108 protein-coding genes and 1 riboswitch (1 of these 109 only partly in view) are annotated in these 115,343 nt (G+C 33.9%); of the genes, 96 read left to right on the top strand and 12 right to left on the bottom strand.

The features are described from left to right. Both T335_RS0108665 and T335_RS0108660 read left to right on the top strand, forming a co-directional pair. Positions 1 to 293, top strand: partial view of an FAD-dependent oxidoreductase gene (locus T335_RS0108665; RefSeq protein WP_026477201.1) — the 3' end only. Its footprint begins 1,165 nt before the window's first position; 293 of the gene's 1,458 nt are visible here — the last part of the coding sequence; its start codon lies beyond the left edge, outside the window; its stop codon occupies positions 291 to 293. A 309-nt stretch (positions 294 to 602) separates the two neighbouring features. Continuing rightward, positions 603 to 1,433, top strand: a complete 831-nt coding sequence (locus tag T335_RS0108660; protein ID WP_026477200.1) for an ion transporter — start codon at positions 603 to 605, stop codon at positions 1,431 to 1,433. Positions 1,434 to 1,592: 159 nt separating this feature from the next. Here T335_RS0108660 and T335_RS0108655 read toward each other — a convergent pair whose 3' ends face one another. After that, complete coding sequence (locus T335_RS0108655; protein ID WP_026477199.1) at positions 1,593 to 2,258, bottom strand: P-II family nitrogen regulator; 666 nt, start codon at positions 2,256 to 2,258, stop codon at positions 1,593 to 1,595. Further along, on the bottom strand, positions 2,248 to 3,741 hold the full coding sequence (locus tag T335_RS0108650) for a DUF1538 domain-containing protein (protein ID WP_026477198.1): 1,494 nt from the start codon (positions 3,739 to 3,741) through the stop codon (positions 2,248 to 2,250). Before T335_RS0108650 ends, T335_RS0108655 begins: the two co-directional genes overlap by 11 nt. Before the next feature lie 694 nt (positions 3,742 to 4,435). Here T335_RS0108650 and T335_RS0108645 point away from each other — a divergent pair. From T335_RS0108645 to T335_RS0108615, 7 genes are all read left to right on the top strand, one after another. Further along, positions 4,436 to 5,776 (top strand): sigma-54 interaction domain-containing protein, encoded by a 1,341-nt coding sequence (locus tag T335_RS0108645; protein ID WP_026477197.1) that lies wholly within the window; start codon positions 4,436 to 4,438, stop codon positions 5,774 to 5,776. 443 nt (positions 5,777 to 6,219) lie between these two features. Next, a complete protein-coding gene (locus T335_RS0108640) occupies positions 6,220 to 7,515 on the top strand; it encodes a CitMHS family transporter (protein ID WP_026477196.1) in 1,296 nt (431 codons plus the stop codon). 44 nt (positions 7,516 to 7,559) lie between these two features. After that, the gene (locus tag T335_RS0108635; RefSeq protein WP_026477195.1) at positions 7,560 to 8,915 is read left to right on the top strand and encodes an acyclic terpene utilization AtuA family protein; all 1,356 of its coding nucleotides are present in this window, start codon (positions 7,560 to 7,562) and stop codon (positions 8,913 to 8,915) included. A gap of 4 nt (positions 8,916 to 8,919) precedes the next feature. Beyond that, positions 8,920 to 9,219, top strand: coding sequence for an AtuA-related protein (locus tag T335_RS0108630; RefSeq protein WP_026477194.1), 300 nt, complete (start codon positions 8,920 to 8,922; stop codon positions 9,217 to 9,219). Between the two features lie 74 nt (positions 9,220 to 9,293). Beyond that, the gene (gene atoD, locus T335_RS0108625; RefSeq protein WP_026477193.1) at positions 9,294 to 9,947 is read left to right on the top strand and encodes an acetate CoA-transferase subunit alpha; all 654 of its coding nucleotides are present in this window, start codon (positions 9,294 to 9,296) and stop codon (positions 9,945 to 9,947) included. Between the two features lies 1 nt (position 9,948). Then, positions 9,949 to 10,608, top strand: coding sequence for a 3-oxoacid CoA-transferase subunit B (locus tag T335_RS0108620; protein WP_026477192.1), 660 nt, complete (start codon positions 9,949 to 9,951; stop codon positions 10,606 to 10,608). 61 nt (positions 10,609 to 10,669) lie between these two features. Continuing rightward, positions 10,670 to 11,851, top strand: coding sequence for an acetyl-CoA C-acetyltransferase (locus T335_RS0108615; RefSeq protein ID WP_026477191.1), 1,182 nt, complete (start codon positions 10,670 to 10,672; stop codon positions 11,849 to 11,851). A gap of 131 nt (positions 11,852 to 11,982) precedes the next feature. On the opposite strand, the gene T335_RS0108610 is transcribed toward T335_RS0108615, so the two are convergent. Together T335_RS0108610 and T335_RS0108605 are read right to left on the bottom strand one after the other, a co-directional pair. Beyond that, positions 11,983 to 12,807: an ABC transporter permease gene (locus T335_RS0108610; RefSeq protein WP_026477190.1), complete on the bottom strand. Its 825-nt coding sequence runs from the start codon at positions 12,805 to 12,807 to the stop codon at positions 11,983 to 11,985. Next, positions 12,797 to 13,582, bottom strand: a complete 786-nt coding sequence (locus tag T335_RS0108605; RefSeq protein WP_026477189.1) for an ABC transporter ATP-binding protein — start codon at positions 13,580 to 13,582, stop codon at positions 12,797 to 12,799. Before T335_RS0108605 ends, T335_RS0108610 begins: the two co-directional genes overlap by 11 nt. 464 nt (positions 13,583 to 14,046) lie before the next feature. Here T335_RS0108605 and T335_RS0108600 point away from each other — a divergent pair, with 464 nt between their 5' ends. The 14 genes from T335_RS0108600 to grxC all read left to right on the top strand — a co-directional run bounded on the left by T335_RS0108600 (position 14,047) and on the right by grxC (position 30,719). Continuing rightward, entirely contained in the window at positions 14,047 to 14,442 is a 396-nt protein-coding gene (locus T335_RS0108600) for a ribosomal maturation YjgA family protein (RefSeq protein WP_026477188.1), read from the top strand. 65 nt (positions 14,443 to 14,507) lie between these two features. After that, entirely contained in the window at positions 14,508 to 14,996 is a 489-nt protein-coding gene (locus T335_RS0108595; protein ID WP_026477187.1) for a hypothetical protein, read from the top strand. A gap of 337 nt (positions 14,997 to 15,333) precedes the next feature. Beyond that, positions 15,334 to 16,101, top strand: a complete 768-nt coding sequence (locus T335_RS0108590) for an ABC transporter ATP-binding protein (protein ID WP_026477186.1) — start codon at positions 15,334 to 15,336, stop codon at positions 16,099 to 16,101. Next, on the top strand, positions 16,101 to 18,617 hold the full coding sequence (locus T335_RS0108585; RefSeq protein ID WP_026477185.1) for an FtsX-like permease family protein: 2,517 nt from the start codon (positions 16,101 to 16,103) through the stop codon (positions 18,615 to 18,617). Before T335_RS0108590 ends, T335_RS0108585 begins: the two co-directional genes overlap by 1 nt. 249 nt (positions 18,618 to 18,866) lie before the next feature. Then, positions 18,867 to 21,269 carry an ABC transporter permease subunit gene (locus T335_RS0108580; protein WP_026477184.1) on the top strand — a complete coding sequence of 801 codons (2,403 nt, stop codon included), beginning with the start codon at positions 18,867 to 18,869 and terminating at the stop codon, positions 21,267 to 21,269. A 19-nt stretch (positions 21,270 to 21,288) separates the two neighbouring features. Further along, on the top strand, positions 21,289 to 22,263 hold the full coding sequence (locus T335_RS0108575) for an ABC transporter permease subunit (protein ID WP_026477183.1): 975 nt from the start codon (positions 21,289 to 21,291) through the stop codon (positions 22,261 to 22,263). A 21-nt stretch (positions 22,264 to 22,284) separates the two neighbouring features. Beyond that, positions 22,285 to 23,256 carry an ABC transporter ATP-binding protein gene (locus T335_RS0108570; RefSeq protein ID WP_026477182.1) on the top strand — a complete coding sequence of 324 codons (972 nt, stop codon included), beginning with the start codon at positions 22,285 to 22,287 and terminating at the stop codon, positions 23,254 to 23,256. 1 nt (position 23,257) lies between these two features. Beyond that, positions 23,258 to 24,238: an ABC transporter ATP-binding protein gene (locus T335_RS0108565; RefSeq protein WP_026477181.1), complete on the top strand. Its 981-nt coding sequence runs from the start codon at positions 23,258 to 23,260 to the stop codon at positions 24,236 to 24,238. Positions 24,239 to 24,326: 88 nt separating this feature from the next. After that, complete coding sequence (locus T335_RS0108560; protein WP_207640656.1) at positions 24,327 to 25,277, top strand: AAA family ATPase; 951 nt, start codon at positions 24,327 to 24,329, stop codon at positions 25,275 to 25,277. 11 nt (positions 25,278 to 25,288) lie between these two features. After that, a complete protein-coding gene (locus T335_RS0108555) occupies positions 25,289 to 26,461 on the top strand; it encodes a DUF58 domain-containing protein (RefSeq protein WP_026477179.1) in 1,173 nt (390 codons plus the stop codon). Then, entirely contained in the window at positions 26,433 to 27,818 is a 1,386-nt protein-coding gene (locus T335_RS0108550; RefSeq protein ID WP_026477178.1) for a hypothetical protein, read from the top strand. Before T335_RS0108555 ends, T335_RS0108550 begins: the two co-directional genes overlap by 29 nt. Before the next feature lie 101 nt (positions 27,819 to 27,919). Next, positions 27,920 to 28,471 carry a hypothetical protein gene (locus tag T335_RS0108545; protein ID WP_026477177.1) on the top strand — a complete coding sequence of 184 codons (552 nt, stop codon included), beginning with the start codon at positions 27,920 to 27,922 and terminating at the stop codon, positions 28,469 to 28,471. A 328-nt stretch (positions 28,472 to 28,799) separates the two neighbouring features. Then, the gene (locus tag T335_RS20225) at positions 28,800 to 30,275 is read left to right on the top strand and encodes a PAS domain-containing sensor histidine kinase (protein WP_051569212.1); all 1,476 of its coding nucleotides are present in this window, start codon (positions 28,800 to 28,802) and stop codon (positions 30,273 to 30,275) included. 189 nt (positions 30,276 to 30,464) lie between these two features. Beyond that, entirely contained in the window at positions 30,465 to 30,719 is a 255-nt protein-coding gene (grxC, locus tag T335_RS0108535; RefSeq protein WP_026477176.1) for a glutaredoxin 3, read from the top strand. A gap of 117 nt (positions 30,720 to 30,836) precedes the next feature. Here grxC and T335_RS0108530 read toward each other — a convergent pair whose 3' ends face one another. Further along, positions 30,837 to 31,661: a potassium channel family protein gene (locus T335_RS0108530; protein WP_026477175.1), complete on the bottom strand. Its 825-nt coding sequence runs from the start codon at positions 31,659 to 31,661 to the stop codon at positions 30,837 to 30,839. A gap of 210 nt (positions 31,662 to 31,871) precedes the next feature. Here T335_RS0108530 and T335_RS21595 point away from each other — a divergent pair, with 210 nt between their 5' ends. From T335_RS21595 to T335_RS0108495, 7 genes are all read left to right on the top strand, one after another. Beyond that, positions 31,872 to 32,813: a copper amine oxidase N-terminal domain-containing protein gene (locus tag T335_RS21595; RefSeq protein WP_051569211.1), complete on the top strand. Its 942-nt coding sequence runs from the start codon at positions 31,872 to 31,874 to the stop codon at positions 32,811 to 32,813. Between the two features lie 77 nt (positions 32,814 to 32,890). Further along, positions 32,891 to 33,082: a hypothetical protein gene (locus tag T335_RS0108520; RefSeq protein ID WP_026477174.1), complete on the top strand. Its 192-nt coding sequence runs from the start codon at positions 32,891 to 32,893 to the stop codon at positions 33,080 to 33,082. Positions 33,083 to 33,317: 235 nt separating this feature from the next. Continuing rightward, positions 33,318 to 33,518: a cold-shock protein gene (locus T335_RS0108515; RefSeq protein WP_026477173.1), complete on the top strand. Its 201-nt coding sequence runs from the start codon at positions 33,318 to 33,320 to the stop codon at positions 33,516 to 33,518. Between the two features lie 358 nt (positions 33,519 to 33,876). Beyond that, complete coding sequence (locus T335_RS20215) at positions 33,877 to 34,824, top strand: L,D-transpeptidase family protein (RefSeq protein WP_051569210.1); 948 nt, start codon at positions 33,877 to 33,879, stop codon at positions 34,822 to 34,824. Positions 34,825 to 34,837: 13 nt separating this feature from the next. Beyond that, the gene (locus T335_RS0108505; RefSeq protein ID WP_026477172.1) at positions 34,838 to 35,791 is read left to right on the top strand and encodes a TPR end-of-group domain-containing protein; all 954 of its coding nucleotides are present in this window, start codon (positions 34,838 to 34,840) and stop codon (positions 35,789 to 35,791) included. 136 nt (positions 35,792 to 35,927) lie between these two features. Next, on the top strand, positions 35,928 to 37,523 hold the full coding sequence (locus tag T335_RS0108500) for a DEAD/DEAH box helicase (protein WP_026477171.1): 1,596 nt from the start codon (positions 35,928 to 35,930) through the stop codon (positions 37,521 to 37,523). A 110-nt stretch (positions 37,524 to 37,633) separates the two neighbouring features. Continuing rightward, the gene (locus tag T335_RS0108495; RefSeq protein ID WP_026477170.1) at positions 37,634 to 38,443 is read left to right on the top strand and encodes a DUF2935 domain-containing protein; all 810 of its coding nucleotides are present in this window, start codon (positions 37,634 to 37,636) and stop codon (positions 38,441 to 38,443) included. Between the two features lie 201 nt (positions 38,444 to 38,644). On the opposite strand, the gene T335_RS0108490 is transcribed toward T335_RS0108495, so the two are convergent. Then, positions 38,645 to 39,154 carry a ferritin gene (locus tag T335_RS0108490; protein WP_026477169.1) on the bottom strand — a complete coding sequence of 170 codons (510 nt, stop codon included), beginning with the start codon at positions 39,152 to 39,154 and terminating at the stop codon, positions 38,645 to 38,647. Between the two features lie 285 nt (positions 39,155 to 39,439). Here T335_RS0108490 and T335_RS0108485 point away from each other — a divergent pair, with 285 nt between their 5' ends. After that, complete coding sequence (locus T335_RS0108485; RefSeq protein ID WP_026477168.1) at positions 39,440 to 40,327, top strand: Cof-type HAD-IIB family hydrolase; 888 nt, start codon at positions 39,440 to 39,442, stop codon at positions 40,325 to 40,327. Positions 40,328 to 40,405: 78 nt separating this feature from the next. Continuing rightward, positions 40,406 to 41,047, top strand: coding sequence for a pyroglutamyl-peptidase I (gene pcp, locus T335_RS0108480; RefSeq protein ID WP_026477167.1), 642 nt, complete (start codon positions 40,406 to 40,408; stop codon positions 41,045 to 41,047). 105 nt (positions 41,048 to 41,152) lie between these two features. On the opposite strand, the gene T335_RS21590 is transcribed toward pcp, so the two are convergent. Beyond that, positions 41,153 to 41,932 carry an FMN-binding protein gene (locus T335_RS21590; protein ID WP_051569209.1) on the bottom strand — a complete coding sequence of 260 codons (780 nt, stop codon included), beginning with the start codon at positions 41,930 to 41,932 and terminating at the stop codon, positions 41,153 to 41,155. Between the two features lie 293 nt (positions 41,933 to 42,225). On the opposite strand from T335_RS21590, the gene T335_RS0108465 reads away from it, so the two are divergent. From T335_RS0108465 to kamE, 15 genes are all read left to right on the top strand, one after another. Beyond that, a complete protein-coding gene (locus tag T335_RS0108465; protein WP_026477166.1) occupies positions 42,226 to 42,594 on the top strand; it encodes a hypothetical protein in 369 nt (122 codons plus the stop codon). Between the two features lie 27 nt (positions 42,595 to 42,621). Next, positions 42,622 to 43,482 carry a hypothetical protein gene (locus T335_RS0108460; protein ID WP_026477165.1) on the top strand — a complete coding sequence of 287 codons (861 nt, stop codon included), beginning with the start codon at positions 42,622 to 42,624 and terminating at the stop codon, positions 43,480 to 43,482. 418 nt (positions 43,483 to 43,900) lie between these two features. Continuing rightward, positions 43,901 to 45,178, top strand: coding sequence for a CapA family protein (locus tag T335_RS0108455; protein WP_026477164.1), 1,278 nt, complete (start codon positions 43,901 to 43,903; stop codon positions 45,176 to 45,178). A 58-nt stretch (positions 45,179 to 45,236) separates the two neighbouring features. Continuing rightward, positions 45,237 to 46,628, top strand: coding sequence for a TldD/PmbA family protein (locus tag T335_RS0108450; protein ID WP_026477163.1), 1,392 nt, complete (start codon positions 45,237 to 45,239; stop codon positions 46,626 to 46,628). After that, positions 46,628 to 47,980, top strand: coding sequence for a TldD/PmbA family protein (locus T335_RS0108445; RefSeq protein ID WP_026477162.1), 1,353 nt, complete (start codon positions 46,628 to 46,630; stop codon positions 47,978 to 47,980). The genes T335_RS0108450 and T335_RS0108445 overlap by 1 nt, the downstream gene beginning before the upstream one ends. Positions 47,981 to 48,069: 89 nt before the next feature. Further along, a riboswitch (Lysine riboswitch) is annotated at positions 48,070 to 48,248 on the top strand. Between the two features lie 134 nt (positions 48,249 to 48,382). After that, positions 48,383 to 49,639, top strand: a complete 1,257-nt coding sequence (locus T335_RS0108440) for an aspartate aminotransferase family protein (RefSeq protein WP_026477161.1) — start codon at positions 48,383 to 48,385, stop codon at positions 49,637 to 49,639. 10 nt (positions 49,640 to 49,649) lie between these two features. Next, positions 49,650 to 50,480, top strand: a complete 831-nt coding sequence (gene kce, locus T335_RS0108435) for a 3-keto-5-aminohexanoate cleavage enzyme (protein ID WP_026477160.1) — start codon at positions 49,650 to 49,652, stop codon at positions 50,478 to 50,480. Then, positions 50,473 to 51,126, top strand: coding sequence for a 3-oxoacid CoA-transferase subunit A (locus T335_RS0108430; protein ID WP_026477159.1), 654 nt, complete (start codon positions 50,473 to 50,475; stop codon positions 51,124 to 51,126). Before kce ends, T335_RS0108430 begins: the two co-directional genes overlap by 8 nt. Then, positions 51,127 to 51,792: a 3-oxoacid CoA-transferase subunit B gene (locus tag T335_RS0108425; RefSeq protein ID WP_026477158.1), complete on the top strand. Its 666-nt coding sequence runs from the start codon at positions 51,127 to 51,129 to the stop codon at positions 51,790 to 51,792. Positions 51,793 to 51,818: 26 nt separating this feature from the next. Next, positions 51,819 to 52,856 carry an L-erythro-3,5-diaminohexanoate dehydrogenase gene (gene kdd / locus T335_RS0108420; protein WP_026477157.1) on the top strand — a complete coding sequence of 346 codons (1,038 nt, stop codon included), beginning with the start codon at positions 51,819 to 51,821 and terminating at the stop codon, positions 52,854 to 52,856. 66 nt (positions 52,857 to 52,922) lie between these two features. Further along, the gene (gene kamA, locus T335_RS0108415; RefSeq protein ID WP_026477156.1) at positions 52,923 to 54,167 is read left to right on the top strand and encodes a lysine 2,3-aminomutase; all 1,245 of its coding nucleotides are present in this window, start codon (positions 52,923 to 52,925) and stop codon (positions 54,165 to 54,167) included. A gap of 53 nt (positions 54,168 to 54,220) precedes the next feature. Then, positions 54,221 to 55,261 (top strand): lysine 5,6-aminomutase reactivase subunit KamB, encoded by a 1,041-nt coding sequence (gene kamB, locus T335_RS0108410; protein ID WP_026477155.1) that lies wholly within the window; start codon positions 54,221 to 54,223, stop codon positions 55,259 to 55,261. Then, positions 55,258 to 56,754: a lysine 5,6-aminomutase reactivase ATPase KamC gene (gene kamC / locus T335_RS0108405; protein ID WP_026477154.1), complete on the top strand. Its 1,497-nt coding sequence runs from the start codon at positions 55,258 to 55,260 to the stop codon at positions 56,752 to 56,754. Before kamB ends, kamC begins: the two co-directional genes overlap by 4 nt. Beyond that, positions 56,735 to 58,297 (top strand): lysine 5,6-aminomutase subunit alpha, encoded by a 1,563-nt coding sequence (gene kamD / locus T335_RS0108400; RefSeq protein WP_026477153.1) that lies wholly within the window; start codon positions 56,735 to 56,737, stop codon positions 58,295 to 58,297. Before kamC ends, kamD begins: the two co-directional genes overlap by 20 nt. A 39-nt stretch (positions 58,298 to 58,336) precedes the next feature. After that, positions 58,337 to 59,128: a lysine 5,6-aminomutase subunit beta gene (kamE, locus tag T335_RS0108395; RefSeq protein WP_026477152.1), complete on the top strand. Its 792-nt coding sequence runs from the start codon at positions 58,337 to 58,339 to the stop codon at positions 59,126 to 59,128. A 52-nt stretch (positions 59,129 to 59,180) separates the two neighbouring features. Here kamE and T335_RS0108390 read toward each other — a convergent pair whose 3' ends face one another. Continuing rightward, positions 59,181 to 59,753 (bottom strand): hemerythrin domain-containing protein, encoded by a 573-nt coding sequence (locus tag T335_RS0108390; RefSeq protein ID WP_034328051.1) that lies wholly within the window; start codon positions 59,751 to 59,753, stop codon positions 59,181 to 59,183. Between the two features lie 321 nt (positions 59,754 to 60,074). On the opposite strand from T335_RS0108390, the gene T335_RS0108385 reads away from it, so the two are divergent. The 3 genes from T335_RS0108385 to T335_RS20205 all read left to right on the top strand — a co-directional run bounded on the left by T335_RS0108385 (position 60,075) and on the right by T335_RS20205 (position 62,509). Further along, complete coding sequence (locus T335_RS0108385) at positions 60,075 to 60,839, top strand: DUF1385 domain-containing protein (RefSeq protein ID WP_026477150.1); 765 nt, start codon at positions 60,075 to 60,077, stop codon at positions 60,837 to 60,839. A gap of 366 nt (positions 60,840 to 61,205) precedes the next feature. Beyond that, positions 61,206 to 61,910: a cytochrome c biogenesis CcdA family protein gene (locus T335_RS0108380; RefSeq protein ID WP_026477149.1), complete on the top strand. Its 705-nt coding sequence runs from the start codon at positions 61,206 to 61,208 to the stop codon at positions 61,908 to 61,910. Positions 61,911 to 61,927: 17 nt separating this feature from the next. Next, positions 61,928 to 62,509, top strand: coding sequence for a TlpA disulfide reductase family protein (locus T335_RS20205; protein WP_051569208.1), 582 nt, complete (start codon positions 61,928 to 61,930; stop codon positions 62,507 to 62,509). Between the two features lie 57 nt (positions 62,510 to 62,566). On the opposite strand, the gene T335_RS0108370 is transcribed toward T335_RS20205, so the two are convergent. After that, positions 62,567 to 63,223 carry a hypothetical protein gene (locus T335_RS0108370; protein ID WP_026477147.1) on the bottom strand — a complete coding sequence of 219 codons (657 nt, stop codon included), beginning with the start codon at positions 63,221 to 63,223 and terminating at the stop codon, positions 62,567 to 62,569. A 180-nt stretch (positions 63,224 to 63,403) separates the two neighbouring features. Between T335_RS0108370 and T335_RS0108365 the strand changes: the two genes are divergently transcribed. From T335_RS0108365 to T335_RS0108325, 8 genes are all read left to right on the top strand, one after another. Next, the gene (locus T335_RS0108365; protein ID WP_026477146.1) at positions 63,404 to 63,661 is read left to right on the top strand and encodes a hypothetical protein; all 258 of its coding nucleotides are present in this window, start codon (positions 63,404 to 63,406) and stop codon (positions 63,659 to 63,661) included. A 473-nt stretch (positions 63,662 to 64,134) separates the two neighbouring features. Continuing rightward, a complete protein-coding gene (locus T335_RS0108360; RefSeq protein ID WP_051569207.1) occupies positions 64,135 to 64,386 on the top strand; it encodes an alpha/beta-type small acid-soluble spore protein in 252 nt (83 codons plus the stop codon). 235 nt (positions 64,387 to 64,621) lie between these two features. Further along, the gene (rodA, locus tag T335_RS0108355) at positions 64,622 to 65,734 is read left to right on the top strand and encodes a rod shape-determining protein RodA (protein ID WP_026477144.1); all 1,113 of its coding nucleotides are present in this window, start codon (positions 64,622 to 64,624) and stop codon (positions 65,732 to 65,734) included. A 187-nt stretch (positions 65,735 to 65,921) separates the two neighbouring features. Then, complete coding sequence (gene mgtE, locus T335_RS0108345) at positions 65,922 to 67,253, top strand: magnesium transporter (RefSeq protein WP_026477143.1); 1,332 nt, start codon at positions 65,922 to 65,924, stop codon at positions 67,251 to 67,253. A gap of 121 nt (positions 67,254 to 67,374) precedes the next feature. Next, positions 67,375 to 68,055 (top strand): spore cortex-lytic enzyme, encoded by a 681-nt coding sequence (gene sleB, locus T335_RS0108340; RefSeq protein WP_026477142.1) that lies wholly within the window; start codon positions 67,375 to 67,377, stop codon positions 68,053 to 68,055. Between the two features lie 10 nt (positions 68,056 to 68,065). Beyond that, the gene (ypeB, locus tag T335_RS0108335) at positions 68,066 to 69,415 is read left to right on the top strand and encodes a germination protein YpeB (protein ID WP_026477141.1); all 1,350 of its coding nucleotides are present in this window, start codon (positions 68,066 to 68,068) and stop codon (positions 69,413 to 69,415) included. A 238-nt stretch (positions 69,416 to 69,653) separates the two neighbouring features. Further along, positions 69,654 to 70,019: a zinc ribbon domain-containing protein gene (locus T335_RS0108330; RefSeq protein ID WP_026477140.1), complete on the top strand. Its 366-nt coding sequence runs from the start codon at positions 69,654 to 69,656 to the stop codon at positions 70,017 to 70,019. 199 nt (positions 70,020 to 70,218) lie between these two features. Further along, positions 70,219 to 71,040, top strand: a complete 822-nt coding sequence (locus tag T335_RS0108325; protein WP_026477139.1) for an ATP-binding protein — start codon at positions 70,219 to 70,221, stop codon at positions 71,038 to 71,040. Positions 71,041 to 71,271: 231 nt separating this feature from the next. Here T335_RS0108325 and T335_RS20200 read toward each other — a convergent pair whose 3' ends face one another. Next, positions 71,272 to 71,859 (bottom strand): hypothetical protein, encoded by a 588-nt coding sequence (locus T335_RS20200; protein WP_034328045.1) that lies wholly within the window; start codon positions 71,857 to 71,859, stop codon positions 71,272 to 71,274. Positions 71,860 to 72,162: 303 nt separating this feature from the next. Between T335_RS20200 and T335_RS0108315 the strand changes: the two genes are divergently transcribed. The 7 genes from T335_RS0108315 (at position 72,163) to T335_RS0108285 (ending at position 80,124) form a co-directional block, all read left to right on the top strand. Next, positions 72,163 to 73,509, top strand: coding sequence for a glucose-6-phosphate isomerase (locus T335_RS0108315; RefSeq protein ID WP_026477138.1), 1,347 nt, complete (start codon positions 72,163 to 72,165; stop codon positions 73,507 to 73,509). Between the two features lie 138 nt (positions 73,510 to 73,647). Continuing rightward, positions 73,648 to 74,514: a glutamate racemase gene (gene murI / locus T335_RS20195; protein WP_051569206.1), complete on the top strand. Its 867-nt coding sequence runs from the start codon at positions 73,648 to 73,650 to the stop codon at positions 74,512 to 74,514. 20 nt (positions 74,515 to 74,534) lie between these two features. After that, entirely contained in the window at positions 74,535 to 75,473 is a 939-nt protein-coding gene (locus T335_RS0108305) for a DMT family transporter (RefSeq protein WP_242837268.1), read from the top strand. Between the two features lie 219 nt (positions 75,474 to 75,692). Next, positions 75,693 to 77,381: a sensor histidine kinase gene (locus T335_RS0108300; RefSeq protein ID WP_242837267.1), complete on the top strand. Its 1,689-nt coding sequence runs from the start codon at positions 75,693 to 75,695 to the stop codon at positions 77,379 to 77,381. 13 nt (positions 77,382 to 77,394) lie between these two features. Next, positions 77,395 to 78,168 carry a LytR/AlgR family response regulator transcription factor gene (locus tag T335_RS0108295; RefSeq protein ID WP_026477135.1) on the top strand — a complete coding sequence of 258 codons (774 nt, stop codon included), beginning with the start codon at positions 77,395 to 77,397 and terminating at the stop codon, positions 78,166 to 78,168. Positions 78,169 to 78,325: 157 nt separating this feature from the next. After that, positions 78,326 to 79,756: a carbon starvation CstA family protein gene (locus T335_RS0108290; RefSeq protein WP_026477134.1), complete on the top strand. Its 1,431-nt coding sequence runs from the start codon at positions 78,326 to 78,328 to the stop codon at positions 79,754 to 79,756. Between the two features lie 125 nt (positions 79,757 to 79,881). Continuing rightward, positions 79,882 to 80,124 (top strand): YkoF family thiamine/hydroxymethylpyrimidine-binding protein, encoded by a 243-nt coding sequence (locus T335_RS0108285; protein WP_034328043.1) that lies wholly within the window; start codon positions 79,882 to 79,884, stop codon positions 80,122 to 80,124. A 160-nt stretch (positions 80,125 to 80,284) separates the two neighbouring features. On the opposite strand, the gene T335_RS0108280 is transcribed toward T335_RS0108285, so the two are convergent. Then, on the bottom strand, positions 80,285 to 81,628 hold the full coding sequence (locus T335_RS0108280) for a M20 family metallopeptidase (protein ID WP_051569205.1): 1,344 nt from the start codon (positions 81,626 to 81,628) through the stop codon (positions 80,285 to 80,287). 185 nt (positions 81,629 to 81,813) lie between these two features. Between T335_RS0108280 and T335_RS0108275 the strand changes: the two genes are divergently transcribed. The 27 genes from T335_RS0108275 (at position 81,814) to T335_RS0108140 (ending at position 112,193) form a co-directional block, all read left to right on the top strand. After that, on the top strand, positions 81,814 to 83,352 hold the full coding sequence (locus T335_RS0108275; protein WP_026477131.1) for a putative polysaccharide biosynthesis protein: 1,539 nt from the start codon (positions 81,814 to 81,816) through the stop codon (positions 83,350 to 83,352). Positions 83,353 to 83,458: 106 nt separating this feature from the next. Beyond that, positions 83,459 to 83,941 carry an FMN-binding protein gene (locus T335_RS20190; protein WP_051569204.1) on the top strand — a complete coding sequence of 161 codons (483 nt, stop codon included), beginning with the start codon at positions 83,459 to 83,461 and terminating at the stop codon, positions 83,939 to 83,941. 13 nt (positions 83,942 to 83,954) lie between these two features. Continuing rightward, a complete protein-coding gene (locus T335_RS0108265; RefSeq protein ID WP_026477130.1) occupies positions 83,955 to 84,137 on the top strand; it encodes a hypothetical protein in 183 nt (60 codons plus the stop codon). Between the two features lie 345 nt (positions 84,138 to 84,482). Further along, positions 84,483 to 85,088 (top strand): TetR/AcrR family transcriptional regulator, encoded by a 606-nt coding sequence (locus T335_RS0108260; protein WP_026477129.1) that lies wholly within the window; start codon positions 84,483 to 84,485, stop codon positions 85,086 to 85,088. Beyond that, positions 85,081 to 85,932 (top strand): ABC transporter ATP-binding protein, encoded by an 852-nt coding sequence (locus tag T335_RS0108255; protein ID WP_026477128.1) that lies wholly within the window; start codon positions 85,081 to 85,083, stop codon positions 85,930 to 85,932. Before T335_RS0108260 ends, T335_RS0108255 begins: the two co-directional genes overlap by 8 nt. Further along, positions 85,925 to 86,650, top strand: coding sequence for a fluoroquinolone export ABC transporter permease subunit (locus T335_RS0108250; protein ID WP_026477127.1), 726 nt, complete (start codon positions 85,925 to 85,927; stop codon positions 86,648 to 86,650). Before T335_RS0108255 ends, T335_RS0108250 begins: the two co-directional genes overlap by 8 nt. A gap of 3 nt (positions 86,651 to 86,653) precedes the next feature. After that, entirely contained in the window at positions 86,654 to 87,379 is a 726-nt protein-coding gene (locus T335_RS0108245; protein WP_026477126.1) for a hypothetical protein, read from the top strand. A gap of 12 nt (positions 87,380 to 87,391) precedes the next feature. Next, positions 87,392 to 87,586, top strand: coding sequence for a hypothetical protein (locus T335_RS0108240; protein WP_026477125.1), 195 nt, complete (start codon positions 87,392 to 87,394; stop codon positions 87,584 to 87,586). A gap of 213 nt (positions 87,587 to 87,799) precedes the next feature. Beyond that, the gene (locus T335_RS0108235; protein ID WP_026477124.1) at positions 87,800 to 89,935 is read left to right on the top strand and encodes a ribonucleoside triphosphate reductase; all 2,136 of its coding nucleotides are present in this window, start codon (positions 87,800 to 87,802) and stop codon (positions 89,933 to 89,935) included. An 18-nt stretch (positions 89,936 to 89,953) separates the two neighbouring features. Beyond that, positions 89,954 to 90,637: an anaerobic ribonucleoside-triphosphate reductase activating protein gene (locus tag T335_RS0108230; protein WP_026477123.1), complete on the top strand. Its 684-nt coding sequence runs from the start codon at positions 89,954 to 89,956 to the stop codon at positions 90,635 to 90,637. 191 nt (positions 90,638 to 90,828) lie between these two features. Next, the gene (locus T335_RS0108225) at positions 90,829 to 92,535 is read left to right on the top strand and encodes a glutamine--tRNA ligase/YqeY domain fusion protein (RefSeq protein ID WP_051569202.1); all 1,707 of its coding nucleotides are present in this window, start codon (positions 90,829 to 90,831) and stop codon (positions 92,533 to 92,535) included. 233 nt (positions 92,536 to 92,768) lie between these two features. Continuing rightward, on the top strand, positions 92,769 to 93,317 hold the full coding sequence (locus T335_RS20185) for a PadR family transcriptional regulator (RefSeq protein WP_051569201.1): 549 nt from the start codon (positions 92,769 to 92,771) through the stop codon (positions 93,315 to 93,317). Continuing rightward, positions 93,298 to 93,873 carry a flavodoxin family protein gene (locus T335_RS0108215; RefSeq protein WP_026477121.1) on the top strand — a complete coding sequence of 192 codons (576 nt, stop codon included), beginning with the start codon at positions 93,298 to 93,300 and terminating at the stop codon, positions 93,871 to 93,873. The genes T335_RS20185 and T335_RS0108215 overlap by 20 nt, the downstream gene beginning before the upstream one ends. Beyond that, positions 93,863 to 94,528 carry an NAD(P)H-dependent oxidoreductase gene (locus T335_RS0108210; RefSeq protein ID WP_169735934.1) on the top strand — a complete coding sequence of 222 codons (666 nt, stop codon included), beginning with the start codon at positions 93,863 to 93,865 and terminating at the stop codon, positions 94,526 to 94,528. The genes T335_RS0108215 and T335_RS0108210 overlap by 11 nt, the downstream gene beginning before the upstream one ends. 522 nt (positions 94,529 to 95,050) lie before the next feature. Continuing rightward, entirely contained in the window at positions 95,051 to 96,742 is a 1,692-nt protein-coding gene (locus T335_RS0108205) for a methyl-accepting chemotaxis protein (protein ID WP_026477119.1), read from the top strand. A gap of 213 nt (positions 96,743 to 96,955) precedes the next feature. Further along, positions 96,956 to 98,740, top strand: coding sequence for a beta-N-acetylhexosaminidase (nagZ, locus tag T335_RS0108200; RefSeq protein ID WP_026477118.1), 1,785 nt, complete (start codon positions 96,956 to 96,958; stop codon positions 98,738 to 98,740). A gap of 258 nt (positions 98,741 to 98,998) precedes the next feature. After that, the gene (locus T335_RS0108195; RefSeq protein WP_026477117.1) at positions 98,999 to 99,694 is read left to right on the top strand and encodes a response regulator transcription factor; all 696 of its coding nucleotides are present in this window, start codon (positions 98,999 to 99,001) and stop codon (positions 99,692 to 99,694) included. Beyond that, complete coding sequence (locus T335_RS0108190) at positions 99,687 to 100,985, top strand: sensor histidine kinase (protein ID WP_026477116.1); 1,299 nt, start codon at positions 99,687 to 99,689, stop codon at positions 100,983 to 100,985. Before T335_RS0108195 ends, T335_RS0108190 begins: the two co-directional genes overlap by 8 nt. 194 nt (positions 100,986 to 101,179) lie before the next feature. Next, the gene (locus tag T335_RS0108185) at positions 101,180 to 102,616 is read left to right on the top strand and encodes an ABC transporter permease (RefSeq protein ID WP_026477115.1); all 1,437 of its coding nucleotides are present in this window, start codon (positions 101,180 to 101,182) and stop codon (positions 102,614 to 102,616) included. Positions 102,617 to 102,629: 13 nt separating this feature from the next. After that, positions 102,630 to 103,292 carry an ABC transporter ATP-binding protein gene (locus tag T335_RS0108180; protein ID WP_026477114.1) on the top strand — a complete coding sequence of 221 codons (663 nt, stop codon included), beginning with the start codon at positions 102,630 to 102,632 and terminating at the stop codon, positions 103,290 to 103,292. Positions 103,293 to 103,355: 63 nt separating this feature from the next. Continuing rightward, positions 103,356 to 103,718, top strand: a complete 363-nt coding sequence (locus tag T335_RS0108175) for a hypothetical protein (protein ID WP_026477113.1) — start codon at positions 103,356 to 103,358, stop codon at positions 103,716 to 103,718. 295 nt (positions 103,719 to 104,013) lie between these two features. Next, entirely contained in the window at positions 104,014 to 104,838 is an 825-nt protein-coding gene (locus T335_RS0108170) for a GNAT family N-acetyltransferase (RefSeq protein WP_026477112.1), read from the top strand. A 397-nt stretch (positions 104,839 to 105,235) separates the two neighbouring features. Beyond that, on the top strand, positions 105,236 to 106,711 hold the full coding sequence (locus T335_RS0108165) for a protein adenylyltransferase SelO (RefSeq protein ID WP_026477111.1): 1,476 nt from the start codon (positions 105,236 to 105,238) through the stop codon (positions 106,709 to 106,711). Between the two features lie 178 nt (positions 106,712 to 106,889). Further along, positions 106,890 to 107,798, top strand: coding sequence for a GNAT family N-acetyltransferase (locus tag T335_RS0108160; protein ID WP_026477110.1), 909 nt, complete (start codon positions 106,890 to 106,892; stop codon positions 107,796 to 107,798). An 859-nt stretch (positions 107,799 to 108,657) separates the two neighbouring features. Beyond that, positions 108,658 to 109,857, top strand: a complete 1,200-nt coding sequence (gene chrA / locus T335_RS0108150) for a chromate efflux transporter (RefSeq protein ID WP_026477108.1) — start codon at positions 108,658 to 108,660, stop codon at positions 109,855 to 109,857. Positions 109,858 to 110,004: 147 nt separating this feature from the next. Then, positions 110,005 to 110,508, top strand: a complete 504-nt coding sequence (locus tag T335_RS0108145; protein WP_026477107.1) for a nitroreductase family protein — start codon at positions 110,005 to 110,007, stop codon at positions 110,506 to 110,508. A 221-nt stretch (positions 110,509 to 110,729) separates the two neighbouring features. Then, the gene (locus tag T335_RS0108140; protein WP_026477106.1) at positions 110,730 to 112,193 is read left to right on the top strand and encodes a spore germination protein; all 1,464 of its coding nucleotides are present in this window, start codon (positions 110,730 to 110,732) and stop codon (positions 112,191 to 112,193) included. An 82-nt stretch (positions 112,194 to 112,275) separates the two neighbouring features. Here T335_RS0108140 and T335_RS0108135 read toward each other — a convergent pair whose 3' ends face one another. Continuing rightward, a complete protein-coding gene (locus T335_RS0108135; protein WP_026477105.1) occupies positions 112,276 to 112,683 on the bottom strand; it encodes a hypothetical protein in 408 nt (135 codons plus the stop codon). Positions 112,684 to 112,863: 180 nt separating this feature from the next. Here T335_RS0108135 and T335_RS0108130 point away from each other — a divergent pair, with 180 nt between their 5' ends. The 4 genes from T335_RS0108130 to T335_RS0108115 all read left to right on the top strand — a co-directional run bounded on the left by T335_RS0108130 (position 112,864) and on the right by T335_RS0108115 (position 115,205). Further along, positions 112,864 to 113,352: a prolyl-tRNA synthetase associated domain-containing protein gene (locus T335_RS0108130; protein ID WP_026477104.1), complete on the top strand. Its 489-nt coding sequence runs from the start codon at positions 112,864 to 112,866 to the stop codon at positions 113,350 to 113,352. A 69-nt stretch (positions 113,353 to 113,421) separates the two neighbouring features. After that, entirely contained in the window at positions 113,422 to 113,952 is a 531-nt protein-coding gene (locus tag T335_RS0108125) for a hypothetical protein (protein ID WP_026477103.1), read from the top strand. Between the two features lie 14 nt (positions 113,953 to 113,966). Next, complete coding sequence (locus T335_RS0108120; protein WP_026477102.1) at positions 113,967 to 114,533, top strand: hypothetical protein; 567 nt, start codon at positions 113,967 to 113,969, stop codon at positions 114,531 to 114,533. Between the two features lie 108 nt (positions 114,534 to 114,641). After that, entirely contained in the window at positions 114,642 to 115,205 is a 564-nt protein-coding gene (locus T335_RS0108115; protein ID WP_026477101.1) for a nitroreductase family protein, read from the top strand. The last annotated feature ends 138 nt before the right edge of the window (positions 115,206 to 115,343 follow it).

The raw sequence follows: 115,343 nt of genomic DNA, 5'->3' as shown, positions 1-115,343 counted from the left end.
GAGAAGATAAAGACTTTGGTAAAGCTGGAGGATTAAATGCAATTGAAGAAGGTCCCTTCTACGCAGTAAAGGTGACACCAGCTATGATTGGTTCTTTTGGGGGACCAAGAGTTACTTTAGAAGGTAGAGTTTTAAATACAGAAGGAAATGTTATTAAAGGCTTATTTGCAGCAGGTGAGGTGGCTAATGGTCAGCTTTACTATCAAGTTTACCCTGCAAGTGGTACTTCAATAACCATGTCCTTCACTTTAGGTAGATTAGCAGGAAGAGAAGCGGCTAGAGAAGTAAAATAAGAAAAAATAAAACAAGAAATTAAAACAAGAAAATAAAACAAGAAAAAATATAAAAAATAATCCCCTTGTCCAAACTGATAAGGGGATTATTTTTATAACCAATAGAAAAGACCTAAAATGATTATTTTAATAAAAGCAAACTTTACGTAATCAGTTTCAACATAAGTAGATAATCAATTTAATTGGATTAAATTGTGATAAAATAATTGACACGAAGGATATGCTAATATTATGGAGAATAATAGTAAAAGGAATGACTTTTTTAATCCTTATGAAGGAGAATTACATAGAAGAAGGTAGGTTAGTTCATTGTCAATTATTAATCAGAAAACAAAAGAAAAACTCTATAGCATCATTTTTGAAGCCGATACACCAGAGGGAAAAGCCTTCGACGTTATCTTGATTTTAATTATTCTGTCTAACAGCATTTTAATCATTGCTGAAAGTGTTGATACGATAAGATATACCTATGGTACATTAATTGATATATTAGGCTGGTTTTTTCTTGTAATTTTTACATTTGAATATTTAGTAAGGGTTTATATCATTAAAAATAAGATGAGCTATCTTATTAGCTTTTTTGGTATCATAGATTTATTGGCTATTTTACCAGCATTTTTAGGTTTTTTTATGCCACAAGTTAGATTTTTAGTAGTAATTAGAATTTTGAGGCTTCTAAGACTATTTAGTATTTTAAAAATGGGAAGGTATATTGATGAGTCAAGTCATTTATTACGGGCTTTAAAAGCCAGTAGAGCCAAAATAACTGTTTTTCTCTCTACAATAGTATTCATCATCGTAATAGTAGGGTCATTAATGTATATTATAGAAGGGCCTGCCAATGGATTTGTTAGTATTCCTACATCAATGTATTGGGCTATCGTTACAGTTTCTACTGTTGGGTATGGCGATATTTCTCCCCAGACATCCATGGGTAAGCTTATTTCCAGCCTGTTGATGATTGTTGGATACGGTATACTGGCAGTACCAACGGGTATCATCTCCCATGAATTAGCCCATACGGCAAAAGATAATCAAAGGACTAAAACTAAAATTTGTCAAAATTGTAATGGGGAGGCCTATAGATCAGATGATAAATATTGTTCTAAATGTGGCGCTTCTTTTGATCAAGTTAACTGATAGAGATAACGCTGACGAAGTCCTATAAAGGTATTCATCAGCGTTAATTGTTTATAATACATAGGAAATTATGTCTTTTAAAGCTTACAATCGTCTTAATTTCTAAAATATATTGTAATATAAGCCTAGCAATAAATCTTTCGTAGGAGGTCTTTGTTCTTAGTATAGGCCATAGGCTTTGTTGATCTCTTGAATAAATATAATTCCGTTGCCGGGATCGTCTATTTTAAGCTCTTTTCGAATCGAAGAGGCTATTTCTTCAGTAGATTCATTTTGAGATATAATTAGAACAATTTCTTTTTCAGGTTCTACTTCCATGGCAAATAGCTTGCTGGTTTCGTGAATACCAGAACCCCTACCATTAATAATTGTTGCTCCTCTAGAACCAGCCTTGTTGGCGGCTTCCACTACAAGCGCTCCTTTACCTCTATCAACGATTACCAATATAAGATTATGCATTTGCTTTATTCCACCTCTACTTTCTTGATTCTCTTTTTTGAATCGGTTATTAGTACCCAAGATATTTGTAACAGAAGTACTAAATGCAATCCCATGATGGGGTTTATCGAAACGTAGCTTCTCATTAAGGGCATCTAGGACAAAATAGGCTGTATTCTTCTCAGCAACCATTAAAACAATCTCTTTTCTAACCTCAGCTAATTCCAAAAATTCTAAAATACGATTTCTAACGGTTCCCTTTCCCAATAGGATGGTCCCCCCAGATATTCCCTGTTGCTTTGCGTATTTTAAGACTTTACTTGCAGAGCCAAAATTAATAATCACACAAATTAATTCAAATTCCATATTGCTAGAGTTAAGTTTCATCTACAGTAAGGCCTCCTTTTTTTGATTTAATACTAAATATAAAACCTAAAATTTGTAGGGTTATTATAGGGGTTAAAGCCACCATGGCGATCATGCCAAAACCATCAATTAAGACATTGGCTCCTTCTATGGCTTCTGCAGCCCCTTGGGTAAAGGCTAATATAAAGGTGGCAGTCATAGGGCCTGTAGCAACCCCTCCTGCATCAAAGGCAATACCAACAAATAATTTAGGTACAAAATATGTCATAATGATAGAAAGCAAATATCCAGGTAAAAGATAATGCCATAATTGAATTCCGGGAACAATTACCCGTAACATAGACAATGCTACTGCAAGGCCAACGCCAATAGAAAGGGCAAATAAGACAGCCTTTCGCTTCACATAGCCACTGGTTACGTCTTCTATTTGATGGGTTAAAACATAAACAGCAGGTTCGGCTAGAATTGTTACAATTCCTAATATGAAGCCGACTCCTACAAGATAAAAACTATGATCTAGTGTTGCAAGCTGATAACCTACAATGCTACCTAAGTCCATAAAGCCAGCATTTACACCAACTAGAAAGATTAAGAGGCCCAGAAATGAGTAGATAAAGCCCTTTAAAATTCTTATAAAAGCCCTTTTACTTAAATTGAAAGCAACCTTTTGCAGTATGATTAAGATGACTAAAAGGGGTAGCAGGCTAAAGAGACTTTCTTTGAATACTTGAGGAATAATCCTAATAAAGGGGCTTAGGATAGAAGTAGATTCATATAGTGATAATTCCAATGCAGGTGCAAATTCATTGGTTTTTGTAAAAATACTTAGTATGATAACTGATAGTATAGCCCCTACCGACGCAATAGATACCAAACCAAAGGAATCTTTTTCAGATGACTTACTATCCTTTTTTAATGATGAAACCCCTAAAGATAGGGCTAATATGAAGGGTACCGCCAGTATACCAGTTGTGGAGCCCGATGCATCAAAGGAGATGGCCAAAAATTCAGATGAAGTGAAGATTGCTAAAATAAATGTAATGAAATACAGAGCTGTAAGAATTTTATATAGAGGCAAGTTATAGACAATTCTTACTAATCCCAAGGCAACCATCACTGCTAAACCAATTGATACGACTATAAGAATAGTTAGACTAGTAATTTGACCAGATGTTATCAGATCTACTTGATTGGCAAGGACTAATAACCCTGGCTCAGCTATCGAAATGAAAAAACCAAGAATTAAACCTGCCACGATTACAATCCAGAGCTTATTTGTTTTTGCTAAAGTAGAGCCAACTAAACTACCAAGGGGAGTGATACCAATATCAACACCAATTAAAAAGAAGGATAATCCTAAAATAACCCATATAGCTCCAATGATAAACCTGATGATTAGCGGTAAGTCTAAAGGCGTAAGGGTAAAGTTTAATATTAGTACGATAATTGTAATAGGAAGGACTGCAAAAAAGACCTCCTTGATTTTGTCAACAAATATATTCATTAAATTTCACTTCCTTTCTTAAATTGCTTATTTAATGTTGGAGGAAGAGTAGTTTTAACGAGATAATGATAAACGTTGGAGTCTTATATATAGTTTTAGTTTTAAGGGTTTTAGAGGGTTTAGGCAGATAAACTTATGTACCAAATCATAGCTAATAAGTAAGCATAACATAAAAAAAACAAGTACCCTAAATAATCTTAGATTGACCCTAGGGCGGAATGTTTCTAAATGAATTATAGGATAAAAATGTGAAGATAAGAAGATCGGTTGATCTAGTATATTTAGAGGATCTGTCTCATGATAGGTATAATCAACAGCAAAAAAATTCAGCAAAAATAGCAGCATAAAGAAATAAATAATTAATTTAAGATTTTTATTATTTATAGTACCTTCCATTAGAATCTCTCCGTATCATATAAAAAATTTAATCCATAGATAAATCATACCATATGCCCACGCTAATTACTAGTTTGTTGGAGGCTATGCTGGTCCAACAGAAAATTGTTAAAGAAATATTAACAATTTGTAAAATATACCATTAAAAGAATAGAAGCAAATTTGAACTTATGCAGAGCAAAATTATAGAAGGTATTGATCTATTAGCTTTTATTTAAGAAGCAGTATGTTTTAAATCTTGAATATTTAGTATAATGATAGGAGGATAAAGCTAATAAGAAAAAAAGGGGGATATTAGATGAAAATAAATAATTTAGATAAAAAAATATTTGATGCCCTGTATGATGGCGTTCTAATTGCAGATCATACTGGAGTTGTTAGGTACATTAATCCCTCCTATACGAGAATTACGAAGGTAGAAAAAGAAGCCATAGTAGGCAGGTCCCTTTATGAAGTGAGACCTGGTGCACAGCTCCCCTCTGTCATAACCAGTGGTAAAAAACTATTGAGAATTCAAAGAAAAGTTGGAAACGTCGAATATATTGTTAATATGGCACCAATTATAGAAGGTAATGAAATTATTGGAGGTATCTCTATATTAAACGAGATTAATGATATTTATAAGTTGACAGAAGAGTTAAATCAGTCAAATTTAATGATCAAAAGACTTGAAAAGGCAATGAAAAGCATGGGAAAGGCAAAGTATACCTTTGAAGATATCATAAGTAACGACTTAAATTCATTAGAGACAAAAAATTTAGCCAAAAGAATTGCTAGAAAAGATTCTAATGTACTAATAACGGGAGAAAGTGGAACTGGAAAAGAACTATATGCTAATGCAATACATAATGCTAGTGACAGGCAAAATAATCCATTTATTCCAGTGAATTGTGCTACTTTTGATAACAACCTTTTGGAAAGTGAACTTTTTGGCTATGAAGAAGGGGCCTTCACCGGTGCAAAGAAGGGTGGAAAAATAGGCTTATTTGAAGTAGCTAATGGTGGAACTCTTTTCTTAGATGAAGTATCAGAGTTGAATTATGGATTACAAGCAAAACTACTTAGAACCCTACAAGAGGGTACAATTCGTAGAATTGGAGGCGTAAAAGAGATTCCCGTAGATGTAAGGGTGATTGCCGCAACAAATAAAAGTCTCGAAAAAATGATAGAGGTAAATAGCTTTAGAATAGATTTATATTACAGAATTGCAGTTTTTCCAATAAATATCTATCCTCTTAGAGAAAGAAGAGAAGATATTAGAGCCCTAGTAGAAATTTTCTTAGATCAAATGAATAAAAAAATGAATAGAGATCTAAAAATCCAAGGAGATCTAATCAATCTATTATGTAATTACAATTGGCCTGGTAATATAAGGGAACTAAAAAACACCATTGAGTTTGCCATTAATATGACAGATGATGATCTGATTAAACTCGAGCATCTCCCTAAAATTATACAATCAGAAGGGATTAGAACTAATCTCTTAAAACTTAAGTTATTAGAAGAAATTATAAGGGAGACTGAGATGGTAGAGATAAAAAAAGCAATTGATATTTTTGGTGATACGGTAGAAGGGAAGAAAAGGGCGGCAGAAGCCCTAGGAATATCATTAGCCACCCTTTATAATAAGCTTAAGTAATTAAAAAGGGTTTCTAAAATATTAGAAAGTAGCTTTAGGGTTTCTAAAATATTAGAAAATTTATAACGATATAATATATCTAATAGGGAGTGTACTACAAACCTATGTAAAATAGCCATTGATTCGTTAAAATATAGACATTAAATAAAAAGAACAGGAAAACGTTTTTCCTGTTCTTTTTATTGACACAAAACTAATAGGTGGATATTTCTAAAATTTTAGAAATTTACGATTAGGCTATTAGATATTTTGATTAAAATTTTGATAATTTAATCTAGCCTTAACGAAATCATAAGGAATGAGGTTTAATAGGATAGGGCCTTTTAGTGGAATGTAAGGCTTATCGATTAATAAATAGACAACAAATTGTCATTACATCAATAAATGGCATGGGACTTGCTATTACATAAATATGAAAATATATATTAAAGGGAGGATTATTTATGTTGGCATTATTAGGTTTTATAACGATCATTGTTTTACTGGCATTGGTTATGTCTAAAAAAGCATCACCAGTAGTAGTACTAATTGTTGTACCGATAATCACTGGACTTATTGGTGGATTTGGCAAAGAAGTAGGAACTTTTATTACAAATGGAATCAGATCCATAGCACCTACTGGTACCATGTTTATATTTGCAATTTTATTTTTCGGAATATTAACAGACGCGGGTACATTTCAGCCAATCGTTAATAAAATCCTTACAGTGGTGGGGAAAGATCCTGTAAAAATAGCAATCGGTACGGTAATTTTATCAACACTTGTTCATTTGGATGGTTCAGGAGCGACCTCTTTTTTAATAGCTATTCCAGCCTTATTACCCCTGTATGATGCCCTTGGAATGAGACGTCAGACCTTAGCAACAATCGTTGCCCTATCTGTAGGGGTTATGAACATAGTCCCTTGGGGAGGACCAACACTAAGAGCAGCTTCAGCCCTTGACGTATCAGCTACTGAATTATTTAACCCGATATTTATACCCTTTATAGCTGGTATGCTATTTGTTATTTTCATTGCCTATCGCTTAGGAAAAAAAGAACAGAAATTAATTGCTCATTTAAATATTGACAGCATAGCCATTACTAAGGAAGAAAATGCAGAACAATTAAAATTAGCTAGACCACATTTATTCTACTTAAATATTGCAATAATAATAGCCACCTTATTTATTCTAATTAGAGAGATTCTTGCACCCCATGTTATATTTATGTTAGCCTTTGCAGTTGCAATAACCATTAACTATCCTAATGTAAAAGAACAAAGGGAAAGAATAGATTCCCACGCAAAAGCAGCTTTAATGATGGCAAGTATATTATTTGCTGCTGGAGCATTTATTGGAATTATGACAGGGTCTGGAATGATTGGAGAAATGGCGAACTTTACTGTTAGCATCATACCCCAGTCTTTAGGTAAATTTATTCCCGTATTAACTGGTGTAATTGCTATGCCTGCCAGTTTATTATTTGATCCAGATTCATTCTATTTTGGTGTTCTACCTGTACTTGCCCAGTCTGCCAGTGAATTTGGTATTGAAGCAGTAAATGTTGGAAGGGCAGCGATATTAGGACAGATGACAACAGGTTTCCCTGTTAGTCCTCTAACTGGAGCCACCTTCTTATTATTAGGCCTTACAGGTGTTGATTTAGGAGAACATCAAAAGAAAACGATTCCCTATGCATTTGCAACAACCATTGTTATGTTAATTGTTGCCCTACTTGTAGGGGGCATTAAACTATAAGTTTTGATCAATTATATACGTAAAATATTAGGAGGTAACATTAGATGAAGACAATACGTATTGGCTCTGGAGCAGGATATGCAGGAGATCGATTAGAACCTGCATTAGAAGTGATAGAGAAAGGAAATGTTGACTATATTATTTTTGAATGCTTGGCAGAAAGAACAATTGCCATTGCACAACAAGAAAAGATGAAGGACCCAGCTAAAGGTTATAATAGCCTTTTGGAATACCGTATGGATAAGGTACTGCCCCTGTGTGCAGAAAAGAAAGTAAAAGTAATCACTAATATGGGGGCAGCGAACCCCCTGGCTGCTGCAGAGGTTATAAAAAGTATAGCAGAAAAAAATGGAATTAAAGGTCTTAAAATCGCAGCAGTACTAGGAGACAACATTGTTGAAAATATCAATAATTATATGAACTATGATGTTTTAGAACTAGAAACAAAACTTGATTCAATAAAAGATCAAATTATCTCTGCAAATGCTTACACTGGTGCAGAAGGGATAATAGAAGCTCTAAAAAATAATGCTGATATCATTGTGACAGGACGTGTTGCAGACCCTTCCCTTGTTCTCGGACCTATCGTCTATGAGTTTGGATGGGATAGTGAAGATTATTGCAAAATTGGAAAAGGCATCATGATAGGTCATTTGTTAGAATGTGCAGGTCAAATCACTGGAGGCTACTTTGCAGATCCTGGTTTTAAGGATGTAGAAGAATTGTGGAATCTAGGTTTCCCCATTGCTGAGATAAATGAAGATGGAACTGTAGTCATTACAAAGGTAGAAGGTACAGGGGGGAAAGTTACCCCTGCAACCTGCAAAGAACAACTAATTTATGAGATCCATAATCCTAAAAGCTATATTACCCCCGATGGTGTAGCTGATTATACAGGGGTAACTATGGAGGAAATAGGAAAAGATCGAGTTCTTATAAAAGGTGCCAGTGGCCGACAAAAGACAGAAACCTTAAAGGTTAGTATAGGCTATAAAGATGGTTATGTAGGTGAAGGGGAAATGAGCTATGGGGGTAGTGGCGCTTTTGAAAGAGCAAAACTAGCAGGAGAGATCGTAAAGAAAAGGTTAGAAGTTACTAATGTGAAGATTGAAGAACTTAGAATTGACTATATTGGGGTCAACTCCCTATATCAAGACGAAATAGCTGATGTAATGTTTAATGATAAAGCCCAATGTAGGGAGGTTAGATTAAGGGTTGCCGGTAGAACCATCAATAAAGAGGATGCTGTAAAGATAGGTAATGAGGTTGAAGCTTTATATACCAATGGACCAGCAGGTGGCGGCGGAGCAACCCTAGGGGTAAAGGAAATTGTTTCGATAGCCTCCATATTTATACCCAGAAATGAAATAAAAACAGAAATACATTATAAGGAGGTTTAAGGATATGAAATTAAAAGAAATTGCCCATTCTAGAACCGGTGATAAAGGGAATATCTCTAACATTTCTTTAATTGTATTTAATCAAGCTGATTACAAGCTTATTGAAGAGAAGGTTACAGCAGAGTCTGTAAAAAGTTGGTTTAAAGATATTGTAGAAGGAGAAGTAACAAGGTATGAACTTCCTGAATTAGGCGCTTTAAACTTTGTTATGGATAAAGCTCTGGGTGGTGGAGTTACAAGATCATTGGCACAAGATAAACATGGTAAAAGTCTCAGTTCTGCCCTACTTGAAATGGAAATATAGTAGTTTAAATAAAATAATTAAATATACCAGATGCATTTACTGATGCATCTGGTAACATTACAGAGGTGATTAATATGACAAAGATAAAAACACTAGAGGAAGTTTTAACCCATATTCAAGATGATATGTCTATTATGATTGGTGGTTTTTTAGGAACGGGAACTCCAGAATATATTATTGATGGATTGGTAGATAAAGGTGTTAAAAATCTTACCATCATTGGGAATGATTCAGGTTTTGAAAATAGCGGAATAGGTAAGTTAATTACGAATAAATTAGTTAAAAAGTTAATCACCTCCCATATAGGCACTAATCCTGAAACAGGGAGACAAATGAATCAAGGGGAGATGGAAGTAGACCTGGTACCCCAAGGGACATTAGCAGAAAGAATTAGAAGTGCTGGAGCTGGTTTAGGAGGATTTCTTACTCCTACAGGAATCGGAACCCTTGTAGAAGAAGGCAAAGAAAAGATAACAATAGGAGATAAAGAGTACCTATTAGAATTACCACTTAAAGCCGATGTTGCTCTGTTAAAGGGGACTAAGGTGGATGTAAAGGGAAATATTTACTATGATAAGGCAGCTAGAAATTTTAACCCATTAATGGCAATGGCCGCTGAGCTTGTAATTGTCGAAGCAGAAGAAATTGTTGAAGCTGGAGAAATCGATCCTGATCATGTTATGACACCGGGTATTTTTGTAGACATCATTGTAAAGGAGGTAAAATAGCATGGATAACAATCAAATAAAAAATATTATTGCCAAAAGAGTAGCAAAAGAATTTCAAAACGGTTTCGTTGTAAATCTTGGTATTGGCCTTCCTACACTAGTTGCTAATTACGTGCCAGAAGAAGTAGAAGTAATCCTTCAATCGGAAAATGGATTTGTGGGAATGGGACCTTTGGCTGAAGCAGGAAAAGAGATAAAAGATCTTGTCAATGCAGGGGCAATGCCTGTCACCCTGGTACCAGGGGCTGCTTTTTTCGATAGCGCTACATCTTTTGCCATCATCCGTGGTGGTCATGTAGATGTAACAGTACTGGGGGCCCTGCAAGTGGATGAAAAGGGAAATTTAGCAAATTGGATGGTTCCCGGTAGCATGGTTCCTGGAATGGGTGGTGCTATGGACTTAGTGGTAGGGGCAAAAAAAGTGATCGTAGCTATGACCCATACTGCAAAAGGGGCTAAAAAAATTCTTAAACAATGTGACCTACCCCTAACTGCAAAGGAACAAGTTAACTTAATTATTACTGAAATGGGTGTAATAGAGGTAGTGAATCGAAGATTAATTTTAAGAGAGATTAACCCCCATTTTACCCTAGAAGAAGTTCAGGCTTTGACTGATGCAGAATTAATTATTTGTGAAGATTTAAAAGCAATGGAAGTATAAATTTTACTAAATCATACTAAATCATATAGTTAGAATGTTATAAATAAATGGAGGTTAAGAAATGAAAAAGGAAGTTGTAATAGCAAGTGCTGTAAGAACAGCAATAGGTAGCTTTAATGGCAGCTTAGCAAGTGTTGCCCCTGCAGAAATGGGAGCCATCGTTATTAAAGAGGCCTTAAAGAGAGCTAATCTACAGTCTACAGATGTTGATGAGGTGTTTATGGGATGCGTGTTACAAGCAGGGCACGGACAAGGTGTTGCTAGACAGGCATCAATAAAAGCTGGTATTCCAGTAGAAGTTCCAGCAACCACTATTAATATGATATGTGGTTCTGGTCTAAAGGCGGTGTCTTTGGCAACCCAGACAATCTTAGCAGATGATAATGAAGTTGTAGTTGTAGGGGGCACAGAGAATATGAGTCAAGCAGCCTATATCGTTGATCATGCTAGATGGGGACAGCGGATGGGCCATGGTAAGATCATTGATACTATGATTAAAGATGCATTAACAGATGCTTTTAATGATTATCATATGGGGATTACTGCCGAGAATATAGTTGAGAAGTGGAAGATTACAAGGGAAGAACAAGATAAATTTGCTCTCTCTAGTCAAAATAAAGCAGAAATAGCCAAAAATGAAGGTCGTTTTAAGGAAGAGATTGTGCCTGTAGAGATTTCAACAAGAAAAGGGACAGTTGTTTTTGAAGAAGATGAATACATTAAAGAGGGATTAAAGATAGAAGCCTTGCAAAAACTTAAACCAGCTTTTAAAAAGGATGGTAGTGTTACAGCAGGTAATGCATCTGGTATAAATGATGGTGCTGCAGCATTGGTTATTATGAGTAAGAAAAAGGCTGATGAATTAGGAATTACCCCCCTTGCTACAATCGTAGCCTATGCATCAGCAGGGATAGAGCCAGAAATTATGGGAGAAGGACCTATCCCTTCATCAAAGAAAGCTTTAGAAAAAGCACAGCTTCAAATAACAGATATTGATTTAATAGAAGCTAATGAAGCTTTTGCGGCCCAAGCGTTGGCAGTATCTAGAGGTCTAGAATTAGATATGGCTAAAGTTAATGTTAATGGTGGAGCTATAGCACTAGGCCACCCTGTAGGTGCTAGTGGAGCCAGAATCTTGGTAAGTCTATTACACGAAATCAAGAGAAGAGATGAAAAATACGGACTGGCAACCCTTTGTGTAGGTGGAGGTATGGGAGAAACTGTGATTATTAAAAGAAGCTAAAAACTGTTGTTAATCCCCTAGCTTAAATTTTATTTTCCAGTTGTTCTTTAATTTTATCTTTGAAATATTATTTTTAAGTCAGAAAAAGTCCTATTTATGATGATCTTATCATAGATAGGACTTAAATCATATTAACGCCACTTCACAAATCGTTTTTCCAAACTAGCCACAACCTGATACATTAAAGCCGTAGCTATGGCTAGAATAATTACTCCTGCCATAACGATATCTAACCTAAAGACCTGCCCACCATAAACAATCAAATAACCAAGTCCAGCTTTAGATACTAAAAATTCTCCAACGATTACTCCAATCCAAGACATGCCGATATTAATCTTCATGGTATTAATCATATTGGGTATACTGGCGGGAAAAACCACCTTCTGTAGAATTTGAAATTTAGTTGCGCCAAAGGTCTTAAGCATCTTAATTTTTTCAGAATCCACTTCTCTAAAACCATTATAAGTAGCCATTATTGTAACAATAATCGAAATTGTTAAGGCTGTTACAATGATGCCTTGCATGCCAGCACCAGCCCAAATAATAATGATGGGGCCAAGGGCGATTTTGGGGAGGGCATTTAATACCACTAAATATGGGTCGAAAACTTTAGCAAAGAACTCAGACCACCATAAGATAATTGCAATGCCAGTACCAAGAATTGTACCAATGACAAAGCCCACCACCGTTTCAAAAACAGAAATACCTGTATGTTTAAAGATTGACCCATCCTTTGCCAGGTTAATAATTAGCTTAACGATAGATGAAGGTTTGCTAAAAAAGAAGGGGTCAATCCATCTTAAAGTTGCAGCCAGTTCCCAGAGGAGAATAAACCCAACCAACAAACCAACTTGAGATAGTTTTATCTGTAAACGATATCGATGCTGGGATTTGAGAAAGGCTATATGACTGGGGGAGTGATTAGTATTTTCAGAGGGCTTTTTATTACCGAACATGGATATCCAGCTCCTTCCAGATTTTGTTGAAATAATGTCTAAACTCAGGGGCTTCACGGCATTTAATGGGGGATGCTTCTTCTCCTTCGTTACAGGTAAGCTCTATGTTATAGATACTTTTCACATTGGCAGGGCGATTAGATAAAACAATGACCCTATCGGCCATTGATATTGCCTCAGCTATGTCATGGGTAACCATAATAGCTGTTTTTTCCTCTTGGTTAATAATCTTTGCAATATCATCACTTACCGCCAATCTACTTTGATAGTCTAAGGCTGAGAAGGGCTCATCCAATAATAAAAGGTCAGGTTCTGTAGCAAGGGTTCTGATAAGGGCAACCCGTTGTCTCATTCCACCCGAGAGTTGGTGGGGGTAGTGGGTTTGAAAGTCTCCAAGCCCATAGGTTTCTAAAAGTTTCGTAACTCGATTAATACTTTTTTCATTAACCTTATTTTGAATTTCAAGGCCTATTAAAACATTCGCCAAGATGCTTCTCCATTGAAACAGATGATCACTTTGAAACATATAGCCTACCTTTTTATTTGTCCCCTCAACCTTTTGACCATTGATTGTAACCATGCCAGAAGTTGGTTTTAGTAAACCTGCAATAATTGATAGAATTGTTGACTTACCACAACCACTAGGGCCAACTATTGCAACGATTTCTCCTTTTTTTACTTCAAAAGAAAGCTGGTCAAGGGCTTTCGTTTCACCATTAATCGTATGATAAATCATGGATATATTTTTAATATCAACAAACTTTTCATCCTTCACAAGTAGCCTCCTCCTTTCTTTGACAAAAAGTGTTTTAATCTATAGGGTATATTATGAAACAGAAGGGAGATGGGTTACTTTATATAACTAAAAGACTGACTAATAGGAGCTTGCTATTGGATAAAAGATAGAAGAAAAATGTGAGCATTAAGAAGAAGAGTTAGAATTTGGTATGATATAAAAAAGGAATACCCTATTTTAATATAGAAATGAGCATGGTACATATTAACAGGTGGAACAATTGTTAAATTTTTAGTAATACTTTTAAGTGGATTACTAGCATTGGAGACTTTACAATTACTTTTAGGAAGAGTAAGCTTTAATTTTGTGACTTCATTTTAAATACTGCTGAATTATTATTTAGTATTGGTATGTATATAGTAATTAACGAGTTATATAGTCATAAAAATTAAAAGAGGTCAAATGAGGCTAAGTATTTTCAACATAAAGGGAGGTCGACAAATTTGAATATTAAAAGAAACAGAACAATCTATCTTATATTAATTATAATTGTAGTTCTTCTGGGACTAGTCTCGAGAACAGATCATTTCCCCAGATGGGTCCATCTTTATGTAGGAGATATTCTTTGGGCACTAATGATATTTTTCATAATTGGACTAATCTTTAAGGAGAAAAGCACCCTTTGGATTATGATTTCAGCGATAAGCTTTACTTTCTTTATTGAATTTAGCCAACTCTATCAGGCAACATGGATTAATAATATAAGACATACTACTTTAGGTGGGCTAGTTTTGGGGTTTGGATTTTTATGGAGTGATTTGTTTTCCTACAGTATAGGGATATTAATTGGTTCTTTAATAGAGGCGATTATTCTACATAAAAGAAGTTTTATTAAATGAAAAACAAGGATATTTTTACCAAACATAGAATAACATAGATATAGTAAATTGATTGGAGGTATCCTATGAATCAAAAATTAAAATTTATCCTACCAGCTTTAGTCGTATTAGCAATTATGGCCCTTGCAATTTTCAATTTCCCAGCTCCTTTTGACAATAGCAAACAACGGGCTATATACGATGATAATAGTAAAATAGTTGAAGCTTTTGATAGTTATTCTTTTCAAAGGCGATTGGGTGGAAATACAGAAGAAGAAACCAATATTACCTTTAATTTTTCTGGGATGGAAACCCTATGGGATATTACTGCATCACAAGAAAGTACAATCCAGATTCTCTTTGACGCAAAGATATCGAAGGGAAGATTCAAGGTTGTTCTTATTTCTCCAGATATGGAGGTAATCAATATTTTAGAAAACACACAAAATGGAGCTATGGAGCTTAAATTAAGTGAAGGTGCCAGTAGAATAAAAATCGTAGGGGACAACACCCGTGGTGACCTACATTTATCTTTTGCCAATTATGAGGATGTAATAATAGAATCTAGAAAATAATTAAGTTATAAGAAAAAAGCTCTCATGGATAGGGAATATTCCATGGGGGCTTTTTCTCACTTCTAGAGATCTTGGTTTTAATATTAGAATAATAGATAATTATCTTAAAATATACGATAAACTTTCACTGAGGAATTGATAATTTTGAGTTGACATACTTCAAAAGTAAAGTATTGTACCTAAAAAACCACATTGAAAATTTTGGATACAAATGGTATTATTACAAAGTACAGGAAATTCAAAGTGCAGGAAAATTACAAGATACATCTTTGATTAAAGTCAAGATATTTATGAAAGTTGTCTTATAGTTAAATTAAGTTAAGGTAGGTGATTTTCAATGAGTATACCAATTTTAAAAGTACAAGGTATTTCTAAAGAATATACAGTTGGAAAAAGTAAAGTTAAAGCCCTCAAAAATATAGATTTTCAATTAAATAAAGGAGAATTCATCGTTATAATGGGGAGAAGTGGATCAGGTAAGACAACCCTTTTAAATATTTTAGGAGGATTAGATTCACCATCAGATGGAAGGGTTTATATTAACGGAGAATTAATAAAGAATTATCATGAAGAACCCTATATAACCCAGTATCGAAGAGATAAGATCGGCTTTGTATTCCAAGCATTTAACCTTCTAAACGCTTTAACTGTAGAGGAAAATGTAGCTCTACCACTCATTTTAAAGAATGAAAAGGCAGTTGTTGTAAAAGAACGTACCGAAGAGGTCCTTAGTTTTGTGGGACTCTATAATAGACGTAACCATCGGCCTGTAGAACTTTCTGGTGGGCAGCAACAAAGAGTAGCTATAGCTAGGGCTATAATAAATTCTCCAGCTATTCTATTGGCAGATGAGCCTACGGGTAATCTAGACTCTAAAACAGCTAAAAATGTTTTAGAATTAATTATAAATAGTAAAGAAAAATTTAATCAGTCGATTGTGCTTGTTACCCATGATCCCAAGGTGGCAGCTTATGGAGACCGTATCTTATTTTTTCAAGATGGAGCTATCGTTGAAGAATTTGATAATTTGGAGAGAAAAAGTATAGAAGAGAATACCTGTTATATTTTAGCTAAGCTTCAAGATTTGATGGAGGTTGCAGAATAATGAACCGTACTTTTCTGGGAATTTGCAAAAAACTTATTTTTGCAAATAAATCTAAAACTATATTATCTATATTAGCTGTTACGCTTGCAGTTGCCTTAATTGTAAGTATGTTATCATTGACTAATCAGATGGAAAAAGCCTTTCAGCTAGAACTTAGAGAGATCTATGGTGATGCTGATATTTTTGTTGGATATGACACGGGTACAAAGCTTATTACTAGCCAGCAGGAAGCAAGAGTAAGGGAACTAGACGGGATAGAAAATGTGTCTGGTATTGTGATCGCATCTAACCATGTAACTCTTCAAGATATTAGTGGGGGAAAAATCTATAAAAACAACGTATATGCAGTGGGAGCAGATAATAGTCAGCTAGCCAAGAGTAGATATAAGTTTACTCAAGATCTAGGTGAAAATGAAGTGATAATAAATTATAGCTTAGCTGAAGCATTAGGCGCAACTATTCTTGATGAAGTATATATATTGTTATCAGGTCAAGAATTAATAAAAAATAAGATTGTTGAAATAATACCAGACCCTAAGGGAGCTATTATACCAGATATAGCTATTTTTAATCTTCATACCTTACAACGTTGGGTGAATATAGAAGGTGAATCAACCTATCTGTTGGTAGAAACTTCAAGTAATGTTAATGAATTCAATATTGCCAATGGTTTAAGAGGTATAGATGATGAATTTCGCATAGAAATTATTCAGTTGTCGGAAGGTGTTGTGAGAAATACTCAACATATTCAAAATATAGGCTATGGTCTTGGTATTTTGGCTATAATGATTAGTTCTTTACTTATTATAAGCAATCTTAGAATCTTTGTATATGAATTACAAAAAGAATTGGCAATGTTTCGAGCTATAGGAGGAAGCATATCTCAAACTTATCAATTAATACTATTACAGGCTGGTTACATATTAGCTATTGGAGGGATTTTGGGATTAGTACTAGGTATAATCTCTACTACATTATTAACTACAAGTTTTGGGAAGTTTTTTGGCGTTAATATGAATCAAATGCCAATTAGCTTAGTTTATCCAATAGGTATTTCAATTGGTACTATATTAATTATTGTTTTAACTATCCTATTTCCAATTTATCGGTCAGCTAAAATTCCACCTATTAAAGTAATGCAAGAAAACGAGGGAATAGAATTTAAACATAGCAGTATTCGAAAGAGAATTAGTGTGGGCTTCATAATAGTAGGGGGTGGACTGATCCTCTTAAGTGGACTGACTATAATAGGTGGTTCTGGTGATGGATTTTTTGGTGGTATTTTTATTGTAATAGGTCTGTTCTTAGGTTTAAGTAATTATATTAAAATTATTCTAACCTTACTATTACCACCAGCTAAATTTATTCTTGGGTCGGAAGTGTATGTATCTATCAAAAATATGATCCCCCAAGTTAAACAGAATTCACTTATAGTACTGGCTCTAGCTGGTTCGGTTATGATAGCTGTAACTGGTACTAGCATTATGGAATCTATAAAGGAAACATCATTGAAAAATATACAACAAGAATATGCTACTGATTTTGTGTTATCAAGTAGATTAAATATAGAAAGCAAGTTACAATTAGATTTTAGCAAAAAAATAGAAGAAATTGGAGGGGTCAAAAGAGCAATCCCCTTTGCAAGAGATACAAGTGGATCTATCACATTAGTTAAGAATGGGCTAGAATATCCCTTAAATGAACAACTTCGCTATATTGTAACGGATTTAGAAGCACTTACAATCAGTGGGTTAGTATCGCCGGTAGGAGAAAACTTTTCGGAAATGGTTATTATTAATAAAGCCTATGTCAAACACTTAAACTTAAATATAGGAGATAAGATAAGCGTAGTAAATGTAAACAGTAAGAATGAAGGGTCCATTCTGACTGTGGGGGCTATAGTAGATTATTTGCCAGGATATTGGTACAATGCTGCTCTCGTTGATATTAAAAATACTACAATTCATGACAGGGATATAATATTAGGTAAGGTTCTAATAGATGTAGAAGATGGGTTGGAGGATGAAGTGGTAATGGGCTTAAATGAATTAAAAGGCTATTATCCAGAAATTAGATGGAGTGCTTTAAATGATGCCATTGAAGAAACAACCTCACTGGTTAAACAAAGGTTTATGGTGATAAATATTGTTGTAATCACTAGTAGTATTATTGGACTATTAGGAATGCTCATTACCCTAAGGTCTCAAATAGAAGGAAAGCGTAAAGAATATGCTTTATTAAGGACATTAAGTCTAACTCCTAAACAACTATTGAAAGTGATTTTAATCCAAAGTTTTATTTATTCGGTAATAGGAATTGTCTTAGGAAGCATATCGGGCCTTATTATAGCATGGGGTTTTTTGTGGGGAGATGGGGGGACTATTATTTTCCCATGGAAGGTAATACTTTTTCTATCTGCTATAATGGTAGTGTTTGGAACTGTTTTTACAATACCAATAGCAAAGAGAATATCAAGGAAGTCAATAATTGAAGAGTTAATGGATTCAACGTACTAAGCGTATTTAACTAAACCTACAATATCTCCATTATTATTGGAGAGTGTAGGTTTTTTTTGCTTGGAGGAACTAACCTTTAGAGGAAGTGTTTAAGAAAGATAATTTGTAAAAAAATGCTATACTTGAAGGGTTTTGGATATTTATTAAGAATATTAAATATAAGCTAACATAAACAATAAGAAGTTGGTTATAAAAAATTCATTATTCAGCTAAAGAAAACCATAAACAATTAAACAAGAGGTGACAAATATGTATAAGATTATACGAAAAATTAACTTTCCCTTATGGATTGGGGTTTTGCTATTAACTTTGCTATTATTTATGTCATTATTTCCTCAGAAATTTACCCAGCAGGACCCTACTTTTAGAAACCCAATTCGGTTCGAAAAGGTAATAGAAAATGGTGAAGCTGTTCATAAAATAGTGGCTCCTCCATGGGGGCCCACTAAGGAAAATATAATGGGAACAGATGAATTTGGTCGAGATATCTATGCTCGACTTGTACATGGTACTAAAATAACCTTGAGAACCGCCATATTAGTAGTTATATTTAGGTTATTAATAGCCTTACCCCTTGGAATCATAGCTGGAATAGGAAGCAAAACAATTTCATCCTTAATTAAATTTTGGAATACGGTTTTTACTGCAATACCTGCACTTTTTGCAGCTTTTATCATCTTTAATATTCAATATTTATCAGGATTACAAGTAGAAAGCTCAATAAAAGCCTTTGCAGTTGTCCTTACTATTTTAGGGTGGGGGAAATTAGCTAAGCAAGTAGAAGAAACATCCCATAAAATTATGATGGAAGAATTTATAGAAGGGGAAGTAGCCGTTGGAAAAAACAAATTCCAGATAGCCCTTCAGAATATGATTCCCCACTTAATTCCTTCTTTAATTAGTATAGCCTTTATAGAGGTAGGAATGGTCATCTTTTTCTTAGCTCAATTGAGTATTTTGGATGTATATGTTGGGCCAAGAAGCTTTATACAAAGAATTGATGATTCTTATTTAGCAGTGGCCATCAATCCTGAATGGGCCTCGATGTTGTCTAGAACAGTTCTTCAAAATCGTTTAGGAAACTACTGGGTTAGCCTTTACCCTGCTTTAGCTTTTACAGTTGGTATATTAGCTTTTAACCTAACGGGTGAAGGCTTAAGGGTAGAATTTGAAAAAAGAACTTCAAGGGTTACCTCAATGATTAGAAGGTTTGGATTTATTTTCTCACCTAAAATATATTTTCAACAAATTTTAAGGTTTAAAGAATATTATAGACCTGTAATAATGAAGACCTTATGTATCCTCATCGTTGTGACATATCTAGCTATACCAGCTCCCAAAAGTCTGTATGAATTTGATGTAACAATGGCTATGGAACATATTGAAGAATTAATGAGTCCAGAATATGAAGGGCGACTAGCTGGCTTTGAAGGTGGATATTTGGCGGGCGAATATATTGTTAGCAAATTAATGGAATATGGATTGGAACCCTACGAAGATGAAAATTATTATCAGGTTTTTGATTTATATAGAGCGACCCCACCAGGAAGAAATATACAATATGGAGTTGTGGAGGATGGTTTTATTAATTTAATATCAGAAGATGGTGAGACAATTACCTATTACTTAAATAAGGATTTTATAATAGCTGCTTTTAATGGAAGGGAAATGATGGATGGAGATTTGAAAAATAATTACCTTAGCTTTACTGGATTTTCATCTACTGATGAAAAAAGTCAACAAATTATGAAAGAAAAGGATATTGACGACTATATTCGAGTTGAAGTAAGTGATGGGACTAATTTATATCCAAATTTAATCTATCCTCAAATTAATAATAGGCTACAATTTATTATATTAGATGAGGATAGAATTCCTGTGATTCCAACGTTTTTATCTACACAATATACCATTTTACCTTGGGGAGAATTAGCAGAGAGATTGCAGGAAGATCATTACGAAGTTGAAGTTAACATGAAAATGCCTAAAATGCCAGATAAAGGTCGCAATATCTTTGCCGTCCTTCCTGGAGAAGATTGGGATAAGCCTAATGATAGTAATAATAAAAAGGAATTAATTATAATTGGATCATCCTATGATGGTTTAGGAATGATTGAAAATAGAACCAGTGCAGCAAGTGCCTCAAAACCTGCAATTAATTTAGAAATTGCAAGAATACTATCTTCAATTGATGAACCCTTTAATAAAACAATTATATTTGCATTTTGGGATGGAAATACGACTTGGAACCCTGGTACTTATTTTTACAACATGTTCGGTAGATTATATACACAACAGTATTATAAAATTTATTACTTTGATGTAGGTCAGGCAACCAAAGATAATGCAATTAGTATAGAAATTCAAAGTCCTGTAACAGCTCAGGGGGCACAAGTAGAAACCTATGAACTAATCAAGGGAATAGAAAATAGACTTAAAAAGACGGGGGTAGATTTCGTCTTCAGGGGATCCAACAGTTCAACCTTTCATGAGATTGGTCTAAACATGTCTTTAAAAATATCAGTTGATACACCTAATTACGGTTTAATCAATTCTGTAGAAGATACGATAGAGAACTTAAATGAAAACCAAATGAAAAATATAGGTCAATTTTATATTGATTTAATCACAATGGACGACAATTTTAAGTAGTATTTGAAGGAGGTAAACCATGAATAAGATGGCCATAAGGAAAATTTCTATTAAGGTAACTACAAATCTACTAATGCTTTTTTTGATTGGACTTATTGTTGTGCTTTTAACGAACGTGCCTTTAGACTTAAATTTCTTTCACATAGATGGAAAACTAGTCAGTAATATGGATTATAGTTTATATCAAGAAAATGTTTTAAGCTCAATTAAGAATCTTGTTTCAGGTAGCTATTTACAAATACCGGTGACAGGTAGGGGGCAGACGGTTGGAGCAATTTTATTAATCGCTTTAAAAAGAAGTATGACTTTATTTTTTATAGCTTTAGTTGTATCGCTTTTAATTGGTATACCTAAAGGTATATTTGACAGTCGAAGGCAAAAGAAACAGTCAACCTTTAAGTTTCTACAAACGATAATTCCTTTATCAGTACCCGATGTACTATTAATTAGCTTGATACAACTTTTGGGGCTGTATTTATATAGAAGAAATATTACACTTTTGGGAATTGGCCCAGTACTCCATTTAGGATATGCCCATTGGTCACAGGCGATCTACCCTACTATAGCATTATCTTTGGTACCTGCCGCTTATATTGCTAGAATTACCGCCACTTCTATAGAGGCTGTATATGATAAAGATTATATATTAGCAGCTAGAGGTAAGGGGTGTTCAGAAACTAGGATCATTTTAAATCATGCAATGAGAAATGTGTGGGTCGATTTAATTGCTTCTTTTCCAACAATCACTTCCATGATGTTTTCTAGCTTATTTATTGTTGAGAGAATTTTTTACTATCCAGGCATTGCCTTTGAAATGATCGAATTATATGGTAGACCAACAGACGTATATCTAATGGGTGGGAGGGTAGCAGATACCAGTATTACAACCGCCTTTTTAGCCTTTGCAGTTACCTTAGCATTAATCTATTTTATTTTATATACGATATTGGATATTGTAAGACAAGTTTTAGTACCTAAGTTAAAAAATCAATAATTCTAGAAAGGGGGACAAAACATGAGCTTATTGGAAGTTAAAGGCTTAAAAACCTACTTTACAATAGAAAATGAAGTGATTCCTGCTGTTGATGGTGTCAGTTTTAGTATAGATGAAGGTGAAATTGTGGCTTTGGTAGGTGAGTCAGGCAGTGGTAAAAGTATTACTGCAATGTCTATTATGGGGTTAGTGCCAAAACCAGGTAAGGTGATGGAAGGCGAGATTATATTTAATAATGAAAACTTACTTCATAAAAAAGAAAAAGAAATGTGTAAAATTAGAGGCAATGAGGTTAGTATGGTTTACCAAAATCCAATGTCATCCTTAAATCCCATGATTCCCATTGGTAATCAAGTTGCAGAGGCCCTAATAATTCATCAAAAGATATCGAAGTATGAGGCTAAAAAGGAAGCGATTAAAATGATGGAGTTAGTGGGAATACCAGATGCCTCCAGTCGTTATAAAGACTATCCATCACAATTTAGCGGAGGGATGAGGCAAAGGATCATGATTGCCATGGCTATTGTTTGTCAGCCTAAGATACTAATTGCAGACGAACCTACCACTGCTTTAGATGTGACTATTCAAGCAGAAATTTTAGAACTTTTAAAAAGTCTTATAAAAGAATACAAGCTATCAATTTTACTAATTACCCATGACTTGGGGGTCGTGGCAGAAATGGCAGATCGTGTTTGTGTAATGTACTGTGGAAAAATTATGGAGGATACTACGAAAGCAAACTTATTTAGAAATCCATTAAACCCCTATACTAGAAGGTTGATTAAATGTATTCCAAGGGCCGACGATAAGGCAGACATCTTATACACAATTGGTGGTAATGTGCCTCATCCATCAGATTTTCCTAAAGGATGCCGTTTTTCCACAAGATGTGAAGAAGTAATAGAACGTTGTAAAGGGGAAACGCCACCTTTAATAGCAGTAGGGGAAAAACATCAGGTAAGATGTTGGCTTTATCACGGGGAGGAAGAATAAGATGAAGATCATTGAAGTGATAGATTTAAAGAAGAACTTTTCGATAACAACGCCTGTACTGGAAATAGAAAAGGCTGTGGTAAAGGCAGTCAATGGAGTTAGCTTTCATATTAACCAAGGCGAGACATTAGGACTAGTTGGAGAATCCGGTAGTGGAAAAACCACTACAGGTAAATTATTATTAAGACTATTAGAACCTACTAGCGGGAAAGTACTACTAGAAGGTAGAGATATAAGTAAAATTAAAGATCGTGAATTTAGAAAGATTAGAAAGGACCTACAGGTTGTTTTTCAAAATCCTTATTCGGCCTTAGATCCAAAGATGACCATAGAAGATATTATGACCCAACCCCTAACCATCCATAAGATTGTCCCACCCCTAGAGTTTAAAAAAGAAGTTGTAAGGTTATTAAATTTAGTGGGATTATCGGCAAAAGACGCAAAAAAGTTTCCCCACGAGTTTAGTGGAGGACAACGACAACGGATTGGAATTGCAAGAGCAATAGCAACTAAACCAAAGTTTATAGTCTGCGATGAACCAGTATCAGCTTTAGATGTATCAATTCAATCACAGATTTTAAATCTATTAATGGAGCTTCAGCGAGAGTTCAAATTATCCTATCTATTTATCGCCCACGGTTTAAATGTTATTAAACACGTAAGTAACCGAGTTGCAGTGATGTATCTTGGGAAAATTGTTGAAATGGGCGATGCAGAAACCATCTTTAATGAACCTAAACATCCCTATACTCAAGCATTAATGTCAGCATCAACAGTTCCAGACCCAAATATAAAGCGAGAAAGAATCCGATTGAGGGATGAAATACCCAGTCCTATTAATCTGCCAAAGGGATGTGCCTTCCATACCCGATGTCAATATTGTATGGATGTTTGTAAAATAGAAGAACCACCCCTTATAACAGTCGAAGACTATTGTGTCTCATGTCATTTAGTGAAAGAATCAATAGCCACTTCAACATAATGTAAATTTAAAAATATTAAATAGAGGAAATAAGCTTTTGTGACGAAATATTATAGAAAAGAAAAATAATATGGAAGGAGTTATTTATATGATTGAAATAAAAGAAGTCTGCGATAGAATAAAGGATAATGTATCCAAAGTGATTGTTGGCAAGGAGGATGTTATTGATTTACTTTTAGTATCTTTAATTACATCAGGACATGTACTTTTAGAGGATGTACCAGGCTTAGGAAAAACTCAACTTGCCAAATCCTTTGCAAAATCAATAGACTGTAGCTTTAATCGTATTCAATTTACCCCAGACCTCCTTCCTTCAGATGTAACTGGTATAAACTTTTACAATCAAACTAAAGGAGAATTTGAATTTCGTAAAGGGCCAGTATTCTATAATATTATACTGGCGGATGAAATTAACCGTGCAACTCCAAGAACTCAGTCAAGTCTACTAGAGGCCATGGAAGAAACTCAAGTCTCGATAGATGGTGTCACTTATATTTTAGAAAAACCCTTTATGGTAATTGCAACACAAAATCCAGTAGAACAACAGGGAACCTTTCCATTACCAGAGGCCCAATTAGACCGATTCTTAATGAAAATTTCCATAGGATATCCCAGTAAAGAAGAAGAAAAGGAGATCCTTAACCGATATCGCTACCAAAATCCCCTTGCTACCCTGCAAGCTGTAGCGACTCAAGAGGATATACTAAATATTCAAAAGAACTATACGGATGTTTATCTAAGCGAAGAACTAATGGAATATATTATTGATTTAGTCCATAAAACAAGGGATTACCCATCTATTTCATTAGGGGTTAGTCCAAGGGGATCATTGGCTTTAATGAGGGCTAGTCAAGCCTATGCGATTATTCAAGGACGAGATTATGTTCTGCCAGATGATATTCAAAAGATGGCAATACCAATTTTAAGTCACCGTATACTATGTGATAATTATTCCCACTTAAAGGGATCTAAACCTGATGAAATCATACAAGATCTTATCAATGAGATAAAGACTCCTCTAGAACAAGGTGTTAATTAGGTGATCTTATGATGGTAAAAATATTAGTTATCATTTTGACCTTTGCAATGATTAATTATGCTTTGAAAAAGTGGGAAGCGATTGCTTATTATCAATTAAAGGTTAAACGAAGGCTAGAGAATAATAAAGCATTTCCCAATGAACAGTTAGAAATGATTACAGAGATAACCAATAAAAAGATATTACCTTTGACATGGGTAGAGATTGAAACGACAATACCAGAGGAACTTACAATTAGAGGAGAGCATATTACGATAGAGAAGGAAGGGGCAGCCACCTTTTATAAGCATTTTACAATATTCTCATTGTTGATGTATCAAAGAATAAAAAGAAAACATACAATCTCATTTTCAAAGCGAGGTAAATATATGTTCACTGATTTTAAGGTCAAAACCAGCGACTATTTTGGCTTTAAAAACTATGAAAGGGATTTTAAATGTCCAGTAGAAGTTCTTGTTTATCCCAAATTGTATCCAGTTGAAGGATTATTGCTAGATAGTAAAAGCTATTTAGGAGATACCACTATAAAACGGTGGATAATAGAAGACCCAACTTATTTTAACGGTACACGTCCCTATACCTATCGAGAACCTTTGAAAAAAATCCATTGGAAGGCGACTTCTAGAACAGGAGAAATTCAAGTTAAAGAACAGCAATACACATCTGATCTATCAGTTATATTTGTTGTTAATATTCCTTTTAATAAGTATTTGGTTTGTCTTGAAAATGAAGAAGCTATAGAAGAATTGATCGAAGTAACTGCAACCTATATAGATTTAGCCCAGAAAAAAGGAATCTCTTTTGGTCTTGCCACCAATAGCTTAATGGAAGGGGAGGGTGTAAATGGAGCGATTATTCCTCCAGGGGTTGACATCAAGCAATTGAATAGAACCTTTGACTTATTAGCAAAGATAAAGTTAGCTAGCTTTATACCCGTGGAGAGAATTATTGATGAAATAACAAGTAGATACTTAAATACATGTGTTATATCCATATTAACAACAGAGTTTAATGAAGAACTTTTAGCGGCCATTTCGAGGGGTAGAAGTAAAGGTTTTTCCTTTGAGGTGACTTCTTATGCAGAAACCATAGTTGACTTTAATGAAATTTATAAATTTGCAAAGGTTAATTTAATAGAAGGAGGGGGGAAAGGGGATGCTAAAAAAAGTATACAAGGTACTTAATCCAGTAATTTACTCAATTTGTGATACCATTTATTTAATGCCCTTTTATTTTGTACTATTAGCCAATATGCCCATTAATATGAACCCGTCCCACTTTATTATTTATGCTTTTGTTTTACATCTACTTGTCTCAACTTTTGTTAGTTGGTGTGATGCTAAGAAATATCCTTTAAGAAAAAGACAGTTGTTAATTATGGCCGTAGCTATCACTTTAGTGGTGGTATGTAGTCTTTTGATGGATTCTAGCAATCTGCCCATCATCTTTTTAAATTTCTTATTTTTATCTCTAAACCTTTCATTTTTAATAAGATATTTAGATTTACCCTCTACTTTTGCATTTCAGTTTAAAAAGAAGGTTATAAGACGATTGGTTATTTATCTAATCTTTGCTTTTAATAGTAAGTTTTTTATACCTGAATTTATAGGCTTTTTAGATATAGCCTTGGGTTATTTTATGATCTATGTAGGGGTGTCTTTAATTTTAATCGGACAATATAAGATTTCTCAAGTATTTATAGATCAAGTAGAAGATAGGAAGAAAGAAGAAAACCCTTTATTTGAAAAGTATCGAGTTAAAAAGAATTTAATTATTAATCCTGAGAAAAGTATTCTCCTTAACTTTATTCTTCAATTAACGATATCACTTGGGCTCATTGGAACAGTGGTATTTGGCATGAATATTTTTTATAGTCCTTTTCATTTTGTTTTCTCTAAAACGACCAATTTTGTGTTGGATGTATTAACCAAATTATTATATTATCCTCTTACATTGGCCTATAGAGCAGTTGAAGGTGTTATTTTTTGGGCCATAAGAAAAGCTCCTAAAAATCCAACAACTGAAGGTGAAACGGCTTTTTATGAAGGGTTAATTGATTCTATATTTGAAGTGGAAAAGGGAGAACCTGGCAAAATAGCTCAATTCATATTCTCTATTCTTCATGGGTTAGTCTATATTGCATTAGTTTTTGGGGTGCTCTATTTAGTCTATCGAGGTATTAAAAAGGTACGGAAAGAGGAAGAAGACATTTATCAAGAAAAAGAATTTATTTATTCTAGTAAAGATATATTTGAAGGACTAAGCAACGCTGTTAAGCAAGTTTTTAATAAATTTAGAAATCAAGAGGATATAAAAAATCTGCATCCAATTAGAAGAGCTTATAGAGATACAATTATTTTAATGAAAAATAATGGTATGAAAATTAATTACGGCGATACGCCAAATAAAATATATCAAAAAAGTAAATTAAATAAATACAAAGATTTAGAACATAATTTATCAACGGATTCTTCATTAGCAACACTAACACAAGAATATAATAAAGTGCGCTATGGGAAGAACGAAGAAGAACGAAGGTGATTAGAAGGAAGTTCCTTTTGGCTCAATGTATATTTATTACCCTTCAGTTTAAAAATAGTATGGCGGTTAATTATAGAACAAATAACAGGAGGAATTATGCAATGAGCACATTAAAAGAGGAAATGTTAAAAAGAGCAGATGAAGAATTAGCTGAAGAACTAAGTAGCTTGAGAAACCAATTAAATAGCATGAGACAGACAATAAGCCACTTACAGCAAAGCCAATATAGTCAAGGACAGGGACAAGGACAACAATCTCAGAACCAAAACATGCAAGCTGTAGGCCAACTATTTCAACAAATTCAACAGTTTAGAAATGAAGCTCAACAACAACAGCAACAAACAGTTCAACAATTACAACAGTCTATTCAACAAACGATGCAAGTATTAAATCAAGCAAATGAATATGTTCAAGCTAACCAAGTACTAACTCAAATGAATCAATTAATTGATCAAGCACAACACCAACTAATGCAAATGAATCAACAAAGTCAAGGAAACCAACAAAATCAAGGAAACCAACAAATGTATGGCAGTCAAATGAATAGTCAACAACAGAATCAACAAATGGGAAATCAAATGAATCAAATGAGTAACCAACAACAAAACAGTAGAAATCAACAAATGGGAAACCAGCAAAATCAGCAGCAATAAAAAAGTCTTATATAGCTGTAGGGGAAAACAAAATTAGTTGCTGGCAATGTAGAGCTTATAATAAAATAACAAGGTAAATTTTAAAAGACTCCTGCACTAATCTTTAATTAGTAAGGAGTCTTTTTATTACCCTGAAATAGGGAAGTTTTACTTTGAAATCATATATAAAAGATTTCGATACAGTAGATATAAATATTATTAATTTTCAAATTAAATCACTTAGTTGAATTAAATATGTTATAATTTTATAGTTAGAGGTGAGAAATACATAAATTCCTACCAATTTTGCATCAAAGAATAATTTACATTGAAAATTAGGAGGATGTATATGGGTTATGTCAATTCTAAATCCTTAGAAAAGGTATTACAATTTAAAAATAACAAGATTCAGAAGAAAGTAATAATCTATATTTTAATACTGCTAATCACAAATATCGCTATGATCTTAACATTTAATAATAAAGAGCGAATTTTTCCTTTGATTATTACTAAAATTACTTTTTTTATCTTGTTTTTGATAGGTTTCAATCGTTACTTAATAAAAATTAATAATCTTAAAAACAAGTTAGATACCTATGAAGAAAAATATAAATTTGTGATCAATAACACAACTGAAGGTCTCTGGGATTGGAACTTGCAAACCGGTATAGTAATGTTGCCTAAAAAGTGGAAGGAAACTTTAGGCTATAAAGATGATGAAATTCCCAACAGCGTTGTTGCATGGGAGAATTTAATTCATCCTGAGGATTTTCAGTGGGTAGCTAAAAAGTTAGAAGATTATCTCGATAGAACAATACCAGAATATAATGTTGAGTATCGAATGCTCAATAAAAATAATGAAGTTGTATGGATTCATGATAAAGGACAGGCCATCTGGGACCATGATGGAATTCCAATTCGAATAGTAGGGACCCATACAGACATAACCTATAGAAAAAAAGCTGAAAGCACAATGTTAAAAATGATAGAAGAAAATCAGAAGTTATTGGCTCAGACCCTTCAGCAAGAAAGACGACAAGCAGAGTTTTTTTCAAATATTTCCCACGAGTTTAAGACTCCTTTAAATGTAATCCTAGGTTCAATTCAGCTATTAGAGTTGATGAAGAACTCTGGTGATGGACTAGATGTTAAAAAGTTGGATAAAACCGTATACATAATGAGACAAAACTGCTATAGATTATTGCGATTAATAAATAATTTATTAGACTCAACTAAACTGGATTATAATGCCTTTAATATCAAATACAAAAACTTTAACATAATTTATATTTTAGAAGAAATAACCCAATCAACAATTGTGTTAGCTCAAAATAAAGGCGTTACCATAACCTTCGATACAGATGTAGAAGAGAGATACATAGCTTGTGATATTAATATTATCGAAAGGATTATGCTCAATTTATTATCTAATGCCATTAAGAGTACAAAATGGGGAGATGAAATTCAAGTAACAGTTAATAATACTACTGATTATATCTTAGTAACAGTGAAGGATACTGGGATAGGAATTCCTAAGAATAAAATAAATAAAATTTTTGATCGATATATTCAAGCCGATGAATCTTTTGAAAGAACAGTAGAGGGCTGTGGTATTGGTTTATCTTTAGTGAAGAGTTTTGTAGAAAAACTAGAAGGTGAGCTGTGGGTGGAGAGTGAAGAAGGGGTTGGTAGTCAGTTCTTTATTAAACTGCCTGTTAAGGTTTTGGAAGAAGAAAATTCACAATTTAGTTATGAAAACTATACTAATATGATTTCAGAACAAATTAATGTAGAATTTTCTGATATATATCAAAAGTATCCTTAAAATAGGTTATATAATTCCTCTTAGACTTATAATTCTAAATGAAGCTAAGGTTAATTATGGTATTTCTACAGGGATGAAAAGTTCTTATATAATCTTAAGTATTGTTTAAATATGGCAACTAAGGGTATAATATGAGGGCCATAAGAATAGATTTAACATAAAAAAGATGGGAAGGAAGGGAGTATTAATATGAAAAAAGTAGTATTATATACCAAAGGATATTGTCCCTATTGTAGAAAAGCTGTTGCCCTTTTAACTGAAAAAGGTGTGGACTTTACAAATTATGATGTTACCAATGACGACGAAACCTTTAGTGTAGTAAAGGCTCAAACAGGTTGGGATACAGTACCACAAATTTTTATTGATGATGAGTTCATTGGGGGATGTGATGATTTACACTTATTAGACCAAAAGGGAGAATTAGATAAAAAACTAGGAATATAGCTTTAAAACCTCTCCATATATGATATGCTCCCCTTGTGGAAGACAGTTTAATTAATAAAAACTGTCTATCATAAGAAGGGGCATTTTTTATGGGAAGTTTTAATTATTTCTGTACTCTTAATCATTAATAAATAATTCAATTTTCTCTTTTTCTAGTTCCTTAATATCATTAAATTTTTTCCATTGTATTTTTGTTTTTTGATGATTCTTCCATCTAAATAGTTCATGATAGCCTCGTATGAATAACAGATGACTATTCTTATAGGTTCTACTTGTAAATACCAGTTCGCCCGCATCGGCATCAGTTCCTAAAACTGATATTCTAATAAAAAGTAGTTTTTTATCTAAGATAGCAGAACGCAAATGGTTAGTTAAATCTTGATTCTGATTGTCTGCTAAATCAAGTTCCCAATAGAGGATATTCTCAAAGTAATGATACTCTTGAGAGAATTGAAACTTCCTTGTCCGAATATTACCCTCATAAACAAAGAGCTCAATAATTCGATTGACATTTACTAAAGGGCGTCCTTTATTCCCTATTCTAATCGACAAGAAAAACTTTCTCTGTTCGTCATTATATCTGATATAAATTCGATTAGTCAAAATCATGTTTTTGGGCCTTCTAACCAAATAGTAAAGAAATAAGCCAGTAAAGATGGAATTAATTAGCACCCCTGAAAATCCCTGTAAAACAGCTAGGAATTGTCCTATACCGTTAGCTGTTTTGAAGTCACCATACCCTATTGTTAAATAGGTAATTCCACTGAAGTATAAAATATCCCTTTTAGAAACACTGTTTACTTGGAGGTCCCCCTTCGTAGAAGCATTTGGGTCGACAATAGAACCATGTAGGCTGTATAAGTATGCAAATAAAACAATGTTTAGGCAGACAATGAGTATATAGATGATCATTAAAGGGAATATCCGTTTTAATTTATCCATTTTCTCCGCCCCTTCAAATTTCTATGATTAATACTTCTGTATTATAGTAAATATGACCTAATGATTTCTAGTATATGCTAAACTATAATTTATATTAAAGAAAAGTTATAACTTTTTACTAGAAGTATCCCTAAAATAAACAATTTATCGAATTATTATATTATAGGTCAGAAAGATGATCATAACTACATAATTGAAAGGGTGGAAAAAATGGAAAACAAAAGAAGGTTATCACAAAAATTATGTGCAATTGGAGTAGCTTCAGCAATGCTATTATCACCAACAATATCTTTAGCAAACAATGGAAAGGGTAATGGAAATGCTAATACCCCATCCTCAAATCAAAAGATTGAACAGTCTCAACAACAAGAAAAGCAACAACAAGGAAAGCAACAACAAGAAAAGCAACAGCAAGAAAAGCAGCAAGAAAAGCAACAAGAAAAGCAACAAGAAAGACAAGAACAACAAGAATTAAAGGTTGCAGAAAGAACTCAAAAAGCAACAGAGCGTCTCCAAAGAAAAGAAGAAATAAAATTAAGCTACACTCAAGAAGAAGTTGAACAGGTAGAAGAAGCGAGTAAGCAAATCGAAAAAGAAAATAAAGGGATTAAAGTGCTTCCCTTCAACAGTGTTGGTCTTAAAAAAGGGCATATGAAGTTTGACACACCACCAGTAATTAAAAGTGGAAGAACTTTAGTGCCGGTTAGAGCAATAACTCAAGGGTTAGGAGCAGAGGTAAGTTGGAATAATGAAACAAGAGAAGTTACCATTACAAAAGGTGATGTTATCATCGTTATTCAAATGGACAGCAACATAGCACTAGTTAATGGGGTGGAAGTTGAAATAGATTCAAAAGCAGAAATCTTATCTAATAGAACCTATGTGCCACTAAGATTTATCGCAGAGACTTTTAAATTAAAAGTTGATTGGGACGAAGAGACAGAAACGATTGAGCTAGAAGAAGAAGAGGAAGAAGTAACTGAGGAAGATGAAACTACAGAAGATGTAGAAGATACAGAAGAAGATACTGAAGAGAAAGATACTGAAGAGAAAGATACTGAAGAAGAAGATGATGATAATTATGAGCAAAAGGATGATCAGGAAGATGAGGAAGATCATCAAGATCATCAAGATCATCAAGATAATGAATAAGAAATAAGGCAATTGTAAAATATAATATGGAATCTCAAATCATATTCTAATAAACTTCTAACTAAGGAGGAATTCATGTGAGAGAAGGTTTAATTCCAACTATATTAGGTACTGGTGTTACTGCAACAGGGATTGCCCTAAAAGGTATGAGCATGCGAAAGAATGATAATTCTGATGTCATGCCAATGGTTGCCGCTGGTATAATTGGTTTTGGTTTAGCCCATGTCTTACTTGGAACAATTGATTTAGTTGATGAAGATCATAGATGAGATTTGAAGATTTAATAAGGAGTAAGGCTAAACACCTTACTCTCTTTATTTATTCTAAAATTAATAGGTATAGTTTAATCAACTTTGGGAAATTTATAAATATAAGTCTGGTGAGAAAAAATAAAAAAAAATTTTTGGACAATATATTAAAAATTTTTAAATTATATTGACAATTATGACCAGACATGGTAATTTAGAGTAGTGTAAATAATTTTTTTTTTAGGAGGAACTAAGAATGAAAACAGGTACAGTAAAATGGTTCAATGGAGAAAAAGGTTTCGGATTTATTTCGGTTGAAGGAGAAGACGATGTATTCGTACATTTCTCTGCAATTCAATCAGAAGGTTACAAAACGTTAGAAGAAGGACAACAAGTTCAATTCGAAGTAGTTGAAGGACCAAGAGGTTTCCAAGCTGCTAACGTTTCAAAGGTATAATCGCAAATTACATAAATTAACATAGTTAATGATAAATTTCGATTATGGTCAATCTCCTTACAGTAGTAAGGAGATTTTCTATTGTATTAGTTTTTCATGTTATGACATAAAGAAGAGTTCTACTTTAATTATTCTAATACAAAAGAACTTTACCTAATAATTTCAACGAAGTTATTTTAAATTTTCTGAAGGAAGCCCTCGTTACAATAATTATAAAGCTAAGATAAAATGATATAATTACTTCAAATTAAAAAATAATTATGTTATTTCTAAACTAATAGGAAATATTTTAGACTGCCTTAATAAACTATAACAAGGCAGTTTTTTATTGCTATTCTAGTTTGGAAAGGTTGATAACATGAAGCATTTAGTTGTATCAGCATGTATAATTAGTTTGCTTTTGGTCCCAATATATATACATCAAGAGGCCAAAGCTAGCGAAGCAAAACCATTAGAGAAAGTTCAAAAGCAGCTGATTGAAACCCATGAAAATGTAAGTAGAGCCCATGAAGAACTTCAAGACATTCTTGTTGAACATGAAAAACTGCTGGAAGAAAGAAGAAGAGTAGAGGAAGAAAGAAGAAGAGTAGAGGAAGAAAGAAATAAAAGTGCAAAATTAGATCCTATCTTTCAAGTGGATTATAAAGAAACACTAAAGGAGCTGGGGTATTATCGTAGGGATCATAAAGATGAAGAAACCAATTATAGAGATTCCGTTTTAAGGTTTCAAAGTGACCATAACTTAACGGTAGACGGTATTTTCGGATCGAAATCTACAGAAGCTTTATATAGAAGGTTACAGGATGAAAATTATCAGTATCCAGATAAGATACAAAATCCTCCATCTGATGGATTATGGATAGTCGTTAATAAGACCAAAAGAATATTAACCCTATATAAGGGTGATGAAGTAATTAAAAAATATCCTATTGCCCAAGGTAAATCTCCAAGCCTAACCCCAGAAGGTAAGTTTACCATTGTAACAAAATCAATTAATCCTGCTTGGGGAGGAGCCGGTATTGCCGCACCAGTAGCAGGTGGGGCTCCAAATAATCCCCTCGGGAGACGTTGGCTTGGGCTTTCCCATGGAGGCGGAGGTAGATATGGAATTCATGGTAATAGCAGCCCCCGTTCTATAGGAACAGATGCCTCTTTAGGGTGTGTGCGAATGATTAATTCTGATGTAGAAGCTTTGTATGATCTAATTCCTTTGAGAACAATTGCATGGATTGGTACAGAGAAACAGTTGCAGGAATGGGGAGTTAACCAAATAAGTTATATTGAAGTTGAACTAAGGAATAATTAAAGGAGGGCAAAGGATGGAAGAACTTCAGTTTGACCTGTTAAAGAAATTAATTTTTGATTGTTATGGTAGATGTCGATATGAAAAGGCACTGGATTTTGCAAAACTTGCGGCTGAAGCCTTTCCAGAGAAAATGCCCCAAACAAGTTATTGGTTAGCCTGTTTGTATAGTAGGTTGGAAAATACAGATCAAGCAATGACAGTATTAAATGAGGCCATTGATAAAAAAATATGGTGGTCACCTAAAAGACTAATGTCTGATGAGGATCTATTGCCACTACAAAAACTAGAGGCTTTTCAATATATACTTCAAGTTAACCATGATATGGAAAAAAAAGCAATGGAATCGGCCAAAGCAGGTGTAGTGATATATACCCCCACTAAGTATAAAGAGACAGGAATTTATCCATTATTATTATCACTTCACTGGCAAAATGGCAACGCAAATGAGTATTCACAGTACTGGAGAAATGCTAAAGTACTTGAAGATTTTATCTTGGCCTTTCCTCAATCATCGCAAATATCAGCCGTTGATGAATATCATTGGAATGATGAAGTTCTAGCAGAAAAAGAGATAAAGGAAACTTATCAAAATATCTTGAAAGATTTTAAAATTAATCGAGATAAAATGTTAATAACAGGCACTTCTCAAGGAGCTAAATTAGCCATTAAGCTAGCATTAAAAAATCAAGATCAATGTTATAAGGGATTTATTGCTGTAATTCCTATTATATCAGAGGCAGAAATAGAAGAATTAATTCCTCAAATTTATTCAGCAGCAATGAAGGGGATTAGGGGGTGTATCATTGCCAGTATTCAAGATATACATTACTCTAATACCATAAAACTATATGAGACCTTTATCAAAGCAAAATTTCCTTGTAAACTAATTAAAATCAATACCATAGGCCATCAATTACCAGAGGATCTTTCAAAAAAATTAAAAAGAGCTCTAAGTTATGTTTTATAAAATACCGATTGGGAAATACTGATATTGTATTTCTCAATTTTTTATTGGGTATTTTTGCTTGTATTTAATAATTAATGTTTACATAAGGAACTCAAAAAGATATAATAGTTCAGTATAATAGAATAGGAGAGATTAAATGAAAACAACGGAATTTGAAAAACTTAATATTGGAAAAGAAATTTTAAAAGTAATTGAAGAATTGGGCTTCGAAGCACCAACACCAATTCAGGCACAAGCAATCCCATTGGTAGCAGAGGGGAAAGACATAATAGGGCAAGCACAAACAGGAACAGGAAAAACAGCTGCCTTTAGTATACCATTAATAGAAAAGGTAGATATGAGCGAAAAGGGAGTACAGATAATTATTTTAACTCCCACAAGAGAATTAGCAATTCAAGTTGCAGACGAAATTCGTAGATTCTCTAAATATATTAAAGGGATGAGATCCTTAGCAATTTATGGTGGGCAACCTATAGAACGTCAAATTAAGGCATTAAAGCAAGGAGTCCAAGTAGTAGTTGGTACACCAGGTAGGGTTATTGATCATATTAAAAGAAAAACATTATCCCTAAATAATATTAAAGGTATTGTTTTAGATGAAGCAGACCAAATGTTAGATATGGGTTTCTTAGAAGATATTGAAATGATCTTAAACGAAACACCAGAAGAAAGACAGACTTTAATGTTTTCAGCTACTATCCCAAAAGAAATTGAGATGATTGCTAAAAAGCATATGAAGAAACCTGAAAAAGTTAAGGTAGTACATAAGGAACTAACTGTTCCTCGAATCGCCCAATACTACTTTGAAGTGAAGCCCCACGAAAAACTAGAATCTATTTCAAGGATTTTAGATATGGAAAAGGTTGAACTTGGGATTGTTTTCTGTAATACCAAAAAGGGTGTTGATGACTTAGTTGAAAAACTACAAAGTAGAGGATACTCAGTAGAAGGAATTCATGGAGATCTTAAACAAACCCAAAGAGATCGAGTAATGAAGAAGTTCAGAGATGGGACTACTGATCTTTTAGTTGCTACAGATGTTGCAGCAAGAGGGATTGATGTCGACAATGTTGCATTAGTTATAAACTATGACCTACCAGATAACTTTGAATATTACGTACACCGTATAGGTAGAACTGGTAGAGCTGGAAAAGAAGGGTTAGCGTACTCATTAGTTGTTCCAAGACAGCTTAGAACCCTTAAGGCTTTAGAGCATTATACAAAGTCTAAAATTACAAGGAAGAAAATTCCTACTGTTAACGATATTATGGATAAGCAAAAAGAATATATTGGTAAACAAATTGCAACTACGATAGAAAAAGGTAGTTTAGCTGAATATACAAACTTTATTGAAAAATTATCGGAAAGCTACAACTCAATTGATGTTGGTGCAGCCCTTCTAAAAATGATGATTAATTTAAATGAAGTAGAGACTTTAGAGTCTGCAGAAGAAATATCTTCAAGAGAGACTACTTCTGAGCCAGGTATGGTTAGAATGTTTATCAATATTGGTAAAAACCATGGGGTTAAACCAAGTAATATTTTAGGGACTATTGCTGCTGAGGCAGGCATTAAGGGTAGTATGGTAGGAGTAATTGATATGTATGATAAATTTACCTTTGTTGAAGTGCCTAAGAAATATGAAAAGAAAGTATTAAAGGCTATGGACAAAAATCGTATTAAAGGTAGAAGAATCAACATAGAAGTAGCTCAAAATCGTAGAAGTAGATAAAAAGAAATTAAAGTACTGATCTAATGAGGGATTGGTACTTTTTTTATTCTAGTATTCCATCAAAGGACATATATATGAAGTGAGATTCTTTAATATAAGGAGGGATCATTGTGGACTATAGTTGCTATCGTAGGGCAGCCCTTTTTGAAAATCGCTTCTGGTATCAAATATTAGGAGACCATGCTAGAATGATATTAAGTGCCCTATCCCCAAAGGAGACATTAATGGTAGATCGAGCCTGCTACTTTATTAATGTGTTTGATGAACTACTGATGGAAGCAAGAAAGGACCTAACAGAAGAAGAAGTTTACCAACTAACCCTGCAGGGTTATAACCATGTTCAAGATATTAGATTATTTAAGTTAGATATTATTAAAAAGCAATTAACAAAAGAAATTGACATCGATCTTCCACCAACCTTCATTAATCACATGGTAAATGAAGTAGAAGACTATATTGTTGTGTTAGGTTTCCTATTATCGAAACAGGTACCTGTTACTACTGCCATCTATGAACATTTAGTCTGGCTATTAGATGCAGGGGGCCACGCTGCTGCCATAGACATGTCATTAGATGATGTTGAAAAAAAACTTAAAGAAATTAGTAGAGGTTTTAATAGCAGATTTGAAGATTTTTACATTAAAGCAGTTGAAATGTGTGGATTTATGAGAAGTAGTGTAACAGACTTTCCTGCTTTTAGAAGATTTAATGGAGAAGTTGAAAAAGAAATTAAATTATTTAAAGCCTTCATAAGAGAGCTAGAATGTCTTCAGTTGGAGAAAAAAGTCTTAGGTACCTTATCGGCTTTAATGTTAGATCATATGGCTAGAGAAGAGTGTTACTATCTAACCAAGCTGGCGATGGTTTCCGAGGTATTAAAGCCGAAGTGCGATCCAACCAAACCTAGAACTGAAGAATAATTTAAGCAATATATCCTTGGGCTAGAAAGCCCTTTTTCTTTTGATGAAAATTTAATAAATATTATTAAAACAAAGGAGTATTAGTTGAAAAAATCTGGATTATGACCTGAAAGCCCTAGATTATGTAACTATAGAAAAAAAGGTGCTGCCTTTAATGATCGTAAAAATCATTTTAAGACAGTACCTTTTTTAAAACTTAGGTTATTCACCTGCTGGAGGTGTGAAGGTCCTAGCTGCTAATTCAGTATCTAACATATAAACAGCATGACTATTTTCGCCAATACGCTTAATACGGCTAACCAAACCAGACATCATGGCCATTTCTTCAACTTGCTCATCAACAAACCAATTGAAGAAGCTTACACAGGCATAGTTCTTTTCATTGATAGCGATATCCATTAAGTGATTGAAACGATCAGTTACAAATTGTTCATGTTTCAATGCGGCTGTAAAGACTTCTTCAAGGGAGCTAAAGTCATTTTTAGGGTCTTCATAGCCGTAAATCATAGCTCTTCCACCTAACTCGTTAATGAAGTTAAATAACTTCATAGCATGGAATCTTTCTTCTTCTGCCTGAACTGTAAAAAAGTTAGCAAAACCATCTAAATCCTCAGACTTGCAATAAGCTGCCATTGCTAGATAATAATTTGCAGACTCAAATTCATACTTAACCTGCTTGTTCATTTCATCTAATAGTTTTTGAGATAACATGTTATTCCTCCTTTTAATATGTATGATAGTAGTATAACTAAAAAATAGACTAGAATACCTTAAAGAGTATCCTATGACTCATCTTACTAGAGATTCTAAAAACTATCAAGTGATATACAATATTTGCCCAAATAAAAGTGAGTTAAACATCTCCTTACTTTAAGAAGTAAATTGTAGACAAACTTAAATTGTAAATTAAACTTATAAAAGTTCTATAAGGAAGGGTTTGTTCTTTGGTCAATAGACGTTATAATAGAGACAGAAGAATATAAAGGAGAGAATCGGATGAAATATAAGGTTTTAGCCACTGACATGGACGGAACACTACTAAAAAATAATAAGCGTATTTCTAATAGAGATATAGTAAGTCTAAGGAAGGCAAAGGAAAGAGGGATGGAAATTATTATTTGTACTGGTAGACCCTTAGGAACATTAAAGCCCTACTTAAGTCAAATCGGATTTCCCTGTTGGGTCGTTACCAATAATGGTGCTGTAATAAGAAATAAAAGTAATGAAGTGGTAGAAGTAATAAATCTAAAAAAAGAGCCTTGTAAGGAAGTCCTTCAGATTTTAGACCAAGCAGGAATCTACTATCATGCTACTGATCCCCACTATGCCTTTATTAAATCCTATTGGGAACGAATTGAGATTTTTCAAAGGTTTGTTAGAAAAAAAGAAGGTTCCTTTATTAAAAGTTGGGCAGAAACCCTCTATCAAATATTATTTTCTGGAACCCATCGAAAGGTGAATATGTATAAGTACCTTGAAAAAGGAGGAGCCCTTTCTAGTATTTTCGTCTATACTAAGGATCTAAAAAAACTAGAAAGCGTTACGAAAAAGCTACAGCAAATTAAGGACATTCATATCACCAGTTCTGAAAGGCATAATATAGAAATTTTGGATACCTATGCGACAAAGGGGGTAGCCCTAAAGAAAATTGTTGATGAAATGGGGATAAAGCAAGAAGAAGTAGTTGCTGTTGGGGATAATCATAATGACTTATCGATGATTCAATATGCGGGATTAGGGATTGCCATGGGAAACGGAGAAGAAGAAGTGTTGAAAACTGCCAATTGGGTGACAAAAAGTAATGAAGATGATGGAATAAGCTATCTGTTAGAATCTCTTTATAATGGGAAAATTCAAGGGGGAACAAGCCTTAATAACGAATAGACCATTTATACTAGGATAAAAGTAAATGAAGGAAGTTCGAGATGAAGGAATATAATACTAAGGAGGGGCGTAATAGAGATGAAAATATTAGTGACAGGATTTGAAGCCTTTGGTGGGGAAAAAATTAATCCATCGTCAGAGGTGCTTAAGTTATTGCCTAACCGGATATCTAATTTTGAAGTGGTGACAAAGGAAATCCCAACAGTTTTCAGAAGATCCCTTACAACATTATTCCAAGTGCTTGATGATGAAAAACCAGATGTAATTTTATGTATCGGACAAGCTGGTGGTAGAAGGGAAATAACCCTGGAAAGGGTGGCAATTAATATTGACGATGCTAGAATACCCGATAATGAAGGCTATCAACCAATTGATGAGAAAATATTTGCCGATGGAGAAAATGCATATTTTAGCAATCTACCAATTAAATCGATGGTAGAAGCCATAAGAAAGAAAGGGTTAGAAGCAATGGTCTCAAATAGTGCAGGAACCTATGTCTGCAATCATTTAATGTATGGCTTACTTTACTATATTAATCAAAAAAATTCTAAGCAAATAGGCGGTTTCATTCATATCCCTTTTATTCATGAACAAGTTATTGATAAGGTGAATGTAGCTGCTATGGATCTTCAAGATATATCTAAGGGGATAATAGCCGCAATAGAGGCTATAAACATAAATCAAGAAGATATTAAGGTAACAGGAGGCAGTATTTATTAATAAAAACACTTGATGAAAAGATGAAATTTTGAATGCCAATAGTAAAACCCTATAGAGGTTTAGGATAACCATCTATAGGGTTTATTTATTGTTGTAAGACTTAAATTATAATCCTAAAGCCTCTTTAACAAGTTTTTGGAACTTTTCTGTACTAGAAGTTGCACCAGTAACAGTTTCAACAGCTTCAATGTCTTGGTTATCTAAAAGGGCTTGCTCTAAAGCTTCGTATGCTTCAGCAGGAGTAATATCTGTTGCTGCAGACATTCTTTCAGCATAAGCCTCATCTTCTGATTTACGTGCATCTTCTTCGTTTACTTCATCAAAGTCAACTGCAACAATTTGTCCATTTTCTACTGTAATTTCAAGTACTGCCTTCCAACCTCTTTCATCAGCTTCTGTTTCAGCAGTAAATACACCGTCAGTTAAACCCTCTTGAGCTATTTCTAAACCTAGTGCCATTTTAACAACTTTTTGGAACTTCTCTGTACTAGAAGTTGCTCCTGTTGCTGCATCAATTGTGGTAATGTCTTGAGTGTCTAAAAGAGACTCTTGTAAGAACTCATAAGCTGCGGCTGGAGTAATTCCTGCTGCTGGTTCCATTCTTTCAGCATAAGCTTCATCTTCAGACTTACGTGCACCTTCTTCGTTGTACTCATCGAAATCAACAGAAATAATGTTACCATTTTCTACTACGATTTCAACAGCTGCCTTCCAGCCTCTTTCATCTGCATCTAACTCTGCGGCATGGGTACCGTTTTCATAGATTCCTTGTACAACAGGATTATTATCATTTTGATCTTCAGTCCCAGTAGTAGCCTGTTGACATCCAACTGCAACTGCCGCAACAAGTGCAAACATAGTACCTAAAGCAATTAATTTTTTCATCATGTCCACCTCTTCATTATGTATTTGGAAATTGTCCTTGTTTATTTTATCTAAACTTGAAAAGGTTTTCAAGTAATATTTAATATTTAACAATATCTTTTATTGATTACTATAATCAGTTTATCTAAAGTAAAGGTAAGATAAGTTGTTGTTTTAGTCTTAAAGTAATATAATTTAAGGTAAATGTAGTTAGAATATGATTAATTTGCTATAATAGATGTAAATTCATCGCATTTACTTCAACTTCCTTTAATAAATATATTTACAGGTAAAAATTTAAAGGGGGAAGAGAAATGGTAGATGTAATGGGTTGGTTGAATTTACTGTTAATATTAATTATGGCTTCTATTAGTCCCTTAAAGAAACTAGGGACAAAGAATATTAAAGCTAGAAAATGTTATCAAAAAATGCGAGCAATACATCCAATTATGGGAATACTAATTATAATTATCGGGCTACTTCATGGTTATTTAGCATTAGGAACCATTAAGCTTCATACTGGTAGTTTAATTGTAATTAATTTAGTATTGTTGGCTTTAATCGCAATAATTGGACCAAAGGTCAAGCAGCTTAGAAGAAGGTGGAGGGATATTCACAAAGGACTGGGTTTCCTTTTAGTTGTTTTTTTAATATTACATTTGTTTTGGAGAAGTTTAATATAAATTAAAATCATTGGAGGTGAACAAAAGATGGAGAAGGAAAAAGTACGACCGATAGATAAAATGCCAGTTGAAAATAAATTACCCTACTGCAAACTGTTAGCTTTAATGGTTGGGAAAGACCAGCCAATCAATCAACTGAAATTGGCTGAACTCTATCGATTAATGGCAAATATTAGAGTTGCTACGAATACTCGGGAAGCTATTCTAAATTTTCTTGTCGAACCTACTGGAGAAGTTAAAGAACTATGCCAAGAAATGCTACAGAATTTAAATCATCAAGAAAAGAATATATTAAGATTTTCCTTAATAAAGGACCTGATAATTATAGTGGGGGCAGATTATGTTCAAATGCCTGAAGAAAAGGAGTTATTAAAGGAGATCGAAGAAATTCTTGAGATTACAGAAGAACAAAAACAGTTTTTAAAGGAAGAATATCAACAGGATCAAACCCTAGAGGAAGGATTTGTTGAGAATAAGCTTTCTAATCAAATAGTTGATGAAACGATCTCAAAGGCATTAGCTTTAGGGATTCCTCTGGCAGCGATTTATTTTGGCGGACAAATTAGAGGCTTTGGACCTTTAGGCACCCTATTGGGATTAGAGCAAATCGGAGGAAAAAGGTATACAAAGAAATATTCTTCTGCAGTTGGCTTAGGTTTAATTATTCTCGGTGCCTTTAGTACATATCATCTAGTGAAATGGGGACTTAGTTTTAATAGAGATGATGAAAGGGAGCTAAAGGAACTTATTCACGAAAAAATGAGTACAATCCATCAACGGGCTATTCAATATTTAAAAAGAGATATAGAAATCCATCATGAAGACCTTAATTGTTTATTAAGTAAAACTTTAGCTTTTATGTCCAATACTAAACCACGGATCATTTAATTAGGAATATCAAGAGAATAACCTTTTATCTGAATAAATAGGAAGTATATCAAAAATGGTTGTTATTTAAAAATATGAGCCTTCTCTTACTATAAAAAATTCCTTATGATAGGAATTTTTTTATTGGGAGGAAATTGCATCATCAATATTAGATTTCTATTAATGCTAAATAAAAAAATAAAAATATTGCTTCTTAATGTCTAAAGGGTAATGTATTTAGGATACAGAAAAATTACCTTTTCTTTATGTTATAATTATCTTATATGAGAAAATTGTATAATTAAATGTAGATTTATATTAATGCAAAATGAAAAATTAACTGCTTAGTGTGGGGTAAGTAATGTATTAAAGGTTGTTATATTCAAAAGGAAATTATTTATAAGTAAAAAAATTCTTAATTATTTAAAGGAGGGGGAATATGACAAGGAAAATATTTTTAATAGGGATCATCTGTATTAACTTAGTTTTAATAGGATGCACCTCTAATTTAGAAGTCGTGATCAATCCAGAGGATGAAAACCCTATTGAAGATGAAGTGATAGAAGAAATTTTACCTGAATTTGTCGAAATTCAGATTAGTGGCGTTGGGGATATTATGGTTCATGGGCCTCAATTAAGGGCCCAGTATGATTCGGCTAGTAAAACCTATAATTTTGATAATAATTTTAAATATATTTCACCCTATTTTCAAGAGGCAGATCTAATGTTGGGAAACTTAGAAACAACCTTTGGAGGGGAAGTCAGGGGGTTTTCTAGTTATCCAATGTTTAATACACCAGACCAATTGGCAGAATCTCTAAAAAAAGCAGGATTCCACGCCGTATCTACAGCAAATAATCATAGCTTTGACACGGGGAAAGAAGGAATGATTAGAACCTTAGATGTATTACGAGATGAAGGATTAAAAACCTTTGGAACGAGGAAAGATATAACAGAAGATAGCTTTGTTGTAATGGATGTAAAAGGAATTAAAGTTGGGTTATCATCATATACCTATGAAACACCCATGCAGGCTGGACAGAGGGCTATTAATGCCATGATCATACCAAAAGATGTACAGCCCTTAATAGATACCTTTAGCTATGAACTACTTGAGGAGGATTTGGCTAGTATACAAGAACGTGTGAAGCAGATGAAGGAGCAGGGGGCAGAATTAATTGTCTTTTACATGCATTGGGGTAATGAATATCATCGTCAGCCGAATCAATATCAGAGGGCTATTGCTCAAGAACTATCAAATTATGGTGTAGACATTATTTTTGGTAGTCATCCCCATGTTCTTCAGCCAATAGAGGTAATTGAGTCTGAGTTGGATGGAAGTCAAACAGCTGTCATATACTCCATGGGGAACTTTTTATCCAATCAAAGATATGAAATTCTGGATAATCGATATACTGAAGATGGAATTATCGTGAATGTAAGGGCTGAAAAAAATCTTTTAACTAATGAAATCGTGTTAAAAGAAATAACCTATGTTCCAACTTGGGTCCATAGATATTTTGTAGAGGGAAAAACAGTTTATGAAATAGTTCCTACCTACGATGCTGTAAAAGAGCCTGAACAATATGGAATTAATAGTAGTCAAAGTCTTTGGAGGGTAGAAAATTCCCACCAGAACACATTGACAATTATCGAGTCATTAGAGCCAACAGATGAATTAAGATTAAGTCCCACTTTATTTTCAAAAGAAGATTAATAGAGAAGATTAATAGTAATGATGATAATGATTTAATATTTATATAAGGAGGAGAAATATGCTAGATAGGTTACTAATAGAAGAAATGATTGAAGCTGCCCTATCAACAGGTGGAGATTTTGCAGAAGTTTTTGTAGAAGACAGATACAATGCCCAAGTTAAATTATTAGGAGGACAAGTAGAAAAGAGCATATCTGGTCGAGACTTTGGAATAGGCATAAGAATTTTTGATGGAACTAATAGTATATATGCCTATACTAATCAACATCAAAAGGACCAACTCATTAAAATGGCATTAGAAGCTTCGAAGGCGATCAATAAAGTTCCTCAAAATATTACTTTAAAATTTATGGATGAAGAAATTTTAAATAAGCACATTATTTTAAAGGATCCAATGAAGGTAAAAGCCCGAGAAAAAATTACTGCAATGAAACATGCTTATGAAGCTGCAAAAAAGTATAGTAAAGAAATTAGCCAAGTAACAGTTAATTATATTGATGAAAAGCAGAGGATTTTAGTAGCTAATTCTGAAGGACGTTTTGTAGAAGATCACAGGGTAAGAACTAGATTAGCCATAGAGGCTATAGCCACAAAGGGAACAGAACTACAAAGTGGGATTGCTAATTATGGAGCCCATAAAGGCTTTGAATTGCTTAAAGAAATGGACGTTAAGGACTTAGGAAAAGAAGCTGCTAGAATTGCTGTTACTATGCTGCATGCTGATAATTGTCCGTCGGGTAAATTTCCAGTAATTATTAATAATGGTTTTGGAGGAGTGATTTTCCATGAAGCCTGCGGACACGGTTTAGAAGCTACATCGGTAGCAAAAAAGAGTTCTGTTTTTGCAGATCGGGTAGGAGAGCAGGTAGCTTCAGAAATTGTGACGGCTATTGATGATGGAACAATGCCTAACCATTGGGGTTCATGTAATATAGATGACGAAGGGGAACCTATGAGAAAAAATGTACTAATTGAGAAGGGGATCCTTAAAGGGTACATGATAGATAAATTAAATGGTCGAAGAATGGGGGCAGATTCCACTGGGTCTGGTAGAAGACAATCCTATAAATTTGCACCGACCTCTAGAATGACCAATACCTACATAGCTGCTGGAGACTCAACCCCTGAAGAAATTATTTCTAATACAGAACATGGTATCTTTGCGAAAAATTTAGGGGGAGGATCTGTTGATCCCGCTACAGGAGATTTTAATTTTGCTGTAATGGAGGCTTATCTTATTAAAAATGGTAAAATTGATAAACCCCTAAAGGGAGCTACCCTAATTGGTAATGGACCAGATGTTCTTCATAAAATAGATATGGTGGGTAATAACTTGGAGTATGGACAAGGAATGTGCGGTTCTATTAGTGGTTCGATTCCTACTAATGTAGGCCAGCCTATGATTAGAGTGAAGGATATGACAGTTGGTGGAAGAGGAGGAGAAGCCTAATGGATATTCAAAATTTAAAGACAGCTATCTTTGAAGCAGGAAAAGAAATGGGTTTTTCTGATATGGAGATTAGTTACGTAAGTAGTAGAGAATTTAGTTGTGATGTTTTTAAAGAAGAGATTGATAAGTATCGTATTGCCGTTGAAGGGGGACTTTCCTTTAGAGGTGTTTATAACAATAAAATGGGTTATGCCTACACTGAAAAAATAGATGAATCATCAGTAGAAATGTTATTGGAAAATGCCCGTCAAAATGCAATGATAATAGAGGATGAAGAAGAAGAGATTATTTTTGAGGGATCTTCCTATTATGAAAAGATAGATTTTTACTCAGAAGATTTAGAGAAGGTTGCGACAGAGGCTAAACTGCAATTCTTAAAAAAGTTGGAAAAAGCTTGCTACGAATACCATCCAATGGTAGATCAGGTTAATCATTGTCTTTACCAAGATGAAACAAGCCAGAGGAGTTTGTATAATACGAAAGGCTTATCGAAGGTAGAAAAGAGCAATATAGCCTTAGGCTATGTAAGTGTAGTAGTTAAGAAGGAGAAGGATATTAAGAGTAGTAATAAGCTTATCGTTACAAGGGATTTTAAAAAGTTAGACCCAGAGAAAATTGCATCTGAAGTGGTTGAAGAAGCATTGGCAAGATTGGGGGCATCTCCAGTAGATAGTAAAAACTACCCCATTCTGCTGAAAAATACAGCGGCTGCAGGTCTACTATCGGTTTACAGCAGTATTTTTAGTGCAGTAAATGTACAAAAAGGTCGTTCTCAACTTAAGGGAAAATTAGGTGAGGCTATTGCCAGTGGTGTGGTAAATATTGTTGATGACCCATTAATGAAGGATGGAGTAGCCAGCAGATCCTTTGACAGTGAAGGGGTGGCCAGCAAGAAACTTTCCTTAGTAGAAGATGGACTTTTAAAGAGTTTGCTTCATAATTTAAAAACCGCAAGAAAAGATGGCGTCGAATCAACAGGAAATGCTTATAAACCCTCCTACAAGGGGACTATTTCAATTGCTCCATCAAACTTCTATATTGCAAAGGGTGGTAACAACTACGAAGATATGGTAGCGTCTCTAGAAGAAGGATTGATTATAACAGAACTTCAAGGGTTACATGCAGGGGCCAATATCATTTCTGGAGACTTTTCATTAGCAGCGGAAGGTTATTATGTAAAAGAGGGAAAGATAGCCTCTCCAGTAAATCAAATTACAGTTGCGGGTAACTTCTATCAACTTTTAATGGATATTGAGATGGTGGGTAATGATCTAGCGTTCGATTTCCCAAGTAGTAGTTATATTGGTTCGCCAACATTAAAAATTACACAATTGGCAGTTTCGGGAAAATAAAAAAATTAAGGTATTGACAATTTTTTACCTATTCAATATAATTAAGTCGTAAACTTCAAACAATTTATATTTTTTAAAAAATACATAATATGATAAATAGAGGAGCAATCCTACGGTAGCTGAAAAATGTTAAGAAGAGACACCTTCGATGTTTTCAGTGAAGGGTTAGATTGCCGAAAGGGTAAGCAAGTGTTTTTGTTTAATCTTGATAGATGAAGATAGTCTTTATCTATTGTCATGTGTTAAAGCATGGAGGGCTATTTATGTGATGATTAATAAGTCATTACATAAATAGCTTTTTTATTTGTCAAAAAACCTAGAATTGCCTTAAAATGGGTCAGTTTTACTAAGTATTTATGGGGAAATTCCTCAAATATAAATAAAAGAAGGGTGGTCAATAAAATGAACAGCAAACCAAAATTAAATCTAGAGAATTCCATGAGACTCTTTGAAGAAGCAAAACAAATTTCACCAGGTGGCTTAATGGGAATTAGAAGACCCTATAACTTTGTTGAGGGTGAATATCCCATCTTCATTGAAAGGGGCTATGGTGGCCATATTGTTGATGTTGATGGTAATGATTATATTGATATGCTTTGTGGTTATGGTCCAATCATTCTAGGTTACCATGAACAAGAAATTAATCAAGCAGTAATTAAACAAATGGAAAAGGGTTTTTGCTTCTCTTTAGTACAAGAAATTCAAAATACATTGCAAAAGCGTTTAATTGACTTAATCCCCTCTGCAGAAATGGTGGTTTTAGCTAAAACTGGGTCTGATGTTACCAGTATGGCTGTAAGGGTAGCAAGAGGATACACTGGTAAAAACAAGATTCTAAGAAATGGATATCATGGTTGGCATGATTGGTGTGTTGAAGTAAAGGGTGGCGTACCAAAGCAAATTACAGACTTAACTGTAGAATTCCATTATGGAGATTTAGATGCTTTAGAAAGTGCCCTAAAGGAACATGGCGATGATACGGCTTGTATTATTATAACGCCAGTAGGTCATCCTTTAGCATTGCCAGTAGAAGAACCGCCTAAGGGCTATTTACAAGGAGTACGGGAGTTAGCTGATAAATATAATGTGGTGCTGATTTTTGATGAAATTAGAACGGGCTTTAGAGTTGCTCTAGGGGGTGCCCAAGAAAGGTATGGCGTTACTCCAGACCTATCAGTATTTGGTAAAGCAATGGCCAATGGTTATCCAGTTAGTGCCTGCGTAGGAAAGAAAGAAATTATGAAGGTTTTAGAAAAAGAAGTATTTGTAAGTTCAACCTTCTTCCCTAATAGTTTAGAAATGGCAGCATCTTTAAAATGTATTGAAATTTTAGAGAGGGATAACGTATTAGAAAGTATATGGTCTAGAGGAGAAGATTTCTTAAATAAATCCATTAAGATTGTAGAAGAATCTAATGTTCCTGCAACTGTATCAGGAATTCCCCCTATGCCTTTCATTACCTTTGACAAGGTAGACCAACAATATAAGGAAAGAAGAACCTTCTTCTATACAGAAACCATCAGAAGAGGACTATTTATTCAACCTTATCATCATGGTTATATTTGCCATAGACATACAGATGAAGATTTAAAGAATGCATTGGGAGCAATAGAAGAAGCCCTTCAAGCCACCCATAAAGCATATCCATACATGAAGTAGAGGTGAGTTTATGGAAAAGTTAATCATTACAGCTGCCATTTGCGGTGCAGAGGTTACAAAGGACCACAACCCTAATGTCCCCTATAGGGTAGAAGAAATCGGTAGAGAAGCTGAGGCAGCCTATAAAGCAGGCGCCAGCATCATACATCTTCATGTTAGAAATGATGATGGAACCCCAACTCAAGACAGAGAAAGATTTAAAGAATGTATTGAAGAGATTAAAAGAAGATGCCCAGATGCTATTATTCAACCATCAACGGGTGGAGCGGTGGGAATGAGCAATGAAGAAAGAATGCAACCACTAGCCCTACGTCCAGAAATGGCTACCCTCGATTGTGGAACCTGTAATTTTGGTGGGGATGATATCTTTGTCAATTCAGAGAACACAATTATTGAGTTTGGTAAAAGAATGATTGAATTGGGAATAAAACCGGAAGTTGAGGTTTTTGATAAGGGAATGATCGATTCAGCCATTCGCCTTGCTAAGAAGGGATTTATCAAAGAGCCTATGCACTTTAATTTTGTTTTAGGTGTAAATGGTGGCATATCGGCAACTGTTAGGGACTTAGCCTATATGGCTGATTCTATCCCCTATAATGCCACATTTACAGTATCGGGGATTGGTAAAAGTCAGTTTCAAATGGCAGCTACAGCAATAGCTATGGGGGGCCATGTAAGGGTTGGTTTTGAAGATAATGTTTATCTTTCTAAAGGGGTTTTAGCAGAGTCTAATGGAGCGATGGTTGAAAAAATTGTAAGAATTGCCAATGAACTAGGAAGGGCTATTGCTACGCCACAGGAAGCAAGAGAGATATTAGGAATGAGGGGATCGAATGAATAAAGTTGTTGATTATTCAGTTATAAAATCATTACTTAGAGATGGCATGACCTTAATGATTGGTGGTTTCTTAGGTTGTGGCACACCAGAAGGAATAATAGATTTAATCATAGAGATGGACTTAAAGAATCTTACAGTAATCTGTAATGATACCAGTTTCGTAGATAAAGGAATTGGTAAGCTAATAGCAAATGGTAATGCTAAAAAAGTTATTACATCCCACATAGGAACCAACTCTGAAAGTGGCAAACGAATGAATGAAGGAAGTCTTGAAGTGGAATTATCTCCTCAAGGAACACTAATTGAAAGAATTCGAGCAGCTGGTAGTGGACTTGGGGGGGTAATTACCCCAACCGGTGTTGGTACTTTGGTGGAGGAAGGTAAAGAAAAAATATTGCTAAATGGTAAGGAATATTTAATAGAAATGCCCTTAAAGGCAGATGTGGCTTTAGTTTATGCCAGTAAAGTAGATCCCTTCGGCAATTGCTACTATCAAGGGACAACTAGGAACTTTAATCCTATTATTGCATTGGCAGCCGACACAGTTATAGTCGAAGCAGAAGAGGTTGTTGAAGTGGGGCAACTTAACCCAGAGGTAGTCATGACTCCTGGTGTATTAGTAGATTACATCGTAAAGGGGGACTTTTAGATGGCGGTAGATGCTAAAGTAGCAAAAGAAATCATTGCCAAAAGGGTTGCAATGGAATTAAAGCATGGGCAATTGGTAAATTTAGGGATTGGCTTACCGACGCTGGTGGCTAATTATATACCTAAGGATGTTTATGTAACCCTACAATCTGAAAATGGTATGGTGGGGATGGGGCCTACCCCAGAGGCTGGAAAAGAAGATCGACATATTACCAACGCAGGCGGTCAATATGTAACCATTAATAATAATGGTGCCTTCTTTGATACGGCCATGTCCTTCAGTCTAATAAGGGGTGGTCATGTAGATATTACTGTCTTAGGGGCATTGGAAGTAGACGAAAAGGGCAATTTATCGAACTGGATTATTCCTGGAAAGCTTGTACCTGGCATGGGGGGGGCAATGGACCTTGTGACGGGGGCAAAAAAAGTAATTGTGGCAATGCAACATACAGCAAAAGGTGACTTGAAAATTAAAAAGGCATGCCAACTTCCTCTAACAGCTAAAGGGCAGGTAGATATGATAGTCACAGAGCTGGCGGTTATGGAGGTTACAGAAAAAGGACTTTTACTTAAAGAAATCCACAAAGAAACGACAGTGGATGAAGTAATCAAATTAACTGAAGCAGATTTAATCATTGATGAGAATCTAAAGGTGATGGATCTTTAATATCATAAGGCTAAGGGGTGGATAAAATGAAAAAAGGCTGTAAATATGGAACCCATAGGGTAATTGAGCCAGTTGGTATTTTACCTCAAGGGGCAAAAAAAATCTCCAACGATATGGAGTTATACTCTAATGAAATATTAATTGATGTTAAGGCACTAAATATAGACTCTGCCAGCTTTACTCAAATTAAAGAATCGGTTGGGGGAGATGTAGAAAAGATTAAGGAGAGAATCATAGAAATTATAAGTGAAAGAGGGAAAATGCAAAACCCAGTAACAGGGTCTGGGGGCATGCTAATTGGAACAATCGAAAAAATCGGTTCAGATTTAGAAGGTAAAATTGATTTAGCCGTTGGAGACAAAATTGCAACTTTGGTTTCATTGTCTTTAACACCATTAAAAATTGAAGAAATAATAGATGTTAAGGTTAATATTGATCGAGTAGAAGTTAAAGGGAAGGCGATCCTCTTTGAAAGTGGTATTTATGCAAAACTACCAGCTGATATGGAAGAAACCTTAGCTTTAGCAGCTCTAGACGTGGCCGGAGCACCAGCCCAAACAGCTAAACTTTGTAAAGAAGGAGATAGCGTTTTAATCCTTGGAGCAGGGGGGAAATCTGGTCTAATGTGTTGCTATGAAGCAATGAAAAAGGTAGGCCCAGAAGGTAATGTGATAGGACTTGTAAGAAGTAAGGGGGATGCAGACCTACTTAATCGTTTAGGCTTCTGTCATAATGTAATTCTTGGAGATGCTAGAAATCCTGTAGATGTTTTAAATAGAGTATTGGAAGTTAACAGCGGAAAAGAAGTGGATATCTCCATTAATTGCGTAAATGTTACTGATACAGAAATGTCAACAATCCTACCTGTAAGGGATGAGGGGACTGTGTATTTCTTCTCTATGGCTACCAGCTTTACTAAGGCTGCTTTGGGAGCAGAAGGCGTAGGCAAAGATGTTAATATGATTATTGGTAATGGATATACGAAAGGACATGCAGAAGTTACTTTAGCAGACTTAAGAGAGCATGAAGAGTTAAGAAGAGTTTATGAAGAATTATATATATAGATGAAGTTTAAGACCCTATAATAACAAAGGGCATTTAAAGATCAATAAAGGGGGGAGTTTTAACTAATGGAAAATAGACGTAATCAATTATTTAGTAATATTACAGAAGAAGAATGGAATGACTGGAAGTGGCAAAATCGTAATAGAATACAGTCGATAGAAGATTTAAAAAAATATATTACTTTAACTAATGAAGAAGAAGAGGGCATAAAGAAATGCCTAAGTCAGTTAAGAATGGCCATAACACCCTATTATTTAACTTTAATAGATACCACTGATGAACATGACCCAGTTAGAAAACAAGCTGTTCCTACTGTATTTGAGACCTATAGAAGTGATTGCGACCTGGAAGACCCATTACACGAAGATGTTGATTCACCCGTTCCGGGAATTACCCATAGATATACCGACAGAGCATTGTTTTTAATTACCGATCAATGTGCCATGTACTGTAGACATTGTACAAGAAGGAGGTTTGCAGGGCAGACCGATGCTGAGGTTGGTCAAACAAGAATAGATAAGGGGCTAGAATACATTAAAAATACTCCTCAAATACGGGATGTTTTGTTATCTGGTGGGGATGCGCTGTTAATGTCGGATGAAAAGCTAGAATATATTATTGGAAAATTAAGAGAAATTCCCCATGTTGAGGTAATCCGTATTGGGAGTAGAACACCGGTGGTGATGCCCCAAAGGATCACAGATAATTTAGTAAATATGCTAAAAAAATATCATCCAATTTGGTTAAACACCCACTTTAATCATCCAAATGAAATTACTCCTGAATCAACTGCCGCCTGTGAAAAATTAGCTAATGCAGGTATACAGTTGGGAAATCAATCGGTACTACTGAGGGGCGTAAATAATTGCGTCCATGTTATGAAGAAACTTGTAAATCAGTTGGTAAAAATCCGTGTTAGACCCTACTATCTATATCAGTGTGACCTATCCTTAGGGTTAGAACATTTACGGACTTCTGTGGCTGAAGGTATCGCCATCATCGAAGGGTTAAGGGGACATACTTCCGGCTATTGTGTACCTACCTTTGTGGTTGACGCTCCAGGTGGTGGTGGAAAAATTCCTGTAATGCCTAACTATTTAATTTCTCAAAGTCATGACAAGGTTGTATTAAGAAACTATGAGGGAGTAATTAGTTCTTATACTCAACCAGAACCCTATAAACATGAATGTCACTGTGATGATTGTAAAAAGAATGAGAAACAATTTATCGGTGTTGCAGAATTATTAAATACCAGTAAGGTTTCAATTGAACCTGCTGACTTAGCTAGGAAGAAAAGAAGCCAACATTAATGATTGCTAAAATAAATGGGCAAAGAAGCTAACATTAAGAAAGGGATTTTTTGATGAGGGAATTATTAGAGAAGATATACCGATTAAATTCAATCGCAATAGTGGGGATGGAGAAAAATGTAGGGAAAACCACAACCTTAAACTATTTGATTGAAAAGGCTAATAAAAACGATAGGCTAGGGCTTACTTCCATTGGTATCGATGGAGAAAAGAAAGACCAAGTAACAGGAACAGAAAAACCAACCCTTTATTTGCCCAAAGGAACAATAATTGCCTCAGCAAAAAAATCCTATCTGTCTTCCGACATAACTAAAGAGATTCTAAGTACCACTGGGATTCAAACCCCAATGGGAGAAGTTATTCTTTTTAAAGCATTAAGTGATGGCTATGTAGAACTAATGGGACCCTCCATTAATAAATACCTAAGGGAGGTTATTGCTCAATTAAAAGTACTAGGTTGTGACTTAGTTATTGTGGATGGAGCCTTGAATAGAAGCTCAACAGCTTCTCCAGCCATAGCAGAAGGGGTGATTATGGCTACAGGAGCTTCGGTTTCAACGACTATGTCTGAAGTAGTTAACCAGACTGCCCATAAACTTTCTTTACTTCAGATCGACTACATTAGAGATGAGAATAGTAGAAAAGTGGTGGAAGAAGCTTTAATAAAGAGCAAAGTCTCCTTTATGAAAGAAAATAACCTCTATAGATCAAATGAGGCTACAGCCATAGGTGCAGAAAAAACCATTATAACTGCTTTAGAAGGCGGAGCAGATGGAATCATCATTAATGGTATGGTGGGGGATCGCTTAGTGGAACATCTAATAAATCAGCGAATCTCATTAACGGGAAAAAGAATTTATGTAGAAGATGGGAGCAAACTATTTTTAAATGAAGATAATTTTAAAAGGCTAAAGTTAAAGGGTATGGAAATTGTTGCATTAAACCCGATTAATATTTTAATGGTTACGGTTAATCCTAAAGCCCCAGAGGGATACAGCTTTAATTCTCAAGAACTTTGTCAATTAATTCATTGCAAAACCAAACTACCTGTTTTAGATGTCATGAGGAATTTAGGAGTGGGTCTAAAGGAATGAGAAATGAAGAAAAAATAAACAATATTGATTTGGAGTATATTTTAAATCAGCTAAAAATCCATACTCCCTATGGGAAAGATTGTCTTAAAAATTTAAAGCCCTATAGGATTAAAGAATTATCCTCACTAAAAGTAGCATTAGATGACTTAGGGAAAGTAATGAAGAGTCTATCTACAGCTCCCCAAAGCTATCATAATATGATACAGGAGTTTTCAAGGATAAAAGACATAAGAGGCAGTATAAAGCGATGTAAAAACAGAGGGATTTTGGATGATATCGAACTTTTTGAAATAAAACGATTTGCGATTTACGGAGAAGAGATTAGAAAAAATTACGAAGGACTAGGGATTTCCATCGAAGGAGTTAATTTTAATAATTTAGAGGAAGTTATTGATTTGTTAGACCCAGAAGGTCAAAATCTTGCCACCTTTAGCATTTATGATGCTTATTCAGATCATTTAAAAGAAGTAAGAGAGAAAAAGAGATTAGTTGAAAAATTAATTTATCAAGAAACTAACTTAAACAAACTAGATAAACTAGAGGATTTAAAAAATGAAAGACTAAAATGGATAGAAGAGGAAAATTGTCTAGAAAATGAGATAAGAGAAAAGCTATCCTTTAAGCTATTGGCGTACCTAGAGAAAATAGAGAAGAATATCAATTCTTTAGGTATTTTAGATTTTACTATTGCAAAGGCAAAGTTAGCACTGGGAAAAGGCTGTACTAAACCACAGTTTAATGGAGACCTTCATCTAGTAATGGAGGAGGGAAGACACCCCTATCTAGAAGATCTGTTGGAAGGACAAAATAGAAAATTTACAAAGGTAAGTATTAGACTTTTAAAAGGGTGTAACGTTATAACTGGACCCAATATGGGGGGGAAAAGTGTTACTTTAAAAACCTTAGGAATCAATGTACTCTTAGCCCATATGGGATTTTACGTTTTTGCAGATAGACTAGAGCTTCCTATATTTAACTTTATCCATCTACTAGCCAATGACTATGAATCCTTAAGAGGTGGTTTAAGCACCTTTGGGGGAGAAATCGTTAAAATTAATGACTATATTAAAGATATTAAAATGAGTAGCGGGCTGCTTTTAGTAGATGAGTTTGCCAGTGGAACGAATCCCCATGAAGGCAGGTTGCTGGTAAAGGCGGTAATGGACTATTTAAAGGGTTTTAAGACCATAAGTGTTTTTATTACTCATTTTGATGGTGTTGTTGAAGATGATATCAACCATTATCAAGTGATTGGTTTAAAGCATGTAGACTTTAAAGGGTTAATGAATGGACATCATTTAGATTCAACTTTAAGGTTGAAAATAATACAAGAATTAATGGATTATAGACTAGAGCCAGTTAAAAAAGATAAAAAGGTCCCAATTGATGCATTAAATATTGCAACATTATTGGGCTTAGAGTCAGAAATTATTAACATTGCAAAATCTTATTATGATAAGGAGGTGCAGTTCTATGGTGAAGAAACCGAATAAGATGCTAAATTTAGATATCCAACTGGTTGAAAAAGTAAGGAACTCAGCTAAAGAAATTGCAGAGAATATTCAAATTTTTATAGATCAACATACAACAGTGGCAGTTGAAAGAACTGTTGCCAGGTTACTTGGAATAGACGGGGTGGATGCCTATGATGTACCATTACCTAACGTGATTGTAGATCATGTGAAAAAAGAAAACGGAATCGGAAATGGTATTGCATTGTACATTGGGAATGCAATGCTTCAAACAGGTTTATCTCCGCAAGAAATAGCCCAGCAGGTGGCAAAGGAAGAGTTAGATTTAACGAAGCTATCAATGGGTGACCCCTTTGAAATTAAATTAGCTGTAGAGAAAGTTGCCCGTAACACGGTGGAGAGAATTAAAAGTAATCGTAAAGTTAGAGAAAATTATCTTGAAGAATATGGCGATAAAGAAGGCCCATATCTATATGTAATAGTAGCTACAGGAAACATTCATGAAGATATTATTCAGGCTGTTGCTGCTGCGAAACAAGGGGCAGATATCATTGCTGTGATCAGAACTACGGGTCAAAGTTTATTAGACTATGTGCCCTATGGAGCAACAACAGAAGGTTTTGGGGGAACCTATGCTACACAGGAAAATTTTAGATTAATGCGAGAGGCCCTCGACAAAGCAGGAGAAGAACTAGGAAGATATATAAGACTCTGTAACTATTGTTCGGGACTTTGTATGCCTGAAATAGCAGCTATGGGAGCATTAGAAAGACTAGATGTAATGTTAAATGATGCCCTCTATGGTATTCTTTTTAGAGATATAAATATGAAGCGTACAATAGTAGATCAGTTTTTTTCTAGGGTAATTAACGGATTTGCAGGAGTTATCATTAATACAGGTGAAGATAATTATTTAACTACTGCTGATGCCTACGAGGAAGCCCATACTGTATTAGCTTCCCAGTTTATTAATGAGCAACTGGCTTTAAAGGCAGGTATTCCTCCTAAACAAATGGGATTAGGTCATGCCTTTGAAATCGATCCAAATATGAAAAATGGATTTCTTTATGAACTAGCTCAAGCCCAGATGGCAAGGGAAATTTTCCCTGATGCTCCATTAAAATATATGCCTCCTACTAAATTTATGACGGGGAATATTTTTAAGGGCCATATACAAGATGCCCTATTCAATATGATAACAATCATGACTGGTCAAAAGTTACATTTACTAGGAATGTTAACAGAAGCAATCCATACTCCCTTTATGTCTGATCGAGCATTGGCAATTGAAAATGCCCAATATATTTTCAATAATATGGCTGATTTAGGAGAAGAGATTGAATTTAAACAGGATGGCATGATACAAAGGCGTGCTAAGGAAGTTTTAGATGGAGCCCATCAATTAATTATGCAAATTGAAGGAGACGGCTTATTTAATACTTTAGAAAAGGGCACCTTTGCAGGTATTAAAAGACCTATTGATAGTGGTAAAGGCTTAGATGGGGTAATCGTAAAGGAAAAAGATTATTATAATCCATTTATCACTATGATGTTGGAGGGCTAACTGTTTAAATTAGAATGGGTAGCTGAAGGGAGGATTTAAATGTCAGGCGGTTTATATTCTATGGAAAAAAAGGACTTCGAAAAGTCCTTAGACTTAACTAAATTGAGACCCTACGGAGATACAATGAATGATGGTAAGGTACAAGTTAGTTTTACTTTACCAGTAAAGGATGACGATAAGGGTATTGAAGCTGCGAAGGAATTAGCAAAAAAGATGGGACTTGTAGAAGTAAATGTAGCCCATCATGGAGAACTAGATGAATATTTTACCTTTTATGTAGTTTATGGCAATTTACTACATCATATAAACTATGAAGAAATCCACGTTGAAACTGTGAATACAGAGGTCATGGATATGAAGGAGACCGATGATTATATAAAAGAGAACATTAAAAGAAATATTGTGGTGGTGGGGGCCAGTACAGGGACCGATGCCCATACAGTAGGAATCGATGCCATCATGAACATGAAGGGCTACGCAGGTCATTATGGGTTAGAGCGATATGACATGATCGATGCCTATAACCTTGGAAGTCAGGTGGAGAATGAAGAATTTGTTCGTAAAGCAATAGAGCTTAAGGCAGATGTTCTTTTAGTTTCTCAAACGGTAACTCAAAAAAATATCCATATTCAAAACCTCACTCATCTAGTAGAATTATTAGAAGCTGAAGGAATTAGAGATAAAGTGGTATTAATTTGTGGAGGTCCAAGAATTTCCCACGAACTAGCTAAGGAACTAGGCTATGATGCAGGTTTTGGACCTGGTAAATATGCCGATGATGTGGCGAGTTTTGCTGTTAAGGAAATTGTTAATCGGATGAACCTTATCTAAAAATAAAAATCCCTTATTGGATATTGATTTTCCAATAGGGGATTTTTATCATTTATAAACCTAGTTTAGCCACATATTCTTCTAATTCAGATAATAATTCAACATATTTTCTTTCTGTTTCAAGATAATCTAACTGATCTTGAATCTTATGGAATTCTACCTCCATGGCTTCTAGGGCTTCTTGGCTTAATTTTTCAGCACCAAAGTTAAAGATGGCGTTATCTTCCTTATCGATATGACGGAACAATAGGTCAGTATAGCAGATGGCATTGGCGATGATGTCTACCTTTGCTTCTTCATTACCTTTTTCAGCAGCCCAAAGAGCCTCTTCTAAAGTTTTAATAAATAGACGACCTAAATCATGCTCAGCCAACATTCCATAAATAGGTCCAGTCTTAATAGCTTCTCCTAACTCATTAGACATTACCTCAAATAATAAATCCTCTTCTTTTCCATGGTGAAATTTATCTGCGTAATTTCTAATAAAGTCTATTGCTTTATGGAACCCTTCATAGTAAACTTCCTTTGTGTTTAATGTATGAATAGATAATTTTCTTACTACCTTCAACATTCTTAAAATATATACGTGTTCATCCTTTAGGGTTTGAATCGCCTTTAATGTCATAATAAAAAACCTCCCATTAATCTCTTTTTTCTTATTATAACCAATAAAAAAAGAGAACTATGTGATAAAGGTCAAATAAATTAGTAATTTTTATCACGACATAGCTGCTATAAATAGGAAAAACCGATAAAATCGACTGTATCTTTGTTAAAAAAATTAATTTGGCTTATAATGATAGGTAAGGAATAATAAATAAATTAGGTTAATTAAAATTGAGTTAATTAGAATTCATGTAATTACAAAATTAAGGTAATTACATAAATGAGGAAATTGCATATTAATTTTAAGTTTATATTAAAGATTTTCTAAAGGAGTGTAAATATGAAGTTAGGTGGCTATGCCCATTTAAATGGAATAACTTTTTTTTGTGATATATTCAAACTAAAAACCACCAATAAAAAAGGTAATTTAAAATTTCAATTGGAATGGATTTTACCTAAAAAATGGATAAGGAAGCTTGAAAAAAAACCACTAATAGGCGGTATTAGTCTAATCTATTATCAGTGGAAAATATTTGATAAAAAAATTAGATGGAGTATATTAACCTTAATAGCCCTATTATTTTTAGATGAATATATTCATATTCCTCTTTTTAGTAATCTTTTAGATTTATCTATTAATAAGTGGTTACTATGGAGTGGTGGACTTGCTCTGGTCCTTTTAAATTATAAAAAAATTAGCCGAATGTTGAGATATCACGGAGCAGAGCATAAGGTAATTAACTGCTATATTAAACATGGTTATGTTAATTTACCCCTTGCAAAGGAATCATCAAGGTTTAATAAGCGATGTGGTACAAATCTAGCTGCTATTTTTGTTGTTTTATGGGTTGTTTTTTATTTTTTAAACTTTGATTCTATAGGTCTACAACTACTTTTATTTTTAGTAGCAATTCAGGTCTTAAAGAAAATTGCAACTAAAGAATCTAAATGGGATGTAGTAATTAACGGACTACAGTGGCTTACAGTGTGGCAACCGAGGGAAGAAGAACTGATCGTAGCAGTAGAAGGTTTTAATAAATTGTATAAGACTTATATTATATACCAAAAAGAAGTAATGGATCGGAATTATAAAAGTGGAAGCTAATGCATATTAATGAATTGTTAAATTAAGTTTTTAAGTTAGTTCAATTTACTTTTGGAAATTAACGTTGAGAAAATTACATGACTAAGCAGATTAGATGGCTGAGAAAATTACATAACTGATAAAGTGTGATAATTGATAGTAGATTTATGGGAATGTCAAATGAACATTTATATGTTTCAAGATATATATCTTAAAATTGCAAAATTGCAAAATTGAAATATATTAATATAATGCTGTATACTATAAGTAGATCTTAAAGGAAATTACTCATTTCATAATGGACGACTCAGTTTTAATATTTTTAAAGTTGGAATATAATTCAGCGTTATGGTATTAAGTAATTTCCTCATTGTAGAGGAGGCTAATATGGTTGATCTATCTGTACTTTTAATTTTTCTGGCTGGTATGGTTTCCTTTCTCTCTCCTTGTGTTTTATCGTTAGTCCCTGCCTATGTGGGCTTTATCACCAATAACTTTGATGAAGGAAACGATATTAAGGGCTCTTTTGTCCTTAAAAGAGGTATTCTATTTGTTTTGGGTTTCTCTTTTATTTTTGTCTTAATGGGAGCTTCAGTAGGGGCCATCGGTAGTTTTTTTATCCGTTATCGAATACTTTTAATTAGAGTTGGTGGGCTCTTTATCATTGCTTTTGGGCTAAAGATGTTAGGGTTATTAAAATTAAGTTTTTTAAATAAAGAATTAAGGTTTAAATCCCCTAAGGTGATAAAACATGGAGGGGATGCTCTATTAATGGGGATGGCCTTTGCAACAGGCTGGACACCATGTGTTGGCCCAGTTTTAGCATCTGTTTTATTATATGTTAGCACTACATCAAGTATTTATTTAGGTATCTTATTGTTATTGGTCTATTCAATAGGAATGGCGGTGCCTTTTTTAATTACTGCTTTAACAATTAGCGGTTTTCAGAGGATTTTAAATCGTTATGATAGGGTATTACCTATTATCTCGAAAATAGGTGGTGTTGTAATGATTTTTGTGGGTATATTAATTTTTACAAACAGACTTAGTGTTTTAAATCGTTATTTTGACTTTTATAATTTTAAGATTTAGTAAAAGAGGTGATTATAGTGAAACAAGTGGTGGCGGGTGTATTAATTTTCCTTGCGCTTTTAGGAGGTTTATACTATCTTGATAATAATATTATTAAGAATATAACGATGGAAGAAGAAAACAATGTTCCTCTAGAAGAACTGATGGTAAATCAGCTGAAAGAGCGGCAGAAGGATCAACAAGAAATTGGTATAAGAAGAGGCAATATTGCAGCTAATTTTTCATTAAAAAATTTAGCAGGTCAAGAAGAGAACTTAACGGATTATCGTGGAAAGAAGGTAGTTTTAAACTTTTGGTCAACTGACTGTCCAGCATGCGTTGAAGAGATGCCTGCATTAAATGACTTTTATTTAGAATATAAAGATCAAGAGATTGTTGTTTTGGGGGTAAATCTAGGAGAAAGTTCAAAAGTAGTTGCCGATTTCATGGAAAAGAATAATTATCAGTTCCCTATATTGCTGGATGAAAAAGTAGCGGTTGGTTTTAGTTATGGAATTATATTTACACCAACAACTTTTTTTATTAATGAAGATGGGGTTATTGTAGATTTACATATCGGGGCTTTAACATTAGAAGATTTACACAATAGATATCAATAAATAATAAAAAAAGATCAGCTAGGAATTTGATTTATAAAAACTAGCCGATCTTTTTTGTTATTTCGTTACAATGCTATGAACAAAGCCATCGTTACCACCTTTACCCTCTACATGATAAGTGAAGGTAGGGTTTGCAGCTTCAATAAAGGACTTGATCCAAGCGAATCTTAATTGATACATCGTATTAACATCGACACCGGCTTCTAGCCAATAGGGTTGATGTAGACATCTTACAGTATTCCATTTTAAATGGGTTGGCTCTGCTACAGTTAAGTTATTTACATGGTCGCAGGGCATCCCATCTAATAAGTAGTCATTTAATTGCTTATAGATATCGATGGCACTTAATGAATTTGACTGATCATTTACAGCTTTACCACAATCTGTACCCTGTTGAAGAAATACTGATTCAGCAATAGAGATAACACCATTACCAAATTGATCAATAAATTTCTTTAAAGTTGCTGCTTGTCGAGTTTCTGCAATTACGATTTTATTCTGCAACCATCCGTGGATATTATTTGTATCAATTAATGTCTCAAGAGGTTGGTTAGGTATGAACTGTCCATATTGCTTCTCCATACTATCACTTATTACTTTTACCTCTTCTCCATATTCCTTAGTTAATTCTATAGTAATATTTTTTTCCAGCTCTTCAAACAATCTAATTTTATTGAAAAGCCAATGATGAACAGGTCCTAAAAATGCGCTCATAAAAAATCCTCCTTAAATTTTTAATTATTCTTTTTGTTAGGATACCTCAAATATGTCCTTTTTAATATGATGAAAATCACAAAAAACAAAAACTTAATCACACATTTTCTCATCAGGCATATTATATCAATAAATATTGAATTTATTTTCAATACAAAATGAATAAAGGAGTGGGCATGTATGAGTGAAGTAGCTACTAATAATAACAATAATGATTTTCTAAGTTCTTTATTTGGTGGAATTGGTAGAGGTAAAGGTGGAATTAATCCAATCGTTTTATGCTTAATATTATTCTTATGTTTAAGCGGTGGAGGAAAAGGTGGATGCGGTGGCAAAGGCGGATTTGGTAGTTTCTTTGGTCTCCTTGATGAAAATTTAATTCTTGTCTTTGTAATATTACTAATCCTATTTGGTGGAACTGGTTCATTTAAATTCTAATCTTACCTCTAGCTACTTATTTAGCAAAGTGTATAATAAAAAGTTGTTGACTAAAAATCAACAACTTTTTATTATTTTAAAAGACAAATATAAAGCTAATACCAAGTATATATCGAATTTTGGCAAATATATTTTCCTCATTTTAGAATGTTGTATCGTGTGATAACTTCTGCTTAAATAATAAAAAAAGCTATATCATCTCTAGAAGCATAAAGTAGAGAAACATGAAATTAGAGACAGTATTTAATTTAAAAGAATCAAAATAAGAGACTAATATATATTATTTTGCTAAACCTAGTATAGAGTTTTAAATTTAAAATTTTAAGACGTAGGTAAAAATTTCTTTTAATTTTAAAAATTACAATTCAAGTAATAATTTACAATGATTAAAAGAGAATTTACTACAGATAATACTAGTGTAGCAACAAACAGCTACAAAAAACTTTTCTAAAATTTGAAGGGAGGAAACATCAATGACAAACATCAATCAACAATCTCAAACAGGTACAACTAATGACGTTAACAGATCAGGTAGAAACACTATAGTGGTTCCAGAAGCAAGACAAGCTCTAAACCAAATGAAGGTTGAGATCGCTAACGAATTAGGATTATCTAACTATGACCAAATGGATAAAGGTAACCTAACTTCAAGACAAAACGGATACGTTGGTGGAACAATTACTAAGAGATTAGTAGAGTATGCTGAAAGAAATATGGGTAGATAATTAAATAAAAAATAAAAGCGAGGCGTAAGCTTCGCTTTTATTTTGTCTATAATAAAGTAAAATGAAGTTATTTCAATTAATTAGCTGTTGAAATAATAATCAAATTAGAGTAAACTTAAAGATGTGATAAATTAACAAAAAGAGCTTGAAAACAAATTTATAAAAATTCTTCTTGGAAAAATTAGAAGAGTTTTTTTGCTTGAATAAATTGCCGTACAAGAATAGAGGTGAATAGATGAAGTTAGAAGGAAGATTAATCAAAAAAATTGATTATAAGTTAATATTAATTGTAATAGCCATCTGTTTGATTGGTGTAATTGTGGTAGGTAGTGCTACAGCAACCCATGCATTAGGTAGAGAAAATTTTATGAAAACCCAAGTAATATCCATTATTTTGGGGATTGTTACTATTGCTGTAATCATGTTTTTTGACTATAGTACCTTTGCTAGATTTCATATTCCAATTTATGTGGCCTGTAATGGGCTTTTATTGGCAACATTATTATTTGGAACAGGAGCAGAGCGATGGGGAGCAAATAGATGGATCAGGATTGGTGGATTTCAATTTCAACCATCTGACTTTGTAAAAATAGGAATTATTGTTTGTGTTGCTAAAATGATTGATGATCATAAAGATTCGCTTCATAAGTTATCAACATTAATGAAGATATTGGCTTATGCAGGTCTACCAATGGTATTGATTTTGAGACAACCAGACTTAGGAACAACAATGGCATTTGCTTTCTTTATCTTTGGAATGTTATTTGTTGCAGGCCTAAACTATAAATATATAATTATTACGGGTATTGTAGGAATTATTAGTATCCCACTAGCTTGGATTGGGGTACTAAAGGACTATCAAAAGGATAGAATAATGGTATTTTTAAACCCTGAATTAGATCCTATGGGCAAAGGGTACCAAATCATTCAATCAAAATTAGCTGTAGGCTCGGGAATGATTTTTGGAAAGGGGCTATATCAAGGAAGCCAAACTCAATTCGGTTTCCTTCCAGAAAAACAAACAGATTTTATTTTTTCTGTATTGGCTGAAGAATTTGGTTTTATTGGCGTTGCTATTCTAATTATTCTGTATATGCTTATGCTTAAACGCTGTATTAATATTGCAAAAGAAGCTAAAGATGACTTTGGTTCTCTTCTTGTAATGGGGTATACCTTTATGTTAGGTTTTCATATCTTTGCTAACATAGCCATGACCATAGGTTTAATGCCCGTTACAGGAAAGCCGCTACCCCTTGTAAGCTATGGAGGGACCTTTATGCTAACGAATATGATGGCAATAGGTGTTATTTTAAATGTTAATATGCGAAGGGATAAAATTAATTTTTAACTTTTTAACTTAAATTAATCCTTAGCATAATATAAATGGTGGTCTATTTATAATCTAAAAGGAGGTGGTGGAAAATGGACCCCAATCCTGACTCATATATACGGAAACAGGATATATTAATATTACGAGAGGAACTTTCCACCATCTTTAATGGAAAAGTCCTCTCATGAATTTGAGAGGTGACAATATGAATGAAAGAATTATCCAATTAATTGAGGAAAAGAAATTTCCATTACTTAAAGAAGAATTAATTGAAATGATGGCAGTTGATATTGCGGAGGTTTTTGATAGTTTAGATAAGAAGAAAAGTATTATTCTATTTCGTCTTTTATCCAAGGACCAAGCTGCCGATGTTTTTGCCTATTTGTCTTCCCAGCAAAGAAAAGCTATTGTGGAGGCCATTCATGAAACTAAGTTAAATGAAATCTTAGACGAATTATATTTTGATGATATGATCGACTTTCTTGAGGAAATACCTGCTAATGTGGTAAAGAGGATATTAGTATCTTCTACAGAAGAAGAAAGAAAACTAATTAACCAGTTCTTAAATTACCCTGAAAATTCTGCAGGTAGTCTAATGACGATCGAGTATGTGGACCTAAAGAAGGAAATGACCGTAAGAGATGCCCTTAACCACATTAAAAAAACCGGTGTAGATAAAGAAACAATTTATACCTGCTATGTACTAAATGAAAAAAGAAAATTAGAAGGAATTGTATCCCTAAGGAAATTAGTCTTATTAGATGATGATTTGTTAATTGCAGATATTATGAATGAGGACTTTATTTTTACCACTACTCTAGATGACCAGGAAGAAGTAGCAAGTCTGGTTAAGAAATATGATTTAATTACCCTACCAGTTGTAGATACTGAAAATAGATTAGTGGGTATTATTACGATTGATGATATTGTCGATGTAATTGACCAAGAGAATACTGAAGACTTTCAAAAAATGGCGGCTATGGAGCCCAATGACGAAGAATATTTGTTAACTAGTGTATTTTCATTGGCTCGAAAGCGTTTCTTCTGGCTAATGATATTGATGGTTTCGGCTACGGTTACCCAGGCAATTATACAAGGATATGAAGAAGTTTTAAGCTCAGTAACGATTTTGGCAGCTTTTATACCTATGTTGATGGACACAGCTGGTAATGCGGGGTCTCAATCTTCCACATTAGTTATTCGTGGTATGGCCTTAGGTGAAATTGAACTTGTAGATTATTTAAAAGTACTTTGGAAAGAATTAAGGGTAAGTATGGTGGTAGGACTTTCTTTAGGATCAATTAACCTATTAAGAATGATGATTTTTGGTAATGAATTTAATGTTGCATTTACCGTTTCAATCACCTTAGCCTTTACAATTGTTATGGCCAAGGTAGTTGGTGGAACCCTTCCAATTGGAGCAAAAAAACTAAAGCTGGACCCTGCAATTATGGCAGGACCAATGATTACAACAATTGTAGATGCCATGGCTTTAGTTGTTTACTTTAGAATAGCAACAGCATTATTAGGTCTATAATTAAAAATATTAAGAAGCTTAGATAAGTTATTTACTTAGGCTTCTTTTTTTTTTACTATTTTGGATAATTCCCCTTAAAACAGCCAAAAATATGATTAATGAAATTAAGGGAGGGAAAATGATGAAAAAATATGCTGTTTTGCTGACATCAGTTTTATCAATATTTTTAGTGGTCAGTCTATATGTAAACGGAATTTTTGCTCAAAACCTAAGTTGGGGATCGAGGGGAGAAGAAGTCCGTGAAGTTCAAAGTAGATTAACTCGATGGGGTTATATGGAAGGAGCAGTAGATGGAGTTTATGGAGCTGAAACCTACAGAGGCGTAAGAAACTTTCAACAATCCAATGGATTAACGGTAGATGGGGTTATAGGGCCCCAAACAAGAGCTGCCTTAGGGATGCCCACTACTACGCCAACACCAACAACACCAGCTAGTGAAGGGGTATCAAGAAGTGATGACGTAAATCTACTAGCCAGAGCGATCCATTCAGAGTCAAGAGGAGAACCCTACGAGGGGATGGTAGCGGTTGGAGCAGTAATATTAAACCGTGTAAGAAGTCCTGAGTTTCCAAATACAATTGCTGGGGTAGTTTATCAGCCCTGTGCATTTGAACCAGTGAAAAATGGAACAATTAATAATCCACCAGGAGATGATGCTTTTAGAGCTGCAAGGGATGCTTTAAATGGATGGGACCCTACGAGTGGAGCATTATATTTCTGGAACCCAGCAACAGCCACAAGTCGATGGATTTGGACAAGAACCATTACTCTTAGAATAGGAAGACATGTTTTTGGTATATAGGAGGGATTAAATGAAAAGGTATATACTACCCATAATTTTAGCAATTGCTTTAATGGGAACAGGTGTATGGGGATATCAACAATATACACAGAAGGTAGATTATCATACTTACTTGGACCTACAGTTTCAAAGACAATTCTATGAACTAATAGGGCATGTAGAAAATGCTCAAGTAGACTTATCGAAGGCTATGGTATCTGGAAGCAATATAGATATTGCCCAATATTTAAATGATGTAGTAAAGCAGTCTTATATGGCACAAGAAAAATTAACCCAGCTTCCTTTTAATCATGGGGCAATTCGAACTACAGAAAAGTTTTTGAGTCAATTAGGAGACTATGCAACAGCTATGGTAAATAAGAGTCTAGAGGGGATTGTGTTAGAGGAAAATGAAATGAGTACGTTGGAAGAGCTACATACCTATGCCAACTATTTATCACAACAGCTCATAGAACTCCAGCAACAAGTGGTATCGGGAGGCGTAAATTTTGGAGATCTTAGAAAAGAGGGAAATAGAAGATTAGCCTTAGTCGACAGTCAGATGGAAGATTTAAATTTAATTAATATCGAAGAGAGAATGCAGGATTACCCAGAATTAATTTATGATGGACCTTTTTCTGAGCATTTAAAGGATGTTCGCCCAAGACTTCAGGGAAATACGGTAAACGAAGGGGAAGCAATTAGAATAGTTACTGAAGAATTTAAAGAATTTAATTTAGCCAATGCTAGAGTTATTGGAAGAATAGATAATGCACCAATTGAAGGATATTATATTAGAGGAGAAAGAAACGGAGATGCTAATGGGAGAGGCGTATCGGCTGCTGTTAGTAGAACTGGAGGAAAAATTATTTGGTATTTAGATCCTAGAGATATAGGAGAAAGCCAATTAGGGAGAGAAGAGGCGATAGAGCGAGCAGAAGAATTTTTAAAGCAAAAGGGCTATGAAGACATGGTGGCTACCTATGCAATGGCCTATGAGGGAGAAATGGTGGTAAACTTTGCCTATCAGCAGGAAGATGTCACAGTCTATACAGATTTAATTAAAGTTAAAGTGGCTCTTGATAATGGGGATATAATTGGTTTAGAGACAGAAGGTTTTTTAATTAATCACCATGACAGGGATATACCAGAACCTCAAATTAGTAAAGAAGCTGCTCAAGAGAGATTGTCTAGTGGAGTTGAGGTGGAGACTGTAAAACTAGCCCTTATCCCCACAGCTGGAAATAAAGAAATATTATGTTATGAATTTAAAGTTAAATTTGGGGCAGATCATTACTTAATTTATATTGATGCAGATAACGGCCAGCAAAGACGTGTGTTGTTGCTAATAGAAGGAGAAGATGGAACTTTAACAATTTAATTCTTAATCAAGCAGTTCATTGGCCAGTAGGAATCATTCTATTTTTCCTACTGGCTAATTTTATTATAAGCAATAGGTAAGCACTACTTTGATTATTTATAAATATATTCCTGGTTAAACCCTTAACAGGGAAGTTTTATTTTGCAATTTTCTCAATTATATTTTATTACAATTGACACGAAATCCTAATGCCGGGAATAAAGATATAGTATATAGATTTCTTCGAGGGGGAAGGATCATGAGCTTTATTGACAAGTTATCTAGTTCAGTATCTGATACAGCTAAAAGCCTAGGCAAAAAATCTAATGAGTTAATGGAGATAAGTAAACTAAATGTCAGTATTAGAAAAAGAGAAGAAGAAATTTTAAAGTTATTTGAAGAGCTGGGACAGTACGTTTATGGCCGATTAAAGAGGTTAAATTATATATCAAAAAGTGAAGCTGAAGCAACGATTATAGCTATAGAAAAGTTAGAAGAGGAGATAAAAACTCTGGAAAAACTAATTTTAAATATAAAAAAAATTAAATATTGTAGTGACTGTGAAATAGAAGCAGATGATGATGCCAGGTACTGCCCAACTTGTGGAAAGTATATAGGAGGTTAGATAGCTACTATTTTCCTTTTTTTTGATTTTAAAAATAGAAATGTTATAATAACATAGCTAGAATTTATACATGGGTCAGGAACTTCTTCATATATAATTTTGTGATATAAATATGTAGCTAATTGTGTTATATATCACAGAACAGCCTCTTGATCTATAGTAAAATTAACTTAAGATAAAATGAAAAGGAGAGATTACAATGGCTATAAGAAAAATAATCCAAATAGATGAAGAAAAATGTAACGGGTGTGGTTTGTGTGTACCAAATTGTGCAGAGGGTGCAATTCAAATTATTGATGGAAAAGCGAAGCTAATCCATGACAAATATTGTGACGGATTAGGGGCATGTCTGGGTCATTGTCCTGAAGATGCATTATTAATTATTGAAAGAGATGCCGATGAATTTGATGAAGAAGCAGTTGAAGCTCTATTAAATAGTCAAGGGAAATCACTAAAAGATCATCAGCAAGAAGATGGACACCACGGCCATCATGGACACCACGGGAATCATGGTCACGGACACCATGGTCATAGTCACCACGGACATGGGGGCGGCGGCTGTTGCCCAGGTAGTAAAATGATGGATTTTAAAGAAGATAAGGTTGTTGAAGAAACTGCTGTTGTAAGTAGTGGAGATATAGAAGTTAAGATAAAGCCACAACTTAGACAATGGCCCGTACAATTAAAACTTGTTCCAGTTAATGCTCCTTACTTTGAGAAGGCAGATTTACTAGTTACGGCAGATTGTGTACCTTTTGCTTACCCTAACTATCATATAGATCTATTAAAAGGTAAAGCAGTTGTTGTAGGATGCCCAAAATTAGATGACTTAGAGTTTTATATTGAAAAGCTAACAAAGATGATTGCAACTAATGATTTAAAATCAGTAACTGTAGCATACATGGAAGTACCCTGCTGTCAAGGAATTGTAATGGCTGTAGATGAAGCAATTAAGAGAGCCAATGTTTCGATTCCTGTTTCTAAAGTGAAAATCGGTTTACAAGGACAAAAATTATCATAGAAACACAACTCAAAAAACTACCTGCGAAGGTAGTTTTTTTATTACATGAAAACTATAGAAGAAATTGCATGATATAATATTACAATGAATTCAGTTATATTCCTCATTAAACCCGAAGTAACGAAGTTTTCATTTCATATTAGCATTTGACACACTAACATTAAGATTAATATAAATTTAATATATAATTTACTCAATAATTAAAAGCCTACAAAAAGTGTAGGCTCATAATTATTGTTTTTTAAAGAAATTTAGATCTTTTATACCATCTTTATAATCTACTTTTATCCCCTTACGGATAATCGTATCAACTTCTTCTCTTTCATAGTTGCATGATGTAAAGGCAATTTGGCATTGTACCTTATGTTTACAAGTATTGCATGCTATTTTTTGCATTTGAGGTAATTGTTTTTTAGAGAGCTCAATTAAACGTATATCCTCTTTCTTATTTTGGATAGTTTCCCTAATATAAGGGGTGACAGTTTTTAAGTATTGAGACTTAACTAGCTCCAATGCCTTTTTGCGATCCTTAGGGCGTATTAATTCGATATAGAAGCGATTGTGCTTAATTTCTCCTTGAATAGCTGTGGTGTTAATCGTTACGTATAGATCATGAGGAATTTCTAAATAATCTTTTTTAGGAATAATTTCCCCCGATAACTTTATGGGGAAAAGATCATCCAGATTATAACTTTCCTGTGAAAAAAGTTGAAAATACTGATTAAATTTGTTATTTTTAAGGAAGGATATTATTTGATAGAATATAATAGATGACAATATTATTAACAATGCTGTTAGTAAATAGTTTTTTAGCTCCATAATTTCAACCTCCTGTAATTATTGTATCATAAGTTAGATAGCAGGGCTTATGGTGAAATCTGGTTGGATGAAATTACATAAACAGTGTAGCTTTTACATTAATAATAAAATATTCAAATATACATTATGTAAATTAGGTTGTATTTAACACGTAGGTTATATTTAAAACAGGAGGTTTTTAGATCATTCTTTTATATGCTTTGCCAGACTAATGATAGTAAGTAAGGAAATTGCATAGTTGCCCATTGATTTACTCCTAAGTTTTATGTAATTTCCTCAAATATAGGGAAGAGGAGGTTGTATATGAATAAAATTACTTTCGATTATAGCAAAAGTATGATGTTTTTTTCTAAAGATGAATTAGATTATTTGAAACCTATGGTGGCAGTAGCCCACAAAATGCTTCATGAAAAAAAAGGTGCGGGCAAGGAATATATTGGTTGGCTAGAACTTCCCAATAAATTTGACCCCTTTTTAGTAAAAAAGATTAAAGCGACGGCAGTCAGGATTCAAGACAGTTGTGATGCCTTAGTTGTAATAGGAATTGGGGGTTCTTATTTAGGTGCTAGATCAGCAATAGAATTGCTAAACCACCATTTTTATAATCAATTATCTAAAGATCAACGAAAAACTCCCGAGATTTATTTTGTAGGTCATAATATAAGTGCTACATATTTGCAGCATCTACTTCAAGTATTAGAAGGAAAAGAAATCTGTATTAACGTTATTTCGAAATCTGGAACAACGACAGAGCCTGCAATTGCCTTTAGATTTTTTAAAGAACTTTTAGAAAAAAAATATGGAAAAGCAGGAGCAAAAGATCGAATAATTGCAACAACCGATGCTAAAAAGGGAGCTCTAAAGCAAATGGCAGATGAAGAAGGGTATAAAACCTTTGTAATTCCCGATGATATCGGAGGGCGCTATTCTGTCTTAACACCTGTTGGTCTTTTACCTATGGCGGTGGCAGGTATAGATATTGAAGAGGTACTTTTAGGAGCAAGGGCAGCTTATAAGGACGCACAGACAGAGGAATTAGAAGATAACCAATGCTATCAATATGCTGCAATTCGTAATATTCTCTATAGAAAAGGGAAAACGGTAGAAGTTTTAGTTAACTACGAACCTTCCCTACATTATTTTGGAGAATGGTGGAAGCAGCTCTATGGTGAAAGTGAAGGAAAGGATTTTAAAGGAATTTTTCCTGCTTCTGTAAATTTCTCTACTGATTTACATTCAATGGGTCAATACATACAGCAGGGTTTAAGAAATATATTTGAAACGGTTTTAGTAATTGGAGATAATAATAATGAGTTATTAATTCAGGTGGATGATAAAGATTTAGACGGTTTAAACTATCTTGCAGGAAAAAGCATAGATTATGTCAACAGTAAGGCTTATGAAGGAACCCTATTAGCCCACCAAGATGGAGGCGTACCAAATCTAGTTATTAATATCCCCAAAAAAACCCCCTATTATTATGGATATTTGGTTTACTTCTTTGAAAAGGCTTGTGGGATTAGTGGTTATCTGTTGGGGGTAAATCCTTTTGATCAACCAGGGGTAGAAGATTATAAACGAAATATGTTCGCACTTTTAGGGAAACCTGGTTATGAGAAACAACAAGCTGAATTATTAAGTAGATTATAGAGGAAATTGAACTTAAGTGTGCTACTATCACTCTTGTAACAAGTCTACAATAACTTGATAGCTCATTTGACTGGTTTATGTTAATATAAATATAAATAAAAATGTATTGAAGATCATTAAAGGAATGGTGGTAATAATATGGGGAAACTAGAACTTCAACCCATTGGTGTTTTTGATTCTGGAGTAGGGGGAATTAGTGTATTAGCAGACTTAATTCATCTGCTACCCAGTGAAAATTATATTTACTATGGTGACTCTGGTAATGCTCCATATGGCATAAAGGAGGCAGATGAGGTTAGGGGCAGGTCCCTTGAAATTGCAGACTTTCTAATTAAACAGGGGATTAAGGCCTTAGTAGTTGCTTGTAATACTGCCACCAGCGTAGCAGTAAATGAGTTAAGACAAAAATTAGAAATTCCCGTAATTGGAATGGAGCCAGCCTTAAAACCTGCAGTAGAAGGAACTAAAGGTGGGACTATTGCCGTAATGGCCACCCCTATGACCCTTAAGGAAAAAAAGTTTGACTGTCTAATTAGACAATTTGAGGGTAGAGAAATTCTTAAGCTCCCCTGTCCAGGGTTAGTTGAAATTATTGAAACTAAAGGAACATCAAGTCAAGAACTGGAAGACTATTTAAGGGAGCTTTTTTCATCGATAGATCTTGAAAAAATTGAGGCTATTGTTTTGGGTTGTACCCACTATGTATTCATTAAAGAGGCCTTAACTAGAATTGTTGGGGAAGAAATTAATCTAATTGACGGAAATTTGGGAACGGCAAGGCATTTGAGTAGAGTTTTACAAGAAACTAACCTCGTTAATAATCGAGATGAAGACACTCCAACATCGATTATTATGTATAATACAAGTCCAGCAGCAGATGTATTAGAATTAGGAAAAAGTCTATTACTGAAAAGGTTAGAGGCTTTAAGTTTTAAAGGTGAAGTAGTATTTTATGATCCTTCTGAAATTGCCTTTAAACAACATTCAAATATACAGTTAATTTAGCGAGAGGGGAAGTAACTCTGATGCAAGAAGAATCAAAGTATTATCGAACAATAGCCCTCATGATCTTATCGGCGGTTTTTTGGGCTGGTGCATTTATTGGTGGGAAATTGGCAGTAGAAGAATTTCCTCCCTTTGCTTTAACTTTTTTACGGTTTTTCTTTGCATCTATCTTAATCTTCTTCGTTATGGTGAAGTATGAGAAAAAAGATTGGCGGTTAAAGAAAGAGGACTATCCCACAATGGTTTTTTTAGGTTTAGTAGGTATGGTAGGGTACCATATTTTATTTTTCATTGCCCTTAAGCATACAACCGCAGTAAATGCTTCTATGATTGCTGCCATAAATCCTCTGGTAACAACCCTTTTGGCAGTAGTATTTTTAAAGGAGGGTTTAACTATTTCTAAAGTGGTGGGAATTTTAATTGCTTTGATGGGAGTAGTTTTAACAATTTCTAGAGGAGATTTATCGGCTCTATTAAATTTTACCTTTAACAAAGGAGACTTAATTATGCTGGCAGCTGTTAGTTGCTGGGCAATATACTCTATTGTAAGTAGACGGGTAATGATGAAATACTCCCCCCTCATATTAACAACCTATAGTTTTGTCTTATGTACCCTATTTACCCTTCCCTTTGCCCTTTGGGAAAATCCAGCAGTCTACCTTAAGAATACAACTGCACTAGGGTGGGGTGGAGTTTTATACATGGCTATTTTTCCTTCAACCATAGGTTATTTAGTACAACAAACCTCCATTAAAGAAATAGGTCCTACGAGAACAGCCATATTTATAAATTTAGTACCAGTTTTCTCAATGATTCTATCTGTTCTTATTTTAAAGGAGAAGGTAACAGTCTCCACGTTATTAAGTGTCCTTTTAATTATTGGAGGAGTCTATCTTACTACTAGAAAAAAACAGATGGAAAAAGGAATTAATACAGTTGGCATAAAAAAATCGGCATAGACCGATTTTTTTATGCCAGTAGGAAAATTCTACTTTGAAATTTTATAAAAATATTGTACATTGATTTTCAACATAAGTAGATTATTTAACTTTATTAAACTAAATAGTGTTAGAGGTATGTTTTTTAGCTAGAGCCTCTTAGAATTTTTTTGATGGAAGACTTTGTTCTTTTAGATTAGGTGAGTTACTGATATAATAACGTCATGGGAGGTGCAGGTCATGATTATAGCAGAAATGATGTTAGCCTTAATGAATAAACTTGGAATAATCATCATTTTAGCATTCATTATATCCAAAGTAGGCATTTTTAGAAAATTGATTATGAAGAAACAGATCACAATAGTAGATAAAGTGTTATTAGCAGTGGTCTTTGGTCTTATAGGGATTATGGGAACCTACTCCAGTGTCCCCATCTACGGCGCATGGGCTAATACTCGAATTGTTGGAGTGATGGTAGGTTCATTACTGGGTGGACCCTTTGTAGGGCTGGTAGCTGGGGTTATTGCTGGGGGACACAGGTATTTAATCGATATTGGTGGGTTTACTGCCCTAGCCTGTGGAATCGCCACAATTGTAGAAGGGCTAATAGGAGGTTACGGTAGCTATTATATTAAAAATAAACAAGGAAAATGGCGGTATGCCCTGTTTATTGGGATATTTGCAGAAATTATACAGATGCTAATTATTTTAATAATTGCTCGTCCCTTTTATGCTGCCTTTAACTTAGTACGAATTATTTTATTACCAATGGTTTTAGTAAATTCGATGGGGATAGCTATTTTTATTGGGCTTATCGAGAATATTTACGCAGAACAAGAGAAAATTGCTGCAGGTCAGGCAGAAAAAGCTCTTAAGATTGCTAATATGACGTTACCCTATTTCAGAAGGGGTTTAAATCGAGAAGTGGCTGAAAAAGTAGTAGATATTATATATGAATTTGTAGATATTGCAGCTATCTCAATTACAGACCACAAAGAAATACTTGCCCATAGGGGAATTGGGGAGGATCATCATAAGTCAGGAGAAATTATTCAAACTGAGGCAACACGGGAAGTTATTGAAAGGGGCCAATATAGAATTATTTCTAGACAAAAAGATATTCAATGTAGTCATCGGGACTGTAGACTAAAGTCGGCAATTGTAGTGCCATTAAAGGAAAGAGATAAGGTGGTAGGAACCTTAAAAATATATAAAAAAGATGAAAATAGTATTACAACAGTTGATTTAGAGTTAGGATTAGGGCTGGCTCAGCTTTTTTCCACTCAAATAGAGTTAAGTAAAGTAGAAGAGCAAAAGAAGTTTCTGATTGAATCGGAGCTAAAAACCCTACAGGCTCAAATCAATCCACATTTTTTATTCAATGCCATTAATACAATCGTTTCTTTTATGCAGTTTGATTCCATAAAGGCTAAAAATCTTTTAATATCTTTATCAGAATTGTTTAGAAAGAGCTTGAAGTGTAGTCATGATACTGTAGGGATTCAAAATGAGTTAGAGCATATTGAAGCCTATTTAGAGATTGAAAAGGCAAGGTTTGGTGATAAGTTGTTGGTGAAGTATCAACTAGATGATGATATTCAATGCCAACTGCCGCCACTGATTTTACAGCCTTTAGTAGAAAATGCAATTATTCATGGTATTCTTCCTAAGAAGAAGGGTGGATGCGTGGAAATTAGATCTAGTAGAGAAGCAGAAGACATCTTGTTAGAGGTAATTGATAATGGTGTTGGTATGGGTACGGGACAAATTGAAAAACTTCTAAAGGAGGACCCCACCAACAATTCAGTAGGTTTAATGAACGTAAATAAGCGACTAGTTAATCTTTATGGTGAAGAATATGGACTAAAGATCTCTAGCCAATTAGATCAGGGGACAAGGGTCTGTATAAAAATTCCTAAATCAGCATAGGAGGAATGATATAATGGCTTATAAAGTAGTAGTAATTGACGATGAAATGCCCGCCAGAAGAATCATAACACATTTTTTATCTAATTATCTTGATTTTGTGGTGGTGGCAGAAGCATCTAACGGGGAAGATGCCATTGAGATTTGTAGAGAAAAGCGACCTGATGTTGTTTTTATAGATATTCACCTACAGGATATGACGGGGATAGAAATAGCCAGTGAATTGATTAAAATGAAGAAGATTCCTAAAATTATTTTTGTTACGGCCTATAGCGATTATGCCCTTAAGGCCTTTGAGTTTTCAGCTATAGATTATCTTTTAAAGCCTATTGATGAAAATAGATTTGAAAAATGTATTAAGAAACTGCAGAAAGAAATGGGGAAAAGTGAAAGTCCAACCCTTGAAACGGTGGAGGCTTTATTAAAGAAGCATCTTCAGGTCGAGCATTGCAGACAAAAAATAACCCTCGAAAAGGATGGCAAACTCTATGTTTTATCTTTGAAGGATCTCATTTATATTGAAACGGAAGAAAGAAGTACGAAGGTAATAAGTAAACGAGGGGAGTTTATTACCAACTTTTCAATGACTGAATGGGAAGAGCGGTTAACCCAGTATGGTTTTTATAGGCCCCACAGAAGCTTTTTAATTAATCTTGAGGAAATTGACGAAATTGTTGTATGGTTTAATAACAGTCTTCAGGTTAGAATGAGAGGTTACGAAAAAAACAATATCCCTATTAGTCGTAATAAGGTAAAGGAGTTTAAAGAACTTGTAGGGATAGAAAATTAGTAAAGATTGTACACAAAAAACATCTATATAAACACTTCATACAGCATAATTGACATCTTAAGAAAAAATTAATAATTATATATATACCTCCTATATAATGAAATAAACATAATATTTATATAATTTATTTTATTATTATTTTAAGGAGGTCTTTTTTATGGGATTTTTTCTTTTATCGGTAGTCATTTTGGTGGCGGGCTACTTTATTTATGGTAAGGTTGTTGAAAACGTATTCGGAGTTCAAGAACAACGATTAACTCCCGCCCATGAGTTGAAGGACGGTGTTGATTATGTACCAATGCCTTGGTATAAAATCTTTTTAATTCAGTTCTTAAATATTGCTGGACTAGGGCCAATCTATGGAGCTATTGCAGGAGCCTTATGGGGGCCAAAAGCATTTATTTGGATTGTGTTGGGAAGTATTTTTGCAGGTGGAGTTCATGACTATTTTTCTGGAATGCTATCCATCAGAAATAACGGAGCTAGTGTGTCAGAAATAGTAGGGAAGTATTTAGGTACATCTGCAAAACAATTTATGAGAATTTTTTCTGTAGTATTATTAATTTTAGTAGGGACAGTTTTTATGACTGGGCCAGCAAGATTATTGGGAAGCTTAAATTTTGCAGGAATAGAATCTTATCAAGTTTGGTTAGGTATTATATTAGTTTATTATTTCTTAGCAACAATTTTACCAGTTGATAAAATTATAGGAAAGGTTTATCCCTTATTTGGAGCGGCATTGTTGGTAATGGCAGTTGGTATTGGAACGATGTTAATCGTTAAAGGCTACCAGTTACCTGCTTTAACCATGGATAATATTCACCCAAGTAACTTACCTATTTGGCCACTATTATTTATAACCATTGCCTGTGGTGCCATTAGTGGGTTTCATGCTACTCAATCACCTCTTATGGCAAGATGTGTTGAAAATGAAAGATACGGTCGTAAAATTTTCTATGGTTCAATGATTGCAGAAGGGATTATCGCTTTAATTTGGGCAGCAGCTGCAATGTCTTTTTATCAAGGAACAGAAGGTTTATTTATAGCAAATGATGCTGGTGGTCCAGGTGCAGTTGTATATGAAATTTCTACAGCCCTTTTAGGTGGCTTTGGTGGTTTATTGGCGATGCTTGGTGTAATAGCTTGTCCTATTACTTCGGGAGACACAGCCTTTAGAAGTGCCCGTTTAGTAGTTGCCGATTTCTTAAAGTCAAATCAAAGTAAAGTGAATAAACGTTTAATGTTGGCAGTTCCTTTATTTATTATTGGTTTCTCTTTAAGCTTAATTGACTTTAATATTGTTTGGCGATACTTTGCATGGTCAAATCAAACATTAGCTACTTTTATGCTTTGGGCATCGGCAATGTATTTAGCACAGAATTTAAAGTTCCATTGGATTGCTACAATTCCAGCAACCTTTATGACGGCAGTAGTAACAACTTATATTCTACAAGCACCAGAAGGGTTTGAACTGTCTACTTCAATTTCTTATCCAGTAGGAATCGTTACTGCCCTAGTAATCTTTTTATTATTCTTATTTAAAATTAAAAAAATTGACCATAATGTACCAAGTGAGACCCAAGCTTAATTAAAAAAAACCTCCATTTTCTGATATGGGGGTTTTTACTAATTCAGGTTTTAGTTTCGCTGGATAAAGAAGCTATAGAAAACCCATACTATTATTGATCAATAATATATGAAGGAGGTTTTTGTATGAGACTTCATGCTGAAGTAGCACTTTATCCTTTAAAAACCAATAATGCCAGTCAAGTAATAAATGACTCTATTAATACTCTGCAAAATCAAAGGGTTACCTATAATGTCGGTTCTATGGACACCCACATACAAGGGAATGATGAAGAGGTTTGGAACAGCTTAAGGAATCTGTTTGATGAAGCACAAAATTCTGGTGGCGAAGTTAGTATGGTAGTTACAATTACAAATGCGGCTGATTAGTTAAGTTAAAGGAGATGGTCAAACATCTCCTTTTAAAATGTTACAAATGATAGATTTGAGACAGTTACCTTCTTTTAAACTTAAATACTAACTACAATTTTACATAAAATTGAAGGGTTAGCATAAAAGTTTCTAACATCCTTTGAATTAATTGAACCTATTACTTCTTAACTTCTAATAGTTTTGATAAGGCTTTAGTATAAATGCTACAACATTTTAGTAAAGAATCTATTGATATGTACTCATCCCGTTGGTGGGCAGTTTTTTCTTCACCAGGGAAAAGGGCACCGAAGGCAACAAAATTATCAAAAGCTCTAGCATAGGTGGCCCCACCAGTACTTAGAGGGGTACTATCCAGTTTAGTTTCTTCTTCAAATACGCTTCTTAAGGTTTCTACTAAAAAATGATCCTTGGGTACATATAAAGAAGGTAATGAATCTAGTATTTCAAAAGATAAATCATATTCTATGGCTTTATTCTGAAGTGGAGTTAATACTTCATCCTTAGTTTTTGTAACGGGGTATCTAATGTCTAGATAAAGTTCTTGAGTTTGATCACCAATTAAAATTTTGCCCATATTAATGGTTAATTTACCAGAAGCTTCATCTTCAAACTTACCAAAAATATTGCTACCATAACAGTCTAAGGCAATTTCATTTGATATAAAATCTAATAATTTTGTATGTGCTCCTGCTTTAGAAAGGGTTTCACCTGCTAATCCAATAGCATTAAGACCTTGCCAGCTCTTTGCTGAATGGACTGATTTTCCATGAAATAAAATAGTAGCTTGATCTTGATTTGTCTCAACTTTAATATTTTCATTTTCAACTATGTTGGATAAATTTTTTCCTACGTATGTACAATGGTCTGCTACACTGTTTAATGCTTCTCCACCCTTAAGGCTAAAATCTGCCCCCCTGGGAAGACTCAGTTTTATTTGCAATAGACCCTTTTCTGCATTAATTAGGGGAAAATCAGAATCAGGAGTAAAGCCATAGTGGGGTGCTTCTTCTAACTCCTTGTACTTTGTAATACCCTTCCAATGGGTTTCTTCATTCGTTCCTAAAATTAATCGAACTCGTTTATTAAGAGGGATATCAGAATCTTTAATAACCTTCATACTATAAAGGGCAGCCAATAAAGGCCCTTTATCATCAATAGCCCCTCTACCATAGAGTTTATTGTCATGGATCTCTCCTTTAAAAGGGGGATAAGTCCACTTTTCTGGGTCACCAGTAGGGACGACATCGAGATGGGCTAGGAGTCCAATTAAATCAGTACCTTCTCCCATTTCTACATAGCCATAGTAACCTTCATGGTACTTAGTCTTAAAGCCCATTTCATCTGCTAACTTTAAAACAAAACGTAAAGCCTCATCTACACCCTCTCCAAAGGGCATACCTTCTAGAGCTGGGGCTTCAACACTATCAATTGCAATTAACTTTTGAAGATTCTTAATGAGTTCATCTTTTAATTTACTAACAGCATTTTGAATGTTTGCCATTGTTAAACTCCTTTCATTTTAAGGATTACTCCATTATGATACCACATTTAGAATAAAAATATAATTTCTTTAGGTTATTGGCTATGGGATTAGATTTTTTTATATTGTAATAAAGGTGAATCATAAAGGAACTAGTTAAAGGAATATACATAAATAAAGTATTTCAATTGTGAAGGAGATATTATATGTCTAATAATAAGTTTTTAAAGGGGGCATTTATTTTAGCCTTTGCAGGGTTATTTGCAAAATTTCTAGGTATATTCTTTAAGATCCCTCTTCAAAGGTTAATCCATGATGAAGGAATGGGGCTATTTGGCCTTCCATATCCAATCTATACGGTGCTACTTGCAGTATCGTTGATCGGTTTTCCCGCTGCCATATCTAAATTAATTTCAGAGAAAATAGCTGTAGATGACCTGTATGGTGCGAGAAGGGTTTTTAGAGTTTCTTTTTTTATGCTTTTTATTATCGGTATGTTTACTTCATTATTTTTATTCTTTAGTGCAAATTATATTATAGAATTATTAGAATGGCCAAGTGAGGCCTACTATTCCATCATAGGGTTAGCCCTTGCCCCCTTCTTTGTTTCGGTAATGTCGGCCTTTAGGGGATACTTTCAAGGAATGCAAATGATGATGCCTACTGCTGTGTCTCAAATTGTAGAGCAGATTGGTAGAGTCGTGATAGGAGTAGGGCTAGCTTATCTATTTGTTGGTAGAGGCGTAGGTTTTGCAGCAGGGGCTGCCTCTTTCGGAGCAACGGCAGGAGCCTTTTTTGGGATGATTGTTATGATTATTAGCTATTTTAGCTATAATGGCTTTAATCAAACCCCGATAGATCATAAAGGAATTGAAAAAACATGGGACATTATTAAAAGAATTACATGGTTGGCCCTGCCAATAACCGTCGGGGCAGTTTTAAGCTCAGTGATGGGGTTAATCGATTCTATCATTGTCCATTCCCGCTTAATTGAGAGTGGCTTTACTGTGGAAGGCGCAACTATTTTGTATGGGCAACTTACGGGGAAGGCAGTTACATTAATGAATGTTCCTTTGACTTTTAGTATGGCTATGGCAGCTAGTTTAGTACCAGCAATTTCAGAATCCTATAGTAGAAGGAAAAATTATGAATTAATTGAAAAGATCGTAGCTGGAATTAAAACCACCGTCATCATTGCACTCCCAGCTGCAGTAGGCCTTTCCATTATGTCTCAAGAAATTGTTCATTTATTATGGGGAGAAACCGAAGCCGGAGGGGAAATATTAAAGATTTTAGCTTTAAATGTAGTATTTATTTCTCTTGCCCAAACCTTAACTAGTATACTGCAAGGTATGAATAAAGTCTTTTTACCTGTTAGAAATCTGATCATAGGAGTTATTGTAAAGATGGTGGTTAGCAATCTACTGTTAGTAACTTACCTAAATATTATTGGTACAGTAATTGGCACTATTGCTGGCTATCTAGTAATCATGTTATTAAATTATTTTGAGTTAAAGCGGCTAATTAAATTTAAAATCAATCTTAAAGAAGTTTTCATTAAACCAATGATATCGGCTATCGTAATGGTTTTTGGTGTGCAACTTACTTTTAAGTATAGTCTAGGAATCGTTACGATTGAAGCCTTATCAACTTTAATCTCAATCGTTGTTGGCGTGATTCTCTACTTTGGAATGTTACTTCTAATGGGTGGAGTCGATAGAAAAAATAAATCTTCCTTCTTTTAATTTTTTCTTCTCCCTTATTCATAAAAATATGAATAGAGGGAGACTTTTTTATCCAAAATAGTATTAGTGCAAGATACTTGCAAAAATACTAAATGGAGGAGATTACATGAAAAAATCTAAATTATTACCTTTATTGTTAGTAGTATTGATGATTTTCGCTGTGGCAGTAGGTTGTGCACCAGCAGAAGAAACCCCGCCGCCAGAACAAGAAACACCACCACCAGCAGCAGAAGAGCCACCAGCAGATACACCTACATATGCCGATGGTGAATATCGTGCAGAAGGTGAAAGAGGCGAAAGAGGATGGATGCCCTTTATTGAAATTACCATATCTGGTGGAGAAATTACTAGTGTAACCTATGACGAAGAGCACGAAGACGGTCGATTAAAATCAGAAGATGAAGACTATAATGAAAGATGGGAAGAGCAAGCAGGGGTTAGTGCTGTAGAAGCTTATCCAGCATTAGAAAATAGTTTAATTGAAACCCAAGATATTGAACAGGTTGAAACAGTAACTGGAGCAACAGCTTCATACAACGACTTCGTTTCAGTTGCAAGAATAGCCCTAGAGGAAGCTGAAGATAATTAAAGGAGGCCTCACCTTGGAGCAAAAATTTATGGTTAGAACAGAGAACGGATTGTCAGAGGCTATTGCAAGGGACGAAGCAATAAAAAGAGTTAAGGAATATGCTGACCAAGGGATAGAAGCTTATATTGTTTCTCAAGATGAAGGAGAAAGAATAAAGGCCAGTGGTAATCAATTTAATAAACCAACCTGGAGTTAAGTTGGAATGTAATTTAAACCCCTCTATGGTAAATAGAGGGGTTTAGTCTGTAGAAGAAGCTTATCTTATTTGAAGAAATTGCATAATTAATATTTAAAGTAATGCAAAATGAAACTTCGCTAAGATTTGGGACATCTGCTTTTCACAATGGACGACTCAGCTTTCACCTTTGCATAAAACGAATTTAAGTTCAGATTTATGGTATGATACAATTTCCTCATTTAACACATATACTATGATTTTATAGTATCAAAATTTTTTTTGTTAAAATGACATATTTGTCATATGACAGGGTTGACACATCGTTTCTTTTGAGATATTATGGTATCAAAGGAGGTTATTTAATTGCCAAAAGACACATTTTACAACTTAATTGAAGAAAAGCAAAAGAAGATCTTTTCTGCAGCAGTTGAAGAATTTTCTACAAAACGTTATAGTGAAGCCTCTATCAACCAAATTATTAAAAATGCTGGTATTCCTAGAGGTAGCTTTTATCAGTACTTCGAAAATAAAGAAGATTTATATTTATATGTATTAACTGAAATTGGAAAAGAAAAGATGAATGTAGCAAAAAATTCTAAACAATTGAAACCAGATGCAGATTTCTTTGATACTTATCTTCATATGCTAGAGATGATCTTAACGTGGGCTGAAGATAATCCTAAATATTATCAAATTGGGGCATTAATGGATATGGATGACAGTGACTTCATAACAAATTTAAGGGAAAATTTTCCTGATGGTTTCCAACTTTTAAAAGACCAAATTGAGATTGATAAAAAAAGAGGGCTAATAAAGCCTGATGTAGATGCCAATGCTGTAATCGATTTAATCTATGCTTTAAATCTCAGTTTTGTAAAAGAGTTTTATAAAACAAGATCTGCTGAAAATTTATTAAAAAAGACGATGGACTTTTTAAAAATTATAAAAGGAGGGATTTCAAGTGTTTAATGTAAAAAATTTAAGCTACCAATACCCTAAAAGTAAAGGCAATACCATTGATGGAATTGACTTTGAGATTAAAGAAGGAGAAATATTTGGTTTCTTAGGTCCAAGTGGAGCAGGAAAAAGTACAACTCAGAAGGTTTTAATTAAGCTGTTACCAAATTATCAAGGAGAAATTGAATATAAAGGGAAATCTTTGGCTAGTTATCATGATGAATTTTATGAAGATATAGGTGTGTCCTTTGAGATGCCAATTTCCTTCTCAAAACTTACCGCTATGGAGAATTTAGCGTTCTTTAAAAAACTTTATAAAAATACTGTTGATGTAGAACCTCTGCTAAAACGGGTAGGATTATGGGAAGACCGTAACAAAAAAGCTGGAGAATATTCAAAGGGAATGAAAATTCGATTAAATTTCGTTAGGGCATTAATTAATAATCCCAAAATGCTTTTTCTTGATGAACCCACTAATGGATTAGACCCTGTTAATGCAAGAATTATGAAGGATATGGTCTTAGAGTTTAAACAACAAGGGGGAACGGTTTTCTTAACTAGTCACATTATGAGTGATATTGAACAGTTATGTGATCGAGTAGCCTTTATTGTTGATGGAAAATTAAAAGAAATAGATTCTCCAAGAAACCTTAAGCTTAAATATGGAAAGCGTAGCGTTAAGATAGAATATAAAGAAGCGGGTAATCTGATTAGTAAAGAATTCTCGATGGAAGAAATTAAACAGCCAGAATTTTGCCAGTTATTACAAAGCAAAGAAGTTGAAACCATCCATAGTGGAGAAACAACCCTAGAAGAAATCTTTATAAAGGTGACGGGGGTGGGGCTTAATGGCTAACCTACAAGTACTTGTTAAGGGAGAATTTGATAGATTAAATAAATATAATTTATTTTCCGCCAATTTTGTTGCTTTACTTTTTTGGTTAGTGATTGCATGGTTTTTTGAAGGGCAAGAACTTCAAATATTTATCCCCTTTATTTTCTTGATGGATAGTACAATGATGACTATTTTACTGGTTGGAGCCACCCTCTTTTATGAAAAGAAAGAGCATACCATTAACTCCATCATGATTTCTCCAATCACAGAAAGACAATACCTTTTTTCGAAAGTGTTAGTTAATGTTCTTAATTCTCTTTTTACTGTAGCCTTTGTATCTATTGCCTTATACTTGATGAAGGGCGTAACCTTTAACTACTTATTACTAGTTGGAGGGGTGATTATCGTAACTGTTGTTCATACCATGATTGGCATTAGAATAGCTTACATGGCAAAGGATTTTACTTCAATGTTGGTTTATTTTATCATGTATACTTTTATTTTTCTCCTACCATCAATCCTTATATTAGTTGGGGTTATCAGTGCTGATTTTGGTAGATATTTAATGATCCTTCCACCAGAAGTTTCAAGAATCCTTATAAATGCCAGTGTAGGAGAAATAGAAACTGGAAAGCTTTTATTTGGATATGGGTATCTTATTTTGTTGTCCATTGGATTATATCGATTTATGATTAAGCCCAAATTTATGGATTATGTCATGCGGGAAACGGGGGTGTAGAAAGTGATCTTAACTATGGCAAAGTTTGAAATAAAGAATCTAATTCGAGAGAAAATGACTGCCGTAATGATGATTTGGCCACTGCTGTTAGGCGGAATTGGTAAGTATTTAATTCAGCAGGAGGTGGTGGAGGGTCAGGCTATGGGGGTTGTGGCTATGCTGATGGCATTACTGGCAGGTTATGCCTATGGAGCTATGGCGGGCTTTTCCCTATTGGATGATCGAGATGATCAGGTTTTTGAGTCGATTCAAATTTCTCCAGTCTCTCTAAAACTTTATATATGGTTTAAAATTGCCTTTGTCTATCTTCTTGCAGTATTAGCTAGTTTCTTTATCATTTGGTTTACTGGGGCCATTGAAATGTCTGGGGGAAATATTCTATTAATTGCTTTGTTATCATCCCTTCAAACCCCCATTAACGCCCTCTTGATCAATGCATATGCAAAGAATAAAGTAGAAGGTTTTGTAACCATGAAGGCTACTGGTTTTATGTTAATGCTACCAATAGGAGGATTTTTCTTTCTAGATGCTAAAGAATGGTTATTTGCTATAGCCCCTGGTCATTGGGCTGGGAAGGCTGTTCAATTTGCTTTATTAGAACCACAAATTAATGCAGGGTTTATAGACATGAACCTAAATTTTTATCAATATATTGGAATAGGAGTCTTTTACAATTTGATTTTAATGACAGTTGCCTTTAGGATCTTTAAAAAGAATAATAATCTTTAAGGGGGTAATGAAATGTCAATTTGGTCAATGATCTTCTTTTTACTGGCAGTCTTCTATTTCGTTGGTGGTATCTTTGAATTTCCCATTATGTTCGAAGGAAATCCTAAAACAAGGTTACTAATGAGTAAGATGGGTAAGAAAAATCTTAAAATAATGATTTATCTATTTGCAGTTGCATTTACTATTTTAGCTTTCATGCTGAGATAATGATTTTACAATGGCTTTAGGGGCGTTTATATAAAAACGCTCCTATTTTTTTTTCTGATAATAAATGAGGAAGGATAAGAAAGAATATAGTAGAATTTATGGCAAAAGGGGTCTAATATAAGACTTAAGTACCCTTGTATTTCATCTCAAAAATATGTAATATATACAATATGTAGTGTTTAACTTAGATAAAAGTACAATAGGAGGGGTATGATGGCTGTTAATAAGATACAAAAACGAAACGGAGAAATTGTTGATTTCAACAGCACTAAGATCAAAGATGCCATCTTTGCAGCGGCGAAATCAGTAGGTGGAACAGATGAAATGACGGCGGTAAAACTAGCCAAAATTGTAATTGATATTACAAATGAAACCTACGGAGTTAGTATTCCATCAGTTGAAGATATACAAGATATAGTAGAAAAAGTGCTAATTGAAGAAGGACATGCAAAAACTGCAAAGTCTTTTATTTTGTATAGAAGAAGACACGAAGAAATCAGAGAAGTTAAAAACCTTTTTATGGATGCAGAAAAAATGGTTGAAGAGTATGTTAATCTTGAGGATTGGCGAGTAAATGAAAATGCTAATATGGGATATTCTCTACAGGGCCTTAACAATCATATTGTAGAAAGTATAACGTCTAAGTATTGGCTTAATAAAATATATACAAAAGATTTAAGAGATGCTCATATTAGAGGTGATTTACATATACATGACTTAGGTCTTTTAGCCCCCTATTGTTGTGGTTGGGATTTGGAAGCCTTCTTAAGAAAAGGATTTAGAGGTGCAGAAGGTAAGATTGAATCTAAACCACCAAAACACTTTGAATCAGCTTTAGGTCAATTAGTAAATCTTTTATATACATTACAAGGAGAATCTGCAGGTGCTCAAGCAGTTTCTAGTATAGATACATATTTAGCACCATTTATCTATTATGATAACTTAGATTATAAACAAGTAAAAAAAGCGGTACAACGGTTTATTTTTAATTTAAATGTACCAACAAGAGTTGGGTTTCAAACCCCCTTTACTAATGTTACATTAGATATTACACCCCACCAGTTATTAAAGAATCAACCAGTTATTATTGGTGGCAAGGCAATGGATAAGACCTACGGGGAGTTCCAAAAAGAAATGGATCTATTTAACCAAGCCTATTGTGAAGTAATGATGGAGGGCGATGGAGCAGGTAGAGCCTTCAGCTTCCCAATACCAACCGTAAATATTACAAATGACTTCCCTTGGAATTCACCAGTGGTAAATTCCATCATGGAAATGACCAGAAGATTTGGAACCCCATACTTTGCTAACTTTGTAAATTCAGATCTTTCACCTGAAGATATTCGTTCTATGTGTTGTCGATTACGTCTTGATAACCGTGAGCTTAGAAAAAGAGGTGGTGGACTATTTGGTGCAAACCCATTAACTGGATCAATTAATGTAGTAACATTAAATATGGCTAGGATCGGATATGTAGCCAATACGCCAGAAGAATTTAAGAAAAGAGTTAGAGAATTAATGGAGTATGCTAAAGAAATCTGCGAAGCTAAGAGGGCTGTGTTGGAAGAGTATATGAATGTAGGATTATATCCATATTCAAGATACTATCTTCAAGGGGTTAAAGACTCCACAGGAGAGTACTTTAAAAATCATTTCTCTACCATCGGCTTAAATGGTATGAACGAGGCATGTATTAATCTTCTTGGCAAAGATATAACAACGGAAGAAGGAAACGAGTTTGCTGTGGAAGTAATGGAATTTATGAACCGAGTAATTCAAATCTTCCAAGAAGAAACAGGAAGCCTTTGGAACTTAGAAGCTTCACCAGCAGAAGGTACAGCTTATCGTTTCGCACGAATGGATAAAAGGGTATATCCTAAAATATTTACTCAAGGGGATGAAGAACCTTATTATACAAATTCAACCCAATTACCAGTTGGTCATACGAAGGATATCTTTGAAGCAATAGAGTTACAAGAAAAACTACAGACCCTATATACTGGTGGAACAGTCCTTCATGGCTTTATCGGAGAAGAAGTTGAAGATATAGAAACTTGTAAGCAATTGCTACAAAGAATTATGGAAAATAGTGAGATTCCTTATTTTACAATTACCCCTACCTTCTCTATTTGCTCAGACCATGGCTATATTAAGGGAGAGCACTTTGAATGTCCACAGTGTGGAAAAGAAGCAGAAGTTTGGACTAGAGTTGTTGGTTTCCATAGACCAGTTCAGGCTTGGAACAAGGGTAAAAAAGAGGAGTTTAAAGACCGTTTAGAATTTGATGCTAAAGTTAGTTTAGAGCACAAAATCGAGGTTGTTAAAGAAGAAAAAGTTAATGCAGTTTAATGAGGGGAGCGTTACTCGATGAATATATTAGGGATTGAAAAATCTTCCTTTATCGATTACCCCAACAGAATATCTACAGTGGTTTTTACAGGAGGGTGCAACTTTAGTTGCCCCTTCTGTCATAATGGACACCTTTTAAAGGAAAAAGAAAAACCCTTCGATACAGAAGAAGTATTAAATTATATAAAGAAGCGAAAAAAATTTATTGATGCTGTATGTGTTACTGGAGGAGAACCTACCCTACAAAAAAATCTAAAGGGATTTTTAAAATCTCTTAAAGAAGAGGGGTTTTGGGTAAAGTTAGATACAAATGGAACTAAACCAAAGTTACTGAAGGAGCTAATCGAAGAGAAACTAGTAGATTATATTGCAATGGATCTTAAGGCTCCTCTACATGATTATAGTAAAGTAGCCATGATACCAGTTGATATAACTGCTATTAAGGAAAGTATAAACCTTATCAAGAATAGTGGGCTAGATTATGAATTTAGAACTACCGTCTGTGAAGAATTACTTAAACCAGAAGATCTTTTAAACTTAGCAGAAGAAATTAAAGGAGCAAAGAAATTTTATCTTCAAAACTTCAGAGATGGGGATACGGTATTAGGTGGAAGTAATCAATATACACCATACCCTAAAGAAGTATTAAAAGAGATTCAGGAAAAGATTAAAAAATGGTTTGAAGTTTGTGGTATAAGGTAATAGATGAAAAACTGCTTTAAGATTAAGGTGGATATATTGACAAATATCGGTATATAATATAGAATATCAACAATAAGTTAGTGTATTGTGCATACATAAAGATGTAAAATACATTCAGTAAATAATAAAACCCTGAGGAGTTGTCACGGCTCCCTAGGGTTTTCCTTAATAGATAAAAAGGAGGTATAGTGATGTCAGAGTATGAAAACATTGAGAATCTTGAAGGTGAAGACAATGCAGCCATTCCTTCAAATTTTCTAACAAGAATTGTAGAAAAGGACATTGAAGAGGGTGCTTTTACTAGACAGATTCATACCCGTTTTCCCCCCGAACCAAACGGTTATCTTCATATAGGCAGTGCCTATGCAATTAACATTAGTTATGGAATTGCGGAAAGATTCGGTGGTAAATTTAACTTAAGATTCGATGATACAAACCCTGCTAAAGAAGATGAAGAGTATGTAATCTCTATTAAAGAAGATATGCAGTGGATGGGTTTTGATTGGGAAGATAGATTATTCTATGGTTCCGATTATTTTGAAGAAATCTATGAAGCGGCTATTAAGTTAATTAAAAAGGGTAAGGCTTACGTTTGTGATTTAAGTCAAGAAGAAATGAGAGAATATCGAGGTACCTTAACAGAGCCAGGGAAAAATTGTCCTTATCGTGATAGATCGGTTGAAGAAAATCTAGAATTATTTGAAGGAATGCGAAAGGGAATGTACCCAGAAGGTTCAAGGGTTTTAAGGGCTAAAATTGATATGTCTTCTCCAAATATCAATTTAAGAGATCCCGTTATCTATCGTATTCAATATACAAAACATTATCGAACTGGAGATACTTGGTGTATTTATCCAATGTATGACTATGCCCATCCTTTACAAGATGCAATAGAAGGGATTACCCACTCTTTATGTTCTATTGAATTTAAAGATCATCGTCCCCTATATGAATGGGTATTAAATGAAGTTGAAATTCCAGCACCTCCAAAGCAAAGGGAGTTTGGAAGAATGAACCTAAAGGGTGTTGTTACCAGTAAACGTTACTTAAAGCAATTGGTAGCGGGAGCCTTTGTTGATGGATGGGACGACCCTAGACTACCAACCTTAAGGGGTCTTAGAAGAAGAGGATATACGCCAGAAGCCATTAAACATTTCTTAAATGAAATTGGAACCTCTAGAAGCGAAAGTATTGTTGACGTAGCAATGCTAGAGCATAGTATCCGAGAAGATTTAAAAACAAAGGTTCCAAGTGTTATGGCTGTTTTAGACCCGTTAAAGGTGGTAATTACTAATTATCCAGAAGGACAAGTTGAATGGTTAGAGGCAGATAACAACCCTGATAATCCAGAATTAGGTTCTAGGAAAATTCCTTTTTCACGGGTAATTTATGTAGAACGAGAAGACTTTATGGAGAATCCTCCTAAAAAATATTTTAGATTGTTCCCAGGAAACGAGGTGCGTCTAAAATATGCTTACTTCATCAAGTGTGAAGAGGTGATAAAAAATGAAGCAGGAGAAGTAGTAGAGCTTCGTTGTACCTATGACCCAGAAACTAAGAGTGGTAGTGGTTTTACAGGAAGAAAAGTTAAAGGAACCCTTCATTGGGTGGCAGCTGAAGAAGCTAAAAAGGTAGAGGTACGTCTCTATGATCATCTTTTAAAGGAAGATGGGCCACTAGATAAAGAACCAGATTGGAATGAAAAAATAAACCCAGAATCATTAGTAATTCTTAAAGAATGTTATGTAGAGCCCTTCTTAAAGGATGCTAAACCAGAAGATAAATTCCAATTTATGCGACATGGTTATTTTAATGTAGATACTAAGTATTCTACATCAGAGAATCCAGTTTTCAATAGGATCGTATCCTTAAAAAGTTCTTGGAAGCCAAATAAGTAATTAATATATAATGAAGTAAAAGATAAATAGAAGAAAAAACCTCCTAGAGAAGAAGGGATCTTTGGAAACCTTTTAGCTTTAGGAGGTTTTTTGATAGTTCTATAGGGAATGTCGTAATAATACAGAAAAATTTCTTTATTCAAATTAAAAAAATTGACTAATGTTGCTTATAACGATATATGACGAAGTAGAGATGAGACAATAATAATAGCAAAATTGAAAGGATTGAAACAATGATTAAGTTTGTAATACTTGGTTTTTTGATGCATAAGGATTTAACTGGATATGATATTAAACAAATAATGCTACAAAGTACATCTAATTTTATGAATTCAAGTTTTGGAAGTATTTATCCAGCTTTAGATAAGTTGGAAAAAAACGGTTATGTAAACTCTACAAAGCTCATAGAAAAGGGAAAGTATAAGAAGGTATATAGCATTAATGATGGTGGCAGAGTCGTGTTTATGAAATGGTTAGAAGAACCCATAGATTTTATGAAGTCCTATGAAGAAATTTTAGCTAAGGTATTTTTCTATGGACATTTACCAAGAGAGAAAGCTACTGAATTGATTACCCAACTTATTATTGATATTAATAAAAAAATCAAAGAGCTTGAAGAACTCGAAGTAAAGCTAAAAAGTGTTGCTGGTATTTTTGAAGCTTCAACATTGATCTTTGGTTTAGATCATTTAAAGTTTATGCAAGCTTGGTATGAGAAGTTTCTAATTGATTTAAATAAGGACACAGGGGGGGATAATCCATATGAATGCATTGATTCTTAATGGCAGACTAAAGGCTAATAAAGAGATTGACGAAGTAAATAAGCTAACCTATGATATTTTATTGGGGAAGGGATATGAGGTAGAATCCATTCTTCTTCAAGAAAAAAAGATTGGTGAATGTACTGGGTGCTTTGGTTGTTGGGTAAGGACACCAGGAATCTGTGTAATTGACGATTTTGGTAGAATGCTAGCTGAAAAAATTATGAAGAATGATTTAGTAATTTGGCTTACTCCTGTAGTATATGGTGGATATTCCTCAGAGATGAAAAAGGGATTGGATCGGATTATCCCCTTATTACTTCCCTTCTTTGAAAAAATAGAAGGAGAAATACATCATAAGAAACGATATGATAGATACCCGAGGGTAGTTGTATTAGGACTAATGGAGGATGAAAATCAGGAAATAGAAGAAATATTTTTAGATTTAATAATAAGAAATTCTCTTAATTGGTATAACTCCTTTACTGGGGGTACTGTAGGTAAGAATTTAGGAAATTTGGAGAAACAGCTTCATAACTATTTGTCAAATGGGGAGGTAGTCTATGATGAAGGATAAAAAGGCATTATTGTTGATTGGTAGTCCTAAAATAAAGAACAGTACTTCAGAAGCATTAGGTAATTATTTGTTAAATAGACTGAAAAAAGGGTATATAATAGAAACGTTGCAAATTAAAAAATCATTGAAGGACGATTTAGGAGTTCTTTTAGAGAAAATAAATAATTGTGATTTGCTTATTATTTCCTCACCCTTATATGTAGATTGTTTACCTGCACCAGTGATTAAAATTTTTGAAGAGATTGCTGATTATCGAGAAGAAAAGAATCTAACTAAAAAACAAAGTCTAATGGCTATTATAAATTGTGGGTTTCCTGAGTATTTTCACAACAATATTGCCCTTAAAATATGTAGAAATTTTGCAGAAAGAAACGGTTTTCATTGGTTGGGTGGACTAACGATGGGGTGTGGGGTTGCAATTAATGGTAAGCCAATTGATCAATTAGGTGGGATGACTAGAAACATCACTAAAGCATTAGATTTAGCATCGGAAGCTATAGTAGAAGGTGGAGTTGTACCAGTAGAATCAATAGAATTAATGAGAAAGCAGATGTTTCCAAAATGGTTATATGTTATGGCGGGGCATAGAGGTTGGAAAAGTCAAGCTAAAAAGTTCAATGTGAATAACTTATACGCAAGGCCTTATGCAGAATAAAATAATTTATTAAATGACTAACTAGATAAAATTAGAATAGATCTGTATATTTAGCTAGAAGGTGACTTCTAGTTTTTTGATTTTAGTTATTTAAAATGTATATTTTCTCGTTAATCTATATATAAATTCACAAATACATTGTCGAAATAACAATAAATATGTAGACTGATGTCGAAAGATGGAGTATAATGATATCAGTATAATAATTACTTTTTTAAAAAAAACAGGAAATTGCATAGTGGTGAAGCCATGGGTTATATTCAATTATCTAAAAATGAAAGCTAAATTACTCTTGCTGGCAAGGAGTTTTCTTAATTTTCAATTATTTTTCTCGTTGAACATTAAGTATCAAAGTTTTTTTATAGATAGATAATCAAGATTTTACAATAAATCTTTAGAAGAAAGACACTGTTCTTTTGTATAAATATAAATCTAAAATCTAAAGTTACCTAAAATTACTTATGCAATATCCACTAGTATTTGTTATAAGCTTAGAAATATAACTTAAAGGAGGCGTTAAAAATGAGAATAAAAATAGGTACAAAATTAACATTGGCTTTTTTTATTGTTGTAGCTTTTATGATCACATTAGGGAGTTATGGTTTATATGGACAACAGGAAATTAGTGATATGAATTATGAAATATTAAATATTCAATTGCCATCGATTATGGCAGCTAAAAATGTTGAAATATATACGCTAGAGAAAGTAGCAGCCCTTAGAGGATATATCATCACTGGGGACGAATCTCAATTAAGTCAGTTTACATATGCTAAAAATGAAGCGATTAAGTATAACGAAGAAAACCTTAGTTTATCAATAACTGAATATGGTCAAGCTCAAGGAAAGGAACTAATTGAGTTATCTAATCAATATGATGAAATAGCTGAAAGAATCATCACCCTTCGAAAGCTTGGTGAATATGACACTGCAGTAGATGAGATGGCTAACTTAGCCTATCCAAAAGTACAAGAGATTAGGGCACTATCTGGTGAAATTAATAATCGAAGGGAAGAACGCATCAATGAACAGATCGTTCATAGTAATAGAATTAATAATAATATTAGAAAATTAACAATAGCTATATCATCCTTAGCCGTTATTTTTAGTATAGCAGTAGGGATCACGCTTACAAGAAACATTACAAAGCCCCTTAACCAATTGATTGAAGCTTCTAAAAATGTAGCAGAAGGGGATCTAACTAAGGAAATTACAGTAAAAACTAGAGATGAAATTAGTTTATTAGTTGAGTCCTTCAATGCAATGATTAAAAATTTAAGACAAATTATCATGCAAACGGCGGAGGTAGCAGAGCAGGTAGCTGCTACAAGCCAACAATTGTCTGCTTCATCAGAGGAAGTATCAGCAGCATCAGAAGAAGTAACCACTACTATCAATGAAGTGGCAAAGGCAGCAAGTGAACAAGCGGTAACAATCGACCACTCCAATAGGTTAAATGCTAACGTTTCTTCTAGTGTAGAACAGGTGGCTTCAAATGTAGAGGCTATTAATTATTCTTCCAGTGAAACCTTACTCTCAGCGAAGAAGGGGCTAAATACATCACAGGCAGTAGTAGATAAAATGTTAAACATTAAGAATTCTTCAGATGAAAGTACTGCGGTGGTATTACAACTTAGTGAGAGTTCTAAGGAAATAGAGAAGATAGTGGATACCATTGGATCAATTGCAGATCAAACAAATCTATTAGCTTTAAATGCTGCAATAGAAGCTGCAAGGGCTGGTGATGCAGGTAAAGGATTTGCAGTAGTTGCAGAAGAAGTACGTAAATTAGCAGAACAGTCATCTCAATCAAGTAATCAAATAGCAGAGTTAATTATAGAAATACAAAAACAAATTAATAATGTGGTAAATTCCATGAGCATTAATAATCGAGAAGTTGAAACGGGAGTTGAAATCGTTAATCAGTCTAGCTCAGCATTCTCAGAAATTTATAGTTCTATTAATGAAGTAGTAGTAAAGATTAATGAAGTTAATAGTTTAACAAGAAGAGTAAGTCAAAGCACCATAGAAGTAACTTCTAACTTAGAATCAATGTCGGCAATCTCTCAACAGACTGCAGCTTCTGCAGAGGAGGTTTCAGCAAGTGCAGAAGAACAAACAGCTGCTATGGAAGAGATAACTAATTCAGCAACAAACTTAGCTTCGATGGCAGAAGAACTAAGGGATTCTATTTCTATCTTCAAATATAATTAAATCTAATTTAAATTAAATAAATAATAATAAATTAACTAAAGCTTCCTAGGGCTCTCCCTTTAGGAAGCTTTAGCTTTACAAAAATCCCTGATGAAAAGACCCGAGGTATAGGATATTATTAGATAATGCATTTATAAAGCCCTTATGTTAAAATACATATGAAGTGAATAAAACATTGTGGGAAAATTGTAGGGAAGGAGACAACATTGTACAATGAAAAAAATCATAAACATCATGACAATTACAATCGGTATATTGGTTGTTTTATTTGTAATTAATGGTAAAGGACAACAGGAATTAGTGGATAATAAGGAGGTAGAACTTCCTGAAAAAGGGATTATAGCAGAAATGGTAAGCCAAATGACTTTAGAGGAAAAAATAGGTCAAATGTTAATGCCTGATATAAGAATGTGGGATGGAAAGAGTACAACTTCAATGAATGAAGGCACTGCACAGATGATTAGAGATTACCATTTAGGAGGAGTAATCCTTTTTGAAAAGAACATAATTGATGTAGAGCAATTGGTACATTTTACTACAGATTTACAGAAAGAAGCAGAAAAGATTCCTCTTTTAATCTCAATAGATCAAGAAGGCGGAAAAGTTAAAAGAATTCCTGGTGGGACTAATATGCCAGGTAATATGGCTTTAGGAGCTACTGCATCAGAAGAATTGTCCTATGAAGTAGGAAAGGCTATGGGGGCAGAGCTAAAAGCATTAGGAATTAATTTAAATTTTGCACCTGTTTTAGATATTAATATAAATCCTAATAATCCTGTTATTGGAGTTAGATCCTTTAGTGCTGATTCTCAATTGGTTTCATCTCTTGGAATACAGTACATTCAGGGGCTTCATGATGCAGGCGTAGCTGCAACTGTGAAACATTTTCCCGGTCATGGAGATACCGATGTAGACTCCCATTTAGGCTTACCACTACTTCCCCATAACAGAGATAGGCTAGAGGAAGTAGAACTTAAGCCCTTTAGGGATGCCATTGAAAAAGGTGTAGATATGGTAATGACGGCCCATGTTACTTTCCCAGCTATAGATAATTCAACTGCTATTTCTAAGATGGATGGAACAGAAATAAGTATACCTGCAACTTTATCCTATAAGGTATTAACAGAGCTTTTAAGGGAAGAGATGGCATTTAAAGGTGTAATTGTTACTGATGCCTTCACAATGAAAGCCATATCAGATCATTTTGGAGAAGAAGAAGCTGTTGTTATGGCAATAGAAGCAGGTGCAGACATTATATTAATGCCAAATGATTTAGACATTGCCTACAACGCTATATTAGATGCAGTTATTGCAGGAGAAATTACTGAAGAACGAATTGATGAATCAGTTAATAGAATTCTTACTTTTAAAGAAAAGTATGGAATTTTAGAAAAACAAGAGGAAATTCTATTAGAAGAAAAAGTTAATAAAGCATCACAGGTTGTAGGAAACAGTCAACATAAGGCTATTGAGAGGGAAGCTGCAGAAGCATCAGTTACCCTGATCAAAAATGATGATCATCTGCTACCTATGGAACTAATTAATAATCAGGAAATACTTTTATTGGCGCCCCAAGCAAAACAACTAGAGCTAATGGTGGAAAGTCTAAATCAGTTATCTGCAGAACAAGAAATTAATCTCATAATTAAAGAACATATTTATTCAAAATCAGAAGACATTAATAATTTAGTTAATGAATATGGTCTTGAAGTTGATTATGTTATTTTAGGAACGATGAATCTAGAAGAAGAGATTGCCCTAACCCCTCATGGCATATCAAATATAGTTGTTTTAGCTTTAGAAAATCCTTATGATATAATGAATATATCTGATATTAAAGCCAATATCGCTGTTTATGGCGGTGAGAAACCAAATATAACCGCTGGAATGAGGGCTATTTTTGGTTTAATTAATCCTAAAGGAAAATTACCTGTAGCTGTTCCAGCCTTAGATGAAGTAGGTAATTTATATGATATAGGCCATGGTTTAAGTTATTGATAAATGATCAGCACCCTGCAGTTTTGTACAGAGATTGCAGGGTTTTTTTAGAGTATAACATTTCAAAGGATTTAAAGGTGGAGCTTATTAACTTTTAAAGTATAAGTAGGACATAAAAAAACTAACAATTTAAGATTCATTTAAGGTTGAGAAGTTATAATTATAAATTGATAAAACTAACTTAAAAGATTGTAATTAAGGGAAGATTGCTATAAATTACTGAAAATTTTTGATTAAACTAAGGAAGGGGGCCTAAGTGTGAGGATTCTGATGGTAGAAGATGAAAAATATATGGCAGAGGCTATAGAGCAAGTTCTAAGAAAGAATAACTATAGTGTTGATTTGGCCTTCGATGGAGAATATGGTCTCGACTGTGGTTTAACTGGTATTTATGACATGATCATTCTCGACATAATGCTTCCTAAAATAGATGGTATAAGTATACTAAAAGAGCTACGTAGAAATGATATTACAACCCCCATAATATTACTTACAGCCAAAGGGGAAACAGAAGATAAGGTGGAAGGCCTAGATTGTGGAGCTGACGATTACCTAGCTAAACCCTTTCAAACAGAGGAATTATTGGCTCGTTTGAGGGCCCTTGGGCGGAGGAAGGGTAAGCTTAATCATGATGGTATTATACGTTTTAAGGATATTGAATTTAATATAAATACCCTTGATTTAAGGGGTAATGACAAGACATTTTCCTTGACCTTAAAAGAAGGGCAACTTTTAGAAATTTTACTAGAACATAAGGGAATGATTATTTCCACAACAACTATTATTGAAAAACTATGGGGATATGAAACTGACACTGAAGATAGTCATGTACAGGTATATATATCTTTTTTAAGAAAAAAGCTTGCACAACTTTCTTCGGTTGTAAAGATAAGGACGGTAAGGGGTGTAGGGTATCTCATTGCAACAGAAGAGGATGGGATGAAGAATGTTTAAGAAATTACGTAATAGATTGCTGATTCTGAATATGACCATTATTTCAGTAGTTATGCTTACTGCTTTTATTGTTATTTATTCTATTACCTACACCAATATACAGAAGGAAAATTTAAGTAAACTAGAATCTATTCCTAGGTTACCGCAAATTGCCCTCATAGCCGATAATTATGAGCCTTTAACAAATAACTCCGACCCGAAAGTTTTAGTTAGAATACCCATAGATTATTCATTATCCTTTGCGGTTTTGGTAAATGAAGAGGGACAATTAATAGATGCTTTATCCTATATTGATTTACCTAATGAAATGTACGCTAAAATAGCAGAGAAAATATGGAGTATGGAAAAAGAAGATGGAACTATAAATTTTGAAGATAGAAAATGGCAATACCGAATTTCTTCCTATAAGCGAGTTGTACAAAAAACCACTGAACAACAAAAAATCTATGGTGATGGACTTTATGAGATCATATTTTTAGACATAACAGACTCTAGTAGAACACTGACTCAGCTTTTAATTACATTTGTTATAGTTGGAACTATAATGCTAGGGATCATTTTCATCATAAGCTTGTATTTTGCCAATCGTGGGATTCGCCCTATTGAAGAAAATTGGAAAAAGCAAAAACAATTCGTTGCAGATGCTTCTCATGAACTAAAAACCCCTCTTGCCATTATTAGTGCTAATGCAGATGCATTACTGGCAAATGGTGAAGAAACAATTAATAGTCAAATGAAATGGATTAACTATATAAAGTCAGAAACAACTCGAATGGGTAAATTGGTTAAGGATATGCTGTATCTTGCAAACGTGGAGGATACTTACAATGATCAATCCACTTTTAATGTGAGTAGCATTATTATAGATGTTATTGCTTCCATGGAAGCAGTTATTTTTGAGAAGGGCCTTCATCTAACCCAAACTGTAGCGTCAGATATTTATGCTAAAGGTGATGGGGAGAAGCTAAAACAAGCTGTTCTAATACTACTTGATAACGCAGTTAAATATACTAATGATTATGGATATATAGATATTGTTTTGAAGAGATCTAGAAATCATATTATTTTTTCTGTTGAAAATACTGGGAAGGAAATTCCTAGTGAAAAGCTATCAAGAATATTTGATCGTTTTTATCGGTGTGACCCATCAAGATCTCATGACACTGGTGCTGGTGGATATGGACTAGGGTTATCAATTGCAAAAGCAATTATTGAGCGTTCTGGTGGTAAAATATATGTAGAGAGTACATCTGATAGAACAGTATTTACTTTTGAATTAAAAACAAGCTAATAGATATTGATCAGTCTTCGGTCACCTTTTGATCGAAGATTTTTTCCTTTATTACACTAAAAAAGTTACTCATGAATTACTGAAGGAAGATCCTTTTCTTTTTTAATTTATTTAAGGTTCGTTAAAGGTTTCTGAACTATACTTAGATATACAAAATCCCTAAACAAAATTACAAAATAAAAGGAGAGAATAGGATGTACATATTACAGAATTCATTTAGAAATATTTTTCGTAATCGAGGGCGAAATATACTGATCGGTTCAATTATGTTTGTAATTATCATTACTTCCGTAGTATCACTAATGATCAATAACACAACAAGTAGTATAATTGAAGACTATAAAGACCGTTTTGGTGCTGAAGTTGCTTTGGTTGCCAATATTCAGAAATTGAGAGATCAGGCTATGGCAACCAGTACTGACGGAAGGGTCAGGGTGAGTCCTCCTGTAATTCCTTCGGAACAATATATCAGTTTTGGAGATTCTGAGTACTTACAAGGTAGTTTTTATACCGCCTATGTAGGTGTTAATAGTGGAAGTATTACAGCCATTGATGCAGATTTGGGTGGTGGCCGTGATAGAATGATAATGGGAGGACTTGGGGGTTCATCTCAAGGAGAAGTTCCTACACTATTTATGATGAAATTACTTGGTAATAAATTTGAGGACTTTTCAAAAGGCTTAAGGGAAATTGCAGAAGGGCGAATGCCAGAAAAGGAAAATGAAATAATTGTAAGTACAGATTTGGCCGAATTAAATAATCTGTCTATTGGAGATCTAGTTTTTTTCAGTTCGGAACTTACCGATGAAAATAGAGAAGTGTATGAAACTTATTATACGCTAACTATTGTTGGTACATATTTTGATATTACTGATGAATATGCAGAAGGAGGCCAGAAGAATGCTTATACTAATCGTCGTAACGAGATTTTAACTGGCTATGAAACGGTGGTTGCTCCTATGGAAGCAGGACTTGGAGGTATAGAAATTAATGCAACTTACTACTTAAAAAATCCCGAACTATTGGAAGCTTTTGCAGAAGAAGTATACTCAAAAGGATTAGATCCGATTTATGACGTAACCACTGATAAAGCTAGCTATAATAAAATTGTTGGTCCTGTAGAAGGATTAAAGAGCATATCAATTACATTTATGACAATCGTTTTAATCTTCGGAGGTATAATTATATCACTTTTATCCTCCATCGCCATTCGAGAAAGAAAATATGAGATTGGTGTGTTAAGGGCAATGGGAATGAAGAAACATAAAGTTGCCTTAGGGTTGTGGTGGGAAATGTTGATGATTACAGGTCTATGTCTCTTAGTGGGAATAACAGTAGGTACATTTATAGCTCAGCCTATAAGTAATGTGTTATTAGCCCACCAAATTGAAGCAGCAGAAGTTGCTACTTCTCAAGTTTCACCAACGGGGGGCATGATGATGGGATCTATGACTAATACTTATATAAATTCAGAAGTTCAACCCCTTAGTAATGTAAATGTATCATTAGGACTTGATACAATTTTTCAAATTATGATTATAGGCCTATTATTAGCCTCGTTGGCAGGAATTGTGTCTATCAGTAAAATTACTAAATACGAGCCAATAAAAATATTAATGGATAGAAATTAGGAGGTAATTATATATGGTACTACAATTAAAAGATGTATCTTATCGTTATGAAGGAGGAAAGAAATCAGTACTTAAAAATATAAATGTAACCTTTGAAAGGGGTAAATTGTACACCATTGTAGGAAGGTCGGGAGCAGGAAAATCTACCTTATTATCTCTTATTTCAGGCCTTGATATTTGTAAAGATGGAGAGATAATCTATGGTGGAACAAATCTTAAAACCTTAGATCGAGACCACTATAGAGCAAAAAGTATTGGTGTTATTTTTCAAAGTTTTAATTTACTAACTAATGCTACAGCAATAGAAAATATAGTTCTTTCATTAAACATTAGTGGTAGTAAAGAACAAGATAAAAAAGAATTTGCCTACTCTTTATTAGAAAAAGTAGGTATAAACAGGGAGACGGCAGATCGAAAAATATTAAAGCTTTCTGGTGGAGAGCAACAACGGGTAGGTATTGCCCGGGCATTATCCTACAATCCAGATATTATCATTGCAGACGAACCTACGGGTAATTTAGATCGTGAAACAGAAGCAGAAATTTTGAACATATTTACTTCTCTTGCCCATGATGAGGAAAAATGCGTTATTATTGTTACTCATTCTAAGAAGGTAACATCCATTGCTGATGAAATTTGGGGGATTAATGATGGAAAGCTGTTGTTAATTAAATAGTAGAACTAAATTTTAGTGATTACTGATAATTCTCAATATAAACTTTAGAAAGGTAGTGGGCGTATGAATAACAAGAAAGTTCCGTTACTAAGCATTATTTTATATGGGATTGCAAGTTTTTTAGGATTGTATACAGCTTGGGGGTTGTATCACACCCATGACTATATTTCTAATATGATAGCAGACAATCTTTTAATTGTTAAAGGAAATGAGTACGACATAGTAAATTTTTATATGACAAGTTCTGGACAATATCTACTTTTTGCAACAATTCTTTTTGTTTTAGGTCGGATAATTCATCTTGGTTCAAAAGGTAAACTTATAAACTTTGAAGGGCCAAACGGAAAATTAATGTTAGAAGAGATTTCTAAAGGCGACATTGCAGACGATGATTTTGAAGACTGGTTCCATAATCATAAAGAATGATGTAGTATAAAAAAGAAAATACTACCTCGTTAAAATATAGACCTCCTGATATAGTCACTGGTTCAAGGATAATCAGCCACTAATTAGGAGGTTTTCATTTTTTAAAATCAACTCTTTTTATAAAATAATAAAGGAATACAGACCATTAAACTAGAAACTATCAATTAGAATAATATGGTAATTATAACTTCATAATATGAAATTTTTAAATAAAAATATAGTTATGATATTGTGCAATTTACCCATTAGAGAAACCTATTGGAAGTAGATAAATTAAGCTAAGGAAGTGATGGAAATGATCAAGGAACTAAAAAAGGAACAATTTTTCCTAATAAAACCTTTATTAAAGGGTGAGTTTGTAAACCTAGAAATAAAAGGAGTTGCAGCCGGTAATAACCCTGGTTGGGTTTTTGTTGATGACATTGAAGAACCCAAAACTGCCATGATCTGGTCGAAGGGAATACAAGGTTTTTATTTTGTTGGGGATGAAAATAATCAAAATTTTAATCATAATATTATTGATTATATTCACACAGAAATAGCTCCTAGAGCAAAAAAACTAGGATTAGAATGGTTCGAATTTAGTGGAACTAGTGAAATATGGGATAAAACCTTTGAAAGAATATTTAAGGATATAGAAATTAATAAATCAAAGCAATTTGTGTATACAAATACAGATTTAAACATTTTGCCATTAGATTCATGTCAATTGAAAGAGGGATATACCTTAAGAGAAGTAAAAAAAGATTTATTAAAAAATAAAATATATAACTTAGACTTTGTAGAGTCTGCCATTAAGGAATGGTGGGACTCAGTAGATGACTTCATTAAGCATGGGGTAGGATATTATATTTTATATAAAGATGTAGCTGTATGTTCCTGTGTAACTAGTTTTGTAGCTGATCATCAGATGGAACTACACATAAAGACTGCAGAAGAACATAGAAAAAAAGGATTGGCTACTGTGGCAGTAAAGGAATTTGTAAAGCATTGTAAGAAAAAGCAATATATCCTTTATTGGGACTGTATGGAGGAAAATATAGGGTCGAGGGTATTAGCAGAGAAATGTGGATATAGCAAAGCTTTTGAATATTTCTTATACTACTTTAAGTTTGATTAAATGAAGAAATTGCTCGTTTCCCACCGGACCTTGAAGAATTTAAGTCTAGAATCGTTTTACTCTTTATTGAAAGTCATAGGTTAAAAAATAGTATGATTTCTACTAGCTCTATCTTTAGAAAATAAAGATGGGGCTTTTATTATGAAACATAATGGGTATAGGAAAATCACAAGGGCAGATACTAAAAGAAGCTCTATTATAATTTCATCTAATATAAGGATAATTTTTATGATTGAATATTGGAATAAAACCTTGAAAACTAAGGAAATTTCATCATACCATAACCCTTAATTTATATGTTTTTCTTAATATAAATTAAATACTAATTATGGAATTTATCAATTAAGAACTAAGAAATAAGAACAAGAATGATTAGAAAATTTAAAGAGGTGATAGGATGAAAAATGAAAATATGTTAATCGAAACAGGTTGGAATATTGATAATAGCTATGCTCATTTACCAGAAATATATTTTAGAAGTCATAGTCCTACCCCATCTACATCACCAAAACTGGTGATTTTCAATGAAACTTTAGCTAAAAGCCTTGGGTTAAATGTAGAAGAACTTCAGAGGGATACTGGAGTGGCAATATTAGCAGGTAATCGAGTTCCTGAAGGATCTTTTCCTTTAGCTCAAGCCTATGCAGGACATCAATTTGGACATTTTACTATGCTAGGGGATGGGAGAGCTTTATTGCTAGGTGAACAGATTACTCCTACTGGAGAACGATTTGATATTCAGCTAAAGGGTTCAGGAGAAACTCCCTACTCACGGGGAGGAGATGGGCGTGCTACCCTTGGACCAATGTTAAGAGAATACATCATAAGTGAAGCCATGTATAGTCTTGGTATTCCAACAACTCGTAGTTTAGCCGTAGTAACTACAGGAGAGGATGTTCTTCGAGACAGCACCTTGCCGGGGGCTATTCTAACCCGTGTAGCTGCTAGTCATATAAGAGTTGGTACTTTTCAATACGCCGCTAGATGGGGTACCCGTCAAGACCTTCAGGCCCTTGTCGATTATACAATTGAAAGACATTTTCCAGAAGTTAAAGGAAGTGAAAATAAATATCTTTCTCTACTTAAGGAAGTTATGAAGGCTCAAGCAAGGCTAATTTCAAAGTGGCAATTGGTTGGATTTATTCACGGTGTTATGAATACTGATAATATGACTATAAGTGGAGAAACAATTGATTATGGCCCATGTGCTTTTATGGATGCTTACAATCCAGAAACGGTATTTAGCTCTATTGATAGACAAGGTCGATATGCTTATGGTAACCAGCCTTCTATTGCCGGTTGGAACCTTGCCCGCTTTGCAGAAACCCTATTGCAACTCATTGATGATAATCAAGAGAAAGCTGTTAAACTAGCACAAGAAGCCATCTCAAACTTTCCAGAGCTATACCAAAGCTACTGGTTAGCAGGAATGCGGGCTAAATTAGGGATATTTAACGAAGAAATGGAGGATACAAGTCTCATAGATGGTCTCCTTACTATGATGGAAAAGTATAAGGCAGATTTTACAAATACCTTCCGTTTTCTTACGATTGAAAGGCCAGAAGAGACAACAATGTTTGGTACAGAAGAATTTAGTCAATGGTATAATCAATGGCAGGCAAGAATTGATAGACAACAGGAATCAAAAGAGGACTCTCTTCAGCTGATGAAAAAGGTTAATCCAGCCATAATTCCACGGAATCATAGGGTAGAAGAAGCCTTAGAAGCTGCAGTAAAAAAAGAGGATTTTAGTGTAATGGAAGGGTTGCTTAATGTTTTGAGAGATCCATTTGCTTACTGCCCAGAACAAGAAGCGTATACAGAATTACCTCCAGAATCTGATCGTCCCTATAGAACTTTTTGTGGAACCTAATTCACAGAAAATTAATAATAGAAAATAAATTATTGGTTTAATCAATAGGTTGTGGTATAATTTGGTATAGTACGATAAAAATCCCCTGTAGTAGTTGATAACTATTACAGGGGATTTTTAGTTCAAGATAGAATACAGGTAAGTGTTTAAGCGTAAGTTTAAAAAGGGAGGTTAAGTAATGATTGAAAAGTTATTGAAGGATACAATTTGTTTAAAACAATATATATCAGAAAAAGAGTACAAAGAGATTAATCGACTTGAGGAGATTTGTCGCAACTACGAAGATATAAATCTAAAGCTAGAATTAGACTATAAAATAAATGAAGCTAGTAACCATAATTTAGGTAAAAAAGAGATAAACGAATTCCTGTATTATTGTAATGATGATCTAGTAGCTTATTTAGGTATTTCAAGTTTTGGCGGAAGTAATATTGGAGAGATTAATGGTATGTCTCACCCGAAAATTAGGAGGAAAGGCTTGTCTAAACAACTTTTTCAATTAGTAATAGATGAATGCGAAAGGAGGAAATTTAAAAAAGTTCTTTTATTATCCGATGGCAAATCAAACTCTGGGGTTGGTTTTATAAGCTCAGTCTTAGGGGAATATGATTTTTCTGAGTATAGAATGAAGTTAATTAATAGGTCTAACATTGAAATAGTAAGTAGTATTAGATTAAGAGAAGCTGAAGAAAAGGACGGTAAGGAAATTAGCAGGCAAAATGCTTTGTTTTTCAATCATTTAGAAGAAGTTGAATGGTCTTTAGATAAAGAACGGGAGCTAAATCAAATAACTTATATGGTAGAGCTTGAAGATAAAGTTATTGGGAAAATAAAGATAAGTTATGATGGTTCTTCAGCTTTTATAAGTGGTGTTGGTATATTGCCAGACTTTAGAGGGAAGGGCTTTGGAAAGGCTGCATTAACAGAAGCAATACATATTATAAATACAAAAAATATCTATGAGATCCAATTGGATGTGGAATGTGAAAATAGTACAGCCCTTAATTTATATAGAGATTGTGGTTTTGAAGAGGTTTCTGTGATGAATTATTATAAATATAACTTTGATTCAGAAATCAAGGATTAGCATAATAGCTATGAAAGGGGTAATGTTGTGTCAAGTATAATGATTGGTAGGTACTTATTAACTCCCATAGATATTGTAATGGCTATATTTTGGACAATGATCTCTCTAGTGTTGATCATATATGTAGATTTGAAGTTTCGAGAAAGGTTAAGTCTCGCATTTTACCAAAATTCAAAACAATTTATTATTCAATGTGTATTAGCAATTTTAATGATGAACATTCCTTTCTTTATTTTACAAAACTCTTTACAAAGTGCTGCTAATAGTCATTTAGACCCAATAGTAGGGTACCTTATTTCTATCACTTTAGTATGCATTATTTTATATTTATTGACTATGTTTATTGTGAATTTAAAGCTATTATTTAGTAAACCTTTATTACTTCTTGTTTATTTGCAGTTCCTTTTCACATCCTATTTCTGGATACAGCAGTATTTTTTAATAGAATGTACTGTTTGCAAATTGGGTTAGCTAATAATGGATTATTATTCATCGTGATTATGAAGTTAGTATATTAACTGCTTACAATATTTCATATAATTTTAAGACTAAAAGTGGGGATTTTACCCGCTTTTTTTATCTTTTAACAACATGTAATTTGCATATTTTAATTTAAATTAATAGCTCTCTCATATTGTGCAATTTACTCATATAAAAATGGGGTATTACTGAAGTATAAGTAGCTTTATAAATAAAACTAATAAAATAGAATTATTTTGTAATATTACGCTTGTAATAGTATTATTCAAGATATATAATTCTATATAGAAAGTCGATATCGAAATACGATATTAAAATTCTGATAATTATATTTAGGTTATAGGGTTACAAATTCAATACGAGGGAGGGATCTATTAAAATGAAAATAGGAAAAAATCTAGAAGCTTCAAAAGGGATGGGATGGAGAACCTTCCTAAAAGATGTGTTTATCTGCTCTTTAGGGGCTTACGGAGGTCCTGAAGCCCACTATGGTGTTTTTACAGACCAAATGGTAATTAAGAAAAAATATTTAAGTGAGGAAGAACTTGTAGAGTTAATTGCTCTATGCGGAATTTTACCAGGTCCTAGCAGTACTCAAACGATTGTTGCTATTGGTTATAAAGTAGGGGGACCACTATTAGCATTCTTAACAATGTTAGTATGGGCTTTTCCAGTGCTTACAGTAATGATATTGTTATCTTTTCTATACCAGTTGATGGTTGGTATGAATATCTCTCAAGATGGATTAAGATACATTGGTCCTATGGCAGTAGGTTTTATTATAGTGGCAGCCTATCGAATAGGAGGAAAAGTGGTTACCGATCAAATCACATTGCTATTATTACTTTTTGGAGGGATTACCACCTATTTTATTCGTGAAGCATGGGTTTTCCCATTGGTTCTAATAATTGGCGGATTAGTTAGTATTGCTACTACTAAAGAAAATGATTTATGGAATCATGTAAGATTAAATCCTCCTTGGAAGTATTTAATCGCCTTTTTATTGTTTACGGTTGGTAGTATGATACTTGCCCTTTTATGGGATAACCAGATTATCCAATTATTCGAGAGTTTTTATCGTTATGGATACCTTGTTTTTGGTGGAGGACAGGTAGTAGTACCCCTTATGTATAGTGAATTAGTGGAAGTTAACACCTTTATGACTAGTCAAGAATTCCTTACTGGTTATGGACTTGTACAAGGGCTACCAGGGCCAATGTTTAGTTTTAGTGCCTATGCAGGAGGAATGGCAACCCGTGGTGGTACTACTATTACTCAACTGTTAGGAGCAATTGTCGGTGGAATAGGAATATTTTTACCGGGTCTACTACTAATTTATTTTATCTATCCAATATGGGAAAACTTGAAGAAGATTAAAGGAATAAAAGTCTCACTAAAGGGGATTAATGCTGTTGCAGGAGGCTTAATTTCAGTTGCTGCTTTAATATTAATGCAAAGAAGTGGATTTACGGTTGATAACGTAATCGTCACCTTCCTTACGATTATTCTTTTATTTACTAAGCAAATTCCAGCACCATTAATTGTACTAATGGCATTGGTTGCAGGTTTTGTAATATAGATGTCTATTAACTTTAAAGGATATTTTAATAGATTATATGATATTGATATTAGTATTAATCAACTTAAATAGCATAGTCTACTACTAATTCTATTCTTGTTAGGATATAATAGATTATATATTAAGTAAGGATGGGAGTAGATAAATATGAAAGAAATCTATTCGAGAAGAAGTATTAGAAAATATACTGATCAACCTGTAGATCAAGAGCATATTCAACAAATGTTACGGGCAGCCATGTATGCACCTTCTGCAGGAAATGAAAAGCCTTGGCATTTTATTATTATTAGGGATCGAAATAAATTAAATACCATTACTAGTTTTCATCCCCATACACAAATGTTAAAGGAAAGCCCTGTGGCAATTGTTGCATGTGCAGATATAAGTAATGTAAAGTACGATGGGGCATTTTGGATTCAAGATATGTCTGCAGCAGTTCAAAATATATTATTACAGGGGGAGGCCTTGGGGCTTGGAACCTGTTGGTGTGGCGTATATCCAAAAGAAGAATTTGTCCTAAAGGTTTCTCAAATACTAAACCTACCAGAGCATATTATACCGGTGGCTATTATTGCAGTTGGACATCCAGCTGAGGAAAGACAAGTACAAGAAAGATATAAGCCAGATAGAGTTCATCACGAAGTCTGGTAGAAGATAATTAGTATAGAACTGCAAGATAATTTATATTGCTATAAAATGATAATAAATGAATATACAATAACTAATTAAGAACCTAGAGTGTACTACTTTAGGTTCATTTACTTTTTTGAGTATTTATTAACCTGCTCTCTAAATGCTAAAAACTCATGGGTGTATAAATAAAATACTTATTATGAATACTAAAATCATGATAAAGAAGGGAGCGAAAAATAGTGGGAAAAAATCAACAGGTTTTCCTCTCAACTAATTTTAGTGAAAATATAGAATATCTACTAAAGGAATTACGGACAGAAGAAAATTTTGATGTTATCCACCGAAAATTAGAGTATGCTAATAAGAAATTTGGACTATTTTTTATTGATGGATTTGCAAAAGATGACGTAATGGTGGAAATAATGAAGGAATTGTCTAGGCTATCAACAAATGCCCTTTACAAAGAAGCCATAAAAAAACTAGTTCAACAATTTATTCCCCACATAGAAGTTGAGACTACAAATGATCTTGAAGAAATTATTTCACAAGTTTTATCAGGTCAGGCAGTATTTATTATAGAAGACTGTGACGAAGCAATTTTGGTGGATATACGAGAATATCCTGCACGCTCACCAGAAGAACCAGATATAGAAAGAGTCGTAAGGGGGCCAAGAGACGGCTTTGTAGAGACCATTGTTTTTAATGTTACCCTAATACGAAGACGAATGAGGGATCGTTCCTTAATTATGAAGCATTTTACTGTAGGACGCCGTTCAAAAACTGATGTAGTGATAGCCTATTTAGATAGTGTGGTGGACATAGATTTAGTAAATGAAATAAGTAAAAAAATAGATGAAATAAATGTAGATGGGTTACCCATGGAAGAAAAATCTTTAGAAGAGTTTATTTTTGGAAGACACTATAATCCCTACCCAATGGTAAGATACACAGAGCGGGCTGATACCTGTGGAGTACATCTTAGAGAAGGTCATATTGTTATAATGGTAGACGGTTCACCTAGTGCAATGATTTGTCCTACAACATTTTGGCATCACTTACAACATGCTGAAGAATATCGACAAAAACCAGTTGTAGGGATATTCTTGAGATGGGTGAGGTTTACTGCTATTTTCGCATCACTATTTTTACTTCCTTTGTGGTTTGTTCTAGCTGAAAATCCAAATTTATTACCAGAGTCCCTAAAGTTTATTGGGCCTACTGAAAAAGGAAATATACCATTGTTTTGGCAGTTTTTTCTGGCTGAAATTGGAATAGAAATTCTTAGAATGGCAGCTATACATACACCCAATGCCTTAGCCACTGCACTAGGACTTGTGGCTGCTATACTGATTGGAGAAGTAGCAATAAATGTGGGTTTATTCGCTGAAGAAGTTATTCTCTATTTGGCTATTGCTGCCATGAGTACCTTTGCTACTCCAAGTTATGAATTAAGTCTTGCAAATCGTATTTTTAGGATCGTTTTCTTAATAGCAGGCGCTTTACTCGGTATATACGGCTTAATAACTGCTATTGTACTTTGGATTGTTTTACTGGGAACAACCAAATCTCTAAATGTTCCCTATCTATGGCCTTTGATTCCACTAAACATAAAGGCATTAATGGACTTTTTATTTAGGATTCCAGTTCCATTGAAGAAGAAAAGACCCAGTGCCCTTAATACACAGGATAATACAAAAGGATAAAGCTTGTTATTATGTAAATTATTATGTAAAAAACATACCTCTTATTAAGCTAAACATAGCATATAAGGGGTATGTTTTTGTACTAGGATGCCTTAGGTTGAGTTTCTTTTTGATCATTAGCTAATTTTGCTTTTTCCCAAGTTTGATAGTTTTTAAATAAATCCAATGCTCTTTTCATTACCTTATCTTGTACCTTAGAAGGATCTTTAAGAATATTTGACATTTGTACTAATTGAATATCCAAATATTTAGGATTTTGAAATTTATTAGCATAGGAGTTTTTATTTGATTTTTTCATCGATGCAGCAAGGGATTCTTTAAACATTAGAAGAAGAAAACTGTTTCTCTTTTGTTTTGGAACTTGCTTTGCTTGTTCAAAAACTTGATGATAGAACTTTTCCAAATTTTGTTTCTTAAAATAAAAGTAAGCTATGGCTAATCCTAGGATAATTATTACTGTCCCTATTACCAAAATTGTTGTCGTATTCATTAGTTAAGTCCCCCTTTATAAGTTTACTTTTTCATTTTACCATAAACTCTTTATTTATGCACTATAACAAAATTTAGGAGGGAATTTAAGGAAACTATAGAATAATAAATAGTAGATGAATTACGTGTATAGGGAGAAGGGAGCATTCACGATTATAAAAAAGAAAAGAGAGGGTGCTGGATGAACAAAAAAGAGCAAGTATTTAAGAAACTTGATGAACTAAAAATCCCATACGAGGTCATATATCATGAAGCTGTATTTACAATTGAGGAAATGAACGATTTAGGTATTAGTAATGATGGAGATGTTGTTAAGAATTTATTTTTAAGGGATGCAAAGGGAAAACGTCATTTTTTAGTTGTCATGGATAAAGATAAGAAGGCCGATCTTCAAAGTATTCAACAACAGTTAGGATCTACGGTCTTAAGTTTTGCATCGGAAAACAGATTAGAGAAATTTCTACAGCTGAGTAAAGGAGCAGTAACTCCCTTGGGGGTAATAAACGATACAAAGGCCTTGGTTGAGGTAATCTTTGATAAAGAACTAATAGGAAAAACAAGGCTAGGGGTTCATCCCAATGACAATAGGGCAACCATCTGGATTTCCTTTGATAATTTAAAAACGTTAATTGAGAAAAACGGTAATGATATAAAATACATAACGATTTAATGAATATCACCTTAAGTTACTTTTACTGTAGTACTGAAGCAATATTCAATACTGAGGAAGGAATGTATTATGATGAATTTCAGTAATAAAAGACTCTACTCATTAGCTTTAATAATAGCTATAGGATTATCTATATATTCTATACAGGCATATAGAAATATACAAAGAGAAATGGGAAAACGGTATATGGGAATACATACAAATATTGAAACGAGTTTAGATCTTGTAAAAGTTGATCTAGTTAGGTTTGAAAATAATCAAGAGGATAAGTCAATACTATTGCCATTATTAGGGAAGATAAATGAATTGAAACATATTTCCTATTATACACCACCCGTAAATGGAATTTATCCTTTTTTGTTAAGAGAAATCGAAGTAAAGTTAATTGCTATAGAAAAAGGAGGACTGGAGGAAGCTAAAGCAGATGCAGCTTTAGAAGAAATTTATACAACTTTTGAACTTATCGAAGCTGTATCAAAGATTATAGCAGAAAAGATAGCAGAAGATAATCCAATCGGTTTTTTTAGAGAGATTGAATCTACTAATAGTAAAACCTTTAAGCGAATTAACGAGATTTACAATGACTTTGCGAAAAAATAAGGAGATAATGACTAATGGTTATTTTAATAGGTGGTATTGGATGTACTGGCAAAACCCTAATGGCTCAAAAGTTACTTGAAAAGTATAAAATGCCATATCTCTCTATCGATCACTTAAAGATGGGTTTATACAGAGCTGATGAGAACTGTGGATTTACACCACTAGATAGTAACGAACTAATTGGAGAAAAGTTATGGCCGATTATTAGAGGAATTATAATGACCAATATAGAGAACAAGCAAAATATTATCATAGAAGGCTGCTATATAATGCCACATTTTATAAAGGATTTTAATAAATTCTATTCAGAAAAAATTATATCAGTATTCTTGGGATTTTCGGAAAAATATATCGAGAAAAGTTTTCAATCGAATATCGCAAAGTTTAGAAATGCAATTGAAAATCGTACCTATCCAGAAGATAGATCATTATTACAATATATAAAAGAACATGATGAATTAAGAAAAAAGTGTATGGAAACTTGTGTCGATTACTTTGAAATAAAAAATAATTATGAAGTAGAAATTGTAAAGGTGTATGATTATATAGACGACCGTGTAAAGTCAATAAATTATACTTAATGAGGTTTTGATATCTAGTAAGTTTAAAGATGCAGAGACATCTACTTCCTTAGGTAATACTCACGATTTCAAAAGAAAATTTAAAAAGGATCGAAGGGATGTTACAATATGGATGTCATAGAAACGATTTACAAAAGAAGAAGTATCAGAAAATATCTAGATAAGCCAGTTGAAAAAGATGCAATTATAACTTTATTAAAGGCAGCAACAGCAGCACCTACTGCAGCTAATTGTCAACCATGGGAATTTATAGTCATAAATGAGGTTGAAAAACTTACAGTGCTAAAAGAAAAGTTAATTTTCGCAAGATATAATGCTCCAGTAGCTATTGTTGTGTGTGGAAATATGAAATTAGCATTTAAGGGGCCAGGTCGTGAAATGTGGGTACAAGACTGTAGTGCAGCAATAGAAAATATTTTAATTGCTGCAACAAGTATTGATCTTGGCACAGTTTGGATCGGAGTACATCCAATTGAAAGCAATATTAAACCTTTAAAAAAGCTATTGAATATACCTGATTATGTTATTCCTCTCGGTATTGTATTAGTTGGTCATCCTGCAGAGACTAAAGAAGCTAGGACACGTTTTAATGAAAAAAGAGTATACTGGCAAGAATATGAACCTGACCGTAAACACCGCTCAAAAAATAAACCAATTTTAGGGCATTATTAAAACTTTAAAAGGAGCATATGGAAGGATAAAGTGGGAATTACCATTGCCAACATCACTTAACATCAACTTTGTATTCTTCTATTGTATACTAAGCAGTCAGATGTTTTTATCAAGTACTTTTAACATAAAGAGCCTATT

The sequence above is a fragment of the Alkaliphilus transvaalensis ATCC 700919 genome (assembly GCF_000621485.1).
Lineage (GTDB): Bacteria > Bacillota > Clostridia > Peptostreptococcales > Natronincolaceae > Alkaliphilus > Alkaliphilus transvaalensis.
This window is presented reverse-complemented; position numbering and strand designations above follow the sequence as displayed.

Bases quoted from the DNA above. Each gene is read 5' to 3' on its own strand.
- T335_RS0108655 (WP_026477199.1), bottom strand. From the start codon at position 2,258: ATGAAACTTAACTCTAGCAATATGGAATTTGAATTAATTTGTGTGATT.
- T335_RS0108650 (WP_026477198.1), bottom strand. From the start codon at position 3,741: ATGAATATATTTGTTGACAAAATCAAGGAGGTCTTTTTTGCAGTCCTT.
- T335_RS0108645 (WP_026477197.1), top strand. From the start codon at position 4,436: ATGAAAATAAATAATTTAGATAAAAAAATATTTGATGCCCTGTATGAT.
- T335_RS0108640 (WP_026477196.1), top strand. From the start codon at position 6,220: ATGTTGGCATTATTAGGTTTTATAACGATCATTGTTTTACTGGCATTG.
- T335_RS0108635 (WP_026477195.1), top strand. From the start codon at position 7,560: ATGAAGACAATACGTATTGGCTCTGGAGCAGGATATGCAGGAGATCGA.
- T335_RS0108630 (WP_026477194.1), top strand. From the start codon at position 8,920: ATGAAATTAAAAGAAATTGCCCATTCTAGAACCGGTGATAAAGGGAAT.
- atoD (WP_026477193.1), top strand. From the start codon at position 9,294: ATGACAAAGATAAAAACACTAGAGGAAGTTTTAACCCATATTCAAGAT.
- T335_RS0108620 (WP_026477192.1), top strand. From the start codon at position 9,949: ATGGATAACAATCAAATAAAAAATATTATTGCCAAAAGAGTAGCAAAA.
- T335_RS0108615 (WP_026477191.1), top strand. From the start codon at position 10,670: ATGAAAAAGGAAGTTGTAATAGCAAGTGCTGTAAGAACAGCAATAGGT.
- T335_RS0108610 (WP_026477190.1), bottom strand. From the start codon at position 12,807: ATGTTCGGTAATAAAAAGCCCTCTGAAAATACTAATCACTCCCCCAGT.
- T335_RS0108595 (WP_026477187.1), top strand. From the start codon at position 14,508: ATGAATCAAAAATTAAAATTTATCCTACCAGCTTTAGTCGTATTAGCA.
- T335_RS0108590 (WP_026477186.1), top strand. From the start codon at position 15,334: ATGAGTATACCAATTTTAAAAGTACAAGGTATTTCTAAAGAATATACA.
- T335_RS0108585 (WP_026477185.1), top strand. From the start codon at position 16,101: ATGAACCGTACTTTTCTGGGAATTTGCAAAAAACTTATTTTTGCAAAT.
- T335_RS0108580 (WP_026477184.1), top strand. From the start codon at position 18,867: ATGTATAAGATTATACGAAAAATTAACTTTCCCTTATGGATTGGGGTT.
- T335_RS0108575 (WP_026477183.1), top strand. From the start codon at position 21,289: ATGAATAAGATGGCCATAAGGAAAATTTCTATTAAGGTAACTACAAAT.
- T335_RS0108570 (WP_026477182.1), top strand. From the start codon at position 22,285: ATGAGCTTATTGGAAGTTAAAGGCTTAAAAACCTACTTTACAATAGAA.
- T335_RS0108565 (WP_026477181.1), top strand. From the start codon at position 23,258: ATGAAGATCATTGAAGTGATAGATTTAAAGAAGAACTTTTCGATAACA.
- T335_RS0108560 (WP_207640656.1), top strand. From the start codon at position 24,327: ATGATTGAAATAAAAGAAGTCTGCGATAGAATAAAGGATAATGTATCC.
- T335_RS0108555 (WP_026477179.1), top strand. From the start codon at position 25,289: ATGGTAAAAATATTAGTTATCATTTTGACCTTTGCAATGATTAATTAT.
- T335_RS0108550 (WP_026477178.1), top strand. From the start codon at position 26,433: ATGCTAAAAAAAGTATACAAGGTACTTAATCCAGTAATTTACTCAATT.
- T335_RS0108545 (WP_026477177.1), top strand. From the start codon at position 27,920: ATGAGCACATTAAAAGAGGAAATGTTAAAAAGAGCAGATGAAGAATTA.
- T335_RS20225 (WP_051569212.1), top strand. From the start codon at position 28,800: ATGGGTTATGTCAATTCTAAATCCTTAGAAAAGGTATTACAATTTAAA.
- grxC (WP_026477176.1), top strand. From the start codon at position 30,465: ATGAAAAAAGTAGTATTATATACCAAAGGATATTGTCCCTATTGTAGA.
- T335_RS0108530 (WP_026477175.1), bottom strand. From the start codon at position 31,661: ATGGATAAATTAAAACGGATATTCCCTTTAATGATCATCTATATACTC.
- T335_RS21595 (WP_051569211.1), top strand. From the start codon at position 31,872: ATGGAAAACAAAAGAAGGTTATCACAAAAATTATGTGCAATTGGAGTA.
- T335_RS0108515 (WP_026477173.1), top strand. From the start codon at position 33,318: ATGAAAACAGGTACAGTAAAATGGTTCAATGGAGAAAAAGGTTTCGGA.
- T335_RS20215 (WP_051569210.1), top strand. From the start codon at position 33,877: ATGAAGCATTTAGTTGTATCAGCATGTATAATTAGTTTGCTTTTGGTC.
- T335_RS0108505 (WP_026477172.1), top strand. From the start codon at position 34,838: ATGGAAGAACTTCAGTTTGACCTGTTAAAGAAATTAATTTTTGATTGT.
- T335_RS0108500 (WP_026477171.1), top strand. From the start codon at position 35,928: ATGAAAACAACGGAATTTGAAAAACTTAATATTGGAAAAGAAATTTTA.
- T335_RS0108490 (WP_026477169.1), bottom strand. From the start codon at position 39,154: ATGTTATCTCAAAAACTATTAGATGAAATGAACAAGCAGGTTAAGTAT.
- T335_RS0108485 (WP_026477168.1), top strand. From the start codon at position 39,440: ATGAAATATAAGGTTTTAGCCACTGACATGGACGGAACACTACTAAAA.
- pcp (WP_026477167.1), top strand. From the start codon at position 40,406: ATGAAAATATTAGTGACAGGATTTGAAGCCTTTGGTGGGGAAAAAATT.
- T335_RS21590 (WP_051569209.1), bottom strand. From the start codon at position 41,932: ATGAAAAAATTAATTGCTTTAGGTACTATGTTTGCACTTGTTGCGGCA.
- T335_RS0108465 (WP_026477166.1), top strand. From the start codon at position 42,226: ATGGTAGATGTAATGGGTTGGTTGAATTTACTGTTAATATTAATTATG.
- T335_RS0108460 (WP_026477165.1), top strand. From the start codon at position 42,622: ATGGAGAAGGAAAAAGTACGACCGATAGATAAAATGCCAGTTGAAAAT.
- T335_RS0108455 (WP_026477164.1), top strand. From the start codon at position 43,901: ATGACAAGGAAAATATTTTTAATAGGGATCATCTGTATTAACTTAGTT.
- T335_RS0108450 (WP_026477163.1), top strand. From the start codon at position 45,237: ATGCTAGATAGGTTACTAATAGAAGAAATGATTGAAGCTGCCCTATCA.
- T335_RS0108445 (WP_026477162.1), top strand. From the start codon at position 46,628: ATGGATATTCAAAATTTAAAGACAGCTATCTTTGAAGCAGGAAAAGAA.
- T335_RS0108440 (WP_026477161.1), top strand. From the start codon at position 48,383: ATGAACAGCAAACCAAAATTAAATCTAGAGAATTCCATGAGACTCTTT.
- kce (WP_026477160.1), top strand. From the start codon at position 49,650: ATGGAAAAGTTAATCATTACAGCTGCCATTTGCGGTGCAGAGGTTACA.
- T335_RS0108430 (WP_026477159.1), top strand. From the start codon at position 50,473: ATGAATAAAGTTGTTGATTATTCAGTTATAAAATCATTACTTAGAGAT.
- T335_RS0108425 (WP_026477158.1), top strand. From the start codon at position 51,127: ATGGCGGTAGATGCTAAAGTAGCAAAAGAAATCATTGCCAAAAGGGTT.
- kdd (WP_026477157.1), top strand. From the start codon at position 51,819: ATGAAAAAAGGCTGTAAATATGGAACCCATAGGGTAATTGAGCCAGTT.
- kamA (WP_026477156.1), top strand. From the start codon at position 52,923: ATGGAAAATAGACGTAATCAATTATTTAGTAATATTACAGAAGAAGAA.
- kamB (WP_026477155.1), top strand. From the start codon at position 54,221: ATGAGGGAATTATTAGAGAAGATATACCGATTAAATTCAATCGCAATA.
- kamC (WP_026477154.1), top strand. From the start codon at position 55,258: ATGAGAAATGAAGAAAAAATAAACAATATTGATTTGGAGTATATTTTA.
- kamD (WP_026477153.1), top strand. From the start codon at position 56,735: ATGGTGAAGAAACCGAATAAGATGCTAAATTTAGATATCCAACTGGTT.
- kamE (WP_026477152.1), top strand. From the start codon at position 58,337: ATGTCAGGCGGTTTATATTCTATGGAAAAAAAGGACTTCGAAAAGTCC.
- T335_RS0108390 (WP_034328051.1), bottom strand. From the start codon at position 59,753: ATGACATTAAAGGCGATTCAAACCCTAAAGGATGAACACGTATATATT.
- T335_RS0108385 (WP_026477150.1), top strand. From the start codon at position 60,075: ATGAAGTTAGGTGGCTATGCCCATTTAAATGGAATAACTTTTTTTTGT.
- T335_RS0108380 (WP_026477149.1), top strand. From the start codon at position 61,206: ATGGTTGATCTATCTGTACTTTTAATTTTTCTGGCTGGTATGGTTTCC.
- T335_RS0108370 (WP_026477147.1), bottom strand. From the start codon at position 63,223: ATGAGCGCATTTTTAGGACCTGTTCATCATTGGCTTTTCAATAAAATT.
- T335_RS0108365 (WP_026477146.1), top strand. From the start codon at position 63,404: ATGAGTGAAGTAGCTACTAATAATAACAATAATGATTTTCTAAGTTCT.
- T335_RS0108360 (WP_051569207.1), top strand. From the start codon at position 64,135: ATGACAAACATCAATCAACAATCTCAAACAGGTACAACTAATGACGTT.
- rodA (WP_026477144.1), top strand. From the start codon at position 64,622: ATGAAGTTAGAAGGAAGATTAATCAAAAAAATTGATTATAAGTTAATA.
- mgtE (WP_026477143.1), top strand. From the start codon at position 65,922: ATGAATGAAAGAATTATCCAATTAATTGAGGAAAAGAAATTTCCATTA.
- sleB (WP_026477142.1), top strand. From the start codon at position 67,375: ATGAAAAAATATGCTGTTTTGCTGACATCAGTTTTATCAATATTTTTA.
- ypeB (WP_026477141.1), top strand. From the start codon at position 68,066: ATGAAAAGGTATATACTACCCATAATTTTAGCAATTGCTTTAATGGGA.
- T335_RS0108330 (WP_026477140.1), top strand. From the start codon at position 69,654: ATGAGCTTTATTGACAAGTTATCTAGTTCAGTATCTGATACAGCTAAA.
- T335_RS0108325 (WP_026477139.1), top strand. From the start codon at position 70,219: ATGGCTATAAGAAAAATAATCCAAATAGATGAAGAAAAATGTAACGGG.
- T335_RS20200 (WP_034328045.1), bottom strand. From the start codon at position 71,859: ATGGAGCTAAAAAACTATTTACTAACAGCATTGTTAATAATATTGTCA.
- T335_RS0108315 (WP_026477138.1), top strand. From the start codon at position 72,163: ATGAATAAAATTACTTTCGATTATAGCAAAAGTATGATGTTTTTTTCT.
- murI (WP_051569206.1), top strand. From the start codon at position 73,648: ATGGGGAAACTAGAACTTCAACCCATTGGTGTTTTTGATTCTGGAGTA.
- T335_RS0108305 (WP_242837268.1), top strand. From the start codon at position 74,535: ATGCAAGAAGAATCAAAGTATTATCGAACAATAGCCCTCATGATCTTA.
- T335_RS0108300 (WP_242837267.1), top strand. From the start codon at position 75,693: ATGATTATAGCAGAAATGATGTTAGCCTTAATGAATAAACTTGGAATA.
- T335_RS0108295 (WP_026477135.1), top strand. From the start codon at position 77,395: ATGGCTTATAAAGTAGTAGTAATTGACGATGAAATGCCCGCCAGAAGA.
- T335_RS0108290 (WP_026477134.1), top strand. From the start codon at position 78,326: ATGGGATTTTTTCTTTTATCGGTAGTCATTTTGGTGGCGGGCTACTTT.
- T335_RS0108285 (WP_034328043.1), top strand. From the start codon at position 79,882: ATGAGACTTCATGCTGAAGTAGCACTTTATCCTTTAAAAACCAATAAT.
- T335_RS0108280 (WP_051569205.1), bottom strand. From the start codon at position 81,628: ATGGCAAACATTCAAAATGCTGTTAGTAAATTAAAAGATGAACTCATT.
- T335_RS0108275 (WP_026477131.1), top strand. From the start codon at position 81,814: ATGTCTAATAATAAGTTTTTAAAGGGGGCATTTATTTTAGCCTTTGCA.
- T335_RS20190 (WP_051569204.1), top strand. From the start codon at position 83,459: ATGAAAAAATCTAAATTATTACCTTTATTGTTAGTAGTATTGATGATT.
- T335_RS0108250 (WP_026477127.1), top strand. From the start codon at position 85,925: ATGGCTAACCTACAAGTACTTGTTAAGGGAGAATTTGATAGATTAAAT.
- T335_RS0108240 (WP_026477125.1), top strand. From the start codon at position 87,392: ATGTCAATTTGGTCAATGATCTTCTTTTTACTGGCAGTCTTCTATTTC.
- T335_RS0108235 (WP_026477124.1), top strand. From the start codon at position 87,800: ATGGCTGTTAATAAGATACAAAAACGAAACGGAGAAATTGTTGATTTC.
- T335_RS0108230 (WP_026477123.1), top strand. From the start codon at position 89,954: ATGAATATATTAGGGATTGAAAAATCTTCCTTTATCGATTACCCCAAC.
- T335_RS0108225 (WP_051569202.1), top strand. From the start codon at position 90,829: ATGTCAGAGTATGAAAACATTGAGAATCTTGAAGGTGAAGACAATGCA.
- T335_RS20185 (WP_051569201.1), top strand. From the start codon at position 92,769: ATGATTAAGTTTGTAATACTTGGTTTTTTGATGCATAAGGATTTAACT.
- T335_RS0108215 (WP_026477121.1), top strand. From the start codon at position 93,298: ATGAATGCATTGATTCTTAATGGCAGACTAAAGGCTAATAAAGAGATT.
- T335_RS0108210 (WP_169735934.1), top strand. From the start codon at position 93,863: ATGAAGGATAAAAAGGCATTATTGTTGATTGGTAGTCCTAAAATAAAG.
- T335_RS0108205 (WP_026477119.1), top strand. From the start codon at position 95,051: ATGAGAATAAAAATAGGTACAAAATTAACATTGGCTTTTTTTATTGTT.
- nagZ (WP_026477118.1), top strand. From the start codon at position 96,956: ATGAAAAAAATCATAAACATCATGACAATTACAATCGGTATATTGGTT.
- T335_RS0108190 (WP_026477116.1), top strand. From the start codon at position 99,687: ATGTTTAAGAAATTACGTAATAGATTGCTGATTCTGAATATGACCATT.
- T335_RS0108185 (WP_026477115.1), top strand. From the start codon at position 101,180: ATGTACATATTACAGAATTCATTTAGAAATATTTTTCGTAATCGAGGG.
- T335_RS0108180 (WP_026477114.1), top strand. From the start codon at position 102,630: ATGGTACTACAATTAAAAGATGTATCTTATCGTTATGAAGGAGGAAAG.
- T335_RS0108175 (WP_026477113.1), top strand. From the start codon at position 103,356: ATGAATAACAAGAAAGTTCCGTTACTAAGCATTATTTTATATGGGATT.
- T335_RS0108170 (WP_026477112.1), top strand. From the start codon at position 104,014: ATGATCAAGGAACTAAAAAAGGAACAATTTTTCCTAATAAAACCTTTA.
- T335_RS0108165 (WP_026477111.1), top strand. From the start codon at position 105,236: ATGAAAAATGAAAATATGTTAATCGAAACAGGTTGGAATATTGATAAT.
- T335_RS0108160 (WP_026477110.1), top strand. From the start codon at position 106,890: ATGATTGAAAAGTTATTGAAGGATACAATTTGTTTAAAACAATATATA.
- chrA (WP_026477108.1), top strand. From the start codon at position 108,658: ATGAAAATAGGAAAAAATCTAGAAGCTTCAAAAGGGATGGGATGGAGA.
- T335_RS0108145 (WP_026477107.1), top strand. From the start codon at position 110,005: ATGAAAGAAATCTATTCGAGAAGAAGTATTAGAAAATATACTGATCAA.
- T335_RS0108135 (WP_026477105.1), bottom strand. From the start codon at position 112,683: ATGAATACGACAACAATTTTGGTAATAGGGACAGTAATAATTATCCTA.
- T335_RS0108130 (WP_026477104.1), top strand. From the start codon at position 112,864: ATGAACAAAAAAGAGCAAGTATTTAAGAAACTTGATGAACTAAAAATC.
- T335_RS0108125 (WP_026477103.1), top strand. From the start codon at position 113,422: ATGATGAATTTCAGTAATAAAAGACTCTACTCATTAGCTTTAATAATA.
- T335_RS0108120 (WP_026477102.1), top strand. From the start codon at position 113,967: ATGGTTATTTTAATAGGTGGTATTGGATGTACTGGCAAAACCCTAATG.
- T335_RS0108115 (WP_026477101.1), top strand. From the start codon at position 114,642: ATGGATGTCATAGAAACGATTTACAAAAGAAGAAGTATCAGAAAATAT.